Below are 101,559 nucleotides of genomic sequence, written 5' to 3'. Positions count from 1 at the left end.
AATAAAAATTTAAAAATATTTTTCATTCAGTTAGTAAATTGTATCATAAAGTACCCTAAAATAGCTAAATATCAATATCTTCATAATAATAACATATTATCTCTATATTATTGACAAACATATATCAAACCAATATAATGAACTCAAGAACAGACGATCGGGAGTCTGTAGGAATTATCTTTTTTACATCGTTTTTTAAACGTATGGAGGTTATTATGTTATATGCACTAAAAGGTCTATGCGTGATCGGAATGGTTCTCTGTATCTCGCTAACACTACTAAAGGTAAAAGCTAACCTAGCAACAGAAGAAGGTAAGGCTGAATGGGCTGAGCAGAAGAAATTTGCTATTTGGAATGCCATGGTTGGTGTCGTTGCTAACTTCTTCGATACACTAGGAATCGGTTCATACGCTACATCTTGCGCACTCTTTAAGATTAGAGGATCTATCAAGGATATTTACATCCCTGGAACTCTAAACGTTGGAGATACTCTCCCTGTACTTCTAGAAGCATTCCTATTCTTTGGATTCGTTGATATTGATACTCTAACACTTGTATCCATGCTTGTCGCAGCTGTACTAGGTGCATTCGTAGGAGCTGGATTCGTTACAAAGTGGGATCAGCACAAGGTTCGTATCGGAATGTGCGTTGGTCTACTTATCCTAGGAACTGTAATGGCTTGCAAGACTGCTAACATTGGACCTTTCGGACTAGTTGGAACTGCAACTGCTCTTCACGGAGCTAAGCTGGTAATCGCTGTAGTTATTAACTTCTTCCTAGGCGCACTTATGAATATCGGTGTAGGTCTATATGCTCCTTGCTTAGCACTTATCTCCGTTCTCGGAATGAACATTGGAGCTGCATTCCCAATTATGATGGGATCTTGCGCATACCTAATGGCATTTGGTAATGGACCTAAGTTCATCAAGGAAAACAGATTCGACATGGTTTGCACACTTTGCCAGATGGTGGGTGGTGTAGTTGGTGTTTGCATCGCATACTTCCTAGTAAAGAAGATGCCAATAGATGTACTTCTTAAGGTTGTTATCGTAGTCGTATACTTCACAGCATTCATGTTTGGTAAGGATGCTCTTGCTGATAGGAAGAAAGCTTAATTAGTAAGCACAATAAGAAATTACAAAAGGTCTCCAGATGGAGACCTTTTTTATATACTTAATATTATTACCTGCCAATCTTTAGGATCTATCATCTGTCATCTTTCAGCTTCGTACTCACTCAATTACAGCATTTCTGTATCTACTAATTTCTGTATCACAGAACCTTTTATATCTACGCTCCCCTAAATTCACGCACCTTCTCAAGGATAGGGAGAATCGCCCCATGATCAATTCCGTCATAGCCATTTTCAAATCTTTCCTTTGCATTTTGAACTTGATCATCACGGACTGGAACAAATATCTTTTCCCCCATAGCTTTGAGTGCAATCTTGTCTGCGCTCTTGCAATCTTTTGAATTATATTTTCCTGGAAGCATATAAAAACAATCATCTGGCAAATGTTTACAACCATTAAGTCCCTTTACAAAGGTTCTATACTCATCAGTCGGCTCAATAATACCCGTTGCAAATACGATTAGGTTATTGTTATCTATACCAAAATTTGATAGGTTTGCACGAAGCATATTAAAGCGTGTTATCTCACCACCTCTAATCCAGCTGCCAAATATTATATTTTTATACATCGAAGTATACCCTAGCTTAGCACGTGAATATTTCATCACGTCGCAGTCCAGTGCTTCTGCTATCCATTCTGCATACTTCTCTGTGGCACCATTGCTAGAATTATAGATTAGTATAGTGTCTGAATTCTCTGATTGTGCAGCACGCCTCTTTGCCGCCTGTCTATTTGGATTTCTCATATGACTCATATTATGGCGGTATAGCCATTTACGAAGTATCGGCTCCCGCTTTATCTCCTTCTCCTCATATTAGTCTTATAAATAGTCTGTTACTAATCAACTGTACAGCCCTTTATTATTATTCATAACTATAAAACAAGAGATGTCGGAATTGTCCGTCATCCCTTGTCGCTATTATATCATATTAGTGATAACCACGTCTTACTATCTATTTTTGAGTTCTTTTTCCTTCATGCGTATTTTCAGAATCATAAGTGCCTTCTTAACATCGTCCGCTGTCATGTTGTTCTCACCAACAATGTTAGATTCAAGACCCTCTGGATTCTTATTAATATCTACGATGTTATTCTGTAAATACTCATTCTCAACTACGAAAGTAGCCATCGTTCCGCTGAAGTTGAGTCCGGACATTGGAATGCCCATCTCTCCGAGCTCCTCAACGCAGTTCGTATAGTCTACGTCGCTGTTTCCCCATCCATCGGATGTAAGGATTACCCCATCAGCTCTCATCCCTTCTGCCATAATTGCAGCGCGTTTGCTGTTTCTGAGTTTCTCCTTGTTATCATCAGACGTACCAAATAGTAGAACTCCCATTAGATCAATACCCGAATCCGAACCGACGATATCTACTAATGGATCTCTAAAGTGATGTAAGCTTGTTTCTTTTGTTGAAGGACCAATTCCCATATCAGCACCTCCTTACTGCATTGAACGGATAGCACCGTCTCTGTACTCATTTGGAGTTAAGAAGACAGGCATATTGTTCATCTCTATAATAGAACGTCCACCATGAGCGCCGGATGGCTCATCTGGGAACAGATATGTGTCGTACATAGCGCCCTGACCAGCAACCTGCCTGATAATTAGCACCTTTTTCTGCCCTGGCCTTGCGATGTCATGGTACTCATGACGCTCTGTAGCTTTATTTCCGTCAAATTTCTTCATCAGCTCTCTGTATATCTGAATAAATTCATCACAAGCCTGATGAGCTTCTAGGCAGCCGTGTCTTTCCTGTCCCATATCCTTTTTAAAGGTAACATCAAAGGAGATAATATAGTCATCTTCACCTGGTGTACCAGCTCTGCCAAGAACTAACTGTTCGCTAAGCTTACCTTCTGAAGATCCAAACTCGTGTGTCTGCTTACCTTCAGTATCAACACCAGTAAGCATCACATATACACCTGTTAATGTATGAGTTATACCTTCTCCACATTTTCCTAGCACCTTTGCCGATATAGGGATGATATCCATGATAGTATTAGTCCATCTATCATGATCTCTCGGCTTAATTACCTGAATATCTATATTATCAAGTGTTTCATATTTTTCAAGAAGTGATGGGATAATATCTTTGGATACGGTCATCACACCGTTATACCCAACGCTATTGTGGTCACCCATCTCAACCTCATTCATATGAAAAGCCTTAATGACAAGTCTTCTCAAATCAATTTCCTGTACACTCATATGCATACCTCAATACTTTAGCTTCTGTAAAATATAATTAATAAATACTAGCCTGTTCGATCATTCTCATTTGGTAGGTGGCAAAATATGTTAAGAATTTCTCGAACATACTTTAGAAAAAAGGGGCAGATATAAATCTGCCCCGTCTTCGTTTCCGATGTCCTATTTAATTTAGAACTAGATTACAGCGTGATACTCGTAAGGTAGTGGAACGATCTTTCCTGGAGTCTCGATTGTCTCGAGAAGCTCTAGAGTAGCCTTTACGATAGCTGTCTGCATCTCTACGTCGTTAGGAGCACCTGCGTTAGCGCCCATAGGTACGATAGGAGCAGCTGCACGTGGAGATCCAGCCTGTCTTACAACTGGTGGAAGTGCCGCGATAATTACTGTAGGAATTCCTGCTTCCTCGATTGCTCTCTGCACGATTGTTGCAGAGCGGTGGCAAGTTCCTCATCCAGCTGTTAGGATTGCAGCATCTGCGCCTTCATCCTTAAGCATCTGAGCAATTTCTGGACCTGTCTCGTTAGTGAACTTTTCGATGTTTCCACCACCACCCATGAATCCAGCATGTGTAGGTGCACAAGCCTTGATGAAGCCTTCTTCTCTTAGCTCGTGAAGTCTGTCGATAGGGAACATGCAGTTGATGTCCTTATTTACGTCAGAGTTATCGTATCCACCGTGTGTTACCATTAGCTCGCTTGATGGAACATCATCTGGAACCTTTCTCCAAGTGAAGTCTCCAGCGAGGTTAAATCTCTTATCTGTCTTTACGTGTACACCTGCAGCAGTAGCAAGAGCAACTGTCATCTCATTGAGAGGCTTAGTTACTGGTGTAAATACTGACTTAGGTGTAATAGGAACAAATATTTCAGATTGTAAGCCTTTTACAACTGTCATACTCATTTGTCTTTTCCTCCTTAGTTATTTGTGCTTTTCAGCGTATTCAGCACGACGTCTGTTTAGAATGTCGATATTACTTACGTACTTCTCGTTAACTTCTGGTCCTTCTTGTTCTATGAAGCTCATATTCCAAGCGACCGTCTGTCCGACCTTTAGCGGATAATCAGAGATTACCATTCTCATAGGCACCTTGAGTTCACCTAATCGACCTTTAATGTCTACGCAGATTCCCCCGTCATGAACCTCTGTAATGACTCCCTCAACTTTGATTATCTTATCTCCGTAATTCATCTGTAATATCTACCTTTCGTAAGCAAAGATTAGTCGTACTTTTCCTTTCTCTTCTCACTGATTGGAAGTGACTGCTCGTTCTCTACTAGATCAATCTTATTGCCAGTAGCCTTCTCGATGAGCTCAACGTTGTTGTTCTTAACGTTTACGTTGTATGATCTCTCTGGAGCCTTAATCTCTTCACCAGCCATCTTAGCCTTCAGCATAGCAAGTCCACGGATAGCATCCTCTGTGCAGAGAGTGTTGCAAGCGAGAACCTCGTTCTCAATTCCGGACATGGACTTGTTGTTGTCTACCATTGCGTCGCAGTACTTGTTTCCTGTTACGAGAGCACCCTGTACAGCACAGAATGAGAATCCAACAACTGGAATTCCTCTCTTACCAATCTGCTCGATGTGGGAAGTGAAGTCAACGTGGTTATTTCCGAATCCTTCTGTTGTAACGAATGCACCGTCAACGCCCATGGACTCAACCATCTGACCAAGTCTTCTGGATACGTAGAACTTGTCGGAGTTAGCCTGAGGTGATCCAACGAAGATAACGCCTACTACGTCGATATCCTCATCGTGTACAGCCTCAACAACTAGTGGCTCTCTCCAGTAGTGTCTGGACATTTCCTTTGAAGCAGGTCCGATACAAGTTAAAGCGTGGATGCAGCCATCGAGTACCTCGAGTGGGTTAGCCATTACTGGAACGTTACCTAGGTCAACGTTTGGCTTAGCTCCAAGTACGCCTACAGGATCGTTAGGGAATAGGAAGTTGTCGTGCATAGCACCCTGTCCCATGATTTCCTTAACAATAACAACCTTCTTCTTTCCAGGGTGTCTTGTCTGCTTAAGTGTCTGCTCCTCAGATGGAGTAACATCCTTAAGGTCTCTCTTCATAGCTTCTCTAATTTCAGAAACTACGTGGTCTACAGCAGTGTGAACTGCGATAGGTCCTGGTCTTTCCATGTTCTTCAGGTTGTCGATAACAGCGTGAGCAACGATCATGATCTCACCCTTATCAACAGCACCTGGACGACCCCACATCATGTTCTCGTCGATGTAACCTTCGGATGAACCGAACTCACCAACCTGAACACCTTCTTCTGTAACACCAGTTACAACCATTACAACGCCATCGAGAACCTTTGTTACGCCCTCACCAAGACCCATATCGGAGTCTTCCTTTGTAGCGATTGGCTGGATGTCCATTACTGTCTCTGTGTATACGTGGTAATTATCTGGTGTGATTAGGCTAAGCTCTAGGGACTGAACAAGCTTCTGCTCTGCTGCACCCTCTGTAGCTGCGCTCTTACGAACGTAGAGTGTATCTCCCTCAATCTTAGTCTCGTCTCCAAGAACAACCTTGTTGATCTTGTAGTGCTTTCTTGTCATCTCTCTTAGAACAGTTTCAGTGTGCTCTTCAACTGGAGCTGCTGCTACTGCTGGAGCTGCTGTTGCTACTGCCTGAGCTGGAGCTACAACGCCGCCACCAAGTCCTGCTGGGAGCTCGATGTCGATGTTCTTTCCCTCTCCGATGTGTAGCTTAATTGTTCCTGCTGCTGCTACTGCTGGAGCTACTGGAGCTGCTACTGCAGCTGGAGCCTCCTCAGCCTCAGCAACTGGTGCCTCTTCCTCTGCAACCTCATCAGCATCGTACTTATCAACGATATCTGCTGTGATTGGAGTTAAAGAATCAACAGTTTTAGTTAGTTTCGATCCGTTTAGTACCTGACCGAGCTTGAGAGCTCCATCGATATTCAGCAGACCAGAATCAATTAGATCTGGGAAAATTGCTGGATCTTCGAAGTTAGCTGGCTCAAGAACAGTTCCCTCTTCTGCTCTGCAGCATAGTACCGCTGGGTCGTTCGCATGTTGTTTAGCTGTTTCAGCTGTGATTGACATATCGATCTTCCTCCTTGAAAATATTGCCTTTGCAAATGCAAAATTTTATATATTTATTCCGTCAGTGCTCCATGCGATCGGGCACATGAAGCGCTCGGATTAAATATCAACTAGTTGTTCTCAACGTTATCTACTACGTTAAGATCCTGATCAACCTGCTTAGAAACTCTTAAAGTTCTGTATAGTGGATGATCAACAGCTCTCATGATGTGGTCTGTCTGGTGTAGAACCTTAAGTCCCATCTTAGGACCAGAAGCCATTACAGTGTTCGAACAGTCGGAGCAGTTTCCGATAATTATGTACTCACACTTATCCTTCTTGAACTGTAGGTTGTTTGATACCTGACCTGGGCAGATTCCTGGTCTCTCGCACTTTCTTGTGCCGTTAGGCATCTCCTGTGCCTGCTTGCAGTAGCAAAGCGAAACTTCTTTCGCATTGTACTTCTTGCAAAGCTCCTGCATTCTCTCATAGTTGCCACCACATGCGCATACTAGGATACCCATGTTAGCTCCATGTAAATCTAGGAACGGCATCGATACTAGGATCGCTCCAGTTGTCTTAGTGATAGGAGCTTCTAGTGTAGTCGACTTACCAGTGAACGCACCACCCATTACGATTTCGCCATACTCACCATCGATTCCGCCAGCTCTCTCAATTAGAGAAGCAACGCTTGTTCCTACTGGAACGTCCATGAATACGTGAGCATCGTGTCCACCGTTGAGCTTACCTCTTACTGTTAGGTGCTTTAGGAAAGATGGCTTTCTCTCATCTACAGCCTCAGCTACTCTAGCGCAAGTCTCACTATTGATAACAACAGACTTTGCAGCTGATGGAAGCTGGCTTGGCTCTAGCTCGATTCCGAGACATTCTCTAACTACAGCTCTTTCTTCACCCATTGGGTAAATGTCTGCTAGAAGATGTCTTGTGATGTTTGGCTCATCCTTTAGACATTCGTCAAGGATTTCAACAGCCTTACGATTCTTCTTCTTAATAGCAATAATTGCCTTATCTGCTCCAGAGATTTCCATACAGAGCTTAACTCCGCGGATAACCTTCTCTGGCTCTTCCTCTATCTGCTGAATGTTGTGCTTTAGTCCAGGCTCACACTCAGAAGCATTTACAAGGATGTAACCACCATCCTCAAAATGAGCATCTAGCTTAACTGCAGTAGGGAATCCAGCTCCGCCCATTCCTACAACTCCAGCAGCCCTAACCATCTCAAGAGGAGTTCCTTCTTCGATAGGAACGAACTCGTCCTTCTGCTCTTCATCAGGCTTAATAACAATCATCTCGTCTGTTATTTCTTCAACAACGCCGTAAGCGCTAGAGAAGATATTTGCGCCGAGACCTGTTGGTTCTGCAATGAGGGTTCCCTTCTTAACTTTGTCACCAACTTTAACAATTGGAGCACAAGGTTTACCTACATGCTGTCTCAACAAAATCTGCAAATTTTCCATGACACAGTCTCTCCTTAAATATTTTTGACTCTACAAATCATTAATGCGTATCGTTCGAAAAGCCACACAAATAAAGGTAATGCGCACTCTTTTCTAGATTGATGATAACATAACGATTTATTTATTTCAATGATAATTGTTAGATTATCTATTGAGTTTTTCAATAGATAATCTTCTGTCATATCTCATCCTTTGTTATACAATATCTGCTTTTTTGACCACATATTTTAATCATTAATTTCTATCGATACCAAAACTTTATTGAATTTTCTTGATAATCAATTCACAACATTTTCGTTAAAACAAGATGATTTCAGTGCATTTGAACTAATGCTCATACTATCCGTGTATTAATTTTAGTAATATGCATTTGTTATATTATTGACTTTTAATATTTACTGCTCTATAGTTTACTTAGGTGGCAATTATTTATTTTTATACTTATGTAACCTAAGGAGGTACATGATATGGCACTAACTGCTAAGATTGATTACAAGAAGTATACTGATGCTATCAGAACTATCGAGGCTCACACTGAAGGTGAGTACTGCAGAGTAGCTCTTGATTGCCCAGAGACAGAAGGTAACACAATGATCGAGAGAAAGCACTATCTCGAAGAGCATTATGATTATGTAAGAACTGCTCTTATGTTCGAGCCTCGTGGACACCACGACATGTTCGGTGCTTTCGTTGTAGAGCCTTGCAACAAAGAAGCTGATTTCGGTGTATTCTTCATGGATGGAGGCGGATACCTCAACATGTGCGGTCACTGCACAATTGGTGTTGTAACTGCAATTCTTGAAGGTGGTCTAATGGAGATGAAGGAGCCTCAGACAGAGGTTATTCTAGAAGCTCCTGCTGGTATTATTAAGACAGTTGCTGACGTTAAAGACGGAAAGGTTACTGGCGTAACTCTAACTAACGTTCCTTCATTCAGATATAAGAAGGATCTTCACATTGAGTTCGAAGGCAAAGATGTTGTATACGACATTTGCTTCGGTGGTTCTTTCTTCGCTCTAGTTGATACAGAGAAGAACTTTGGTATCAAGGTTGGTCCTGACACAGCTGGTTTCCTAACAAGATTCTCAAGTTTCATGCTTCAGAAGGTTAACGAGACTGTTTCTGTTCAGCACCCAGAGCTAGACATCACATCTGTTGACCTAGTTGAGAACTACTCAACAACTGATACTCCAGATGCTGACCTACGCAACCTCGTAGTATTCGGTGACCCTGCAGATCCTCAGCTAGATAGATCCCCATGCGGAACCGGTACATCAGCTAAGATGTCCCTACTCCATGCACTTGGTGAGCTTCCAGTTGGTAAGGAGTTCGTTTATGAGTCATTCATCGGAACTAAGTTCTACGGCATGATTCAGAGCGAGACAAAGGTTGGCGAATTCGATGCAATCGTTCCTCAGGTTAGAGGCGGTGGCTACCTCTGCGGAGAAGCTACCTGGTTCATCGATCCAGACGATGCTCTAGGAAAGGGTTTCGTAGTTCCTAAATAGTATATAAATATGATTTATACTCATAAAAAATACGGGCTGTCAAAATGTCAGCCCGTATTTTTTTCATTCCTTTATTAAAATAAAGAGCCAGGCTTAGCCTGGCTCAAAGGAGTTGATCAATCTATCTATGCGGTAAAATAGTGGTTCTAAACTGGGAATTCGATTGCGATGTCTTTGCCCTCCCCGATATAGAGCTTAACAACACCGCCGACAACTGACATATTAACGTTCTGTACTTGTCCACCAATTGAGGGTTCTGTTAGTGCGCCTGCTTCTGCTACTTCTTCAGTCTCTTCAGCAGCCTCATCAACTTCTTCGTCGTATTTATCAACAATGTCCGGAGTAATAGGAGTTAGGGAATCAACGGTCTTGGTTAACTTAGATCCGTTGAGCACCTGTCCTAGCTTGAGCGCTCCATCTATGTTGAGTAGTCCAGTATCAATTAGATCAGGAAAAATTGCCGGATCTTCAAAGTTTGCCGGAGTTAGTTCAGTTCCCTCCTCTGCTCTGCAGCAAAGAACCGCAGGATCATTCTTGTGCGCTTGCGCTGTTTCAGCTGTAATTGACATTACATACACCTCCATAAATTTTCATTTTCGTTACGTTAAAGAGGTTACCACCTACGGCATTTAATCTCAATAGATTTGCCTATAGGTAAAATCTATTTGAAGATGTTCTATTATTATAGGTTTGAAATTGAAATAATCAATATCAAATCGAATGGTATTGCATCTACAAAAAGCAAAATACTGCAACTCAGCTGAGTTGCAGTATTTTGTGTGGTGCGCCCACAGGGACTCGAACCCCGAACCTTCACATTCGTAGTGTGACGCTCTATCCAATTGCGCTATAGGCGCTCAAAGCACTATAACAATTTAACATGGTATAGTGCTGTTGTCAAGTAAATTCAATGGTCTTACAAGCTTATCTTTCAATTTTACTCTTTTGACTGCGTGCCAATATGCCGAGTACTATCTCTCTTGGTACAAACTTTGAAGCAATTGCAGCTGCTTTGACCATCATATTAGGAACTATGATAATCTTGCCCTTATCCGCTTCGTCTATGCAATACGATACACATTCACGCGCAGATATTCCCCTAAGCGAAAATTTCACGTTTGCAACATCGTTGAACTCGGTATTTACCGGTCCTGGGCAGAGCGCATGAACCTGGGCGCGGCTACCGAGGAGTTTCAGTTCTTCTGCAAGTGCATTTGTAAGAGATACGACATAGGATTTGGTCGCATAGTACGTCGCCATATAAGGTCCTCCTGGCATAAGTCCGGCAACAGACCCTACGTTGATGATATGTCCATAATCCCGCTCTATAAAATGCGGCATCATCTGATGTGCGATGTAGTGAAGAGTCTTAACATTGACATCAATCATATTTAAATCATTCGAAATATCGCTCTTATCAAATCTTCCCACCGCTCCGAAACCAGCATTATTGATGAGTATGTCTAAAGGCATCTCGTGCTTTGATTTGAGATGTGAAATAAGGTTCTCGCATTCATTTAAATCTGATAAATCCGCTGTTATACACTCACACTCTACGCGGTAATCGCTTGCGAGTTCCTGACCAATGTCAACGAGCCTATCCTCTCTTCTTGCAACCAAGATAATTGAATATCCTTCGGCTGCAAGCTGGCGTGCAAACTCCGCACCTATACCAGAGCTAGCACCAGTTACGCAAGCTAGTCCGCTGGACGGCTTATCGCACTTCTTATTGGGAATGCTAATGGTCTGCACATTCATTAGAATCTATTTCTCCTATTATTCTTGTATAGCAACATAAAATAGTAAATGCATAGAGCAAATAAAATTCCGCCGAGCACAACGCTTATTATGCGAATCATAGTAGCACCTTCTTTCGATAAATAGTATTAGCGACACATAGTAGTTTTGGTTCCACTTTCATAGGAGTATCGCCTAGTTCTTAGAGTAGTATTTCCCCCTCTTAGGATAAACTTCCTTGATGGTTCCCTTGCGGAATTCAGCATTCAGCTGCTGAAGGTCATCTATCTGAGACTGCAGAACCTTCCCTATGTCCGTATCTATAATAAGCATACGAGCAGGAAGGGTGTGAGTTGTAACGATATTAGGATTATTAAACTCCTGTGTACCGTCTGGCTGTAGCGGATGGTATGGTTCGTGTTCAGATAGCGCCATAAACCAGGAGTTAAATATAAACGTGTATCCGGCAATTCCAGTAGTCTTCTGATAAGCCTTTGAAATACCACCGTCGATGACTATAAGTTTACCTTCTCCCTTGATTGGGCTTTCTCCGTCCTTGATTTTAACCGGAACATGCCCATTGAGGATAATCCCCTTCGATGGGTCAAGATCGAAGTCGCGGATAATTTTGATGCAGATGTCCTTATTCTTAATCAGCTTATAATACGGAACCGTGTGCTCCTTGTGAGTTGATTTATCTGCGATAAAGAGCCTCTCAAAGGTAGTCATCTTATCCTTTCCAAACAGCGGCGAATCTGGTCCTAGCCAGAGGTACCACATTAGATTTGCAGCATCAGCCTTATCGAGATCGCATCTAGGATTGAAATAGACTTCTCTTAGTTCCTGGTCAAGCTGTCTCATGAGCCCTGCCCCATGATTTGTCTTACCAGCTATTGTCACCTCCATGAAATCGCCATCCTCTGTAAACGGGATGCATCCATGGAACAAAAGGTTGCCATTGTATGTTGTAAAAAGAGCTCCGTGAGTATATAGAAAGTTAATGTGCTCCTGCAGTTTCTTGGAATTAGTTATAGATGCCTCAAGCGCAACCATTACCTCTTCCTCTTCAGGGCTTAGCTTGTATGGATCTGCCGGGTCGATAGTCGGAAGATTCGTATCCTTAATCGGATAAACTTCTCCGTAGCAATTAACTGTTCCCTCATCCAAGTTAATCTTATCAAGCATCAACCTGTGATCCAGCTTGAACTCCGAATGGTTCATTATTGTCTGACCTTCAACCTTGAACTGGATAATCGCAATCATCTTGTGCATCTTAGCCGCAAGTTCTTCAGGAATTGGGTCAAATCTGTTCTTTTCAAGTACATGCGGCATAAAGCCTGTACAAGGATCATCTCCATAAATCTGCTGTGCGCGTGTCGCTAGCGGACGCAGATTGATGCCATACCCATACTCTAGCATATCGAAATTATTGTAGCTAACGTTCATGCGAATGATATTTGCAATGCACGGTCTATTTCCGCACGCTGCCCCCATCCACACAACGTCGTGATTACCCCACTGAATATCCACACTCCGCCTAGACATGAGGAAGTCCATGATCCTATGAGGTTTAGGACCTCTATCAAAAATATCTCCTATGATGTGAAGATGATCGACAGCCAGTTCGCTTATCGTATTAGCAATCTCTGTGATCAGCGTCTTGGCAATTTTAAATTCAATTACCGAATCGATGATTTCTTGATAGTATTTCTGTCTGTTATCATCATCATCCGCAAACATCAGCTCATCCATAATATAACCAGTATTATCAGGAAGAATTCTTCTAACCTTGGATCTGGTATACTTGTTAGATACTGCTCTGCAAATGATTATCAATCTATAAATAGCAGAAGAGCACCAAGCATTAAAATCGGCTTCATTGGCCTCTCTTCTCTTAAGTTCATTTACCGGATCGTATATGAGCGCTGCTAATTGCTCTCTATCTGTTGCGCTAAGAATCGCCCCAAAGTTCTCATCGATTTTCATCTTAATAGTACCAGATGCACTGCGCACAAAGTACTGAAACGCATCGTATTCACCGTGGAGATCGCTTAGAAAGTATTCTGTACCCTTCGGCAGAGCGAGAATCGCTCTAAGGTTAACAATTTCTGCATTGACAGAGCGATGATTTGGATATTTCTGAGCTAGCATCTCGAGATACTTATTGTTAGACATCGTGTTCCTCCACTCTCATGAGGTCTGCACCTAGACTCTTGAATTTTCCTACAAAATCTTCATATCCCCTTTCGATATGATATATCTCACTCACTTCAGTTGTTCCAGTTGCTACTAATCCTGCAAGCACCATTGCCGCTCCCGCGCGAAGATCTGTTGATCTAACCTTTGCTCCATGAAGCTGCTTGCCTCCAGGAATCGTCGCCTCTCTGCTGTTATCTGTAGAAATGTCCGCACCCATACGATTAAGCTCAACAACGTGCATAAAACGATTTTCGAAAACCGTCTCTCGAACGACGCTAGTTCCCTCGACAGTAGTCAGAAATGCCATAAAAGGTGACTGAATATCTGTTGGAAAACCTGGATATGGCAGAGTTTTGATATCAGTCGCAACGAGATTTCCCTTAGTTGCATCTACGAGGATGCCCTCTTCATCGACATTTACCGAAACTCCGCATTCCTTTAGCTTGGCGATTATCGGTCTTACATGACCAGGAATACCGTTTCTAATGAGTACCTTTCCTCTCGTGATAGCAGCAGCTAACATAAATGTTCCGCATTCTATCCTATCTGGAATTACGGTGTGAATCGCACCTGAGAGCTCATCAACTCCCGTAATACGTATAGTATCTGTGCCTGCGCCTTTGATTTTCGCTCCCATCTTGTTGAGCATATTAGCTAAATCAACAATCTCAGGTTCCTTGGCTGCATTCTCTAGAATAGTAGGCCCCTTGGCAAGCGCTGCTGCCATCAAGATATTCTCTGTCGCACCAACACTAGGAAAATCAAGGTAAATAGCATCACCAACAAGACCGTCCCTCGGTGCTTCGATTATGATGCTCGAATTCTCTATATCCTCCATCACAGTTGCTCCAAGAGCTTTAAATCCCTTGAGGTGAAGGTCGATAGGTCTCTTCCCGATAGTGCATCCTCCGGGAAGCGGCATAACAACCTTGCCACATCTTGCAAGAAGTGGACCCATAGCCATTGTAGAAGCTCTCATCTGGGACACAAGCTCGGCATCTCCTTCAACCGTGGTAATCTCAGCTGCATTGACCGACAGCTTACCTGGATCAGACATAGATACGACAGCTCCAAAGCTCTCGAGCATCTTACGCATAACCATTACATCTGACAGGTCTGGGACATCATCGATCACACAAGTATCTGGCGTCAGCAGGGTCGCTGCCATGAGCGGAAGAACCGCATTCTTTGCTCCGCTAATTTTAACCTCTCCTTCTAAAGGTCCGCTATTGTTAACTAGTATCTTTGCCACTGAAAATTCTCCTTGATAAATAGATATAGAGATGCCGAAAAGCACCTCTTAAATAATTGCCTTATCTTATATAGTTATCTGCGTTTTCTCTTGCGAATCTTGTTAGGACGCTCATAATTCATTTCGTCCATCTCATATCTATTCGCACGCTTCTTTGACTTTTTGCTGAATGACTTGAGTGCACCAGCGGCAGTTCCTACATTGCCTGCAGTCTTAATAATAGACCGATTCTCATTAATTTTATTGCTCACACTCGTAAACATTTCAATCGCATGGTCTATCTGATCATCAACCTGTTCAGTTCTAGCTGCTGCAATTGTTGTCATCCTCTTGGTATCAGCTAGCAACTCATCCACGTTTCTAAGCGTGTCAGCAAGCTTGATAGCCAATCTAATCAAGAAAATTATGAGTATAAAAAGTGCGATTAGCACTAGCAATATTGCCGCCTGCTTGATATCTAATGAGACTCTCATCATTCCCTCCTTCTACTCTTTAGGTAGTATATAAATTATACCTTAGGCATATTGTATGTTCAATCTTATAAATATGCGATATCTCATATATTCCTTTATAATATTCATCTTTCATGCCAGTTCTATAAATATATGCGTTTGATCAAATCTGTATATCCGGTGCCATCGGAATTGTAGACTGCAATCTCTGGCAGCATCTTAAGGTCAGGCTTTGCACCTGCTACTGCATGGATGAGAACCAGATTCGCTGGTTCATTGCTGCTCGGTACGACGAGCTGCAGCTCCTTGGGCTCCAGTGCTGCTGCTCGCAGGGCTTCGCAGATGTCAGGTAGGCGCGATGGTCTATGAATCATGTAGAAGTCGCCTCCGGACTTCAGAATCTGACTTCCACACTTTGCAAATTCAGAGATTCCAGCCGTGGTCTCGTGCCGTGCAATGAACTTTGCACTATCTTCGTTTGGAATCCCAGAACCACGCCTAAAGTAAGGTGGGTTTGTGACAACAGCGTCGAAAAAACCATCGTATCCATCAAGCTGAGAAACATCTGTGAGCACGAAGCTTATTCTATTCTCAAGAGCATTCATCTCACGTCCACGCACTGCTCTATCAAGAGCTACCGGGTTCCTTTCAAATCCTACAATCTCAGATATAGGGAGTTTATGGGCAAGTATAAATGGAATAATCCCATTCCCTGTCCCGAGGTCAGCTACGCGCATCTTGAGCCTACTCTTGACAGGTTTAGCACCGGTTTCGCCACTGGCAAAAGCTGATAGCAAAACCGCATCAATCCCGTAACTAAAGCCATCTCCCTGTACTACTTTAAATCCACCCATTCCTATATCATCGATTCGCTCTGGTTTTCTCTGCATATCTTAGGTCCTCACCATAAGGCATTTCAATATTCCTAAACTAGTCACGCGTTAGTTCTTTAATCTCCTTCAGAGTCTCTTCGTCGAGATCTCCTATGTCATCATTTTGCTTGTGGTGGTGTTTCTTATCTATTCGCTTAATTTCTTTTTTGAAATAGATATTGTAATCAGGACCTAGCGTATCCTCTCCAGTTTCTTTATCCTCGACAATAAGTCTAGCTGTAACCTTTCCATTAAATAAATCGACATTTACCACCTTAGCTATTCCGTCAGGGGTTTCTATGCGCTCCCCCTCATTAGGCATCCCCTTGCGGAGCTCCTGATAAGTCTTATTTTCAAAGTTTAAGCAGCACATAAGTCTACCGCAAGTACCAGATATCTTGGATGGATTGAGAGATAGATTCTGCTGCTTTGCCATCTTGATTGAAACCGGCTGAAAGTCATTTAACCACTTGCTACAGCAAAGCGGTCTGCCACAAATCCCTATGCCCCCAAGCATCTTCGCTTCGTCTCGAACGCCAATCTGGCGAAGTTCTATTCTCATCTTGAACTGAGACGCAAGATCTTTTACAAGTCCCCTAAAATCAATCCTTCCATCTGCTGAGAAGTAGAATATAACCTTTGTACCATCTATCGTAAATTCGGCATCTACAAGCTTCATATCCAGCTTGTGCTGCAGAATCTTCTCTTCGCAGACCTTCATAGCACCGTCACGCTTAGCAAGATTGTCCTTGTATCTCTGTATATCTTCTTTCGTCGCCTTGCGCTCTACACCCTTGAGCGGTGCAACAAGCTCACTCTCATCAATCTCACAGTTTGCTATTGAAATATGACCGAGTTCCATGCCCCTAGCTGTCTCCACTATTACTAGTTCACCGAGTTCGTAGCTAACCCCTGCTGGATCAAAGTAATATGTCTTGTTGGCTTTCATAAAGCCTACACCTATAATTTCTACCATCTATAAATTTCCCTTCTTATCTATTAAAAACCGAATTTAAACATCCGGATAGTTGCTAACGATTATTTATGTTTTTTCTGCTCAGAAACAATGAATTTAACGCATATTCCGGGCTCATGCCACGCTTGATATTTATCCTCGTCTCCTCAACTTTATCAATCATCTGTAGAATAGCTCCAGCATCCTTAGGAAGTCTTTCGCCACCTATCAGCTTTTCGTGCAAATTATTCTCTAGTGCATCTAGAAACTTAAACGCCTCCTCGTTGCCTTTAAAGCTTTTCCTAATGAGTTCGCGGATTTTGAAAAAATACGTCTTACCAAACCACTCTTTCATCAGAAGCTCAATGCTATCTGAGTTTGCAAAATCGCTTGTTTGTTCATGCATTCTTAATTCGACACATCTGGACCTTACTGTAGGTAGAAGCGACTCTTTGTTATCTGTAGCGAGAATGATTACCGTACCAGAATATGGCTCTTCCAATGTTTTGAGCAACTTATTCTGAACTATTTCGCTGAGCCTCTCTGCGTTATCAATGATACCCACATTGTGCTCTCCATAAGGTCTCATGCTAAGTCTTTCTATAATGGCTGCTGCGTCAGCCGTCTTATAAGTTTCCTTACCGCTCTGGCTCATAAAGAACAGGTCTTCATGAGTACCGCTGCTCACTCTTATACAGGCGGGGCAGCTTCCACACGCATGTCCAGACAAGTCCGTATTAGGGCAAATTATATCTTTTGCAAAGCTTCTGATATAATCATCCCTTTCTTCACCACTTCTTCCCTCTATGATGTATGCATGTGCATATTCCCGTGCCATATCTCTCCCGTATCCTCCGATGCCTGTAAAATATTCAGTCATCTATCTCGCTATATTGTCCCTATACTATAGTGTCTCGAGTTTCGAATAGATGTCGCCCTTTATCTCATCTATCGTTTTACTCGCATCAATCCTGACTATGCGCTCAGGGCACTTATCGCAAAGCGCCTTATAGCCATCATACACACGATAGTGGAAATCCAGCTTCTGCTGCTCAAGTCTGTCTCTAATATCTTTACCGATTCTAGCTCTACCAATCTCAGGGTCTAAGTCCATGAAAAAAGTGACATCTGGCTCAAGTCCGCCTGTCGCATATCTATTCACCTCAGAAACCTGATCACCAAGGTTTCTTCCAAAGCCTTGATATGCGATGCTTGAATCGACAAATCTATCGCAAACTACAACTGCGCCTCTCTCGAGCGCTGGTCTTATCTTCTCAGCAACATGCTGTGCCCTAGCGGCTGCATATATTAACATCTCTGTAACATCGTCCATCTCAGCATTTGCATTATCAAGAACGATGCTGCGAAGCTTCTCGCTAATCGACGTTCCACCGGGTTCCCTGGAAACTACAACTTCCCTGCCATTGCTTACAAAATAAGCCCTAATATTTTCAACCTGTGTGCTTTTGCCAGAGCCATCCGGACCCTCAAGCGTAATAAAAATTCCCTTTGGCACCTCGCCACCACCTATCTATGCGTATTTCTATCGGATTGTTCTATAGGGTCCGGAATGTGGATTGTAAATCCTTCCTTTCGAGCTTTTTTCCGTTCCTCTAACTTGCGCTTCTCTGCAGCTTGCCTAGCCTGCTTCTTGCCCCTTACGGTATCAAAATAGTCTACAAACAGGTAAATACCTAAGACACCCATTGGCACCGTCAGCAGCAGCGCCAATATGTATTTGAACAATATCATACGGGCTTTCCTCCCACACTTTTTGCTTCATTATCTCACATGTATACAGAATGTATTATACCATAAGATTAAGAAAGATACAGTTTTCATAAAACGTCTTTTTTTCGAAATCAATATTCTCCTTAAATGATTTTCTCAAGCAATTTATGGGTTCTATAAGTTGAGGATATATGCTCACTGCTCTACAACTGATGGCATTAATATGGTAAACTTAATTAGTTAATTAGATTTAAACGCAGGAGGATTAATATGAATTCAATTGAGCTCAGCGAACTCATCTATCCTGAGATTGCAAACGATACTGACTACGAAGCCATGTACCCTAAGCGTAATCTCCCTGAGGGGGCTAAAGTCACCAGGCTTGGTCCAAGCCCTACTGGATTTATCCATCTCGGAAATCTGTATGGTGCTTTTGTAGACGAGAGACTCGCTCACCAGAGCAATGGTATCTTCTATCTTAGAATCGAAGACACTGACGATAAGAGATTTGTCGAAAATGCCGTAGAAACAATTATCTCGTCTCTAGCATTCTTTGGAATCAAATTCGACGAAGGTGTCACTGAACATGGTGATGTCGGTAGCTACGGCGATTATACGCAGAGCCACCGCGGAGAAATATATAGATTCTATGCCAAGAAGCTGCTCGCTGAAGGCAAAGCATACCCTTGTTTCCTAACAGAAGAAGAAATCAGCGAGATTAGAGAGAAGCAAGAAAAGGAAAAGATCGCTCCTGGAATCTATGCAGGATGGTCAAAGTATAGGGATTGGGATAGTGATCCTGATATCGAAAAACTTATAATCGATCATATCTCGGCTGACGACCCATTTGTAATAAGATTAAAGTCAGACGGTACCCCTAACGCTACCGGCGAGGATATCAAGAGAAACAAAGTCGTTGATGGTATAAGGGGCGCACTTGATGTGCCGGAAAACTTTCAGGACGTCGTAATAATTAAGACTACAGGAATTCCGACTTATCATTTTGCACATGCCGTTGACGACCACCTGATGAGAACGACTCACGTCATACGCGGAGAAGAGTGGCTTCCTTCACTTCCAATTCATGTCGAGCTATTTGAGAAGTTAGGATTTGAACTTCCAGTATATTGTCACACCGCTCAGCTGATGAAAATAGGAGAAGATGGCAACAAGAGGAAGCTATCGAAGCGTAAGGACCCAGAGCTTTCACTGGATTATTATAGAGATCAGGGTTATCATCCTGCTGCAGTTAGGGAGTATCTGCTCACCATTCTCAACTCAAATTACGAGGAGTGGCGTATGGAGAATCCAGAGGCAGATATTGATGAATTCAAATTTACCACTGAGAAGATGAGTAACTCTGGTGCACTTTTTGACCTCGATAAGCTTAATGACGTGAGCAAGGAGGCTCTGCTACACATTTCTGCTTATGAAATCGCTGAGTTTCTAAAGGATTGGTCCCTCGAGTTCGCACCTGAGTACAGTTACATATTCGACGACATGGATCTTCTAGTGAAAATCCTTGACCTAGGTAGAGATGAGAAAAAACCTCGCAAGGACCTCGTATACGCAAGGCAAATTATGGAATTCATCAGCTATTTCTACGATCAGAGTTTTAAAGTCATTGATGAAGTCCCTGCCGAAGCTGAAGCAGATAAGGTCAAGATTCTTGAAGAATACCTATCATCTTACAACCACGCCGATACACAGGAAGAATGGTTCAATAAGATAAGAGAAATTGCAACTAACCTAGGTTATGCTGCAAAGCCTAAGGACTACAAAAAGAATCCAGATGATTATAAGGGTCACGTTGGCCACGTAAGCACAGTTATCAGACTTGCTCTCGTCGGCCGTGCACAGTCTCCTGATGTATGGGCAATACAGCAGATTATGGGCGAAGATATGGTCAGAGCCAGAATTAACCGAATGATAGAAGAGGAGAAATAAAATGGAACCAATTCTAGTAATAATGGCTGCCGGAATGGGAAGTCGATACGGCGGACCGAAGCAAATTGATCCGATTACGTCTGAGGGTGACATTATCATGGATTTTTCCCTCTATGACGCATATCAGGCAGGTTTTAGGAGAGTCGCTTTTATAATCAAGAAGGATTTTGAAGAGGACTTTAGAGCCCATATCAAAGGAAGAGCCGGTAAACTATTTGAAACTCACTACGCAGTTCAGGACATTCACGATCTACCAGAAGGCTACTCTGTTCCAGACGGAAGAACTAAACCTTGGGGTACTGGTCATGCCGTCCTCGCAGCAAGAAATTATATCGATGCACCTTTCGCTGTTATTAACGCAGATGACTACTATGGACAGGAAGCATTTGAGAAGATATATAAATTCCTCAGTGAATCCGCTGATGCTACACACCACTGTATGGTCGGCTTCAAGATTGAGAACACACTCTCTCTAAATGGTTCAGTTGCTCGTGGACTCTGCGAGGTTACAGATGGATATTTATCGGATATCGAGGAGCATTCGGACGTTATACGTGAGAGTGATGGTGTAATTCGAGCAACAAGCTCAAAAGGTGTGAGACACGATGTGCCTGATGGTCAATCGGTATCCATGAACCTATGGGGGTTTGGTGCTGAATTCCTCGAGGTTATGAAAGCTGGTTTTCCGGCTGCACTCGATAAAATCATAGAGCAAAATCCACTGAAGGGAGAGTACTTCCTTCCTTACTGCATCGATACAGAGGTCAAAGCTGGTAGAGCTACCGTTGCAGTTCTTCAGTCAAGTGACAAGTGGTTCGGTGTCACCTACAAAGAGGATAAGGATGAGGTTGCCACGAAGTTTTCCGAGATGAAGGTTGACGGAAAATATCCAAAGGAACTATGGTAAGAAATTGCTATATTACAAAAGCGGGACACTGGTCCCGCTTTTTTCGCATCATGTTAATTTTGAAAGGTTGGCGATATGCTACCTTGCTATGCGCTTTCTAGCTGCTAACAAGCCGAGTGATGCTAGTGCAGATCCTATAAACACAATTGAGTAAGGAAGAAGCCCATTGCTATCGCCTGTCTTAGGTGTGTGTCTATGCTTGTTGACCACAGGCTTCTTTTGTATAACCGGTGTCGGATTATGAGTCTTATTAGTGTCAAACTTGTAATAGTTCGTGCTAACCTTTGCCTGATTATCTACTGGCTTTCCATTAATATCCTCATCTACCTTAACCTTGTAAGTCACCATAAATGTCTCGTCATTACCGAGATTTGTCTTTCTCCAAGTGATGACACCGTTTTGTTCCACCCCACCATTATCTGCGGAACCTGCAACGTACTTCGTGTACTTAGGAATGGCATCTGTAATCGTCACATCATCTGCTCGTCCGATTGTATTCTTATACGTTATTTTATATGTAAGTACATCTCCACCCTTAACTGTCTTTCCGTCAACGCTAGTGGACATATCGTCTTTAAAAACGTCCTTATTAGGCTTAGTTGGTGGCAGTATCTTAGTCTCAACGGTATTCGTAGGAACTGACACATTATCAAAATACATCTTTGCTGCTGAGTTCGTAATAGTATTATCACCCTCTACTAGCGCTCTGCTATTTGTCTCAGTCTTATAAGTTATCTCGTATACTTTGCCACCCTTATCTCTTGCGAACAGAGCATTTTTGATAATATTAATCTCTACATGGTCCTGACAATTTTCATTATCTGGTGTCACAGTTACCTGATAATCTTGCCCTTTGACTAGAGTATTGCCATCAAACTTAACGATTGCTTCTTTGAAGTCCACTTTCTTATCAAAGGTATCGGCAAATTTCAACGACTTAATATCATCAATTATATCAGTACCCGGTCTTGGGACTGTGTACCTTACAGTGTAGTTGATAGGTTCTCCAACACGCTTTGGTGCCTGTGCTTTATCTACAGTTTTCTTAGCTGCTGTACCAGGATTATTATGGTAAGGAACTTCAGCAAAGAACTTGAACAGCCCACCGCTCGTTACAGAAGAATTATAAGCGAAAGTAATCGAGTTTGTCTTGCTGCGCATAACAAATCCAGTTTTGTTATACTCGTCTTGCCCGCTAGTTCCAGCTGCAGTGATGCTCGCATTCGCTTTCCACCAATGCCAGTTGCCAGATCCATTTTCCTCATCCAAACTAACCGCTCTATTGTAAACGATCTTATCAATAGTGCTATCAAGATTCTTGACTCCTAGCTCTTCATAAAAAGAAGATCTGCGGTTCCCAGCAATAGGATTTCCTGGTTTCACATCGATATCAGCTGGCTGCATCGTCAGCTTTAAATCGCAAGGTGTACCATCAGCATACTCGAGAGTTGCTGTAACGTCTGTCTTAGTGTTGAAAGACCAAATATTGTCATTAGTAAAATTAGGATGATCAGGATATACATAATCCATCAGCTGAATTCCACTATCACCCCAGTTTTGGTCAACCGTCAAAAAAGGTACCCCTGCATTGGCATCATTAAAGTTTGCCTGCTGCCCGTAATATACCGTTGGATTCAGCTGTAAGTGAGAAACCTTCACTCTCACGTTGACCTTTTTGCCATTTACTTCACCAGCATTAGTGAATAGAAGTTCAAGCACATTATCATAATCCTGCTTCGAATTGGACTTCTCATACTTGTGCATAAACACCGTACTCTTAGTCCATGAGCCATTAGGTGTAACTACTTCCTTCAGAGTTCCTGAGCCAGTGCTAACGACCTGCATATTCTCCTGCCTGCACTTGAACTCATATAGGTTGAGATTTGCTAGATTAAGATCAGTCGTTGTATTCTCAACCGCAAAAGCCTCCATATTCGGTGCAGCTATCCCTATCATCAGAAATGATAGTAGCAAAACGAATAATTTGCGAACTGACAACGCTTGCCTTTTTTCCATAATTGTTCCTTCTTTCTTATTTATTTAATAAAATGCAAATATGTTCAAACGTCACGCTTTTAGTAATAACTCTTTGATAAATATTACCTAATAGGTACATTATACACTATTGTAAGAATTTTATCATTTAATATTTTTTCTTAATTTCCTCGCATAGGGAAGTGTTTGCTTAAGCGCATCATCCTTTGATACACCAGCTAGTCTCAGTTTGTGTGCATATTCGAGGATTGTGCCGAAGTCATCGCCTGGCATAATTCCCCTATCGATCAAGTCCTTTCCTGTAACATAAGGTCTCGCCATCATGTCTCTGTACAGATCTAGTCTATCGAACAAGAACTGTATCCGCTCTCGTTCCCTGAGCCTTTCATCATCTGTGTAAAGTTCTGATTTTCTTGAAGTATCATCCAATAACTCGTGTGACTCGTTTGACGCCTGACTCAGATTATGAGCATCCAGGTGTGGCAATTTTGGCTTATCGCAGATTGCAAAATATATAAGGTCATTAGGAGCAATAGCATCGTCAAACATTCGGTTCGTCTTCTTGACCGACGATCTCGCTTCAGCAATCTTGTTTGGGCGCATGTGATTAGGAATCATATTAGCGATATACTTTTTTATATCGCTACCATGACATACGCGGTTCAGAAATCGCTCCGCGATTTCTGCTCCTTGTAGCTCGTGACCATACGCGTGAATTGCGCCATTAACGAATTCAGTCGTCGTAATCTTGCCGAAATCATGAGTGAGAGCCAGCAGCATAAACGCGTATGGATCACTCGCAGAAGGCCTGAACCGGGCCGCCCTATCCAGAACCATCATGGTGTGAGTCCAGACATCACCTTCTGGATGGAACTTAGGATTTTGTTCTAGCCCAATTAGCTGTTCGAGTTCCTGGAACCAGTATCCGAGCTGGCCCATTTCCCGCAGGCATTCAAAGAATTCGGATGGTCGGCGGGATTCCAGAAGCGCCTTCTTCATCTCCATCTCGACGCGCTCGGCCGAGAGATTCCTGAGGTCCAGCGCCCTGCAGATTGAAATCGTGGAAGGCGCGACCTGGAATCCGAATCTGGATCTGAACTGGGCAGCACGGAGGGCACGGAGTGGATCCTCACCGAATTTCTCGTCGTCTATGTGACGGATTATTCGGTTTTTGATATCCTCCGTGCCTCCAAAAGGATCTGCGATTTCACCGCTCAGGATATCCTTTAGAAGCGCATTCATGGTGAAATCGCGCCTCCGTGCTGCCTCTTTGATTCCGATAAACGGATCGATTTCAATTTCAAAGTCGCGATGACCAGACCCAGATTTTCTTTCTGAGCGAGGAAGTGCAATATCTATCTGATGACCAGCAAGCGAGTACACACCAAAAGCAGAGCCGAATCGAAGTGGCTTTCCAAGTTCCTTTAACACCGCTTCTAGAACCGCCTCAGAGATTCCATGTACTTCAATATCCACATCTTTAATGGGACGCTTCATAATCTCATCACGAACGGCTCCGCCTACCATGTATGCACGCCCTCCAAGCTCTTCTACTCGGGAGGCTAACTCTTCAATTATCGTTTTATCTATCTCATTCATTTAATTATTCTTGCCTACACATAGCTCTGACTCTCAACGTCGAACACACCTCTTGTTGTGAGTCTCAGCTTAGGAATAACAGGCAGGCTCATGAAGGAAAGCGTCATAAACGGATCTATCGATCTGCTCACTCCGAGTTCAAAAGCTCTCGCCTTCGCATCTTCAAGATTTTTATTCACATCAATAAGCGGAGCATCGCTCATTAGGCCGGCAATCCCTAGCTTCACGTCTCCGATACATTTACCGCCGTCAAATACCGTTATTCCCCCGCCATTTTCCGCAATATGATTAACTGCAGCAGCCATATCCTCATCATTGGTTCCGACAACTATGATGTTATGAGAATCGTGCGAGATACTGGTAGCAACTGCTCCACTTCTGAGACCGTAACCCTTGATGTATCCGATTCCGATATGTCCCGTATAGTTATGTCTCTCCACTACAGCGATTTTGAGGATATCTTCGGCAACATCCACACCAGTTTCATATCCCTCATCTGTGGTCATCAGTTCACCAGGAACCATGCCGAGCACCCCTCGAGGTCTGTCTATTTTAAATGCCTCCGCAGTAAGTTTATCAACTTTGAAAGTGCTATGAGCCCTTGTAGTCAGGAATTCATCTACTTCCGGAGCCTTAAACTCTTTGAGCTTGCCATTATTGAACATAAGCTTGCCTTTCTTGTAGACCTGCTCGACTGTAAAATCTTCAAAATTATCTATTATGACGAAATCCGCAAGATATCCGAGCGCAATGGCACCACGATTATTCAGCCTAAAATATCTAGCTGCATTAGTGCTCGCAACCTTGATTGCTAGTATAGGATCTGCTCCCATCGATATGGCTTTCTTAATAATATAGTCTATGTGCCCTTTCTCCAGCAGGTCTGACGGATGCTTATCATCGGTGCAGAACATACATCTATCTGCGTATTTGTCTGTCAAAAGCGGCATCAGCGCCTCGAGGTTATGGGCTGCTGTACCTTCTCTTATCATTATTACTTGACCGAGTTCAAGCTTCTCTATCGCTTCTTCTGCTGTAGCGCACTCGTGGTCGGAATACACGCCAGCGGCAACGTATGCATTTAGAGCCTTGCCCTTCACCCCTGGTGCATGGCCATCTATCTTCTTGTGGTGTGCCTGTGCAGCGACTATCTTTTCTACAACCTGCTCATCTGCAGCGACTGTACCGACGTAATTCATCATCTCTGCAAGTCCCTGCACTCTAGGATGTTCGTAAAAACTATCAATCGCTCTATAATCGAGCGTTGCACCAGACTCGTCAAGTGGAGTCGCAGGAACGCATGATGGAAGCATAAATCTTACATCTATCGGGAGTCCTTCGGTCGCCTGAATCATATACTCAATGCCGTCTGTCCCCATCACATTTGCAATCTCATGCGGATCCGTTACCACCGTAGTCGTTCCATGAGGAAGCACCGCCCTTACAAATTCAGTCGGCGTAACAAGAGAGCTCTCAAGGTGGATATGAGCATCAAGAAATCCCGGGCACACGATTTTGCCCGTCATATCGACCTCTTTATCACCATCATATTCACCAAGTCCAACTATTAATCCATTCGTAACCGCAATGTCAGCATTTCTCAGCTCGCCTGAAAATACGCTCACGTATGTAGCATTCTTAAGAACTAAATCTGCCTTGCACTTGCCTGCCGCAGCCCTTATGACTTTCTGCTTGCGCTGTAATTTGCGATTGATTCTGCCTGTGTAGCTTTCGGACATTTGAGCACCCCTTTACTGCACTAATATAAATTACCCTATTGTAACATACTTTTATGAAACCTTATTGAACTCAATTACTAAAATCACAGTCAACTAAACCTTACATTTCGCGCATATTTAAAAAAGAGCCCCCTCGGGCCCTTCTCTAAACGCACTACAGTGTAGCAATCTTATCCTATTATCCCAGGAGTTTCTCTTCCCACTCCTTCTCTCTGAAGCCACCGAGCACGAAGTCATCACCAACGACTAGCGGCCTCTTTACAAGCATTCCATTAGATGCTAGAACCCCGAGCTGCTCATCTTCGCTCATCGCGTCTAGCTTATCCTTGAGTTCCATTTCTCTATAGAGCATTCCGCTTGTGTTAAAGAACTTTCTCACCGGCTTGTCACTTCTCGATAGCCAGTCCCTTAGCTCCTCTTTTGTAGGATTATTTTCAACTATATATCTGTCATCGTAAGCGACACCATTGTCATCGAGCCACTTTTTAGCCTTCTTGCATGTACTGCATTTTGGATACTCATTAAATAGAACTTTCATATTCATCCTCCCTCTTACTTTACAAGTTCAATCAGGTCGCCATAACCTGCCTCTAGCATGTTTTTAACTGGTATAAATTTTAGAGCTACTGAATTGATGCAGTATCTCATGCCACCATCTTCTGCTGGTCCATCCTGAAATACGTGTCCTAGATGAGAATTTGCACCCTTGCTTCTAACCTCAATGCGCTCCATGCCGAACGTATTGTCTCGCAGATAGACCACATGCTCCTCACTTATAGGTCTTGTAAATGCAGGCCATCCGCAGCCAGAGTTGAATTTATCCGTCGATACGAACAGCGGTTCACCGCTCACGACGTCTACATAGATGCCCTTTTCAAAGAAGTCGTCGTATTCACCAGAAAAAGCTCGCTCTGTCCCCGACTTTCTAACGACGTTATACGCCTGTGGTCCAATGCGGTAGAATAGCTCCTCCTCGGTCTCATCCGACGGATAAAGATCATCCTTTATCTCCTGACCAGCCGCGGCAGCTTCTGCAGCGAATAGCGCTCTAACTTCTTCAATCTCATAGTTTGTAATGTGACAGTATCCACCTGGGTTCTTATCGAGATAGTCCTGATGGTAATCCTCGGCAGCATAGAACGAACCAAGTGGCTCTAGTTCTACGTAGAACTCTTCATTAATATCTCTCTGCTGTCCGAATACCTTCTCTAATATCGGCAAATCCTGCTCATCCTCGTAATATACTCCAGTCTGGTATTGTGTTCCGATATCCGGTCCTTGTCTATTCTGAACAGTTGGATCGATGACCATAAAGAAAGCATGTGTTAATTTCTCGAGCGATAGTCTCTCAGGATTATATGTGACTTTAACTGTCTCCCTATGGCCAGTATCACCTCTGCAAACCTGCTCATACGAAGGATTCTCAACTCTTCCATTCGCATACCCAACAGTCGTCTCTATAACCCCTGGTATCTCCTTGAATACCCTCTCTGTGCCCCAGAAGCAACCACCGGCAAAATATATATTCTTACTCATTGTTCTTCTCCTTATCGGCGAAAGCGCATAATCTATTCCATATATCTGAATCCGCCACATAACTTGTGTACAATTTAATTATATACACTGCAGCAATTTTTTCAATGCTTTATTTAAAGAAAAAGGCAGCCCTCGGGCTGCCCTTTAATGAATTATTATCAATCACATGCGTTTAGTCTATCTAACAGAGTTTTAGTTCTGTCCCCAAACTTCTTCTGCTACTTCCTTGACGAGTCTTAACTTAGCCCACTGCTCTTCTTCAGTTAGCTTATTTCCTATCTCGCAAGATGCGAATCCGCACTGAGGGCTGAGATAAAGCCTCTCAAGAGGCACATATTTACTTGCCTCTTTGATTCTCGCATGAAGAACCGCCTTATCTTCGAGCTCCGGTCTCTTGGTAGTAACTAGTCCGAGAACTACCTTCTTGTCCTCAGGGACCTTTGCAAGTGGCTCAAATCCTCCAGATCTCTCGTCATCAAACTCTAAGAAGAACGCAGAGACATTCTCTTCTCCGAGCAGAACATCTGCAACTGCATCGTATGGGCCGCTGCTGATATATGTTGAATGGTAGTTTCCACGGCACACGTGTGTAGTAACCACTAGGTCATCAGGTGCTGCATCAATCACTCTATTGTTAACGTCCTTGTACTTCTTCTGAACTTCAACTGTACCTTCCTCAGTTGTTCCGAACAGAATGGAGCCGGACTTGTTTGTGAACATTCCCCATGTGCAGTCATCTAGCTGAAGGTTTCTACAGCCTGCATCATATAGCTGCCTGATGAACTCATTATATACTTCTACTACATCATCGATAAATGCTTCTTCGCTCTCATACTGAGCAAAGGTTGACTCCAGATTGAACGGGAATAGGAACTGTGCGAGGAACTGTGCTGGTGAAGGTATTGTCTGCTTCGCAACTGTATTCTCATCCTCAAACTGCTTTACGAATCTAAAGTGATCTATGAATGGATGCTCTCCCGATAGCTTTAATTTACCAACTAAGTATGTATCATCTACAATTGCATCCTCTCCATGAAATGGCAGTCCAGTCTTGGTTGGCTTATGTCCTACACCGTCAAGTGCCCACATGAAGTCAAGATACCAAGTCGCTCTTCTGAACTCACCGTCTGTGATCACGTGATATCCTAGCTCCTTGAGCTTGGATACGAGCTCAGTAATTGTCTCATCTTCGACCTTCTTCAGCTCATCGTAGCCGATATTACCGTTATCAAAAGCTCTTCTCGCTTCCTTAAGTCTCTCTGGTCTTAAAAAACTTCCTACAAAATCATATCTAAATGGTGTCTTTAAATTGCTCATCTCTTACCTCTAGTCTTTCTTAGCAGAGTCTATCCCCAAACTTCTTCTGCAATCTCTTTAACTAATCTTAGCTTAGCCCACTGCTCTTCTTCAGTTAGCTTGTTTCCTATCTCGCAAGATGCGAATCCGCACTGAGGACTGAGACACAGTCTCTCAAGAGGTACGTATTTACTTGCTTCCTTAATTCTTGCAATAACTGCTTCTTTATCTTCTAACTTAGGCGACTTCGTAGTGATAAGACCGAGAACCACCTTCTTGTCAGGAGAAACCTTTACAAGTGCCTCAAAGCTGCCTGAACGCTCATCATCATACTCGAGTAGCAGCGCATCTACATTCTCTCTTGCGAACACGTAATCTGCAACTGAATCGTATGCTCCACTTGAGAAGTATGTCGAATTATAATTTCCTCTGCAGATGTGTGAAGTGATAACTAGATCTTCAGGCTTTCCTTCAAGTGCGAGGTTGTTCACCTCAAGCAGCTGTGACTTAACTGTATCTAGATCTATACCTAACGCCTTATATCTCAATTTCGCAGCATCTCCTACAACTGCGCCCCATGTGCAGTCATCAAACTGCAGGTTACGGCAACCGGCATCGTAGAACTGTTTAATTACCTCACGATAAGCATTGGCAATATCATGAATCAGTTCTTCATTTGTCTCGTAGAACTTTCTAGTGCTCTCGAGGTTATCCGGGATGATGAACTGCTGGAATGTCTGTGCAGGTGCAGGAATCGTGTACTTAGCAACAGTATTCTCATCTTCAAACTGCTTTAAGAATTTAAAATACTCTACAAATGGGTGAGGCTTAGCTTTTAGCTTACCAACTAGGTATGTATCATCTAGCAACGCGAGCTCGCCGTGGAACTGAATTCCGCCACCTGTATTCTCATGTTCAACGCCCTCAAACCCCCACATGAAGTCGAGATGCCAGAAAGCTCTTCTAAACTCTCCATCTGTAATTACGTGGTAACCGAGTTCCTTCTGCTTAGCTACAAGCTTTGCAACCTCTTCATCAACAATCTTGTCGTAATCTTCCTTGCTAATCTCATTCTTTCTTAACTGTGCCTTTGCATCCTTGAGTGCCTGTGGTCTAAGAAAGCTTCCTACATAGTCATATCTAAATGGTGTCTTTAATTCATTGCTCATATATACATACCCCCTCTTGTTCGCTAAACATAGATTACCATCAAGTAAAATTTTATGGAAATACTTATTATCCATAGCGAGATATAGATTTGTTTTATATCTCGCATATTGATTACATGCATATAAGCATAAAAATACAGGACCCTTTTCATGAGCCCTGTCATAATCATAATTTTGTGATATTAGTATAGCTTTGCGCCTGCCGGAATCGAATCATCCAGCATTAATAAGTTTAGAATTTCCTCTCCATCATAATCACAGATTGCTGACAGCAGCATTCCGCATGATTCAAGTCCCATCATCTTGCGTGGTGGAAGATTTGTAATTGCAACGAGAGTCTTTCCAATTAACTCCTCTGCAGAGTATGTCTCCTTGATACCGGACAATATTGTTCTAGCCTGGCCCGAACCGTCATTAAGGGTGAACTTAAGAAGCTTCTTGCTCTTAGGTACTTCCTCACAAGCCAGAACCTTAACTACTCTGAAATCAGACTTGCTAAATGTATCGAAGTCTACGAACTCTTCGAACAATGGTTCAACTTTAACCTTTGATAGGTCGAGTTTTCTATCCGTCTTTTCTTCAAAGCTACTGCTCTTTCCAAGCGGCTTCATAACAGGGAATAGCTGGACATCCCTGATAGTCGAAGAATCTGTAAGCAGCATCACCAGTCTGTCAACACCAATTCCAAGTCCACCAGTCGGAGGCATTCCAACCTCTAGCGCATTTACGAAATCCATATCCATCGGATGAGCTTCATCGTCTAGACCAAGGTCTAGCTCTCGTTGCTGCTCTGCGAATCTCTCATACTGATCAATTGGATCGTTGAGCTCTGAGAAAGCATTTGATAGCTCCCATCCGTTGATGTAGGCTTCGAACCTGCGAGTAATTCGAGGATCATTTGGATCCTTCTTTGCAAGCGGCGATACCTCTACTGGGTGTCCAGTCAGGAACACTGGTCCATCAAGCAGTCCTGGGATATCTTCGCAGTACTCATCAAACATCTCTGCGATAATCTTTCCACGAGTCCACTTATTAACTTCCTCGGCATCCATTCCATATGCGATTGCGTGCTCACGAGCTTCCGCATCATCATCGATCTTATCGAACGGAATTCCCGTAACCTTAATTACAGATTCTGTCATGTCAATCTTATTCCATGGAGGTGTAACGTCGAAAGTTTTGCCTTCATAGGAGATAATAGGCGAACCATTTACTTCCATAGCGCACTTATATACAATCTGCTCCATGAGGTCCATCATATCTTCCTGATTTCCATATGCCATGTAGCATTCCATCGAAGTGAATTCAGGGCTATGATTCTTATCCATGCCTTCATTACGGAATACCTTGCCTAGCTCATATACTCTATCGAGTCCACCAACAATCAGCCTCTTGAGCGGAAGCTCTAGAGAAATTCTGAGGTGTAAGTCGAAGTCTAGTGCGTTGTGATGTGTGTTAAATGGTCTAGCGTTAGCACCGCCAGCTATCGTCTGTAGCACTGGAGTTTCAACCTCAAGGAAGCCATAATCGTCCTCGAGCACTCTACGGATAGTGCTAACTACCTTTGCACGCTTTAAGAATGTATCCCTAACATCTGAATTTACAATTAAATCTACGTATCGCTGTCTATATCTTAGATCCGTGTCTACTAAGCCGCTCCATTTGTCAGGAAGCACCTGCAGGGACTTTGCCTGAAGTGTAAGCTCATGCACATGAATCGATATCTCATCTGTCTTGGTTTTGAAGACGATTCCCTTAAGGCCAACAAGATCACCTATATCATATGTCTTGAAAACTTTATACTCTTCAGTTCCAATATCATCGCGCTTAACATAACACTGGATTCTGCCTTGCTTATCCTGAACATCAAAGAATGCCGCTTTTCCCATGATTCTCTTGCTCATGATACGACCGGCAATCGCTACCTCTTGATCTTCAAGAGCATCATAGTTGTCCTTGATATCCTTACTGTGAGCAGTTACATTGTATGTCTCCTGCACAAATGGATCTCTGCCCATCTCACGCAGTTCTTGCAGCTTCTCTCTTCTGATCTGTCGCTGCTCACTTATTTCTTCTGCTGTAAGCTCCGGCTGTTCATGCTCAGGAGTCTTTACGTTGTCGTTACTCATTGTGATTCATAACCCTTTCTCACGAACTGTATAAATATGCTGTCGTGCACCGCATTTAATATCTTCAGCACACTAATTGAACGGATTTTTACTTTCTGACGTCAAGAACCTTATACTTTGCAGTTCCGTCTATAACCGGAAACTCTAGTACATCGCCTGCTCTTGCACCGAGTAAGTGCTGACCTACTGCTGACGCATTTGAAAGCTTTCCGTTAAATGGATCTGCCTCTGTATTTCCTACAATCTTGTAAGTAACCTCTTCATCGTAAATTAGATCATGAAGTGTTACTGTGCGACCAGTAGCAATTACACCTTCATCAGGTGTCTCGTCTTCGTCTGCAATCTTTGCTGTACGGAGCATCGCTTCAATAGTGGTGATTCTCTCTTCTGTTTCTGCCTGCGCATCCTTTGCCGCATCGTACTCTGAGTTCTCAGAGATATCTCCATATGAGATGGCTTCCTTAAGTCTCTCGGCATTTTCCTTTCTAGTTACCGTAACTAGGTGGTCAAGTTCTTTCTGCAGGGCTTCATATCCCTCTCTCGTCATTTCATTATCATGTGGTGCCATTGGTCTCTTACTCCTTTCAACCTTCTGTTATTAAATCTCGTATTTCTTTACATTTTCGCTTTCTGCTAAGTTAAGCAGCGCGGAATACTTCAGCCTAAACGTCATGATATCTCCGATTTTAACAGTGTCCTTTACATCCTCGACATCGACGATGGTGTGATCACCTGATGCGCCAATCACTGATGTTCCTTCCATCTCAGGAACCAAATCATCTATATCTCCATAGTCAGCTCTACCGATTGCTAGAAGCGCCCTCATACGCATGCCTCTATCAACATACTCTCTCCTCTTACCGGCAGCATCTACCCCGAGCTCACCCTGCGGATAGCTAGCTTTTACCTTAAGCTCTATAACCTCTGCTTTAAGCACGAAGGGGCACTCTAATTCATCCATAGCCTCAAGATTATAACACAATCTGACATCTTCTAGTGGACCAATTAAAGGTCCAGCCCCAAGTCTCAGCATATTAATTTTATCTGGCATGTACCCATGGTATACTCCAAGCAAGCTCGTTGTAGCTCCACCAGATACATATTCTAGTTCTCTACCAATCTCCGCTTCAACTCTCTCCGCTAGTTTAGCGAGGTCTACCATCTTATCCTCTGTAGGAATTACAGAGCCGTAGCATCCAAGGTTAGTCCCTATGCCAGCTAGTACAAGCCCAGGCATCTCATTCTCCACCCTGACAGCCGTCTCAACTAATTCATCTAGATTAAAGAATCCCTCTCTAAGGTCCCCAAGATCAGCCATTAGAATCACCTTATGAGTGATTCCTTTATCAAGTGCTGCCTTATTGATGGCTTCTAATACTAAGGGTTCGCTGTTCAGACTTATATCTGCAATCTCCACCATCTCATCAATTTCAGATAGCATCGGAACTCTTATTAGAAGAAGTGGCACTCTTATGCCAGCATCTTTAGCACGTTTAAGTTGTTCAAGTCTAGATGAACCGATAAGTTTTGCTCCACCTGCTACAAAATCCTCGGCAGCCGCAACTGTACCATTTGTAGCTTTGATGATACCCGCAATTTGGATCCCCTGCTCACCGCATTTGTCTGAGAGTTTCTTCACGTTGCTGACCAGCTTAGCCCTATCATGAAGGAGCGCCGGATATTTATATTCTGCCATATCAATCATCTCTCTTTCTATGACCACTTATTGTCCTCAACGAACCTTCTAATCTTGAGACCCGTTGTCTTGTTGAAATCTCTATCACGTATGATGACGTGGTTTATTTTCTTGAAGAGAGGCATTGTTTCATTCTGTTTGTCTACAATGCGTTCTATATATTCTCTCACCTGTTCATCGGTAACTTCTCCATCTAGTTTCTCGGCGAGCAGTTCCCTATTAGGTTTAATAGTCGCATATATGCCGCGCTTCAGCTGGTCATCATTATCCTCATCACCCCATACCATGCACTCTTCAATGCACTCATTCTTCATAAGGTAGAACTCGAGTTCTTCTGGGAAAACGTTCTTGCCGTTAGCCGCGATAATTACATTCTTTTTACGCCCTGTAATATAAACGTAATCCTTGTCACTCAGATATCCCAGATCACCAGTGTGGAACCATCCGTCCTTAATCACCTCATCTGTGCTCTCTTTATTTTTATAGTACCCCATCATGATATTAGGTCCGCGGAAGCAAATCTCTCCCACTCCATCGTCATCCTTATCACTAATCATGCACTCTACAAAAGGTAGCAGGTGCCCTGCAGATGCATTGTCGATGAGCTTTGGATCCTCCGGATTTAGCGAAACCATCGGCGATGTCTCCGTCAGTCCATATCCTTGAACTGCAGTGATACCAAGGTCTCTATAGAAGTCCATAATCTCCCCATCAATCGCAGCACCTCCGACGATAAGCATCTTCATGCGTCCACCGAAAAGGTCTGTAATTTTCTTTGTCGCAGGTTTACTCACGTCTATTCCAACATGTTTAGTAATCCTATTTATCTTCATCAGAGCTTTAAGCTGCTTTTCCTTACCGCTCTTCTTAATCTGTCTAGAGATCTTACTGTAGAAGTTTTCGTATATCAGTGGCACCGCAAGCATCAGATGCGGTTTTACCTCCTGTAGGTCTTTGACTATATATTTTAGACCCTGGCAAAATGCCATCGTAGCTCCGCAGTACATCGACTCGATGAAAGTACACGTGCACTCGTAGGTGTGATGTATCGGAAGTACGGAGAAGAATATATCTCCCACCTCAATGTTTAAGTATGTCTGTGCTACCATGACATTAGAGCAGATGTTCTTGTTATTAAGCATTACGCCCTTGGCGGTTCCAGTAGTCCCAGACGTGAAAAGGATAATCGCCATATCGGTGTTTATTATTTCCGCATCTATAAAGCTTTTATCACCGGCTTTTACGAGTTCATATCCATGTTCTCTAAGCTTATGCCATGATAGTAACCCCTTGTCGGCATTCTCGTTGCTGTGCATTCCTACATTTATAACGAAATCAAGTATGTTATCATCTCTCTCCTTAATTCGTTTAAATATATCATAATGCTTATCCATGGTGATGACCGCTGACAGTTCTCCACTAGCAGTTAGCTGAGATAATTCTTCCTCATTGAGCTCCTTATCGAGTGGTACGACTACACCTGTTCCACCAACTACTGCTAGATAGCTTTCCGCCCACTCATAGCAGTTCTTGCCAATTACGCCGATGTGCTTCCCCTTTAGTCCAAGCTCGATAAGTGCAGTTCCAAGAGCATTTACATCTGCTAGCACCTTGCTATAAGAAATCTCTTGGAAGGGTTCGTCCTTGTTGAACTTTTGCAGAAATAACGGTTTATCTCCATAAAGCTCCGCACTAGTCTCCAGTATATTCTTAATATCTGTAACTGGGCGACGCCACGTATGTCTGATTGCAGGATTTTTGGATTCTTTAATCGCATCCATAATAGCCTGCATCTCTTCCATCTCTCTCGCCTTAATCTGACGGTATTCGTCTCTAATATCGCTGCTATCTTCCACCTTAGAATCTGCGTCCCTTCTCGAAGTCTCTGTCGTCGAATTTATACTCATAGTTTTCTTCCTCGAATCTCTTGATCTTAAGTGTTGTCGTCTTGATAAAGTCGTCTTCACGAATCTCGATTCTCTTAACACGCTTGAAAGGAGGCATCTTGGAATTTGCTTCTTCAACAGCTTCCTTCAGCTTGCGGTACTTCTCTTCGTCGGTCATGTACCCTGCATTTTCAAGAGCCTTAAAGTCCGGATACATTATCGCTGTACAAATCAGATCGTCCTTAATCTCTTCGTGCTTACCGTAAACGATTACTTCACTTATAAAGTCACTGAGCAGCAAGTAATACTCTACCTCTTCAGGGAAAATATTTTTACCACCCTTAGTTACGATTACATTCTTCTTGCGGCCTGTGATATAAAGGAATCCATCTTCATCCAGATATCCATAGTCACCAGTATACAACCATCCATCCTTGATGGTTTTGGCCGTATTCTCTGCATCCTTGTAATATCCCATCATCACCGATGGACCCTTGCATATTACTTCACCAATTCCACTTTCATCCTTATCTACTATTCGTACCTCTGTTCCAGGCATCGGCTTTCCCACTGAAGCAGCTTTTCCGTATCTGTCCTGATTTACTGCAATAATAGGAGAGTTTTCGGTCATACCATATCCTTGCATCATAGGGAGACCCATAGCTTCAAATTCAGAAATTACGTTTGGATCAATTGCTGCGCCCCCAGCTATAAGAATATATAAGCTTTCGCCGAATATATCGTGAACCGCCTTGAAAAGTCTCTTAGTTACTATTTTCTTATTTCTAAGATCAAGCTTCATAGACATATTAATTGCTCGTCTCAGCTTGTCAGCATTTCCGCTTTTCTCCGCCTTAGTCCAAATCTTTCTATATATATTTTCGAAGATCAGCGGAACACCAAGCATGATGTTGCACTCAGCCTCTACGAAATTCTGCTGTATATACTTGAGACCCTCGCAAATTACGACAGTAGCTCCCTGATAAAAGCTCGTCATAACAGTGCAGGTCATCTCGTACACGTGGTGCATCGGAAGCACATCGAGTACTCTGCCTCCATCTGGAATTTGTACGTATTTTGACATATTAAATACGTTCTGAGAGAGATTTCGGTGTGAAAGCATTACACCTTTAGCTAACCCAGTCGTTCCTGAAGTGAACAGGATTGTCGATAGATCTTCTGCGTGAATCTCTGCATCTATATAATCGAGCTTGCCTTGAGCAACAAGTTCTTTTCCTTCTGCAACGAGCTGCTCCATAGTCATGAATCTCTCATCTTCGAGGAATTCATCAACGTCATCTCCAGGTGCCGCCATGATGATAACTTTTTTTACTATAGGTAGCTCTTCTAGTAACGACGCTATCGTACTAGCAAGTTTAGTTGATGCAAATACCGCCTCGACATCAGCACGCTGCAGCAGGTTGGTAATTTCGCCCTTTTCAAGGTTTCTATCTATAGGCACAATTACTCCCACGCCACATACGACCGAGTAATATGATAGTGCCCATCTATGCGAGTTATCGCCTATTACTGCAATCTTACTACCCTTAAAACCTCTCTCGATTAGCGCTGTACCGATTGCATTCTGCTCATCTTTGAACTCGGCATAAGTCATCGTTTTGAATGGTTCCTTGTGATCATCCTTGTACATATACGCAGCTCTGTCCGAAAATTTCAGAACAGAGTTATCTACTAGTTCTTTGAGCGTTTCAACATAGCTAACATCGTATAGTTGATTTTCATATTTCTTTTTATTCATATCTAATGCCCATGTCCCTTTATATTTATGCCTCTAAAAGTGCACATACTAAGCAATTATACTATCATTGTGTATCATGAAATTTTATCATTTTTTGCGCTATATTGCAATGTTTGCAAGCCTATCATCAGCAGTGCTATAATAATTCAATCAAGATTTTCTTCACTAAATACTTTTAGATAGAAGATAGGACACGGAGGACGACCAATGGATTATTTACTGAATGTTGCAGGACTAGAGAGACACCTTCCTCTATGCAAGGTTTCAGACGACTTATATATCGCAGCTTTTATCATGTTCAACGATGTTGAAGTTACCGTTGCATGTGCAAGTGAGCTTCTTGAGAAAGCGCCTGAATTCGATGTGATAATTACTGCTGAATCAAAGGGAATCCCTCTGGCATATGAAATGGCAAGACAGGCAGGTAATAAACCTTATATCGTAGCGCGTAAGGGTCCTAAGATTTATATGGATGACCTCATTACAGTAAGCGTTGATTCGATTACAACAGACCACATGCAGACTTTATGCGTAGGACGCGAAGAGCGTGAAGCCATGGAAGGCAAGCGAATACTGGTAGTTGATGATGTAATCAGTACCGGTGAGTCGTTAACTGCACTCGATAAGCTTGTAAACGCAGTTGGAGGGAATATAGTCGGTCAGATGGCAGTCCTTGCGGAGGGTGATGCAGCTGACAGAGACGATATCATCTTCCTAGAGAAGCTACCTCTGTTTGGTAAAGATGGACAGATTTTATAATTCTTTTTTCATAATACGATTAGCACAAGAAAAGGGTGCACTTCATCCGAAGTGTACCCTTTTCTAATATCAATTGCTTCGAGAATTGTCTCAAACTACTACATTGTGATTATCAAATCATCAAGCTTGCGTTTAGGAACGTAATGAATCCCAGCTTCATCACGGTAGTAGTCTGTAGATTCACCTTCTTCAATCTCCACTATCCTTACGTCCACTCATGCTAGCAAGAAACTTTCACCGATATAACTATATCAGATAGCCACTTTTTTTATCGCCTGTATCAGCTTGCCCGCTTCAGAGATTTTCGGTACACGCAGTCTTACAAAGTTTTTGCTAAGTGGCTCAAATTCGCTGCCACTACAAGTCAAGATATTTTCATTTATGAGTAGCCCCTGCAGATCAACGTTTTCATCAATGTGTCTGAGTAGGCATATAGGTACTCTATCATCCGTCTCTGCCATTATTAGCTTATCTCCGCAGGCATCACGAAGAGCCCCCTTAATAATTGTAAAGTCGGTGCCGTGCTCAACTGGCTGCACATCGTAATTGAGTATCGCAGCCGTTATCGCTCTACTCATCTCGTTCATCATGTAAGGATTGCTAACTTTTTTGATGTATTTCACAAGCTCTTTATTGGTGATTATGTAACCCGCTCTAGCTCCTGCAAGTCCAAATCCTTTTGAGAAGGTGCGAACACTAATCATGTGATTATACTTGGGTCCGAGCATTACCGCTGATTCTTCCCTAGGGATAAAATCAGCATATGCCTCATCGACAATCGCATAGACGCTTAGTTCTTCGCATCTGCTTAAAATACGTCCTAGCTCCTCATTCGACAGAACCTGACCTGTTGGATTATTGGGATTATCGATATACACAAACGATGTATCCTTTGTAATTGCTGAGATAAGTCGGTCTACATCCTCTTTGAAATTATCTTCAAGACTAGTCGCTACTCCGTGCACTTTCATACCCATCATTCGCGAATATTCGACCATGTCGGTAAATGTCGGCATGAACATAACAGCCTCTGCTCCTGGTTTTGCAAATACATTTACAAGTAGATTTAGTGCCGAGACACTTCCATCAGTCATAACGACATTTTCCGGCTCGATGAAGGCGTAGTCTTGCCAGTACTTGACCACTGCTTCCTGAGCCTCATCGCTGTGCGGATACTGATACAGCCTATTTACATCGAAACTATGAACAATATCGATCACTACATCTGGGAAGCCATACGGATTGATACCAAGGCTACAGTCGAGTGTATCCTTATCGGCAAGCGGAGTATTGTCCGCATAACTACGCACCTCTGGCAGTAGCTCATCACGAATTTTGGTTTTGTCGATACCCATAATGTCACCTCTCTAACATCTTATATATTAATTATACAGGATTATCCGTACAGGTACTAATAATGTAGATGAGAAAAGATTTTAGGGTATCAATTTGTTTATCTCACAAATAAAAAAGAGGAAGGTCTCATCTTCCTCTAATTTTTATATTCTGTGGTAAAATTTCATTAATTTGCAATCTAGAAGCTAACTTACTTCTGTTTGTCTATCTTCGCCTGTAACTTCTTACCTGCTTTTATCTCAGCTTTGGTCCAAGGAACTGCTTTACAAACGACTACATATCTAGCTTCATCATAGTCATAAGCACATGTGCTGAGTGTGATAATCTTGTCATCTGTCGTCGCTGTAACGCCTGTGGAAACCTTTGAATTCTTCGCAGCAAAATCTAAAAATGCCTGCTTGTCAGCACTTGAATTAAACGAGTAAGTATAGGCCTCGCTAGTAGCGGGTGTAATAAATGCCGAGATTATCTGGAGGTGATACTTTTTATCAGGCGTAATAAGCTCAAAAGTCTTATGATCCTTGTAGTAGTCCGTCTCCTTCGTATATCCTCTTAGCGACTTGAACATGCTGCCGTCATGCATATGATGACCATAGATAATCGTATTGAAATCAGAGAAGTCAGCACTATTCCTATAATCCATAAAAATCGAACCAGATACACTGTACTTCTTGTTGATATCTGAGTGTAAATATATGTCGTTATCACTTCCATGCATGATTGGATAGTTGATTATGGTATCCTTCTGATAAATCCATCCAACTACATCAGGATTGATCTTCTGTAGAGCTGCAAAATCCACGACCCCCGTAAACTGATTAGGATCTACCTTTGCTTCCTTCGCAACCTGCTTAAATCCGCTCCTAGAATGGTGATATTTGTAAAGCGCCGTTCCAACTTTATACCCACTAATAACAATTACACAAACTAGGCAGAATATTATTACCCTAAATGCCCAGTCCATCGCACTATTTCTTTTGACCCTATTATTGGTCTTTTTGCTCATATTTTCCTTCTTATCCTTCTCACTTTTTTTATCTACCGTTATTTCATCGGCTTCTTTTGCTTCTAACACGCAAGTTCCGTAATCACGGTCTCCTGCTTCAATGTCTTTATATTTGTCACTTCTCATAGCAATCTCCTTCTATATTAAATCTCACGAACACACCTAATGAAACTAAATTATATCACTGCAAAATATTTAACTCAATATCATGAAACGAAATGCATTATTAACAAGTATCATAACATATTCATCACATAATTCTGTATAATGATATCAGTGCAAGTTTCATTATAGCAATTTGCAAACAATGATTTTGACGGTTATGTGATTTACGTCATAACATGCTAAATACATTTATATATGGAGAGTAGAATATGGGCAAAGAAATTTTAAAGCTTCAAAACGGTAGCGATATTCGAGGAATCGCCATGAACGGTGTTGAAGGTGAAGATGTAAACCTGACAAGGTACAACGCACTTGCAATTGGCGCGGCATTTGCACACTGGTTAGGTTTTAAGGTTGGAAAGAATTCATTTGACCTTAAGATATGTGTTGGCAGAGATCCACGTATCACTGGTCCAGACTTAGCAGATGCGCTCATGTCTGGCATGGCATATCTTGGTGTCCAGGTTAGCGATGCTGGGCTCGCTTCCACACCGGCGATGTATATGTCGACAATTATGCCATACTATGAGTTCGATGGAGCAATAATGGTCACTGCTAGCCACCTGCCATTTAACAGAAATGGATTTAAGTTCTTCACCGCTGAAGGCGGACTAAACAAGGTAGACATCACGGAAGTTCTCGAATATGCGGCAAGTGCCCACATACTTCCTTTCGAATACCATGCTGAAAGCGTAAATCTGATGCAGATGTACGCCGCTCACCTCCGCTCGATGATCAGCACGGGAGTAGGTGGAGATTTGAGCAATATGAAAATCGTTGTAGATGCTGGAAATGGTGCTGGCGGATTCTTTGCAAATAACGTCCTCGCACCTCTCGGTGCAGATATCGGTGGCAGTCAGTTTCTCGACCCAGATGGAACTTTCCCAAATCATCAGCCTAACCCTGAGAACAAAGCGGCTATGGAGTCGATTTGTAAGCAGGTGCGCGAGACAGGTGCTGACCTTGGAATAATATTTGACACGGACGTTGACAGAAGTGCCGCTGTAACATCAGAGGGTAAGCCAATCAGCAGAAATGCAATCGTCGCTCTTGCAGCTGCCATCGGTGCAGATGATTATCCTGGCGGTACTGTCGTCACTGACAGCATCACGTCAAACGAGCTACACACTTTCCTTGAAGATAAACTCGGTTTAAAGCACCTCAGGTATAAGAGAGGTTACAAAAATGTTATCAACAAGGCTATAGAGCTATCAGCAGAAGGTGAAAATGCGTTTCTCGCTATCGAGACTTCGGGTCACGCAGCCTACTCTGACAACTACTACTTGGATGACGGTGCTTTCCTTGCTGTTCAAACAATTATCAATGCGGCTAACCTCAAGAAGGAATGTAAAGGCATCGAGTACATGATTGCTGAACTTGCTGAGCCTGCTGAGTCATTGGAAATTAGGTTTAATCTGACGACTGACAACTTCGGTGAGATTGGAGATAAAATCCTCGAGGATATGACGGCTTGGACAGAGCATACCGCAGGCTTATCGCTTGAACTCCCTAACTACGAAGGAGTACGCATCAACTATAGCCTCGATGGTCATGATGGCTGGTTCCTTCTCAGGAAGTCACTCCATGATCCAGTGATGCCTCTCAATGTTGAATCCAGTAGTGAGGGCGGAGTGAAACTAGCACTTGCACTCATCAAAGAGTTCCTTACTGGAAGAGAAGGAATTGACATAACGGTTCTTGACTAACGTTTCATAGAACACATAAAGCAAGAGCTCCGAAGAAAAACTCGGAGCTCTTTTTATTAACTATTAGATTGTTATGCCTAGGCTCTTATTCTGCCATCTGGGCGAGCATCTCAGCATCCTTTTCACGTTGCTGCTCGATATTCTCTTTCAGCATCATGTCCTTAACCTTCATGAGTCTTGTCTGGTTACCTCTCTCGTTCTCATCAAGTTTCATCTTTATATACTTGATGGTCTCCTTGTAGTTTGGTATCTTGACATACTCAAGAGCATTAACACGTCTTCTGGTCTTCTCGATTTCGTCGGCTATGAGCATAGCCTCCTTCTCCATTCCAGCAAGCTGCAGAAGCTTAGGGAATAGAATGGAGAGCTTCTCAATAGACTTATCGAGTTCACCTGACGTGGTCGCAAATCCATAAGGGTACACGCTTCCTGTCTGCGTATTCTCCTGCTCAAAATCGAAGGACGGAACATCAATGCTCATTACGTTTTTCTCTTCCGCAACGAGTTTCACACTCTGCTTAGGATACATTAGAGCTTCCTCTAGCATCTCTGGTGTCATTACGGCACGCGCTACTGAAAAGCTTCCATACACCTCTTCAAGCATCGGCTCCACCTCTTCACGAAGTGCTTTAATCTCTCTAGCGAGTTCTAGAAAGATTCGCATAAGTTCGTCTCTCTTATCCTTCATGAGCTTGTGACCCTTGATAGCCACCTTGAGTTGCCCTTTAAGCTTAGACATGACCATTCTAGTTGGGTTAACATTTAGTCTTGCCATAAGATCATCCCTTTCTTACTGAGCTACTTCTTGTCATAAAATTCATCGAGGTACTCTTTCTTTACACGCTTGAGTTCTGATCTAGGCATCGTTCTGAGAAGCTCCCAGCCAACATCTAGTGTTTCCTCAATGGATCTATCCTTCTCGTATCCCTGTGATACATACTTGTTCTCAAATTCATCAGCAAACTTCGCATATAGCTTGTCAACATCGCTAAGCGCAGCTTCTCCGAGGATAGCCATGAGCTCTTTACACTCCTTACCTCTTGCGTAGATAGCAAAGAGCTGGTTGAGTACGTCCGCATGATCCTTACGAGTCTTACCTTCACCGATACCCTTGTCCTTTAGACGGGATAGTGAAGGAAGTACATCGATTGGCGGTGTAACACCCTTTCTGTAGAGATCTCTGGATAAGATAATCTGTCCCTCTGTGATATATCCAGTAAGGTCAGGAATTGGGTGAGTGATGTCATCCTCAGGCATCGATACGATTGGAATCATAGTGATTGAACCATCAATTCCTTTCTTCTTACCAGCTCTCTCGTACATAGTAGCGAGGTCGGTGTACAGATACCCTGGATAACCACGACGACCTGGAACCTCCTTACGAGCAGCAGAAACCTCACGAAGAGATTCAGCATAGTTCGTAATATCAGTGATGATAACGAGAACGTGCATGTTCTGTTCAAACGCTAAGTACTCAGCAGCAGTTAGCGCCATACGAGGTGTCGCAATACGCTCTACAGCAGGGTCGTTAGCAAGGTTTAGGAACATTACAGAACGATCGATAGCACCACTCCTACGGAAATCTGTCATGAAGAACTCAGCTTCTTCGTACGTGATACCTACAGCTGCGAACACTACAGCGAACTTGCTATCTGTACCGCGAACCTTAGCCTGTCTTGCAATCTGAGCTGCAAGGTTAGCGTGTGGAAGTCCTGATCCAGAGAAGATAGGAAGCTTCTGTCCTCTAACTAGGGTGTTGAGTCCGTCGATTGCGGATACACCAGTCTGAATGAACTCAGACGGATACTCTCTTGCAGCCGGATTCATGGCTAGTCCGTTAATATCGAGGTATTCATCAGGAATAATTTCAGCACCGCCGTCTATAGGTCTGCCCATTCCGTCAAATACTCTTCCAAGCATATCGAGTGATACACCTAGCTGATTTCCATGACCAAGAAATCTTACCTTACTCTCTTTAAGGTTCATTCCTGCGGAGTTTTCAAATAGCTGTACGACAGCATCAGTACCGTTAAGCTCGAGAACCTTACAGTGTCTCAGTTCGCCATTTGCAAGCTCAATCTCACCTAGTTCATCATAGCCTACGTCTTCTACACCCTTAACAACCATCAAAGGGCCGGCTACTTCAGAAATAGTCTTGTATTCTCTAATCATTCAGTTCACCTGCCTTCTTAATAAGCTCTTCTATAGAAGCCTCTAGCTTGCCAACAAGTGCAGTATACTCTCCATCTACCACATCCTCTTCAAGGTACTTAAATCTTCCGATATCCTCTCTTAGAGGCAGTGAAGTGATTGCCTTAAAGTCGGCATGCTCGTGAAGACCTCTCAGGCCTTCGTCATAGTAACGAAGGATTAAATCTAGAAGCTTAAACTGCTTGTTCGTAGATGTAAATGTATCAACTTCGTGGAATGCATTCTGGTGCAAGTAGTCCTCACGAATCATCTTGCAGACTTCAAGCTTGAGTTGGTCTTCCTTAGATAGACCATCCACTCCGACTAGCTGTACGATTTCGTTCAGCTCATCCTCTTCCTGAAGTAGCTTGAGAGCTCTTGCTCTATGATTTGGAAATTCCTTGTTAACGTTCTCTGCAAACCATACGTTAAGTCTATCTGCATATAGCGAATAGCTGTTTAACCAGTTAATTGCAGGGAAATGTCTAGCATGCGCTAGATTAGCGTCCAGTCCCCAGAACACCTTTACGATACGGAGTGTAGCCTGTGATACTGGCTCTGAAATATCTCCTCCTGGAGGTGATACAGCTCCGATAGCGGATAGAGCTCCAACTCTTCCCTCACTACCAAGGCATACAACCTTACCAGCTCTCTCGTAGAACTGTGCAAGTCTGGATGCTAGGTAAGCCGGATAACCTTCTTCACCAGGCATTTCTTCAAGACGACCAGACATCTCACGAAGAGCCTCAGCCCATCTAGATGTTGAGTCAGCCATGAGAGCTACTGAGTAGCCCATATCTCTAAAGTACTCTGCAATTGTAATTCCGGTATATACGGATGCTTCTCTCGCAGCTACCGGCATATCGGAAGTGTTAGCGATTAGCACAGTCCTTCTCATTAGAGATTCACCTGTCTTAGGGTCAACGAGTTCAGGGAACTCATTGAGTACGTCTGTCATCTCGTTTCCACGCTCTCCGCATCCGATATAAACTACGATATCAGCATCTGCCCACTTAGCTAGCTGGTGCTGTACTACAGTCTTTCCTGAACCGAAAGGTCCCGGAACAGCAGCTACACCACCCTTAGCGATTGGGAACATTGTATCGATTACTCTCTGTCCTGTGATCAGTGGCTCTTCAGGTGAAAGCTTTTCCTTGTAAGGACGCTCAACTCTTACTGGCCATCTCTGCATCATCTTAACTTCGATATCTTTTCCAGAAGCATCCTCGATAACTGCTACAGTCTCATCAACTGTAAAGCTACCACTTTCGATGCTCTTAACCTTACCGCTAACCTTGTAAGGAACCATAATCCTCTGTGTTACGGCGATTGTCTCCTCAACCGTACCCAGAACTTCTCCTGCCGAAACTTCGTCTCCAACCTTTGCAACTGCAACGAAATCCCATTTCTTGTCGCGGTCAAGCGCTGGCTCCGATACACCTCTAGCGATATTGGTGCCTGTCTTCTCGAGAAGCACAGACAGCGGTCTCTGAATTCCATCGTAAATGGTCTCAATAAGTCCCGGTCCGAGTTCTACAGATAGTGGAGCCCCAGTAGAGTAAACTGGCTCACCTGGCTGTAGACCAGCGGTTTCCTCGTATACCTGAATCGAAGCATTTCCACCGCGCATCTCGATGATTTCTCCAGTAAGGCCCTGATTTCCGACCTTAACTACGTCATACATATCTGCGTCGCTCATGCCCGAAGCAACTACTAGAGGTCCGGATATCTTAACGATTTTACCTTGTTCCATGATTACCTCCATTATTTATCGCCAAATAGTATGTCAGCACCAACAGCCTTCTCAACAGCCCTCTTGACGTTGTTAAGGCCTGCGCCATAGCCCCCATCGCTTCCAGGAATTGGAACTATTGCTGGAATACGAAGGGTTTCATATTTTGCGATTTCATTACCTATTTCTTTGTAATACTTTTCAGTGATATAGATGATTCCATAATCATCCTTTACGATACTATGCAATTTATCTGCGGCTTCTTCCTTGCTTCTGCACGCGAATGCATCTAGCCCAAAGACTTTGAAGCCTAGCACACTATCGGCATCACCAATAATACCAATCTTACTCATAAGTCTCCCTCAGTCTTTCTCTAATTAATTCTGGGCTCATCTTAGCAAGCTTGCCAGCAAGCACGATGCGGATAGCCTTCACCTCATTCTGCCTAGCCACTAGATACGAAACCAATGGTTCAAGACCAAATGTCACGGTTTTAGCTTCTCTGCTGTATTCCACGAGAAGGTTATCACAAATCTTCTCAAGCAGTGTAAAATCACCGCTATTGTCAATCTGTTCTCCTCCTTCGCTCACTGCTTTTGCGATGTTGCAAGCCTGGAATTTTTCTGTGGCCTGCTTGAAGTCATCCTCATAACTACCTAGGAACACCTGTAAATCTACAGTTCCGCCCGGAATAAATACATTTTCAAAGTAATTCCATGGCTGTCCCATCTTTTTAACTCTCGCAAATGTCTTGAGGTTAACAGTGTCAATCCAAAGCGATACATAGCCTTTAACAAAGCTGTTCTTTGATGCTTCTGCTGCTTCGATAATATCTGCAAAGCAGTACTTGTCACAGACAAAATCAATCATCTGCGGATCATTAGTACGAGCATGAACATCTACCGCTTCAGCGAGTGCACTTGCCATATTCTCTGTGAGGTTCATAGTAGAACGCTCCTTGACGCTCTTAGCCATCTCGCTTGCACTGATAGTCCCACTTTCCATAAGCAGCTCGTCTCTATCAACATCTAGTGACTCTGCTTTAATTAGTACCTTTAAATTATGGTAGTCAGCAGGATAGCAGAAAATATTGAGTGCCTTACTGTCCTTGCTAAGTTCTTTCACCTCAGCGAAGAACGAAGCTTCGGCGTCCTTAAGCACTTCTTGATAATTTGCCGCAGTTAAAGCGTTGCCTTCAGAACCATAACCAGCATCTTGCAGAACTTTGCATATATCGTCGATATTTTTAGACTCTGTCATATTGCGTAACTGCTCACTTGAGAGCAACTTGCCTTCTTGGCTTCTCACATATGAGCTCGCATATACGAAATCAGTTCCCAAAATATGCCTCCTTTCTGGTTAAAGCGGTTACTTGAACAGAATTCCAGCAACCTCTGCGGTCAACTCTTCTCTTGCATTTGATAACAGCTTCTCCAACGAAGCATTGTATGAGATATTACCTCTTCTAAGTATACATCCACCTTCAATATCAACGGTTTCATCACTTAGTGTAAGCGCTGTACCTTTGAATAGATTTACAAGTTCAGCACCTATTCTGTCTCTATCTGTTTTATTAAGCAGAACCTCTCCACCTTCTTGCTGATATGCACCGAGCTGTCTACAGATAAACTTAACATACTCTCCGGTTTCTAGGTTAAGAATCATATCAACTGTTTCTTTGTAGCACTCATCAATAACAGCCTGCTTAGCAGCGAGTTTCATCTTGCGCGCATCGAGGTCCGCAACCGACTGTCTTCTGCTAACTAGGACTTCGGCATCATTCTTAGCCTTTTCCTCGTAGCCTCGTAGGAGCTCATCTGCCTCTACCTCTGCCTCTTTGAGTATTTCGGCTTTGACTGCTTCTGCCTCGCTTCTCTGACTGTCGGAATAAGCCTGAGCCTCCCTTAGGATTCGCTCAGTTATAGACTCTATACTCATTCTTACCGTCCCTTTCTATAAATTAGTTACAACGATTTGTGTGCGATTATCCAATCTGAACGCCGTTGTACATAAGGAACGAGATGATGAATGCTAGGATAGCGTATGTCTCTACCATTACAGCATAGATGATAGCGTTACCTAGAGCTCCGTCCTTCTTGGAGATGAGCTGCATACCAGCAGCTGCTGCTCTACCCTGTGTATATCCAGAAACGATACCTACAACTCCGATTGGAACTCCTGCAAACAGGAATGCAAGTCCCTGTGTTGTAGAAACATTTACAAGGTTGCCACCTAGAATTCCAATCTTAGTAAGAATCAGGATAGCGATAACCATTCCGTAAATACCCTGTGTTCCAGGAAGAGCCTGAAGTACAAGAGTTGAACCGAAGCTCACCTTGTCACCAGACATTACACCGTCAGCTGCCTCACCGGCAATACCAACACCAATAGCACTACCTACGCCTGCGATTGTCGCAATTGCTGCACCTAGTACAGCTAAAGTTAGACCTAAACTCATTATTTTGCCTCCTTAATTACATTAATATACTTCGTATCTCTGCTTAACGGTTCAAATGCTTTACCTTCACCTTCATAGAATCTACCGAAGAACTCTACGTACTGAAGTCTGCAGGAGTGAACAAATGCTCCCAGGGCATTGATTCCGAAGTTTAGTGTGTGTCCTAGAATTCCTATTACCAGGAACATAACCACTCCGACTACACTTTTACCTCCCATCGAAGCCAGGAAGTTAAATACCTGAGCTATTGATGTAGAAGCTAGACCAAGTCCGAGAAGTCTCGAATACGAGAGTATATCGGACAGATTTCCTGTCAATCCACTATAGATGTCCCAGATGCCGAGTCCCTTCGTAATTCCTTTATTGGTTATGAACGGAAGGACTATAGCTGCAACCAGACCTATTATTGCCATAATCTTACCAATGCCAGGAGCTCCAGAAGAAACTCTCGCTCCAAACAACATCAGTATAATTCCTGCAACGATTAGATACCATGCAAATACATCCTTACATGCATCGAGGAACTTTCCATCCCTTATCTCTTCGTACGCTTTAATCCCCATTCCGACAAACAGGTGTATAACGCCGAGACCGCATGAGAACACGAGGAATATCATCGGTGATTTAGCTGGATCCAGCCATAACGGATTGATGACAATTGTCTTACCGAAGAACGTCTTTGCGACTACAGGGATGAGGTCTCCGAAGAAACTTCCAAACATAACGCCCCAGAATATACTGGAGATTCCGCTGTAGAATAATACTTTCAGGAGCTTATATGGTCCTCCCTCATACAGTTTGTTCTTCTTAAGTGCATATACCGACATTACGCATAATATGATTCCATATCCCACATCTCCGAACATAATTCCGAAGAATATGATATAGAAAATCGCGAAAATTGATGTCGGATCAATCTCTTTCCAATTAGGTAACGAATACATCTCCGTGATAAATTCGATTGGTGCAAAGAACTTTTTGTTCTGTAGACGCACCGGTACATCCTCATCTTCATCGGGGTCTGTCAGTTCGTACCAACATGTGTATTTTTCCAGCAATTTTTCAACCTTGCTAGAAGCGAATTTTGGTGTCCATCCATCAAAGGTGAACGTCTCATCAGTTGTGAGAAGTCTACTGCGAACGAATGCTTTATCGCGCCCAATTACCATGATATCGTGGTAACACTCAACATCAGCTCTGGATTTCTCCATCTCTTTGACCTTGAGTTCAAGACTCTCTCTCTCACTATTAGCATCGGCAATCGCATGCTCAGCCCTAGAGATATTCTCCTCTGCCGTTCCTTCAAGCTCTGCAATTGGAGCAATGGTAAAGCCATAGCGTTTGATTATTTCGAGTGCAGCATCTTCGTCATCTCTAAAATACCACACATTAACATACATCTGTTCCTTGTCCTTGTTGACACACTGCACTACTGAAGGTAGTCCTGCAGCTTCCAGTTCGTTCTCGACTTCCTGAACATCCGTACTTAGTGGCATCAGTCCAATGCGAATACTTAAACACTCTGTCTCTGTGAGCTCAATAGGAAGTTTATATGCTCTCCAAGGTTCAAGCGACAGCTTGAGTACCTCTGCCGAGTTTGCTTTACTGTAAGCATCGGCAATACCACTGCCATACTCATTTAAGCGATGTACTTCCTCCTCAAACTCCTTCTCTTTTCCTAAAATCTCACAATACTCAGCCTCCGTAACAACCCTGCGGGCTGGAAACATCGGCTTCTTGCTGCCGTCATATCTATCTAGTAAAGATAGTGCTGAGTCAGCATATGAGATCTTCTTGTCGAATTCAGCCAAAGTAGCTTCATCGCCATCCTTCACAACAAGGTTCGTCCACTCTTCACTTTGAAGCTTGCCTTCAGGATTTGCGACTTCGACAATCCCGAGATCCATGAGCTCTTTAATCAGCGCTTGCTTCTCATCGTTCATACCTATGACGGACAACTTTTTCATTTTAATCGTTGCCATAAGCACCCACTACCTTTCCGACGATTGCTGAAGCTGCTTGCATGAGATTCTCTCTAGCTGAGGCTTTAAGTTGCTCGCATAAAACGGCTTCTGAATCTATCTTCTTTTGATATGACTCCTCTGCCTTAGCTTCAGCGAAGGCAATTGCAGCCTTGTAAGTCTCGGTACCTTTTTTTTCAGCATCTTCTAGTAGAACCTTAGATTCCTTCTTACCGTCAGCTATAATCTGAGCTGCAGCTTCTTCAGATGATTTTTTAATCTGAGCTGCTTTCGCCTCAGCTTCCCTGACTTTTTCAATACCTGCTATCGACATAAGCGTTATCCTTTCTGTCCTGTAAAATTAGCCAAAAGACCTAAAATCATATAGGACGTGATTTAATCTGAATTATATCACTCATCAAAATTCTTTACAAACAAGCAAAGGGCAAAAAAACAAGGCTTTGACTTGTCAAAGCCTTGTCATGGAATATAGCACAACCAATTTTTACACAATTTTTTATCTATTTAATTATATTCTAATCTAAAAGAAATATGCCCGCAGTTATGAATGAGAACCCTACCATAAGTATAATCATCAATATAGCCATAATCCTCGCCATTCGTTCCTTGCGGTTTTTGCGCGGTCTATCTGCCTTAAATGCCTGTTTTAAATTATGCTCATCCACTGTATTTCCAGCTTTATTATGCTTCTTGTTCATCCTAGCACCTCCATATCCTTTATCATTATGCCACATATATCATTTAGCTATATTATATTGCACACTTATAACTTAAACTATTTTTTATCATTATCATTAATAATTTCCATCATATGCCGTTTATGTTCTTCAAAAAAAACAAGCGCAAAATCTCTAAATCTTTTAGCCGCCGGTGAGATTCTCTCAGTTTCAGGAACTGCAATACCTATAGGTACATTATAGCTCGGTGAGATTGGCAGCGCCGTGACATTTCCGTGCCATTGATTTATTGAAACTCCATTAACAGTAGTCACCCCCAATCCTGCTTCAACCATTGAGTATGCTGCGAAAGCATCTGAGGTTTTATACCTAATAGGGGGATTAATATCATATGACTTGAACATCAAAGAACCGTCACTCTCTCGACCAGGATATAAATCGATGTAACTATCATCATATATCCTGTGGATATCATAAACACCATCAGCTACTGCTGGATGGTCCTTTGGCACCCATATGTAAAACGGGTCATCTATGAGATGCATCCATTCACAGGTACCCTCACGGTAGCTTATAAGACAAAAGTCCAATTTATCGCGTTCAAGCTCTGCCATTAGGGCTGAACTCCTTCCTGCAGTGACGTCAACTGCGATGCCCGGATACTCTACGCAAAACTCCTTAATCAAATCCGTTAGGAACTTGTAGTATGTAGAGTAGGCTGTAGCCACGCGAACTTCGCCTGTTATCACTCCACTAATTTCTGCGATATTTTGTTCTAAGTGATTGGCAGAGTTAACTAGAGATATGAAGCTGGGCAGAAGCTGATTGCATGCCTCTGTAGGCGAAATGCCATTCCTATTTCTATTTACAAGACGGACCCCAGTCTCTTCCTCTAATGATGCCATCATACGGCTAATTCCTGAAGGAGTATATCCGAGCTCAGCAGCTGCTGAAGACATGTTCCCCAGATCAATTGCACGAAGCAGTGCCTTGACTTTCTCAACTTCCATTTTATATCCTCTTATATCCTCATTTCTACCCTATGGCAGAACTGCTTTAAAGATTTAATCATGTTATGATATTTTATCATAATACATTTGATTATTTAGCGATATTATCAAAATAGATTTTTTATTATAATTTAGTTACATCAGTTTATATTAAGAAAGTGGGGGTCCGAGGTGGATACGAAGAGAAGAAATCGCGCTATGATATTGCTGTTTACAGTAATTTCACTGCGTGCAACCTCGCTCCTATTCGCAACAACGGGTTTATCATATATGGGGCCGCTCACATTGAACGGCTACCGCTTCCCACTTGCTGCTATTATCTTACTCTTTCTATTCCGCAAGGATATCAAGAAAGTTGACAAGCAGCTTGTCATCCACGGTTCAATCATTGGTTTTTTCTTCCTACTGACGATGACCACTGAATTGATTGGGCTCAAGATGACAAATTCTTCGACTACATCATTCCTAGAGAATACCGCGATTATTTTCGTTCCGCTAGCGGATGCATTGTTGGTTAGAAGAGTCCCTAGAGCTTCCGCAATTATCAGCGCTCTAGTCGCACTAGCTGGTGTTGGATTCTTGACACTTAAGGATGGTCATATAGGACTTACCTTCGGAGAATTCATGTGCATACTCAGCGCACTAGCGTACACATGCGCCGTAGTGGCTACCGACAGATTTTCAAAGCGTGATGATCCTTTTATGCTCGGAATAGTCCAGGTTGCATTTATAGGAGCTTCGTCATATATACTAGCTATGGTTGTCGAAGGACCAAGTTTCCCTACCGCACCTAAGGCATGGGGCGTGATAATGTTTCTAGCAATAGTATGCACCTGCTTTGGCTTCACGCTTCAGCCAGTTGCACAGAGCAAATTATCTGCATCTATCTCAGGACTATTTTGTGCATTTAATCCGCTCGTCACTGCGATACTCGGATACACATTCCTGAATGAAAGACTAGGAACTACTGGCATGATTGGTGGAATTCTTATACTTACCAGCATCGTCATCCCAGCAGTTACACCTTTGATAAAAAAGCCACAGCTAGCTAGATAAATTAGTTTACGACATTACGAGACATCCCTAACCCTCATAATGTTCGCAAAGTATAAAGTAAAAAGTACAAGAAGACCTCCACTTAAGTGGAGGTCTTCTTGTATATTATTTCTGCGCTAAATGCATCATTACATGAACATTGATTGGATTATTCGATACAATCACATGCGTGGATACAATCACTTATGGTATGTCTCTCCACTGTTAATCTTAAAAGCTCTGTATATCTGCTCGAGAAGCATAATCCTCGCCATCTGGTGCGGGAATGTCATCTTTGAAAACGATAACCCGTAGTCCGCCCTTTTTTTCACTTCATCTGAGAGTCCAAGGCTACCACCGATTACAAAGTCTATGGTAGAAGACTTTGTATCAAATGCACCCTGAATTTTCTTAGCTAACTCTACTGAATCAATCTGTTCACCTTCTATTTCCATAGCAATCACATGGTCGCTTTCCTTTATCTTGCTTAGGATGTTCTGCCCTTCGCGGATGAGCACAGAATTTTCATCGGCTTCAGATGGGTTTGAAGGAAGCCTGCTCTCCTTGAGTTCTACAATCTCAATATTCGCATATCCTGATATTCGCTTGCTGTATTCAGATGCAGCAGAAGTCCAGTATTTCTCTTTTAGCTTTCCTATACAAATTATTCTAATCTTCATTTAAATTCCTTTGATTTTACTATTTAAACCTTATAGCGTCGTTAACTTGTCCTTTGCCGCCACCGTTAGTGTAAAATCATTCCCTTGACGCAGATCATTCTCATTTAAAATATTCTTAACAGTCAGCAACGCAGTATCCGGCGTGTTGTTGTGAGTGCTCAAGTGTGCGAGCATTATTCGCTGCGTGGGGCTCGGAAGACCAGCTTCTTTTCGCGCAAGTAGCCCCCTCGCAAGAGCAATCCCACTTGTCACATTGGAAAGGTGACCGTGTTCCCCTAGGATACGGCGCTTTAGCGAATATGGGTAATCTCCCATCTGTAGAATGCTCTCCTCATGATTCGCTTCGAACACGAGAGTGTTTGCACTAGCAAGTTCTTCAGCAATTTCATCCGTAACTATCCCTGTATCAGTTGCAACAGATAGCTGTTCTCCGTCCTCAGTAAAGCTAAACCCTATTGGCTCACTTGCATCGTGAGAAAGGGAAAACGCCTTAACACATATATCCCCAATTCTGACCACATCCTGTGCTGCCATACACTCTAGCTGCTCTGACTTTACATATTCAAACTTATCACAGTTGTATATCGTTCCTCGAGATGTATATACTTTCGCATTCGTACAAGCTTTTGCAATTGCCCTTATGCTTTTTACGTGATCGGTATGTTCATGTGTGACAAATACGCCTTGAATATCCTCCGCACCGAGTCTGCACTCAGCAAGCCCCTCTTTGATTCGCTTTGCTGTGAGACCAACATCTAGCAACAATCTCGTATTTCCATCTGAGATGATATACGCATTACCGGAGCTACTGCTACCGATAGATGCTATCTTTAATTTACCCATCTACTTCCCTATACTTGTTTCCTCTATACGTTACATCAAATCTGCAGATTGAATTGTAGCTGCAGTATGTGCATTCTCCTTTAGTGTCACTTGACGTTCGTTTTTTTGTTGGAGATATGCTCACATCTCCAGCGACAATATGCTCACTGATATCTTGAATCGACTGGCATACGTCCTGTTCTATACTCTCGAACAAATCACGGGTTATGATCATCTTCTTATTGCCGAGTAGAGAGCTTGGCATCTCTTCTATGACATCTTTTTCATCGATACATAGTCCATTTAAAATCAAGTCTTTCTTAAGCTCGCTATCCACCACCTCAGAAGCATCCTTCGAACCTTCTACATTCACCGAAACATCCTTGATATTGTAGTAGAACACACCAGCAGGCTTCCTTTCTTCAGACTTCGCCCCCTGCATGTACACCATGAGCTGCATCTTATATCCACACCTCATCTGCTCTATATCAACCTTATCTGACCCGGTCTTGTAGTCGATTATTCTTATATCGCCACCTTCAAACACGTCAACCCTATCGATTTTACCCTCGATAAAAATCTTCTTACCACCAATCTCGAGTTCAATAGGTGCAAAAAGCTTGCCTCTCTTAAATTCCTCTTCAAAATAGGACTTCTCGACCTTACCTAGTCTAATCTGTTCTGCGAGGTTTCCTGCTACACGCGAACAAACCCTTGCGACTCTCTCAAGTCTATACTGCTCACGACCATCGGAGGCAAAGAGACCATCCCTATAGTCACCAGCGATTTCCTCGAGCGTAGCTCTCACAAGATTCCTAATCTCTTCATCGGTAATACTAGCCCAAAGCTCTTCAGTCTCTAGTTTCTTGGAGACCCTCATGATGCATTCGTGGTATATATCCCCTATCTCACGAGAGGAACCGCTAAACTCACGATCTTCTCTGGGTCTTAAACCATATGATACAAAATGCTTGAACGGGCAGTGATTAAAGCTCTCGATTCTAGTCGGTGAGAATGAGAAGTCACCGTGAGGCCTAGCGAACAACCGCTCCGCCATAACACTGGAAATAGGCTCCGCAGAGTTATCATCTCTCGCGGCATTCATGGCTGCATCGAATGTCTCCGGATCATTTTTTCGATACCAAGCAATTATCGAATCAGTAATCATCTTAGCTTTTTTCTCATCTGCTAGATGCTCTAGTGACCGCCTACCCTTCAGATAGTTGAGCAAGTGGCGCATAGCTGTCTTTGGATTATTTATGACATTTATGTCTAATCCACTTGAGATGACATCGTTGTGGATCTTGATTGATGGCAGCGCCGACCTGAACGCATCAACAAGCGAAGATGGTTTACAGTCCTGCCCCTCCGAATCAGAAAGCGACCAGCTCATGTATAATCTCTCGTACGGCTTTGAAATTAGCCTATACATAGCCACGTTTTCCTCAGTCATCTTTAGTTCATCAAGATGACCAATAGGGAAATTGTGCTCCTTAAAAAATTCCTTTTCATCTACAGAGAAAATCCCCTCCGAAGCAGGCTCCATGGGAAGTACACCTTCATTGGCTGCAAGAACAACCATCGCTTTAAGCGATCCTGGTCTTGTCCTAATCATAGATCCCATAATTATTCCGTCCAGTGCAGGTGGAATAATTCCGATGTCAACGGATTCAAGACCTTTTTTGTAGAGCTGCAATATCTCTTCGGACCTAGTTTTATCAAAGGTTTCATCGCCCAAAACGGCTGCTAATTGTTCCAGAATCTTGACGCAAGCCTCATAGCTCTGGGCGGTATTCTGCGCCTCCTCGTTATATCCCTCTTCAGCCTGAGCTTCAGATACAGCCTGCAATCTGCTTGGCAGCTCCCATTCCTCTTCCAAGATTTTAATCAAATCAAACACGAATTCAGCAACTGTCCCTGAACTCTCCGCTATCTCACGAAGCTTCGCAACTTGCTCCATTATGTAGTTTCTCGTGCTCTCAAGCCTTTCGAATTCTTCTTCAGTATACTCGAAATGCCCGTACTTAAATGCTCTAGTCCACATATTACCACGTATCTTGTAATTACGCGCATAATTCTCCAGCATTTCGATATCTTCTCTCTCAATACTCGTAAGTTCAGTCTTGAGCATTACGAACAGAGCTGAAGTCCTATACCCTTGAAGCACAAACTCTAGAAGGCTCACTATAAATCTCGCAGCCATCGAATCAGTAATTGTCCTTCTGGAATCGACAAAAAGTGGAATCCCATACTCCTCAAAAGTTCTGCGGATTATGGGTTTCCTAGATGAATCATCATTACAGATTACTGCAATATCATTCATCCTGTATCCTTTATCGCGAATTAGCTCATATATATATGAGGCGGCACTCTCCGCTTCATAGAAAGGGTTTGCGCACTCAACAAGTCTTACTTCATCATTTATCGTGTCTTCATCCGGCACCTTCATTACGGACTCTCTCGAGCTTAATACAGTCCTAAATAAGTTCTCCTCCAAATAGTCGAGCGTCTCTCTACCATATGCTCTATATTCATCAGGCACATATTCCTTTGATATCGCTACACCCGCCGAATCCGCCCTAGATGTCAGCGCTGCTATCAGGATGGTGTCTAGATCAAAGTCACTGATATTGACCATAATATTGACATCTACACGCTTTGCCATCTCAATTAGAGCATCCATCGACTTGGGCGCAAGAGTATCAAATCCATACACCCATACCGAATGATTTTCAAGTAGCGTCGACTCTCCGATTAACGATACATACATCGAGATATAGTCTTCAGAATCTATGTATCTACCTTTTAGCTCTGACTCATATTCATCGATTATAAGCATCAATTCATGCAGCTTGTGTGAAAGCAGCTCACTGTTACTATCTGAATCGATTGCATATTTGAGTTCATCTAGTGAGCAGTCTTGCTGCTTGAAATCAGCGATGAAGTCATTGACCATATCTATAAATCCGCTCTGTTCAGCTGAAGCTTTAAATACTTCAAGCTCATCTTTGTGCGACTTTATAATCTTGTACAGAAGCATATGGCGACCATACTTGTCGAGAATTTCGATATTCTCCTTACCGTGCTCTGCCATTATCCTCTGACCTAATCTATTTAATGAAAGAATTTCAATATCAAGAAGACAGGCACTACCGGTGTACTTAAGTGCCTGTTCTTCCGCGACAAGGGTGTACTGGTTCGGAACCAATACATACGTCTTGCCTTTTATATTTTCGTATATGAACTTCTCCTTGTTCATGCACTCTCGTGCCATAAATAGGTTCAGCATCTTATCCCTCGATTATTTCAAATAACTCCTCAGGTTTGCTTATTCTGTACATAGGCTCTATTCCGCCCAGCGGAACGTTACCGCCTCTACGCCCCCAGCAGACCAGTATGCTGTCTACTCCGGCATTGATAGAGCAGCCAATGTCAAATCTCGTATCACCTATCATTATTGCCTCTTCACGCTTTGCTCCGAGCCGCCTTAGTGCTTCAAGAAGCGGACCTGGCTCTGGCTTATGACTAGTGACATCATCCGCTGTGATGATGACATCGAAATTATCCTTAATACCCATCTCTCCTAGATACTGCATCGCTGTATTTCCAAGCCTTGAAGTAACGATAGATAATGAGTAGCCACGTCTTTTAAGCTCGCCGAGGAGTTCCTCTATGCCTGGGTATAATTTATAGGCTCCCTTGCTGTGCTCCGCCTGATATCCTCGGTATACCGCTAAAACTTCATCTGCATCTTCGTCTGCAAAAAGCTCTTTTGTCGTATTAGCTACAGTCTCGCCAAAGGTTGAAAGTATGAGGTTTTCATCCGCTTCCTTGCCTCTAAATCTCTTAAAAACCGCCTGCCACGAATCGACGATAAGTTGATCGGTATCGAGGAGCGTTCCATCGAAATCAAACACTATGTATTTCTTCATTATATGTTTCTCTCCTTCGCTTCCTGCGTTAGCTTGGCCTTGATAAATTCGTCAAGCTCACCATCCATTACAGCATTTATATTGCCAACCTCTGCATTGGTTCTATGGTCCTTCACCATCGTATAAGGTTGAAACACATATGACCTAATCTGCGCACCCCAAGTTACCTGACTCATGTCGCCCTTTAGTTCATTAAGGTTTTCCTTGTGCTCTGCTTCAGCTAACTGCTGGAGCCTCGAAGCCAATATCTTCATCGCCATCTCCTTATTGTATAGCTGAGAGCGTTCATTCTGGCACGTTACAACTATGTTTGTAGGGAGGTGCGTTATGCGAATGGCAGAATCCGTAGTATTGACGTGCTGGCCACCAGCACCGGAGCTCCTATACTTATCAATCTTGAGATCCTTAGGATCGATATTAACCTCAACGCTATCCCCAAGGTCTGGAACGACTTCAACCGCAGCAAATGAAGTCTGTCTCTTGCCCGCAGAGTTAAACGGTGATATGCGCACGAGTCTATGCACACCCGCCTCACTGCGTAAATATCCATATGCATTGATTCCGCTGACGACGATTGTGCAGCTCTTAATACCAGCTAGCGTATCATTCTGTATGTCAACGACATCCGTCTTGAAACCGTGCTGATCTGCATACCTTAGATACATCCTCATCAGCATCTCAGCCCAATCCATAGCATCCACTCCACCAGTACCAGCATGAATGCTGAGGATCGCATCCTTATCATCGTATTTACCGGTCAGGAGTCTGCTGAGCTCAAGATCTTCCATCTCCTCACATAGCCTCTTGTATTCCTTGATTATATTCTTGGCTTCAGAGTAATCCTCGTACTCCTCAGCTAGCTCAATCATCTCAGATATATCATTAAATCCCTTGAGTAGACCTTCATACCGCTCGAGCTCACTTTCGAGATGCTTTTTCCTCTTCATCAGTTTCTGTGCATCATCAGGAGCGTCCCAGAAACCAGGCTTAAGCATCTCCTGCTCCATGCTCGCTATATTATTTCTAAGACTATCTGGGTCAAAGATAGTCTCCAATCTCCTTAAGCTTTGCTAGTTCGTTCGGTAAAGCCTGTCTTATCTCATCCAATTCAATCATAGTAATTCCTCTCATCTATGACATATGCGCGTAGCCGCAGTAAGCAGCATCGCGCATCAATTGAGCTAAACTCTATAGCCCTGCTCTCACTGCAGAACTCACATCATACATTGCTAATTATATCGGGTTTCCTTATTGAAACTTTCCGCAGCAATTCTTGTACTTCTTGCCAGATCCGCAAGGGCATGGATCATTTCTACCTATCTTAGGGCTGTCGCGGTGAACCGGTTCCTGAACATGTTCTCCGTTATCGCGATACTGCTGTTCGTCCCCATGAGCAGCTGCGATATCCTCATCATAATACTCTTCCTTGCGTTCAACCTCATCCCTTGAAACTGTACGGCGCTCAGTTCGGGTCTCAACGGTTACATTGAAGCAGTATTTTACAGTCTCCTCACGGATATCCGCAATCATCTCCTCAAACATGCCGAAGCCTTCTTTTGCATAAGCAACAGCAGGATCCTGCTGTCCGTATCCGCGAAGTCCAATTCCGTTCTTGAGCTGTTCCATCGCATCTATGTGATCCATCCAGCGGTTATCAACAACTCTGAGCATAATCATGCGCTCAACTTCGCGCATATGTTCGATGCCAACTTCCTCTTCCTTCTCGCGGTATATCTCCTCAAAGACATTCATGATGTCCTCGCGAAGCTTATCCTCATCGAGATCTCTCAGCTCCTCATCAGTGTAGCTGAGTCTACCCTTAAAGGCAGGAGTAATCTGCTCACATCCGTAGAATATCTCGTCCATATCCCAGTCCTCTGAGAAACGAGTCTCCATGGTAATCGGTGCAACTATGCCATTTACTAGCTCTTCCACCATTCCCATTATATAGTCACGCAGATTCTCGCCGTCGAGTACCATTTTACGCTGCTCATATATCTGCGATCTCTGTCTGTTCATAACGTCGTCGTACTGAAGGACATACTTACGAATACCGAAGTTCTTTCCCTCGATCTTCTTCTGAGCGGTTTCAATTCTTCTCGAAAGCACCTTTGCTTCAAGTGCATCTTCGTCGCTAAGGCCAACAGTCTCGACAATTCTCTGCATCTTCTCTCCGCCGAATAGTCTCATCAGGTCATCCTCAAGTGAAATGAAGAACTGTGTAACACCAGGGTCTCCCTGACGTCCAGAACGTCCACGTAGCTGGTTATCAATACGTCTTGATTCGTGTCTCTCCGTACCGATAATGCAGAGCCCCCCGAGCTCTCTTACTTCCTCTTGCTCGTCCTTTCTCTCAGCAGCAAACTGCTTCAGTAGTTCCTGATATTTCTCTCTAGCGGCATTTAGTTCTTCGTCATCAGACTTTTCAAAACCTGTTGCGAATGCAATCTGCTCAGGAGTATACTCTAGCTTCTTCATCTCGCGCCTAGCTTCAAAGTCTGGATTTCCGCCAAGTATGATATCTGTACCACGACCAGCCATGTTGGTAGCGATTGTAACAGCACCCTTACGGCCTGCTTCAGCTACGATCTCTGCTTCCTTTTCATGATGCTTAGCATTGAGTACGCTGTGCTTTATGCCTTTCTTTTTGAGCATCTCACTGATTAGCTCAGAAATCTCAATAGAAATAGTACCTACGAGAACGGGCTGACCTGTCTCATGTGCTTCCGCAACTCTATCGACGATAGCTTTGTATTTGCCAGTCTGACGAGCATACACGGAGTCGTCTAGGTCTGTTCTCGCAATAGGCTTGTTAGTCGGAATAACAACTACGTCCATATTGTAGATATCTCTAAATTCATCTTCCTCTGTCTTGGCAGTACCCGTCATACCAGATAGTTTCTTGTACATACGGAAGTAGTTTTGGAGCGTAATTGTCGCGAGAGTCTTAGACTCTGATCTTACTGATACGCCTTCCTTAGCTTCGATAGCCTGGTGCAATCCGTTTGAGAAACGTCTACCGTACATCAGACGCCCAGTAAACTCATCGACGATGAGAATCTCACCATCCTTAACGATATAGTCCACATCGCGCTTCATGAGATAATTAGCATGCAGAGCCTGATTTACATAGTGGTTAAGCTCCATATTATCTGGATCTGAGAAGTTCTCGATGCCGAAATACTCCTCAGCAGCCTTTATGCCGGTCTCATTAAGGGCAACCTGCTTGTCCTTCTCATCCACCGTGTAATCCCCATGCACTCCGTTCTCACCCTCTTCCTCATCGCTCGTAGTGTCACGGATGAGAGTTTTGACGAATACATTTGCAGTGCGATACATATCGCTTGAATCAACACCTTTACCGGAGATGATAAGTGGAGTACGAGCTTCATCGACGAGGATTGAGTCCACCTCATCGACGATGGCAAAATTAAGCTCACGCTGAGTTAGTTCTTCCTGATAAGTAACCATATTATCGCGCAGATAGTCAAAACCGAACTCATTGTTCGTGCCGTATGTGATATCTGCCAAATACGCAGCCTTGCGGTCATCTCCCTCAAGAGAATTGATAACACAGCCAACTGTAAGTCCAAGGAATGTATATAGCTTTCCCATCCAGTCAGCATCTCGCTTTGCGAGGTAATCATTTACGGTGACTACATGGACCCCCTTGCCAGTGAGCGCATTCAGATATGCAGCGAGCGTAGCCACGAGGGTCTTACCTTCACCAGTCTTCATCTCAGCGATTCTTCCTTGATGAAGTACCACACCACCTATTAGCTGCACGCGGAAATGCTTCATACCTAGACTTCTAACCGCACCCTCACGGCACACAGCAAATGCCTCTGGCAAAATGTCATCTACAGTCTCAAACGGACCTTCATCTCCATCTTCTCTGATAGTTCCAAGCCGCCTCTTGAACTCCTCTGTCTTAGCACGAAGCTCCTCATCAGTGAGCTTCTGCATCTGTTCATCGTAAGATTCAATCACATCTACGATTTTCTCTATCTTCTTGACCTCTCTCTTGTTGAGGTCTCCAAATATCTTTTCTACTAAACCCATTTACGTGGCTCCCTTCCTTCTCGATAATACTTTATATATGATTTTTAATACGAATTGTCTTAACTAAGTATCTTAGTTGTCATCCTCGTCTTCGTTCGGCTTGTCTTCGACGCGAATATGAAGTCTAAGTGCTCTCTTAGCATCCGCTCTTGTGACTCTGACCTTGAAAAGCTTGTGTTTCGATTCATACTCGAATGTATCTCCAACCTTTGGGATGCGGTCGAGCTCAATCATCGCCCAACCATTTACCGTCGTCGCATCTATGTCTATATCTTCACCCTGCAGTTCAAAGAATTTTTCAACATTAGTTCCTCCAGCTACAGAATATGAACCGTCTATTAAGTCTGTCACCTCTCTCATCTCGACGGTATCATGCTCGTCATATATCTTTCCGACTAGCTCTTCGATGATATCCTCCATAGTTACGAGGCCTGTAGTGCCACCATATTCATCGACGATAATCGCCATGTGAGTTGCCTTTGCCTGCATCTTCTTGAGAAGTACCGATGCTTTAATCGATTCAGCTACGTATGCAACCGGCTTTACATAGAGGTTTACGCTCTTGCCCTCGCCCACTACATAGTTATGGAAGTCCTTCTGATTGAGAATTCCGATGATATTGTCGAGATCATCTTCGAACACCGGGAGTCTCGAAAGACCTGTATCTTTGAAAAGCTTAGCTATCTCATCGATAGGTGAACCGAGCTCGATAGCGATAATATCTATTCGAGGTGTGATTATGTCTATTGCTTCTAAGTCAGCGAACTCGATTGCATTGGTGATAAGTTCGCTCTGCGATTCTTCGATGCTCCCGCCAGTCTTGGCCTCCTCGACAATTGTCTTGAGTTCATCCTCTGTGTAAACCTGCTCAGGCGAAATCTTGAAAACCTTATCAACTAGCTTCTTCCATACACCAAACACCCAGTTGAGCGGTGTAAATAGGAACATCATGACTTTTACAGCCGGTGCCATGAATAGAGATAGCCCTTCCGCCTTATCCTTGGCAATATTCTTAGGTGATATCTCCCCGAACACCAAAACCAAAACCGTCACAACAACGGTAGAAATAGTCGCTCCGTAGTGACCATATAGCTTGATGAACATAACCGTGGCTATTGAAGTCGTCGCGATATTGGCAATATTGTTTCCTATCAAAATCGTGGTGAGAAACTTATCGAAGTTCTCCGTTATCTCCAGCACGAGCTTAGCACTCTCGTTGTCATCGCTCGCCAGATTCTTCATCTTTATCTTACTCACCGAAGTGAACGCCGTCTCAGTGGCGGAAAAAACGCCCGATAACACGAGCAAAATCACAATACTTATAATGTATGGTGTCATTTAACTTGATTCACTCTCCTATATCTGTGTATCCGATTAATTATACTACATTAAACTGTAGATAAGTGATGAAACAACGAAAAAAGCTCTCTCGCAGAGCGAGATGTACCTCTTTATTTGTAACTAAATATCAATTATTCCTGTCCTTCAACTTGTTTGAAATTAGCATAGATAATTTTATTATTTTCTTTTTGCTTTAATTCATAATAATACTTCTTAAAAATTAATTTATTGCCTTCTTCATTATTTGCCAGCTTAACTTTCTTAATCTCTTTTATATCCATCAAAATATAAAAATCTTTATAGTCTACAACCACAATTTTTTTAAAATTATTTTCCTCCAGTACAACCTCGTAACTCTTCGTGTTGGAAGGAAGTTTGATATTTAAAAAGAATAATAAAAGAATTGCCCCCAACAAAATTGTAAATATAAAGGCAAAGATAACATGCACTTTTTCTGTTTTTTGAATTTCTTGTTTTTCTATATCAGTATTGTCAATAAGTTTACTATCTCCACTTGTAAATAACTTTATATACATGTAAAAAGAAAGTCCCGTAAAACAAAATATAAATATTAAAATACCTATACCAAACGGCTTTGAATTATTGATATAGTCTAATTTAAAACTATCAAGAATCTGTATTACAGTAAGTAAAAGCATCTCAAGAATTGAAATTGATATCATCGCTGAGTATGCAACAGCGCCTAAAAGCGATAGTCTGCTCTTCAACCATTTTTTAATAATAATTGGTGAAAGAAGCATTAGAATAAATAGCAAAACTAATATTATAGAAATATTAACATCTCCTAATACATTTTCATAAAAGTATTTACGTGGTATTCCATAAAACTGTTCTGCTTGAATAGAATAATAAAATGAGTATATATTTTTAATGACCATTGCTATTCCATAAGGAAATGCTGAAAATACCGATATATATTTTAAATATTCTTTTACATTAGATAAATTTTTTATACTTTCCCCACTATCACTTTTATCATCTGTAGTTTCATTGTTTTCTATTTGATCATTACCGTTCATAAAATGCAACTCCTATCAGTATAATTACTTTTATTATATCTAATATACCCTTGCCTATATAGATATAACAGAAAATATTACAGTCTTCTTTCTCTGTCATTCATAACTTTCATTCTCCTTTTTTCGTATTAAGAGGTATAATGCGTTTTAAGGCTTGTTTTTTATCCTAGGCATATACATCTGATACCTTTTTTAACTTTAATACTATAAGAATACCTTTCCATCTTGTTATATGATATTTATAGACTGTCGCTACTGTTCATTCAAAGAATAGATATAAGTTGGCTCATCAATTGGAACATGGTCATGCGAAACGTGGTGGTGGAAGAGTTGCTGCTAGACCTCATATTGCAGATGCTGAACAATCAGCAATTGCGATGTTGGAATCTGAGATGAAAAAGGCATTGAGAGGTTAAAGATGGATAAGATTTTAGAAATATTAAATGAAATGTGCATTCCTTATACATATGATCATTTTGCAGAAGGAGAAAGTCCAAACCCACCATTTATCTGTTATCTTAATCCAGGGACTGGTAACTTCTCAGCTAATGGAAGAGTATATGAAAAGATAAATGAAATACATATTGAACTTTATACCGATTTCAAGGACTTGTCGGTAGAAAGTAAAGTGGAATCCGTGCTTGATAAGTACGGCATTTTTTATGACCGAACAGAGACGTGGATTGAAAGTGAAAAGATTTATAAAGTCCTATATTCATTTGAAATGGAGGCTTAAGTTATGGCTAATAAGATTAAATATAATTTGAAGAATGTTCATGCTGCTAAGCTTACAAAAAAGGCAGATGGTACATTCTCATATGAAACACCTAAAGCTATTCCTGGTGCAGTTAGTATTAGCTTGGATGCATAAGGTGGTTCTAATCCTTTTTATGCGGATGGTATCGTTTATTTCCGTTCAACTTCAAACAATGGATACAGCGGTGATTTGGAACTTGCTTTGATTCCTGAGTGGTTTAGAACTGAGATTCTTAAAGAAGAGTTGGATAAGAATGGTGTTCTTATTGAGAGTTCGAATGTAACATCAATGGAAAAGTTTACTTTGTTATTTGAATTTGATGGTGATGTAAGAGGCATTCGTCACGTTTTATATAACTGTACTGCATCTCGTCCTTCTATTGAATCAGAGACAAGAGAAGGTCTATTGAACCTGGAAAGGAGAAACTTTCTCTTACAGCAGATCCTAGAGAAGATGGTCTTGTAAAGAGTAGAACGGGAGATACGACCTCTGATGCTACGTACAATGATTGGTACAAGTCTGTTTCTGTTCCGATTGAGAAGACAAGTTTTGCTTCTTCAGCTTCTATAGTAGGAAAATAATTATGCTTAAAAAAGTGATTAAGATTGGTGATAAAGAAGTGGCATTTCGTTCTTCTGCAACGGTGCCACGTCTTTATCGTGCAAAATTCAAGGGAGATATTTTTAAGGATTTAGCAAAGCTTGAAAGTTCTTTTAATGTAAGTAAAGAAGATGGTGAAGAGTTCGCAATTGATGATCTTGAAATCTTCGAAAGTGTGGCTTGCATCACGGCATATCATGCAGATAGTACAATTCCAAATGATATCAATGATTAGCTTGATCAGCTTGAACTATTCTCAATTTATGAGGTACTTCCTGAGATTTTGGCTTTATGGGGACCAAATCTTATTACTGATATTGACTCTAAAAAAACTTAAACATAGTAGCATGGAGATGACAACTCCCTTGTTTATCTTGCGTTGTCTAGAGATAGGCATTTCCATTAGAGATATGGATTATTTGACCATTGGAATGGTTATGGATATCTGTATAGAAAAAGGAAATGATTCAGTGAAGTATGATGATCTAGTAACGCAAGAGGACTTTGATAAGTTCTGATAAATTGATTTTTATTTAAAAATCTTGCATAATTTTCCTATCTGAACAGAAAGGAGAAACTTATTATGGAAGAGATAATTGAATTTGTTAAAACGTATTGGAATGAGATGCTTACACTTGTATTATCTGCGTTAGCATTGTTTTTTGCGATACGAGCAAACTCTATTGCAAAGAAAGCCAACGACGAAGCAAAGAAGGCAAATGTATTTTCAAAAAAATCATTAAGTAGAGATGGATGCTACTTTAATATAAAGATTGATAATATATTGCAAAATGGAAATTCAGATAACAATTCTTATGAAATTTGTACAAAAGATGGAAATCTTAGTATTGAAAATATTACAATATATTGCTCAATCGAAAATCTTTCATTAAAAACAGCAAGAAATATATCTTTATCTGGAGCAATGAATGATGCACAAAAAATTACTCTTGAACCCCATAAGAAAAAAGAGTTTCAAATTTTTGAAACTTGTGCTAAAAAGCCAATAAGTCCAGGTACAGTTTATTATCCATACGAATATAGATTAGAATGGGAAGATGGACATGATAAAAATAGTGCAGAAGTCAAATTTTTCATCCAATTCATTAAAGAAAGTTCAAATATAACGAAGATTATTCTTTGGAACGAGAACTTCGAAATTAAATACAACTAGCTCGGAGAAATCCGAGCTTTTATTATGCAAAATTTTAAGGAGGTAGATGCCAATGGCAAACAGAATCAAAAGTATCACTGTAGAAATTGGCGGTGATACTACCAAGATACAAACTGCACTTAAGGGCGTTAATGGTCAAATTAAGAATACTCAATCAGCATTAAAAGATGTGGAACGACTTCTTAAGCTTGATTCAACAAACACAAACCTTCTTGCTCAAAAACAAAAGATTTTAACTCAGGCTATTGGAGAAACAAAGGAAAAGCTTGTAACTTTAAAGGCGGCAGCCGAACAGGCAAATAAATAGTTACAGAGAGGCGAGATAACACAATCACAGTACGACGCATTACAAAGAGAAATTACAGAAACTGAAGCTTAATTAAAACGTCTTAAATCTCAGGCATCTAAAACCAATCAGACACTAACTAAAATTGGTGAGGTTGGTGGAAAGCTCGAGAATATAGGTAACGGAATTACAAATATAGGAAAGAAGGTAACTGTTATTTCATCAGCGGTTGCTGGTCTTGGTTCTGCATCAGTTAAAACAGCTGCCAACTTTGAAGGTTCCATGAGTCAGATTCAGACTACTATGGGTATTACAAAAGATTCCATGTCTAAGGTTAATGGAAAATCTGTTATGTTGCTTTACAATAGATGTGAGACCTCAAAGGTAGAAAAGAGCGATTGAGTCCGTTAGAATGGTTTTTACCACAAAATCCACTAACAAAAGAATATTCAATGAGCGTATGACAAAAAGTCTGTAAATTAAAGAATCAATTAGGATGGTTAAGTTCGGTGCAATACAGACTTAGGCTCTTGGCTGTATAAAAATAGCGCAGCAGCCACACAAACTGCTACGCTAAAAAAGTCTAACTTTTGGGGTTCACTTCATTATAGAGAACCGATTTTGAGAACCGATTTTTTATCCTATTTTTCTGTATTTGACAGGCTTTAAACCATCAAAAGTTATTGCATAGCCGCTCGCAGGGCTTGGAGTCCAGTGCCACGCTTTCTCTTTTACGGATGGGAACATCATCTCCATGCATGTAAATATAACGGCCCCATGGAACACTCCTATAACATCCGAGTACTTTAAATCGCTTTTTAACACTTCAAGACCACGGGATACGCGTTCAATAAATCCATCATTAGTCTCACCTTCAGGAAAATCCATGTACTCCTTCTCACCCTCAAGCCAAGCTCTAGCCTCATCATGCTGGAGAACCTCATCCATTGTCTTCATCTCAAATATGCCAACTCCAACCTCTCTGAGATCAGAAATAATTTCGTGATCAATGTCCCCGTATATGTGCTCAAATGTCTGCTCAGTTCTCAGCATTCCAGATGTATAGAGCTTAGCCCCGTCCGCTTCAGGATATGCCCCCTTATCACATAGTGTCTTGATCTGCTGTACACCTTGCTCAGCGAGAGGCAAATCAGTGCTTCCGTAAAACAGATCCTTAAGCGTTCCCTCTGTATCACCATGTCTTATCAGATATAACGTGTTTCCCATCTTAGTCCCCTATTTCGTAACATATAGTTAGGCATGCTCATTGATCAGCACCTTGCACATGCCGTCTAACACGCTTAAATTTCAGCGGTTCTGTAGAATTAATGTGTGCGTTTTTACACACTACAATGTCGCATATTATATCATTTTCTGCTATAATATTCTACATATTTGCTAACGTAAAAGCCGTATAAATTAGGGGATTATGCGCGCCCGTAGCTCAGGGGATAGAGTAGTTCACTCCGAATGAAATGGTCAGCGGTTCGAATCCGCTCGGGCGCACCACTTTATGCAATTGAAAAAGCACTGTAGCCCATGGGCTACAGTGCTTTTTGCTTGTTGGTTAGCATCTAACCATTTTTTATTCATATTCTATGTATTTGTATCTAACCTTATATTAGTACCAAATAATCACCTTGCTATTAGGCTCTATTGTCACCCTAATTCATACTTGCCTTTAACCAATTTATGAGCTCTAAACTTCTCTACCTGCATTAAAGTCCATAGCAACCTTAGCGTAAATCTGAGCACCCCTTATAAGCTCAGGCTCATATACAGTGAACTTGCTGTGATGCTGAACATAACAAGCACCAGAATCCTCATCTGCAACACCGAGTAGTAGCACACATCCTGGAACCTTTTCCATGAAGTAAGCGAAATCCTCACCTCCAGCTGTTGGCGGAACGTGTATAGGAGCTTCCTCTCCAATTACATCCTGTGCCACAGCTCTAGCAAGCGCTGACATACCCTCGTCGTTGACAGTTGGTGGTACGAGGAGTGTATCTCTAACCTCAGCTGTGCATCCGTAAGCCTTAGCTGTATCCGTTGCGACCTGCTCTACGTACTCAGGGAACTTATTGAACACATCATAACTGAAGCATCTAGTAGTACCTGTAAGCTTAGCGGATCCTGCGATTACATTCCATCTCTCACCTGCATTAAATGTTCCAACTGTAACTACTGCTGGTTCAGCAGGTGCGAGTTTTCTTGAAACGATAGTCTGAAGACTTCCGACAATTGCGGAGCCAGCGACGATAGCATCAACAGCTAGATCCGGCTGAGCTCCGTGTCCAGAGTTGCCCTGAACATCGATTTCAAACATTCTAGCAGCACCCATTCTTGGTCCTGCATCGCAGCTGATGTGACCAGCTGGAACATTACCCCAAACATGCATAGCAAAGCATGCATCTACACCTTCTAGTGCACCATCTTCTACCATGGCTTTAGCACCAGTTGCAACTTCTTCAGACGATTGCCATGCGAGCTTAACTGTTCCGCAGAGCTCATCCTTCATATCATTTAGAATGTGTGCTGCTGTAAGTAGCATTGAGATGTGGCAGTCATGGCCACACGCATGCATAACTCCCTTTGTCTTGGATGCAAAAGGAAGTCCTGTCTCCTCGGTTACTGATAGGGCGTCAATATCTCCTCTGAGCAGTACAGTCTTACCTGGCTTCGCACCTTTGATTGTCGCTAAAGTCGAAGTCTCAAGACCGCAATGCTCCCATTCAACACCCATCTTATCGAGTTCTTCTCTGATTTTTTTTGCTGTCTCATATTCTTTTTCACTCACTTCGGCGTTGTTATGAAACCAACGTCTCATCTCAACTTGATAGTCGGAATATTTTTCTGCAACTTCTTTCATACCCATGGTATTACCCCCTATATGTTAAAAAAGATTATTGTATACCTGTTGTACCCTGGCAGGCCTTTTCTAGCCTATTAATGTTCTCACAGCCTGAGATAACATCAGGCCGCTTTTGCGGCCCAAATATTGTTTTCTTAGTTAAGCCTATTCTCACTTATAGAAGTGTAGCGAATATACCAGCCAAGAATACAGATGTGATAGTTACTGTAGTGAATCCACCAACAATCATAGATGGGAAAATCTTGCTCATGAGATAGTTAACCTCATCTGGATCATCAGATAGAGCCTCACATGTAGACTCAGAGATAATCGCGTCTGCTGGGAATCCATAAAGTGCTGTCAAGCCATTTGCAAAAGCAAGATAGAATGACATCTTAAATACTTTTGCGATGATGAACGAGAATACAGCCATACCTATAACACCTATAACGATGAGTAAAACCATCGGTCCTATGATTGACTTAAGCATTGCTGGGGTTAGATTCTTAAGTCCATCGAACACAATCATCATAAGTGCAAACATACTGATCCAGTATGAATTTGCTCTGTTCAAAATGTTTGTATCTAGGAATCCTACCGCACAGAAGATTACACCGAATACGAGAGCCCATATTGCTGGTGAAATTGCAACGTTACCGAACTTTAGCTGTCCTGCGAGCGATGCGAACCATGCAACTAGACCTAGCTTGCAAAGCATGAATACTGGCGTATTGTACTTATCTGGAACTCTTGGAAGGAGCTTCTTAACCTTAGAATCATCGTTTACAACCGTCATTCCGATCTGCTTGTTAGCTTCCTTCTGCTCTTCTGTGAGAACAATTTCTCCGCTTCTGAGCTTAGCAAGCTCCTTGTTTCCATATTTGTGGAGCATGATTGCTGTAAGTGGATAACCTGCAAATCCCTGTACGCAGTAAATTGTTACTGCAAATGTAGCAGCTACCTCTAAGCCTTTTGCATGAGCAGCCATCTGCATAGTTGTAGCGGCAACGATTCCGCCAGTTAGTGGAGGTAGACCAGCAATCATCAAAGTCTTGTCCATGAACAACGGTGCAAGATACCAGCTGAACAGCACCATACCTGCGAGACCAGCCAGACATACAACGATAGTCTTCCACTGCTCCAGCAGATGCTTAACGCTGATAATTGTACCAATATGTACGATAAGTAGCATCATAGCTACTGTCGCTGCAAATGGAACGAGTCCAGAATCTGTGCCTATTGTCTTAGGGAAGAAAGTCCAGTATCCGAATAGATACAGGATTGCTGATGCGAATACGGATGGTACCCAAGCCTTGGTAGCTGTTGCAATCCACTCACCAACGGCATAACAGATAGCCATCAACGCGAATGCTAATAGTGCATTATAAAATACCATGTTTCTCTAGTCCTTTCTGTTTTCTAAAAAAATAACATCCTATAAATTAATCTGTTTGGCAACAGCCCTAACCCCTGACTGTAATGCCTATATTACAAAGCTGTAATCAGCTCTATAAACTTTCATGAACTGCAGTATATTACGCATTATGCGCTACAGTCTCCGTTTAAATATCTAATCGCTGTCGCGACCATCGCCGCCATACCGTAAGGAATTGTACCCTCATTTAACGTGCTAGCTGGATTATGTAGCGGAGCATAATGTCCTGCATTTGAACTTTGTTTCACAATTTATTGCAAAGCTATAAAAATCTTATAATCCTTTAACCCCAATGGTTACATTAAATCTAGAAATTTAATATGCTGTATTATAACACCATTTTTTGTAATTTAAACAAAATTATCATATATTTTTGTGATATTTCACTAATATCCGCTAAAACCATTGAAATTTCAACGATAAACCGATGTGAAAAATTTGCACTTTATCGCGTACACTGGTTTCCAGTTTATATTCTTAGAACAGTTAATTTTGCATTCACAAAAGACTCCTCTCATCGCAAATGCGTCAAGAGGAGTCTTTTGAATATTAATTAACTTGTGGATATTAAATTATAATTATTGTAACTGATATGATTTTACTTAACGTCAGAATCTTTTACATGTACATCGAGCTGACTATAAGGAAGCACGATATCCGATTCAAGCAGGCACTTCTGCAGCACACCCATAGCGGCTCTTCTCGTTACCCACTTGTCCTTCGGTTTACACCAATATCTGATTCTATATATTGCCGACGTTGCATCGAAGCTCTGAACAGCTAGGTACTCAGAATTCTTAATACCCTTAATCGCTTTGATCTTTTTAGCGCAGTCCGTCAGAACCTCCCTGACATGCTCCGGATCTTCATCGTATCTGAGGCCGATATCTATATCGTATACACCATTAGTTATACCCACTTTAGTGATATTTCTGTTACAGATAGTGACATTGTCTCCAGTATTTAGGCTCGTATACTGCGTGGTCTGAAGTGTGAACAGCGTGACTATACCTTCATCGTCATCAATCTTAATAACATCACCGACTTTAAAAGCTTTGTCATTAATTATATGCATGCCCATCAGCACATCCTTGAACACGTCTTGCATCGCCATGCCGAAGACTGCACCAGCAACACCAACACCGGCGACAATGGATGTAACACGTATATTATTTACTTCGAGCACCGCCAATGCTGCAATTATCCATGTTACGGTTTTCATGAGTCTAAACGTCGATCTGACTATCGCGTTCATCTGCACCGTATTGTTGGTCTTTTTGACATAGAGCTTATGCGTATGCTCTATGACGAGCGTCGCAATGATGGTGACTAAGATGATGACTATGCTGCTAATAAATTGTGCCGAAGTAACCATTTTAACTATTATATCCACGCTATCCCCCTATCCCTGGAACACCGATAAGTCGTCCCAGCTCAACAAGGACGATAGCACTCCAAAGCCTTCTACATCTTGATAAAACTCATCAATCTGCCTAGCTCCGTAATGCTTATATATCTCTTCTGCCTTGGTGTTCCCTGCAAATACATCTATTACCATCTGCGAATATCCGGTGCTCGCAGCTCTGCTTCCCATCGTAAATAGGAGCCTTCGTCCAATACCGAAATCCCTGTAGGAAGCCTTGATGTGAAGCATCTCAAGCCAGAATGCACCAAGTACATCTGGCGAGGGTGTGCCCGCTACGAAGCCGACAATTTCACCAGCACCAGCCTCTTCACCATCAGCTAAGAGCTCAGCAACAAACATTTCATTTCCCGGTGTAAGGAAGTATGCGTCCATTCTGCTCGCTGCACTCTCAGGGTTCACAGAGCTTAAATATCTCTTATCCAGTATATTTGCATATGTATCATGATAGTTCTCTGATAGGATGCGCCCAACCTCAGCTATGTCGGAACGCTTCGCCTCACGAATTATAATATTTTGAATATCTTTCATACTATAGACCTGCCTTATTCATACATTACTCTATAGTATACACGAATTTTCATTTTAATTCCCTTAAAGTAATAACTTATTCCCAGTGTCCTTCACTGACAAGCACCTGCTCGGTGTATGCCTCTTTAACGACAACTGTTTTGGTCGTCACATGCGGAGCCGCATATGTATGTAGGCCATTTCAAGGCTTTGGCCTATGAGCCTGCCACTCTGCATTTGTTTTGAAAGTGGCACCGCACTGACAAGTGTAATAATCGATAAATTTCTGTTGACGCGTCACCGCTGGATGCGTAACCGTCTTATATACTGCAGGCACCCACTTTTTCTTTGAATGGGATGAGCTACTATGGCTAGAGTCACTACTGTCTTTTTTCGACTTCTCCTCTTTGGCCCGCTCTTTTTCCTTTGCCTTTTCTTTCTCTTTTTTCTTTTCCTTTGCTTTTTCCTCTTCTCGTGTTTCGCTACTGGAATCATCATCGCTATTTGCTCCACTCTCACCTTCATTATCAGCTTTAGAGCTATCTGATGATTTGCCAGATGCAGACTTTTCCTTTGTAACTTCTACCTTCTTTTTACCTCTCCCCTTCTTGCTCTTATCAGCACCGCAGCTTGCGAGCCCTATAGCTAAAGCAAGAGAGAGGATAATAACCGCAATAATACTTAGCAGCTTATTATCAAATAAGCGTTTCTGCATTCCCCATTTTCTCTCTTTCAAGTAGTTTAAAAAATGAGATGGAGCATAGCACTCCATCTCATTCGATAATGCTTTTGTTCCCTAGTTTACATTTTGAGCTATGCGTTTTTCTTCCTTATAGCAATCACAACGCCTAGTAGCATGCTTGCAATTACGAAAGCAAACATAAACTCAAACCCTGTGGAATCCCCAGTCTTAACGACAGTTCTGATGTTCTTTCCATTTAGAGTAGCTTTTCCGTTAGGAGCCCTATTAGCTGCACGAGAAACTACTGCAAACTCCGAATTTACAGAGCCGTTGCTGAAACGAACAGTTACAGAATGCTTTCCTGGTCTCAGAGATCTTAAGTACGATGCATGTAAGGTAATTCTTGCACTTCCCTTTACAACGTCATAGTTGCTTGGATCTACAACCTTACCATCGATCTCAACGCCCTTAAATCTCTCAAAAGTCTTTTCGTCATCAGTCTTAGACTTAACTACTATGAGCATTCCGTTATCATCACCGTTCCAAGCGAGATTTCCATTCGCTACATAATACTCAGGTGAAACATTAGTATTTCCGCTATTATTACCTGGAGTTGGTACGTTTGGCTGTGTGCTATTGTTATCCCCCTGATTGCTTCCTGGGTTTACCGGATTCACAGGCTTCTCAGGTGTTACTGGTTTCTCAGGCTCTACCGGTGTTACTGGCTTTTCAGGCTCTGCTGGCTTGTGGTCAGTGTACTCGATAACATTGTTGTAAAGCGACATCGAAGGCATATCAAACGCTACGATGTATCCACCATCAGATGCTAAGATCTGCTTGAATGGAACCTTTACGAGCTTTCCCTCATTATCAACGTAGTATACCTGCTTTACATCCTTGCCATCTGGAACTAGTCTGCTGACCTTGAAGTTTCCTCTTACTAGCTTAGAAAGCTCAGTACGATACATGTTGATCATATCGATATCAATAACTTCGTAGTCCTTACCCTCGAGGCCCTTTACGCTCTCTTTAGGTAGCTTTCTAACGCTTACTAGATAATCGCCTCTTCCAAAATGAAGCCCAGTTACAGCAGTTGTATTATCAATATCGATAAGCTGTGTGTTGCTCTTACCCTCTTCGCTCTTAGGCTTTAGTATAAGTTCATTAACGCTACCGCAGCTAAAGTGGTTGAACGCATACTTCGCCGCACCCCATTCTGACTTGTCCTTCATAGTCATTGGGAAAGAGTCTAGGGTATATCTTGGATCATCAACATATACCATGTAGTTCTGATCTTCAATCAGCGAATATTCAACTACACCTTCGTTAACCTTCGCTGTAACTTCGTCGTATTCGCTTACAAACTTAATCTTAACGTTATCAACAGGATTGTGATCCTTGTCGAAAACTGGAAGTGTATAAGCTACACGCTTTGCAACTTCAGGATTACTTACGTACATCTGTCTTAGAGTTAGGTAGAACGCATCTACTTTTCTTCCATTCTGCTTCGATGGAACTGGCTTCTCACCTGTCTTGTTTAGAACAAGGTAAGCGTTAGGCATTTCAAAATCGCCATCCTCAGCAAACACGATGTAGTTGTGGCCCTTTACCATCTCAACATCAGGTAGGACTCCGTCGCTCGACTGCACCTTAGTCTCTACAGTCTGCGTTGTGGCATTGTAGAAGATAAATGTAACCTTCTTCTTGACAGGCTTATACTCATTACCAGACTTTCTTAGAACTGGCATGTTTTTGAGAATAACCTTTTCCTTCTCGTAAATCTTCGCATACTGCTCTGGCTTATACTGTGCGCAATCCTCGCATGGACCGCAGGTATTGCAATCATCACCACTGTTGTCTCCAGTATTATCTCCTGGCTTAACGATGTCACTTCCTGGCTTCTTGCCGTCTTTTCTAACAAGTTCTATTGCACTGCACTGCAGATAACCATTTATATCATTAGCATCATAGCCTTCGATAATAGGGTTATACTTGCCCTGCTTATTCGGCTTCATGGTGAACTCAATCTTATTCTTCATAACGTAAGTATCGTTCTCATCTAGCTTTAGCTCATAAGGAACGTTTCCTTCGGTATTGATTGTAACTTCACCCTGCTCACTGTAGATAACCTTCGACTTGCCGTTATCCTTACGAACTAATCTGAAAGGTAGACCTGCCTTTGCCACATAGCCGCCATCAGAAACCTTTAGAACTGTAATGTTGGAATTCGATTTAGGATTCTCTAATTCGCTCTGCTCTTTCACTTTGTGGAATACAAGTTTTGCAATCGGCTTCTCTGGTGCGCCTGTGCCCTCATCATAATCGTAATACAGCGGATACTCGTTTTCATATCTTGCATATATGCGCATTAGATGCTTGCTGTTGTATGCTCCAACGATTGTATAGTCAGCATATGAAGGATTAGCGGTATCCATTCCAATCTTATACTGCGTTTCTGCCTTCATCTTAACGCCGTGAATCTTACCATCCTTAACGGTGTATTTTTCAAATTCATATGACCAATCAGCAACTCTGCTCATGTCTATAAGTTCAAGTTGAACACCATCAGGCATTGGCGTTCCATCCTCTAGAACTACGTCAATATCGCGAACGTTTGCTAGCTCGCCTTTTTCTACCCTCTTCTTCTCAACTGGCTTTGGCTCTGATGGGGTAGCATCGTCTTCGATTTCCTTGAGAGTTACTGTTGTTACAGGCTTATCCTCGAGAAGCTTCTTGTTGTGTCTGTCATACCAAACAAGAGTCTTGCCTTCTGCAGTTATTCCAACAGGGATTGTACCAAGATTAGCATCAGCTTCAACAACTTTATGAGTATCCATCTTCTCGTCATCCCACGAGAGACCTAGTCTATACTGCTTATCAGAGATCAGCTTAAGTTCAAGCTTTCCGTTCTTAACTTCATAGTCTTTCTGATCATTGTTATCTGGATCTTCAAGCGTGAAAACTGTTCCGTCTTCAACAGGTGATCCATCCTTGTAAACAACTTTTACAGATGTTGTAACTAACTTCTTAGAAGCTTTCGGGGTTATTGCAGCAGGCTTTTCACTCGCAGGTGTAGCTGCAGGCTTTTCCTGTGCATTAGCTTCTGTAGCAGCGTTAGCAGTTTCTTTCGATACCACTTCGCTTTCGTTAGTCACGGCATTTGTAGCGGCCGTGCCCTCTGCATGTGAAGCTTCTTCAGCCATGACATGCCACGGCATCATGGTGAGAATCAGGATAGCTGTTAGCATAATTCCTGAAATCTTCGCTTTTGGTCCTTTCTTTTTCGTAACCATTTCCATACCTTCCTTATTTATATAGTCAATAAGTGTATAACGTAAAAAGCTGTGTCGTCGTCCGCTCCCATCTCGCGAACAACAATACAACTTCACAATATAATCACATTTTATCTCATTCGTAATAACGTTAACAATAATTTCTATCTATATCAGTATGCGTACTTATTTAAAATTCTTATCATTAAATGAATTTATTGTATCGAAATATTTTCCTTATAGTTATAAAGCTCTCCTTGCTTGCCTTCTTAATTATTCCCCTTTTTCGGTGGATTCCACTGCACCTGAGCAACTACTGTAGATGCGAAAATTACCGCACAGCCTCCCCACTCCATCAGTGTCATATGCTCATTTAGAACAAGTACTCCTAGAATTGCAGCCGAAAGCATAATTGCGTTGTTCTTCGTCACATGCTTAGACACCGAAATTATCTGCATAGCGAAGAAGTGAACAATATGCAATTAGGTATGATAAGATATATAATTTTTTGTTATAATTAAGATGTTAATTAATTGGATACTAGAGGAGGAATCGACTTGATAGAAACTGACCACATCATACTTCGCAAGGCATCCTTTGCTGACTGCGACCTTTTCGCGGAATGGGAATCGCGAGAAACCGTAATCGAGCACTTCTGCACGACTGGCAAAAGAAACCTAGATACGATAACAGACGAATTCCACAACGTCATTCATGATCCATCTCGTGAATGGATGACAATAGTTGAGAAGTCTAGCAGAAAGCCTCTGGGAAAAATTGATATCACCAACATTGATCCCATCAATGATTCACTAAATATCGCCATCATTTATCTCGCTGACGAAGCGGCTCGTGGCAAAGGCTACGGAACAGAATCGATGGAAGCGCTTCTTCGCCATGCTTTCGAGGAGCTCGGTACACATAGAGTTACCGTTTCTCATTTTCCTGATGATAAAGTCGCTTCGAATCTATACACTAAGCTAGGTTTTAGGACAGAAGGTATACTCAAGTTAGCCGGGAAACGCAGCAATGAGTATTTCGATATGGAACTTCGGGCTATTCTGGTAGAGGAATGGGATGAACAGAACGAAATGAAAGCTTTAAAAGCTTGACTTTGAACTCTTTGAGTAATATAATTTTTAGGCATATTGTGCAAATGGAGTAGGGCGCTGCCCGGTAGCTCCGACACTAAGTTATTTTTAGTATGTCGAACAAGATCCTCGGATCCAAGTAGACAGTGCCGAAACCGATCTTCGGATCTGAGTAGGTAGAAAGGAAAGAAAATGAAGTCTTACATCGCTAAGCCTGCAGATATCGACCACAAGTGGTATGTTATCGATGCAGAGGACAAGACTCTAGGTAAGGTTGCAGCTGAGATTGCAATGATCCTAAGAGGCAAGAAGAAGCCTATCTACACACCTCACGTTGACTGCGGAGATTACGTAGTTGTTGTAAACGCTGAGAAAGTAGCAGTAACTGGCAAGAAGGAAAAGCAGAAGATTTACAAGAGCCACAGCGGATATCCAGGTGGTCTCAAGGAGACAACTCTTGCAGAACTTCGCGCTAAAAAGCCAGAAGAAATCATCCGTCACGCTGTTAAGGGCATGATGCCTAAGGGCAAGCTCGGCAGACAGATGTTCAAGAAGCTAAAGGTATACGCAGGACCTGAGCATCCACATGCTGCACAGAATCCTGAAGAGTGGACATTCTAGGAAGGGAGGATTAGAAGATGGCTAAAGAAATGTATCAGGCAACAGGAAGAAGAAAATCTTCAATTGCTAGAGTCAGATTACTCCCTGGAACAGGAAGAATCGTTGTAAACAAGAAGGACCTCGAAGATTACTTCGGACTTGAAGTTCTTAAGAACGAGGTTAAGAGACCTTTTGAAATCACTGGAACAACTGGAAAGTACGATGTAATCGCACTAGTTAACGGTGGTGGTACAACAGGACAGGCTGGAGCACTTAGACACGGTATCTCAAGAGCACTTTGCGAAGTAGATGCTGAGGCTAACAGACCAGCACTTAAGGCCGCTGGATTCCTAACGAGAGACCCTCGTATGAAGGAAAGAAAGAAGTACGGTCTCAAGAAAGCTAGAAGAGCTAGCCAGTTCTCGAAGCGTTAATCTTACTGAACTTAAAAATCCCCGGATTCTATCAGAATCCAGGGATTTTTTACTTATACTAAGGATTATTTTATTCTTTAATTCTCCAAATTTATCCAAATAATGATTCACCATCACTATTACTTTTGCTTACAAATTTCAATAAATCGCGAAGCGACTGATTTTTGTTTTTTGACATATAGACGAGTAGTAGAATCTCTGTAAATCTCTCACCTAACCCTTCCATATACATATCTTCAATTGGCGTCATCTCCTCTTTTGGCATGATTGCAAACCCTTGCCCGAGTGCAATTAAAGCAGTCTGATTCGACACCGTATCAACAACACGTACATCCGAAAAAGTGCTATTGTATATGCTTTTTAGATTTTCTCTACAGTACTCATGATATTCACTTTCAACTGCTTTGGTGATAAGAGGTAAATTCTCAATGACTTTCCCGACACTTCCGTATTTAATCACGCTTTCTTGTGAGCAACATAAAACATCATGTGCAGCTCCTATTTCCACCTTCTCTATGCCAATTGTATTTTCACTCAACATCGTGATATCTGGGATAATCATCGCATCTATCGATTCCCTCTCCAGCATGTTAATCAATTGGTCTTTGTCCTTAAATTCAACCTCTAAGGAGATACCTCTATTCATAGCTTTATACTTTTTTAGAAAATTGACGGGCAGATAGTCACCTCCGATTCCAATTCTAAGGATTTTATCTTTCTCATTTTCAATTTGTTTTAATAAGTCCTCATACTGCCCGATTATCTCTTTTACACCTGAATAGAATTTTTCCCCGGCTTCAGTCAAGCTTACTCCCTTATTAGTTCGATAGAATAGAGAGCATCCGATTTCATTTTCTAATTTATTAATATACTTACCTATTGCAGTTTGCGTGATGTTGCAAGCTTCAGCAGCTTTAGAAAAATTCAACAATTCTGCAGCAGCAATAAAATATTTTAGTTTGATTAAATCCATTTGTCTTTTTCCTAAAATTAATCACAATTTGTAATATGCTTGAAATTACAGCGATTATAACACACCATTACGGTAGATTAAACCTTGTTATTCCAAAAAGTACTAGACATATGATTATATTTCGATACTGATTCCTTGATATTTAATATATATTAAGCCTATGTTTTCAGTTACAAATGAACATTTTATGGTTGTTTTGATTATTAGGAGGGGACTATGAAAGATAATTCAAAACCAAAGGCAAAGGGACCGATTATCATAACTATGGGACTCGCTCTTTTCGCAACTCAGTTCGGAGCGGGTAACCTTATATTTCCGCCATTCCTTGGCCGTGAAACAGGGAGCAATTGGCTAATAGGATTTGCGGGATTTTTCATCATGGATGTAGGCTTGGCTGCCTTAGCTATTTACTCTGTTGTTGCTAACAAAGAAGGAACTGTAGACGGTGTAACGAATAAGCTCGGTGCCATACCTGGTAAGGTATTTGTATCTATTATTCTATTACTACTAGGTCCAATCATCTGTATTCCAAGAACATCTGCTACTACTTATGAAATGGGTATCAAAGGACTTCTTCCAGGTGTTCCACTATGGGCATTCAGTCTTTTATTCTTTATAGTAACTGCTGTACTTGCACTAAATCCTTCTGGAGTAGTAGATATTATAGGCAAGTTCCTAACACCACTTTTACTTTTAGTAATGATAGTTTTAATTGTACTTGGAATTGTAAATCCAATTGGTGCACCTATTGCAACAAAAGATCTTGTTCCATTCCAGACAGGAATTACTAATGGTTATCAGACACTTGATGGTATTGGTGGAGTAACTGTAACCATAATTCTAATAATTGCTGCAAAGAAGTATGGCTATACCGAAAGAAACGAGGTAAAGAAACTAGTAGCTGGTGCAGATGTTATTTCAGCAACGCTACTTGGACTAGTATACGGAGGACTATCTTACCTCGGGGCATCGACTGCAAGTGATAGTCATTTTGACGGCCTCGCACAGGCACCACTGCTAATTGCTATTACTAACAAGCTACTTGGTGGATGGGGGGTTATCGCTCTAGCGATTATAATACTACTAGCATGTTTAACAACATCGATTGGACTCTCTTCTGTAATTGGTGATTACTTTGCTGGTTTATCAAACGGAAAAGTTAGCTACCGCACAGTAGTGCTCGTTACTATCGGATTTAGCTTCTTCATGAGCAACCTCGGTCTCGATAAAATTATCGCACTTGCAGCACCTATCCTCAGTGCATTTTATCCACCACTGATCATTCTAGTAATATTTGCACTGCTCGATAAGTGGATCACAAGTAAATATGTTGGTGGTATAGCTGCTTACACTGTGTTCTTCACAAGCTTACTTTCAGTTTTACACGGGTTTGGTCTTCCATTCGATTTCATCAAGCTTCTACCATTCACTAAGCTAGAACTTGGTTGGGTTGTACCTGCTATAGTTGGTGCTCTAATCGGCTGCATATATGATACTATTAAGAGAAATAAATTGAGATTATTAGAAGCGTAATTCGCTGAATATTGTGATATATAGTGTAACATTAAAAATGAGAGCTCTGGATTAGCTCTCATTTTTAGTGTTTATTAAGTAATCAAAATTTTAGGCTCTAAGTTTTAGATTACACCCATATTAAGAAATAATATATTCACTTAGCCATTAATTATTATAATGCCTTCTTAATCGCATCTAGCAGGTCATCAAACTCATCGTAAGCTGGGAACTGTGGGTAGTCAGCTTTGATGGCATCTGTGCTACGGAATAGGAATCCCGCTTTGCTTGCTTCAATCATAGCTAGATCGTTAAAACTATCTCCTGCCGCAATTGTCTCAAAACCGCATGACTGAAGAGCTCTCACTGTTGTGAGCTTTGACTTCTCGCATCGCATCTTGAAGCCTTCTATCATTCCGTCTTCACCAATAATCAACTCATTGCAGAATAGTGCTGGCCATCCGAGCTTAGCCATGAGTGGCTGAGCAAACTGTGAAAATGTATCGCTGAGAATTATAGCCTGAGTAGTTGCACGAAGTTCATCTAAAAATTTCTTTGCTCCTGGTAGTGGATCAATTCTAGCGATTACATCCTGAATCTCCTTAAGTCCAAGGCCATGCTCCCTCAAGATATCAAGCCTGTAATTCATTAGCTTGTCATAATCTGGCTCCTCTCTAGTAGTCTTCTTTAGTTCCTCGATGCCTGTCTCTTCCGCAAAGGCAATCCAAATCTCAGGCACCAATACGCCTTCCATATCTAAGCATACAATATTCATCTTAACCCCCTAATAATCAGTTAATCTAGTAATAATCTCCGGTAGCTCAGCAATTGAATAAGCTCTCGCATCAGCCTCATCTAGCTCCCCAGACTTCCCGTATCCATATTCACATGCGACAAACAATATCTTGTTCCTCACTGCCGCCTCTTGGTCATTGAACCTATCCCCAATCATAACATATGTTAAGTCAGGTTCTGCACTTATTATAGAGCTTAACACATCAGCTTTAGACTGCCAATCCCAGGATTCGCAATCTATATATCTCTCAAACCATTTATCCGTGTCAAATCTCTTTCTGTTGAATTCTGCATACTCGTGATCTGAGTTGCTAAGTATCATCATCCTGTATCCCTGTTTTTTGAGCCTGTCTAGTGTGTCACGAGCACCAGAATACCAGGGATCAGCACCATCGCGAACCAGAGTGCGCATGTAGGCGCCGACCCGCGCCGATGCGGCCGCCTTAGCGGCCGTAGGGAGCGCTGGGGCGAAGTCTGCCCACATCTCGTCATTTGTAAGCCCCAGCCAGCTCTCCATGCGCGCATAGCTAGGATTTTCGACTGGAACATCATATATCGTCCTCAGCCTTTTCGCTATATCAAAAATAGCTGGTGCATAAATCTTAATAGTTTCTTGAATGGTGCCATCGTAGTCAAACACGAGCATAACCTTGCTCTTGTCTTGATTTTTCCTTTCACCATTCTTAATTTCCATACTCTTATCCATGTATAAGACCAATCCCCATTTGCATTTTGAAAACAAGGCAGACTTCACCAGTCTGCCTTGCTGTTATTAAATATGCCTGCTCACCTTTATTAATAAAGCTGTTCTATAGCTGATCTACGAGGTTAACCATCTCAATTGCGGATAGTGCGCAGTCGTAGCCCTTGTTTCCAACCTTGCTTCCTGCACGAGCGATTGCCTGTTCAATATTCTCTGTCGTGATAACTCCAAACATAGTTGGCACACCGGTCTGCATAGAAATCTGAGCGATTCCTTTTGCAGCCTCGTTGCATACAAGCTCGTAGTGGGATGTCTGCCCTCTGATTACAGCACCGAGAACGATTACAGCATCATACTTTCCGGACTCAGCCATCTTCTTTGCAACGGTTGGTAGCTCAAATGCTCCAGGCACCCAAGCAGCTGTGATATTCTCTTCCTTGACATTGTGGCGTACAAGTCCGTCAATTGCACCGCTTAGTAGCTTGCTTACAACAATTTCATTGAAACGAGCAGCCACGATTCCAACCTTCATTCCTTCTTTAGCAACGACTTTACCCTCTAATAGATTGATATTGTTCATGACGATTCCTTTCTACTTCTCTAAATCAATTTCGTTGAAAATATGTCCCATCTTACTCTTCTTAGTCTTGAGATACATGTAATCGAACTTCTGTGGCTTAATCTCAATCGGAACTCTCTCAGTTATGTCCAGAGCAAAGTCACCGAGCCCATACACCTTTTCAGGGTTGTTAGTCATAAGCCTTAACGACTTGCATCCCAGGTCTCTTAAAATCTGTGCTCCTACCCAGTATTCCCTTAGGTCTGGTGCAAACCCAAGCTTAACATTAGCCTCGACTGTATCGTATCCCTCTTCCTGAAGAGCGTATGCCTTGATCTTATTGATGAGTCCGATGCCACGACCTTCCTGTCTCATGTAAAGCAGCACTCCGCGCCCTTCTTTTTCTATCATCTCGAGTGACTTCTCGAGCTGCAGACCACAGTCGCATCTCAGCGAACCGAACGTATCACCTGTGAGACACTCCGAATGAACTCGGCAGAGAACATCCTTACCATCTCCGATTTCACCCTTAACAAGAGCTACATGATGCTCGCCAGTAATATCATTAATATACCCATACATTGTGAATTCGCCATACATTGTCGGCAGTTTAGCTACTGCCTCGCGAATTACGTGGCACTCATTAATGCGCAGATAATCCTGAAGTTGCTTGATCGTTATAAATGCTAGATCATATTTCTCTGCGATTTCCCACAGCTTAGGCGTTCTCATCATCGTGCCGTCATCGTCCATAATTTCACAGCACACACCGCACTCCTTGAGTCCTGCAAGTCTCAGCAAGTCTACTGTAGCCTCTGTATGTCCATTTCTAACTAGCACACCGCCTCTCTTAGCAACGAGAGGGAATACATGCCCTGGTCTCCTGAAATCTTCCGGCTTCGAATCTGGATCCACGCATTTTCTCATCGTATATCCTCGTTCCTTAGCTGAAATACCAGTCGTGGTATCAACATGGTCTATTGAAACTGTAAAAGCAGTTTCGTGGTTATCCGTGTTCTCAGACACCATCGCTGGGAAGTTGAGCTTCCTTGCGAGCTCAATGCTCATCGGTGTGCAGATGAGCCCCTTGGCGATACTAGCCATCATGTTGATATTCTCCTGCGTTGCAAACTCCGCAGCACAGATCATATCACCTTCATTTTCTCTATCTGGGTCATCTGTACATAGAATTATCTTTCCAGCTCTCAGATCCTCCAGCGCTCTTTCAATTGAATCATATTCGCGTTTTCTACTACTCATCGTATCTCCTTTCAGAACCCGTTCTCCGCCAGGAACTCAAGTGTAAGTCCACTTTCGTTATCGCCCTTTTGCCGAGTACCACCATATACAGTCGGCTCACCGAGTCCCAATAATTTTTCTACGTATTTGCCTACAATATCATTTTCAAGATTAACTTTATCGCCTGCATGCCTCTTCAGCAGTGTAGTCTCCTCACCTGTATGAGGGATAATCGAAACCTTGAAACGCTCATTATCCACATAAGCAACAGTAAGGCTGATTCCATCGATTGCTATGGACCCCTTCTCAACTATGAGTTTAATAATATCTGTTGGTGCCTTTATGCTTACCCATACGGCAATTCCATCATGCTCGAGTGATTCAACAGTCCCAACGCCATCGATATGGCCCGATACTATGTGTCCACCGAACCTACCATTTGCAGCCATCGCTCGTTCCAGGTTAACCTTATCGCCCACTCTGAGCTGCGAGAATCCCGTTCTGGAGATGGTCTCAGGCATGACGTCTGCGGTAAATCCATCAGCATGAAGTTCTACTACAGTGAGGCAAACACCGTTCACAGCGATGCTATCACCAATATTAGTGCCTTCTAGTACCTTTGAGGCCTCGAGCTCTACGCGGCCCGTCACCCCCGATATATCAAGTGACCTCAATCTCCCTGTCTCTTCAATGATTCCTGTAAACATTAGTTTTCTCCATCTTCTGGAATATATGTGCTGAGATTATCGATTCTCTTGCATGTAATCATGAGATCAGAACCAATCCTCTCAACGTCGTCGAACGAGAATTTATATGCCATATTAGGATTGTCAACTCCAATACCCTCAATAGGGCTCTTCGCCTTTCCACCGAATACCTTTGGTGCGATAAATATTCTCATCTCGCTGATAATTCCAACTCTCAGCGCACTTTCATTGAGATTTCCACCACCTTCAAGGAGCAAGCTATCTATTTCTAGACTGCCGAGGTATTCCATCAGCATGTTTAGATTGACTCTTCCATCGTGACCAGGGAAGTTAAAAATCCTGACTCCCATCTCGTTAAGTTTAACTGCCTTCTTGATGAAATTTCCTCCGCCAAACTTCTTGCCTAAAGCCTTTGCAAGCGGATTTGTATTCTCATAGTCCAAATAGATTGGTGCCTTATCAGTAAACCTCACCTCTCCTATAGGCAGACCTTCAACTGCGCAAACGACAACAGTTTCACTATCGTACTCATCAGCAGTTCTAACTAACTGGCATTCATTTGGAATTCTGAGCTTGCTGTCGCATACGATTCTCACCGGATTTCTGCCACCCTCAATTCTGCAGTTAAGCATAGGATCATCAGCTATAACCGTATCAACACCGACCATGATGCTCATGCATTCATGACGCAGCTCATGCACCTTGTGAATAGCCTCAGGGCCAGTAACCCACCTTGATGCTCCAGTCTTAGTCGCAATCTTACCGTCAGCAGTCATGGCATACTTCATCATGACGTAAGGATGCTTAGTAGTTATGTAGTGGAAGAAAATCGGATTTAGAGCATCACACTCATCCATCATGAAGTCTTCTACGACCTCAATGCCAGCATCTCTCAGCGCTTGAACACCCTTTCCAGCTACCTTCGGATTAGGGTCCTTGGATCCAATCACAACTCTAGCTATTCCGTTTTCAATAATTGCCTCCGTGCACGGCGGTGTCTTGCCGTAATGACAACAAGGCTCCATAGTCACGTACATCGTAGCACCCTCTGCAGAATCACGAAGCGATGCTATAGCATTTCTTTCAGCGTGCATCTGACCGCACTTTACATGGTATCCCTCGCCTATGATCTGTCCATCTTTGACAATTACAGCCCCGACCTTTGGGTTAGGATTAACCCATCCTGTGCCCTTCTTGGCCAGTTCAATAGCTCGGCTCATATACTCTTTGTCCTGTAGCATCAGCTCATCAGCTCTCTCTAACGACATTTCTCTCTCCTCATTCGAATAAATATACAATTGACCCGTTCAATTAGAATGGATATGCACTAAAAAAGAAGCCCCCTCAGAGCTCCTGCAATTCATCCCTGTACAACCTACTGTACCCTTCAGAATAAAAGCTTCTCCCATCCAGACTTTAACTGTCGGCTTCGGAATCTAACCGAATCATGCCTCTCGGCTCGCGGGCTATACCGCCGGTAGGGAATTACACCCTGCCCTGAAGTCAATTACCATATTTATCAGTTCTAGGTTCAAATAGTTAAAGATAATAAACCAAGAACTAATAAGTATAATAGAACTATTATGGAACTCTGTCAATAGTCGCAATCATTATGAATTGTGTAGTTTTAAAGAAATAATTGCATACTATTAAATATTATGTGGCTTTATTTAATTTTAGGTGTATAATCGAGTTATACAAAACTAACACAAGTTGTTTATAACACAGGAGGTAATCCCATGAATAATAAAAAAGTTACAGTAGCTGGTGGCGGCGTACTAGGCAGTCAGATTGCTTTTCAGAGCGCTTTCTCCGGATTCGATACAACTATATGGCTAAGAAGCGAAGGTTCCATCGGTAGATCTCAGCCTAAGATAGACAGGCTATACAAGATTTATCTATCTGAAATCGAAACGCTAAGGCAAAATCTAGGCAAGCCTGGACTCCAAGTTCCTGGAGGTTTCGGGGTAAAAGCTGAAGACCTAACTAGCGAGAAGCTCGACGAACTCCAAGAAAAAGTTGAATCTGCTTATAAGAATCTAAAGCTATCTCTTTCTCTAGAGGATTCTGCAAAAGGCTGCGATTACTATATAGAGAGCATGGCTGAGATTCCTGATGAAAAGCATGAGTTCTATAGAAAGCTCGATAAAGTGCTCGACGATAATACTATCGTAATGACAAATTCTTCGACATTCCTTCCTAGCACATTTAAGGAAGATATATCTAAGCCTGAGAGATACCTCGCACTTCACTTTGCTAACAACATCTGGAGAAGCAACATCGGTGAGGTTATGGGGCATAGCGAGACATCCCAGGCCGCATATGACGAAGTAGTTGAATTCGCTAAAGCCATCAACATGGTCCCTATTAAGGTTCTGAAGGAACAGCCTGGTTATCTGTTAAATTCTATGCTAGTGCCATTCCTAAATTCTGCACAGTACCTACTCGCTAACGGAATTGGAGATCATGAAAATATCGACCGCGCTTGGAAGCTAGGAACAGGTTCTCCACTTGGTCCTTTCCAGGTACTCGATATCGTCGGACTAACAACTGCTTACAACATCGTATCCAGCAACCCTGAGTCAAAGAACCCAGATTCAAATGCAGGCAAGATTGCAGCAATGCTTAAAAAGTACATAGATGAAGGTAAGACCGGCATCAATGCTGGTGAAGGTTTCTATAAATATAGATAATCTTCTGAACATCCTATCTGTAACATCAGAGGTGGCGTTTAAATAAGTGCCACCTCTCTCTTTATTTATTAATGACCTCACTTCGCTCTAATGATATAATACCAATGCTAATTAATAGAGGTTAGAGGTGACAAGATGGCATATATCAATTTTAAAGAAATCGACAATTCAAATGTAACTATCGAATGTAATTCCAGCAACAAACCAGAGGATTATACGCTCGGCACTTTCTCATGCGAGGAATTCCTGCAGCACCTAATCGGCAAAGGAATTATCCCTATAGATGAAAACGAGGCGGAGAGACCCCACGCACTTAACACAGTCAGAGAGTTATATGAGCTCTGCAAGAACAATCTTGGCGATATTCAGGTTATGACTGATGCAAGAGCTGATCAAATAATCGCTTGCCGTGAAAATGCTGATGATAACCAGTCAAAATTCACCGGCTACAAGCTTCTAGAGCTTCGCTACTATGACTGCGAACCTGAGTCGCAGATTATTAATTTCAAGTATCCGTATACCGAAGAAAAGCAGTATGACTGTAATTTCAACGTTAAGATGTTCATCAACAATCCTATATTCTTCAATACGGTCATAAGGCTTCTGTATGAATACAGCGGTCCTGTGCTAATATATGATTACTGGAGACCAGTTGGCATGGAACTTCTTGGTACAGTTGAAGGAATAGAGCAGATTGCACGAGTTTAATCATAGGTTCTCCCATATGCATTGCAGACAAGATGTGCTACCTAATAGTCTGACAAAACATATCGCTGATTTATCAATTTAGATAAACGAATACACACCCCCCTGCTTGAAAGAGCAGGGATTTTTATTCATCTTGCGACCCAATACTCCTAGCATTTAAGATTTCTAGTTTGTATATTGACCTCAAAGGAATTTCTTTATCAAGAATTGTGATAGTCTCTTTATCTGGCCTGACCTTTGTGACTAATCCACTAATTTCTATATATCTGCCATGCAGCTCATCATCGGCAAGGGGCTCAAAGTAAAGTATTCTGACCTCAACACCATTTTCTCTAGCTAATATGCTATTGCTACAATTTTCGTATATGGCTGCAATCTTGCAGTCTAAATCAAAATACTCATCATCAGTAAGTACCCTTTTGATATCGTAGATTATCTCCTTTTCCGATAAAGCATCATCATATCCAGACAAGGCAGCAAAAGGTGCGAATATCTTAGCTCGCTTCTCATTACTCATCCGCGGATACTTGTACGAAAATCTATCAGCCCGATGAACTGGCCTCACTCTATTGATAATATCGGCATATTCAAATTTTGTTGCCCGTATTATTCTTTCATCGTATACACCCATCTACGCTCTATGACCTCCTATCTGATTGTTCCTTTCTATATATGTGCTTCCCTCTTCGAGATTCATGCCTTTTATCAAGGCATTGCTTCCATACTTCTCACGTATTGCTAGCATAACCCCCTGCAATTCACATTCTTTAGAGTCATCTGTATCGCAAGAGTCTAGTGAAAATATATCAATCTGCTCATCTTCATCTACTCCTTTGATATCGTTGGCGGCTATGGTTATGCGCCTTATGTAAAGCGTCGGGTCTATCAGGCGATCAAAAGCTTTCTTTAAGTTTCCTACAATCTCAGCAGTGCTATTCGTTGCCTTATGCAGCCTGACATTACCAGAAACAGCCTTAGGTATCACTCTTCCATAAAAATCAACTACAATCGGGCCATCATACTCACCACTTTCAAGGCTCTGCCCGTCGAAACTGACCCAGAAAGAAAAATGCGATGCTCTTAGTTTCTTCCGTACCATGTCCATGGATAACTTATCAGTCATCTCGATAAATATATTGCGACCTTCTCCATGAGCATATGCGCGAGGCAGAACCTGCCCAGTAGAGAGCGAATGCGCTGTTGGCTTATAAGACTTGATATCCGACATGGTACATGGTTCCTTACCCCATGCATGATCAATCAGAATCTCAGCGTCTACACCAAACGCTTTATACAGATATTCCTCCTCATTAATCGATATGCGAGCTATATCCCCCATCGTATAAGCCCCGATTTTAGCGAGCCTTCGGGCTTTACCACGCCCGATCTGCCAGAAGTCAGTTAGCGGTTTATGGTTCCAAAGGAGATACTTATAAGATGTCTCATTGAGCTCTGCAATTCTTACGCCATCTTCATCGGCTTTGCTCTTCTTGGCAACTATATCCATACCAACCTTAGCAAGATACATATTAGTTCCAATTCCCGCAGTAGAAACTATGCCTGTCTCAGATAGTACAGCTTTAATTATAGTCATCGCCATCTCACGAGCAGCCGAAACCTTGTGGCGAATCGCTGCCTCCTTATACATGTGGAGGTAATGCGTTATATCCATAAAGCATTCATCTATGCTGTATACATGGAGATCCTCTGGGGAAACAAATTTCATATAAATGGAATAAATTTCTGATGATATGCGCACATACTCAGCCATCCTTGGCGGTGCTATGATGTATTCAATCTCATGACCACACTCTATCTCCGCTCTTCTTATCGCATGCTTCGCTTCAAATAATCTAGGTCTCCCCGGCACACCAATGGCCTTCAGTGCAGGTGAAACCGCTAGGCAAATCGTGTTATCAGACCTAGATATGTCTGCGACTAGAAGCTTAGCCTCGAGCGGATTAAGCCCTCGCGCTATGCATTCGACAGACGCATAATAAGACTTCAGGTCGATGCACAGGTAGGTCCTGCTCCCCTCAAGCTCCTCCCCTTTATTAAATATATTGATTGACGCATTCCCATCCATCTTCACTTCCTGCTGACGACAAATACACCGCTTGACTTTTTTGCTTGTCCCAATTATAGTGGAGGCACAGACAAAAATCAAACATATGTTCTTTTATTTTTCCGCTAAATCTTCATGATTTTTGTTGAACTCCACTGACCTCAAGGTGTTAAAAATTTTTTGATAGTTTTGTGAAACTTTCTTTCTACATTGACATGATAAATCACCGGTGGTAAACTGAAAATGATTTTTAATTTCGGTTATTCCCCATTTTTATGTCGTCTCCGCTTCGATTCATAGAAGAATTGCGGTACTCGGACAATTACAATAACCGATATTATTTTTGCAAAATCTGTATTTTTCACGTTACATAGCATGGAGGTTTTTATGAAACGTAACAAGCTTATTAAAATATTTGCAATTATGATGATTGCAATCCTTTCACTTGGTACACTTGCGAGCTGTGGCAAGAAGGAAGCAGACTCCAAGAAGCTCAAGATTGTCGTAACCACATTTCCTGAGTACGACTGGGTTAGAGAGATTCTAGGCGACAGAGTCAAGGACGTTGATTTGAAGCTACTTCAGAAGAATGGTACTGATTTGCACAGCTTCCAGCCTTCAGCTCAGGATATAAAGGATATTTCAAATGCTGACATTTTCGTCTATGTTGGCGGTGAGTCAGATGAATGGGTTGAGGACGTTCTCAAGAAGAAAAAGAACAAGGACCTAGTTGCAATCAACCTCATGGACGAAATGAAGGACAGTAAGAAGGCTGAAGAAGTCAAGGAAGGTATGCAGCCAGAGAAGGAAGATGAAGATGAAGGTGACGGTCATCATCACGAAAACGCCGAGGAAGTAGAGTATGATGAGCATGTGTGGCTATCTCTCAAGAATGCGATTAAGCTCTGCCAGCCTATCGAGCAGGCAATTGCTAAGAAGGATGAGAAGCACGCAGATACTTATAAGAAAAACCTCGATGCCTACACTAAAAAGCTAGAGACTCTAGATAGCAAGTATGCTGAGGCTGTTAAGAACGCTAAGGTTAAGACTCTCATCTTCGGAGATCGTTTCCCATTCCGTTACATGGTAGATGACTATGGTCTAAACTACTATGCTGCATTTGTAGGTTGCTCCGCTGAATCTGAGGCTAGCTTTGAGACAATCAGCTTCCTATCTAACAAGCTCAACCAGCTGAAGATTAAGCACATTGTAACTATTGAGAACTCTGATCAGAAGATTGCTAAGTCGATAATCAAGAACGCTGATGGAACTAAGAGAGATATCAAGACACTTGATTCCATGCAGTCTATGAAGAAGGGAGATATCAAGAAAAAGACTTACCTCAAGACAATGGAGAACAACCTCAAGGTTCTACAGGAGATTCTTAACAATTAGGTATTACTAGGAGTATAAATTGAACAAAATGGTAAGAGAGACTAAGGACTCTTCATTTAGTATCATTTGCGAGGGGCTTGCTGTCGGGTATTCAGGCAAGCCCCTCTGTGATGAATTCGATCTGGAGATTAATAACGGAGATTATATTTGTATTATAGGGGAAAATGGTGCCGGGAAATCGACCTTGATTAAGACCTTGGTAGGTCTGATTCCAGCGATTAACGGCAAGGTCTTGCTGCGCGGTGATATCGTGAGGCGCGATATAGGCTACTTGCCGCAGCAGCGTGAGATGCAGAAGGATTTCCCGGCTTCCGTATGGGAAGTTGTGCTATCCGGATGTCTTGATATGCTTGGATTCAAACCTTTTTATGGTCATAAGGAGCGAAAGCTTGCCGCTGATGCTATCCGAGAGCTTGACCTCGAGGATATCAAGAACGAGAGCTTTCGCGAGCTGTCTGGAGGGCAGCGGCAGCGCGTGCTGCTCGCACGCGCCATCGCCGGCTCGAAGAAAGTGCTGGTTCTGGACGAGCCGATCACCGGGCTTGACCCGGTGGCCGCTGCCCATCTATACCAGCTGCTACACAAGCTGAATCAGAACGGAACGACAATCATAACAATCTCGCACGACATCAGCAAAGCGCTATCAGCAGCTAACAAGCTCCTGATTATGAACGATAAACCTCACCTTGCTTCAGAAGCGGAGAGAAAGGAGGTTCTAGATGTCTAATTTCTCAGAACAGCTACACATGTACCTTTCTCACTCCTTCGTCCTATATGCGCTAATCGTAGGTGTTTCAATCGCTCTCTGCGCTGCTATGGTCGGAGTAACACTAGTGCTCAAGAGATTTTCATTTATAGGGGATGGACTATCACACGTTGCCTTCGGAGCGATGACAGTCGGCACAATTTTGCACGTTTCCAGCAACCTCTATGTGACTATGCCCATTACTATAATTGCCGCTATACTGCTGCTTCGCAGCAGCCAGAACAGCAAAGTTATGGGCGATGCCAAGCTTGCTATTTTATCAGTGGTATCGCTCGCCTTCGGATACCTTATGATGAATGTATTCTCATCATCAGCAAACGTATCTGGCGACGTATGCACTACGCTATTCGGCTCCACATCGATATTGACACTGACGACCGAAGACGTAATTCTCTGTCTTGTCATATCGGCTATAGTTATAGTTTCCTTCGTGTTTCTATACAACAGGCTTTTTGCAGTCACTTTTGACGAGGAATATGCTAAGGCGACAGGCACCAAGACGGAAACTTATAATTTAATCATTGCAATCATCATTGCTGTTATAATAGTGCTGGGAATGAACTTGGTAGGCTCACTTTTGATATCAGCTCTCATCATCTTCCCTGCCCTGTCGGCAATGTGCGTATTTGGAAGCTTCAGAGCAGTAACTATCTGCTCGATAATTCTATCGATAGTTGCCGCTCTTACCGGAATGTTTATATCAATCCTCGGTGGAACTCCAGTAGGCGCAACGATTGTAACGGTAGATGCAGTTATGTATATAATATTTATACTAATCGGCAAAGCAACAGCTAGAGGATAAATTTTACTGAATGTAAAGATGATAAAATGACTAACAAGAAAAAGACTAAATTAATCGTAATAATAATCACGCTGCTAGCTTTTGTAGCAGTATGTATAGGCATTACGCTTCATATCGTATCGGGAAATAGTTCCAAGGCAGATAAAAGCGTAGACATCGACCTCAGTACCATGAGTGCAACAGCAATCTACTCTGAAGTGTCTAACATGATGACAGATCCTAAGAAATACGTAGGAAAAACTATCAAGGTAAAGGGATACTACACCGTAAGCATCGATCCAAGTACTGGCGAGCGCTATACGTACTGCCTGATTCCAGATGCAACCGAATGTTGCCAGCAAGGGCTACTCTTCAAACTCAAGAAAGGTGAAGCATCGAAGCTCCCTGCTGAAGAAAAAAGATTTGTCATATCTGGCAAATTCACACTCAAGACGCTACCTGAAGATAAGAACGCCACGTACGTAGAGCTCGAGAATGCCAAAATCTATAAGGGTGAAAAATAACAAAAAAGACTATAGTAAAATACAAAATGTTCTACTATAGTCTTTTTCTATGACTTAATATTTACCCTTAGCAGTACGAATCCCAGGATTAGCACTCTACAGGATTACATGTACCCAAGTAGAGCATCGACAATAGGTATAACTATTACGAACATAATCGTACTCAGCGTCACTACATTGGTTGAAAATTCGACATCTCCATCTCCATGACTTGCAAGAATTGGGAGAACTGCTAGAGCAGGTGCCGCCGATTGTATCACGAACGTCTTAAACTCATCAGCAGGCATGTTCTTGGCTGTAAGCATGAGAATTGCGACCATCGCTAGAGGTCCTAAAATAAAGCGACCGACTAGAGTTATAATCGTATCTCTATCAAGAGTAATCGTCTTTAGCCCTGCCTTTGCAAGGACTATACCTATGTATATAAGCGACAGCGGTGTTACTATATTACCTATATATGTCAGCGTGCTTGTAGCGAAGGCTGGCACCGGAATCCTTAAAACCAGGAATATTAGAGCCACCAAAAACCCTACAAGCGGAGCTGGTAAAAGCTTCTTCCAATCGAACTTTTCCGCACTCTTACTCTTACCCGACTTACTGTCACTCGACATCAGATATACTCCGAGAGTCCAAGTCGAAATCGTATTAGTAATGTAGTAGATGAGGAAATATGGCAGTGCCTTATTCCCGAACAGCGCTACATTAAGCGGCAGTCCAATGAAAATGGTGTTAGCATTTACAAAGGTATTTATCATAGTCCCCCTGCGCCCTGGTCTTACACGAAATGCTCTGACTACAATATATGCAACAACATAACCAAGTGTGAATGCAGCAAACGTATACACCAGCCCTTCAGATAGGCTAATTAATTTATCGAATGTCAGATACTTCATCACCGATACGAAAATTGATGCTGGTAGCGCAATATTCATAATTAATCGGGAAAGGTTTTGTCCAAATTCCTGTCCAAACCAACCGTGGGTTTGCAGAAAATACCCCAGTACAATTATCGCAATTATAGGTACAATGCTCTGTATAGAGGTCATTAATATTTCCATATCGCTCCTTTCTAGAGCTCAAACTCCTATAGTCTGTGAAAACCGTAGATATTACGACTTTCACAGGCGATATTCAATGTCTTTATTTTAGTATTTTGGATACCATTTTAGGGCTTGAACAGCTTTTACCATATCCTTTTCCTCCGCACGGGCAAGCCCCTGCTCCTGAGCTGTTTTTGCAACTGCTTCAGCAACCTTAATCGATACATCCGCAACATACTTAAATGGTGGAAGTACTGGTGCTCCTGGCTTGCTCATATCAATGATACCGCTGAGAGAGTGAGCTGCTGCACCAATCATCTCATCTGTTAGTAGGCTTGCCTCAGACGCAAGCATACCAAGACCTAGTCCTGGATAAATGAGTGCATTGTTAGCCTGTCCGATTACATAGTCCACACCCTTATACGAAACGGTATCTGCAGGAATTCCGGTTGCTACAAATGCTTTGCCATCCGACCAAGCAATTATGTCTTCGGCAGTGGCCTCTGCAAGTTTCGTTGGATTTGATAGAGGGAAAATCATTGGGCGTTCAGTATTCTCGCACATAGCCTCAACAACTTCCTTCGTAAAAGTATTTGGTACTGTTGATGTTCCAACAAGTATTGTTGGCTTTACTGTCTTCACAACCTCAAGTAAGTCTGTCAGCTTATCTGCATTAGGAAAATCAGATCGTTTCTTAGCGAAAGGTCTCTGTTCAGGAGTCAAATCATCCATGTCATCAAACAGAAGTCCTTGTTTATCCACCATGAAGAATCTCTTATATGCCTCTTCCTCTGACAATCCCTTAGTTATCATCTCGCGAAGCACACGATGTGCGATTCCTGCACCTGCAGTTCCACCGCCAAAGCACAGGTAAACCTGATCGGTAATCTTCTCGCCTGTAACAGCAAGTGATCCGAAGATTCCTCCAAGCGTTACAATACCAGTTCCCTGTATATCGTCGTTAAATGTAGGGATATTCTTACGATATTTTTCAAGAATATTTGCAGCATTTGAACGGCCAAAGTCCTCCCAGTGCAGGTATAGCTTAGGGAAGAGTTTTTCTGCTGTATTAACAAACTGATCAATGAAATCATAGTAACGATCCCCGCGCACTCTCTCATGACGATTTCCAAGGTAGTTAGGATTATTTCGCAGAGACTCACGGTTAGTTCCTGCATCAATAACTAAAGGCAGCACCGTAGATGGATCGATGCCAGCAGCGCCAGTATATACCATGAGTTTTCCAACAGAAATATCTACACCGTTTGCACCCCAGTCACCGATTCCAAGAATTTCTTCAGCATCTGTTACTACAATTAGTCTTATCTCACGACCTCCTGCTGCATTTTTAAGTGTTTCCTCGATATGCTCAGGGTGATTAATATCTAGATAACCCGCATACTGCGGATTAACGAAGAGATTGCTATATCCTTCTATAGTGTCTGCAATAGTTGGATCATAGACAATAGGGTTAAACTCTTCCAAATGATGAGAGAACAGATAGTAGAACAACGTACGATTTGTATTGAAAATCTCCATGAGAAATAGTCTTTTTTCAAGATCATTCGCTTTAGTCTGTAGCTGCTCGTATGTCTCAGCTGCCTGTTCTTCAATAGTCTGAACATAAGGCGGTAACAGGCCTATAAGCCCTAGTTCTTGACGCTCTTCTAGAGTAAATGCGGTACCCTTATTTAGAAAAGGGTTGTTTAAGATATCATGTGCGTTCATAGTCCACCTCCGCTTTTTATATCTATATTAATTATGTTTCATCGTATCCCAAAAAACACCATCTGTAAATGCTTTTGAACGTATAAACACACTCATCTCACACAAAACACAACAGAGAGCCGAACCACCGTGTTCTAAGCTCTCCGTTTTCATTTCCTTTATTATAGCTCTCTCAATACTACTTCATAATATCGGCAGTTACGCCTCTTCACCTCCCGAAGTTTCACCTTCACCAGCATCAGGCAGGCTCACATCCACACCATTCACAGTAATGCCCTCGCTAATTGGAATCATCAGGTAACTGCGTCCATCTATAACCTCGGTCTTGATTCCAAAGGCATGCTCTGGATCCACGCTGATATTCACCTCAGGTGTTTCAATCTTGAATTGTTTGCGGTTGATTAGGTTCTCTGGGTTGAAGAACTCTTCCCCTTCAAAATACTGTTTACACGTATCATGGAACTTCTCGATTGCCTCGTCAGAGGTCCCGCTCTTCATGAGAATTTCCTCGAGCTCATTGATGTGAATCTCCGGTGCCTCATCGGACTTAGCTTCCTTAAGGATATCGATTTTCTCCCCTATCTGACTGTGAAGCGCCTTCACAACATCTATGTCACATTCGTCCTTGAGCGAATCGGCAAGAGCGCTGTCAAATGCATTTTTCTGAGTATTCGCAGCCATCGGTAACTTGTCTAGATTGAATACAGCCTTGAGAAAATCGCTATGAACGTCAGCCGAACTTCTCGTGTAATAGAGTGCATGGTATATGTTAGTCATCCTATCATCGAAGGTCGGGAACATGAAGCCCATGTCTGGTGCACCGAGGATGCTACCAGTCGACGCTCCACGGAAATTCTTCTCCTCGGCAAGGTATCTGAGTGCACCCTTCGGGTCTTTTACAGGACACAGGCAGCAAACGAAATACTCAAACTGATCCGTCGACTCTTCTGACCACCCGTCACTACCGCTATCCTTATATGGCACATCATAGGCATCAGCAGCAAGCAAAATAACATATCCGGTATCTCCCATATCTGCGCTATCGATAATTCTCTGGAATAAAATCTTGCGCATAGTCTCGTTACTGAGATGCGAAGTCCTCAGCGTCTGAAGCAGCCTATGCTCATCGCTATCCTCAACCTGCGCTGTCGAAAATTCTACATCGAGCAGATTTCGTCCCAGCGCCCCAGATAGTACCTTCTTGAGCGTCTTCATGTACATCTCACGCTCTTCATTTTCCATGAGCATCGTCGGCGAATCCATGTACGTAATAACCTCTCGCGCAGCATTGACGTAGCAACCATAAATATGCCCAAAATTATTCATATCTGGACTAAATCTCTTCTTAATTTCTCTAATTTCCTTGCGATTCATCTTGTCTCCCATTCACAATATTTATGTTTATTGTTGCAAAGTATACATTTGCAATAAATGAATATTCTATAATCGTATACGTTTATATTCTTTTAGACGTCTTTAGGTATTTCTTAATTTGCCCCCTACTATAGTTTAATTTATATAGTGGATGAATATGCCTGGTTTTCCACTACTAATCCCATCCCATATAAAATCTTCTGAAAGTTCTTCTTTAGACCCATTGCAGAGCTCTATGGTTTTCAGACCGACATTTTCCTTGTTTTCATCATCTTTATCGCAGAAACTTATCCATCCTACATACTCCTTACCGTTACTTAGTTTAAATAAAAATTCACCAGTAATACTAAGTGGCTGAATAGTTAGCGATCCTGATGATCCAGGGGTATCGCTATGTACATAAATGATTTTATTATCTCCGCATAAGTTCATAATCTCATCTATCTTACCATCTAAATCTTCGATATCCTTTTGTGCACTCCTTGAAAAAAGCTTCTTGAGACCTTCTTTATCCTTTTCATTAATGCATTTAACGATTTTTTTATTCATTGCATTCATCTGTGCATCTTCATATGCAGTTTCTTCACTTAGCCGTTGTTCACGACTTTTGCAGCCTTCAAGACAGAATACAGTTGATAAAATCATTAGCAGGCATAGTAATGCACATGTTAATTTTCTCATTA

95 protein-coding genes, 2 tRNA genes and 1 riboswitch are annotated in these 101,559 nt (G+C 42.3%); of the genes, 25 read left to right on the top strand and 72 right to left on the bottom strand.

The window, feature by feature from the left end:
• Positions 1-215: 215 nt before the first annotated feature.
• Positions 216-1,115 (top strand): permease, encoded by a 900-nt coding sequence (locus Q7O90_RS00790; RefSeq protein ID WP_304126266.1) that lies wholly within the window; start codon positions 216-218, stop codon positions 1,113-1,115.
• A 175-nt stretch (positions 1,116-1,290) separates the two neighbouring features.
• Here the strand turns inward: Q7O90_RS00790 and Q7O90_RS00785 are convergent, their stop codons facing one another.
• The 7 genes from Q7O90_RS00785 to prdC all read right to left on the bottom strand — a co-directional run bounded on the left by Q7O90_RS00785 (position 1,291) and on the right by prdC (position 7,882).
• Positions 1,291-1,878 (bottom strand): flavodoxin family protein, encoded by a 588-nt coding sequence (locus tag Q7O90_RS00785; RefSeq protein WP_304126265.1) that lies wholly within the window; start codon positions 1,876-1,878, stop codon positions 1,291-1,293.
• A gap of 204 nt (positions 1,879-2,082) precedes the next feature.
• A complete protein-coding gene (locus tag Q7O90_RS00780) occupies positions 2,083-2,565 on the bottom strand; it encodes a glycine/sarcosine/betaine reductase component B subunit (RefSeq protein WP_106057260.1) in 483 nt (160 codons plus the stop codon).
• 12 nt (positions 2,566-2,577) lie between these two features.
• Positions 2,578-3,345, bottom strand: coding sequence for a proline reductase cluster protein PrdD (prdD, locus tag Q7O90_RS00775; protein ID WP_304126262.1), 768 nt, complete (start codon positions 3,343-3,345; stop codon positions 2,578-2,580).
• 177 nt (positions 3,346-3,522) lie between these two features.
• On the bottom strand, positions 3,523-4,248 hold the full coding sequence (gene prdB, locus Q7O90_RS00770) for a D-proline reductase (dithiol) protein PrdB (RefSeq protein ID WP_304126260.1): 726 nt from the start codon (positions 4,246-4,248) through the stop codon (positions 3,523-3,525).
• Between the two features lie 18 nt (positions 4,249-4,266).
• Positions 4,267-4,536 (bottom strand): CBO2463/CBO2479 domain-containing protein, encoded by a 270-nt coding sequence (locus Q7O90_RS00765; RefSeq protein ID WP_297968747.1) that lies wholly within the window; start codon positions 4,534-4,536, stop codon positions 4,267-4,269.
• A gap of 29 nt (positions 4,537-4,565) precedes the next feature.
• On the bottom strand, positions 4,566-6,425 hold the full coding sequence (gene prdA / locus Q7O90_RS00760) for a D-proline reductase (dithiol) proprotein PrdA (protein WP_304126258.1): 1,860 nt from the start codon (positions 6,423-6,425) through the stop codon (positions 4,566-4,568).
• 110 nt (positions 6,426-6,535) lie between these two features.
• Positions 6,536-7,882, bottom strand: coding sequence for a proline reductase-associated electron transfer protein PrdC (gene prdC / locus Q7O90_RS00755; RefSeq protein WP_304126257.1), 1,347 nt, complete (start codon positions 7,880-7,882; stop codon positions 6,536-6,538).
• Positions 7,883-8,349: 467 nt separating this feature from the next.
• On the opposite strand from prdC, the gene Q7O90_RS00750 reads away from it, so the two are divergent.
• Positions 8,350-9,390 carry a proline racemase family protein gene (locus Q7O90_RS00750; protein ID WP_304126255.1) on the top strand — a complete coding sequence of 347 codons (1,041 nt, stop codon included), beginning with the start codon at positions 8,350-8,352 and terminating at the stop codon, positions 9,388-9,390.
• Positions 9,391-9,536: 146 nt separating this feature from the next.
• On the opposite strand, the gene Q7O90_RS00745 is transcribed toward Q7O90_RS00750, so the two are convergent.
• From Q7O90_RS00745 to Q7O90_RS00695, 11 genes are all read right to left on the bottom strand, one after another.
• Positions 9,537-9,959 carry a sugar transporter gene (locus Q7O90_RS00745; protein WP_094234557.1) on the bottom strand — a complete coding sequence of 141 codons (423 nt, stop codon included), beginning with the start codon at positions 9,957-9,959 and terminating at the stop codon, positions 9,537-9,539.
• Between the two features lie 211 nt (positions 9,960-10,170).
• Positions 10,171-10,247, bottom strand: a tRNA-Arg gene (locus Q7O90_RS00740).
• A gap of 67 nt (positions 10,248-10,314) precedes the next feature.
• Positions 10,315-11,148 (bottom strand): SDR family NAD(P)-dependent oxidoreductase, encoded by an 834-nt coding sequence (locus Q7O90_RS00735; RefSeq protein WP_304126252.1) that lies wholly within the window; start codon positions 11,146-11,148, stop codon positions 10,315-10,317.
• A gap of 174 nt (positions 11,149-11,322) precedes the next feature.
• Positions 11,323-13,302 (bottom strand): fructose-1,6-bisphosphatase, encoded by a 1,980-nt coding sequence (locus Q7O90_RS00730; RefSeq protein ID WP_304126251.1) that lies wholly within the window; start codon positions 13,300-13,302, stop codon positions 11,323-11,325.
• Positions 13,295-14,578, bottom strand: a complete 1,284-nt coding sequence (gene murA / locus Q7O90_RS00725; protein WP_304126249.1) for a UDP-N-acetylglucosamine 1-carboxyvinyltransferase — start codon at positions 14,576-14,578, stop codon at positions 13,295-13,297. The genes Q7O90_RS00730 and murA overlap by 8 nt, the downstream gene beginning before the upstream one ends.
• Before the next feature lie 74 nt (positions 14,579-14,652).
• Complete coding sequence (locus Q7O90_RS00720) at positions 14,653-15,051, bottom strand: DUF948 domain-containing protein (protein WP_304126246.1); 399 nt, start codon at positions 15,049-15,051, stop codon at positions 14,653-14,655.
• Positions 15,052-15,173: 122 nt separating this feature from the next.
• A complete protein-coding gene (locus Q7O90_RS00715) occupies positions 15,174-15,920 on the bottom strand; it encodes a tRNA1(Val) (adenine(37)-N6)-methyltransferase (protein WP_304126244.1) in 747 nt (248 codons plus the stop codon).
• 40 nt (positions 15,921-15,960) lie between these two features.
• Positions 15,961-16,878 (bottom strand): PSP1 domain-containing protein, encoded by a 918-nt coding sequence (locus Q7O90_RS00710; protein WP_304126242.1) that lies wholly within the window; start codon positions 16,876-16,878, stop codon positions 15,961-15,963.
• Between the two features lie 55 nt (positions 16,879-16,933).
• Positions 16,934-17,737, bottom strand: coding sequence for a hypothetical protein (locus tag Q7O90_RS00705; protein ID WP_304126240.1), 804 nt, complete (start codon positions 17,735-17,737; stop codon positions 16,934-16,936).
• A 24-nt stretch (positions 17,738-17,761) separates the two neighbouring features.
• Positions 17,762-18,373, bottom strand: coding sequence for a dTMP kinase (tmk, locus tag Q7O90_RS00700; RefSeq protein ID WP_304126238.1), 612 nt, complete (start codon positions 18,371-18,373; stop codon positions 17,762-17,764).
• Between the two features lie 11 nt (positions 18,374-18,384).
• Positions 18,385-18,609 carry a hypothetical protein gene (locus Q7O90_RS00695; RefSeq protein ID WP_273450970.1) on the bottom strand — a complete coding sequence of 75 codons (225 nt, stop codon included), beginning with the start codon at positions 18,607-18,609 and terminating at the stop codon, positions 18,385-18,387.
• Between the two features lie 249 nt (positions 18,610-18,858).
• Here Q7O90_RS00695 and Q7O90_RS00690 point away from each other — a divergent pair, with 249 nt between their 5' ends.
• Positions 18,859-20,535 (top strand): glutamate--tRNA ligase, encoded by a 1,677-nt coding sequence (locus Q7O90_RS00690; protein WP_304126235.1) that lies wholly within the window; start codon positions 18,859-18,861, stop codon positions 20,533-20,535.
• 1 nt (position 20,536) lies between these two features.
• Positions 20,537-21,442 carry a nucleotidyltransferase family protein gene (locus Q7O90_RS00685; RefSeq protein ID WP_304126233.1) on the top strand — a complete coding sequence of 302 codons (906 nt, stop codon included), beginning with the start codon at positions 20,537-20,539 and terminating at the stop codon, positions 21,440-21,442.
• Positions 21,443-21,520: 78 nt separating this feature from the next.
• Here Q7O90_RS00685 and Q7O90_RS00680 read toward each other — a convergent pair whose 3' ends face one another.
• The 12 genes from Q7O90_RS00680 to Q7O90_RS00625 form a co-directional block, all read right to left on the bottom strand.
• On the bottom strand, positions 21,521-23,458 hold the full coding sequence (locus Q7O90_RS00680) for an Sgo0707 family adhesin (protein WP_304126231.1): 1,938 nt from the start codon (positions 23,456-23,458) through the stop codon (positions 21,521-21,523).
• 123 nt (positions 23,459-23,581) lie between these two features.
• On the bottom strand, positions 23,582-25,036 hold the full coding sequence (locus Q7O90_RS00675; protein WP_304126229.1) for a CCA tRNA nucleotidyltransferase: 1,455 nt from the start codon (positions 25,034-25,036) through the stop codon (positions 23,582-23,584).
• 14 nt (positions 25,037-25,050) lie between these two features.
• Complete coding sequence (gene ade, locus Q7O90_RS00670; RefSeq protein ID WP_304126227.1) at positions 25,051-26,775, bottom strand: adenine deaminase; 1,725 nt, start codon at positions 26,773-26,775, stop codon at positions 25,051-25,053.
• Positions 26,776-26,953: 178 nt separating this feature from the next.
• Entirely contained in the window at positions 26,954-27,313 is a 360-nt protein-coding gene (locus tag Q7O90_RS00665) for an arsenate reductase family protein (RefSeq protein WP_304126225.1), read from the bottom strand.
• A gap of 14 nt (positions 27,314-27,327) precedes the next feature.
• A complete protein-coding gene (gene msrA / locus Q7O90_RS00660; RefSeq protein ID WP_304126223.1) occupies positions 27,328-28,311 on the bottom strand; it encodes a peptide-methionine (S)-S-oxide reductase MsrA in 984 nt (327 codons plus the stop codon).
• Between the two features lie 192 nt (positions 28,312-28,503).
• On the bottom strand, positions 28,504-29,628 hold the full coding sequence (locus Q7O90_RS00655) for a 5-methyltetrahydropteroyltriglutamate--homocysteine S-methyltransferase (protein ID WP_304126221.1): 1,125 nt from the start codon (positions 29,626-29,628) through the stop codon (positions 28,504-28,506).
• A 29-nt stretch (positions 29,629-29,657) separates the two neighbouring features.
• Positions 29,658-30,776: a 5-methyltetrahydropteroyltriglutamate--homocysteine S-methyltransferase gene (locus tag Q7O90_RS00650; RefSeq protein WP_304126219.1), complete on the bottom strand. Its 1,119-nt coding sequence runs from the start codon at positions 30,774-30,776 to the stop codon at positions 29,658-29,660.
• Between the two features lie 182 nt (positions 30,777-30,958).
• The gene (gene lysS / locus Q7O90_RS00645; RefSeq protein ID WP_304126217.1) at positions 30,959-32,905 is read right to left on the bottom strand and encodes a lysine--tRNA ligase; all 1,947 of its coding nucleotides are present in this window, start codon (positions 32,903-32,905) and stop codon (positions 30,959-30,961) included.
• A gap of 88 nt (positions 32,906-32,993) precedes the next feature.
• Entirely contained in the window at positions 32,994-33,473 is a 480-nt protein-coding gene (greA, locus tag Q7O90_RS00640) for a transcription elongation factor GreA (RefSeq protein ID WP_273450980.1), read from the bottom strand.
• Positions 33,474-33,503: 30 nt separating this feature from the next.
• Entirely contained in the window at positions 33,504-34,601 is a 1,098-nt protein-coding gene (locus tag Q7O90_RS00635; protein ID WP_304126215.1) for an alanine racemase, read from the bottom strand.
• A 17-nt stretch (positions 34,602-34,618) separates the two neighbouring features.
• Entirely contained in the window at positions 34,619-36,508 is a 1,890-nt protein-coding gene (locus Q7O90_RS00630; RefSeq protein ID WP_304126214.1) for an AMP-dependent synthetase/ligase, read from the bottom strand.
• Positions 36,459-38,246: an AMP-dependent synthetase/ligase gene (locus Q7O90_RS00625; protein WP_304126212.1), complete on the bottom strand. Its 1,788-nt coding sequence runs from the start codon at positions 38,244-38,246 to the stop codon at positions 36,459-36,461. Before Q7O90_RS00625 ends, Q7O90_RS00630 begins: the two co-directional genes overlap by 50 nt.
• Positions 38,247-38,453: 207 nt before the next feature.
• Between Q7O90_RS00625 and Q7O90_RS00620 the strand changes: the two genes are divergently transcribed.
• A complete protein-coding gene (locus tag Q7O90_RS00620; protein WP_304126211.1) occupies positions 38,454-39,005 on the top strand; it encodes a phosphoribosyltransferase family protein in 552 nt (183 codons plus the stop codon).
• A gap of 251 nt (positions 39,006-39,256) precedes the next feature.
• Here the strand turns inward: Q7O90_RS00620 and Q7O90_RS00615 are convergent, their stop codons facing one another.
• Both Q7O90_RS00615 and srtB read right to left on the bottom strand, forming a co-directional pair.
• Entirely contained in the window at positions 39,257-40,360 is a 1,104-nt protein-coding gene (locus Q7O90_RS00615; protein WP_304126210.1) for a pyridoxal phosphate-dependent aminotransferase, read from the bottom strand.
• A 191-nt stretch (positions 40,361-40,551) separates the two neighbouring features.
• Positions 40,552-41,493, bottom strand: coding sequence for a class B sortase (gene srtB, locus Q7O90_RS00610; RefSeq protein ID WP_304126209.1), 942 nt, complete (start codon positions 41,491-41,493; stop codon positions 40,552-40,554).
• A gap of 248 nt (positions 41,494-41,741) precedes the next feature.
• Between srtB and Q7O90_RS00605 the strand changes: the two genes are divergently transcribed.
• Positions 41,742-43,238, top strand: coding sequence for a phosphomannomutase/phosphoglucomutase (locus tag Q7O90_RS00605; RefSeq protein WP_304126208.1), 1,497 nt, complete (start codon positions 41,742-41,744; stop codon positions 43,236-43,238).
• A gap of 85 nt (positions 43,239-43,323) precedes the next feature.
• Here Q7O90_RS00605 and Q7O90_RS00600 read toward each other — a convergent pair whose 3' ends face one another.
• The 11 genes from Q7O90_RS00600 to Q7O90_RS00550 form a co-directional block, all read right to left on the bottom strand.
• Positions 43,324-44,013 carry a V-type ATP synthase subunit D gene (locus tag Q7O90_RS00600; RefSeq protein ID WP_106057295.1) on the bottom strand — a complete coding sequence of 230 codons (690 nt, stop codon included), beginning with the start codon at positions 44,011-44,013 and terminating at the stop codon, positions 43,324-43,326.
• A gap of 23 nt (positions 44,014-44,036) precedes the next feature.
• Entirely contained in the window at positions 44,037-45,410 is a 1,374-nt protein-coding gene (locus tag Q7O90_RS00595; protein ID WP_287300371.1) for a V-type ATP synthase subunit B, read from the bottom strand.
• Complete coding sequence (locus tag Q7O90_RS00590; protein ID WP_304126207.1) at positions 45,403-47,181, bottom strand: V-type ATP synthase subunit A; 1,779 nt, start codon at positions 47,179-47,181, stop codon at positions 45,403-45,405. Before Q7O90_RS00590 ends, Q7O90_RS00595 begins: the two co-directional genes overlap by 8 nt.
• Positions 47,182-47,192: 11 nt before the next feature.
• Positions 47,193-47,513, bottom strand: a complete 321-nt coding sequence (locus Q7O90_RS00585; RefSeq protein ID WP_273450991.1) for a V-type ATP synthase subunit F — start codon at positions 47,511-47,513, stop codon at positions 47,193-47,195.
• On the bottom strand, positions 47,506-48,501 hold the full coding sequence (locus Q7O90_RS00580; protein ID WP_304126206.1) for a V-type ATP synthase subunit C: 996 nt from the start codon (positions 48,499-48,501) through the stop codon (positions 47,506-47,508). The genes Q7O90_RS00585 and Q7O90_RS00580 overlap by 8 nt, the downstream gene beginning before the upstream one ends.
• 27 nt (positions 48,502-48,528) lie before the next feature.
• A complete protein-coding gene (locus Q7O90_RS00575) occupies positions 48,529-49,098 on the bottom strand; it encodes a V-type ATP synthase subunit E (protein ID WP_304126205.1) in 570 nt (189 codons plus the stop codon).
• Between the two features lie 46 nt (positions 49,099-49,144).
• The gene (locus Q7O90_RS00570; protein WP_106057301.1) at positions 49,145-49,618 is read right to left on the bottom strand and encodes a V-type ATP synthase subunit K; all 474 of its coding nucleotides are present in this window, start codon (positions 49,616-49,618) and stop codon (positions 49,145-49,147) included.
• Positions 49,618-51,600 (bottom strand): V-type ATP synthase subunit I, encoded by a 1,983-nt coding sequence (locus tag Q7O90_RS00565; RefSeq protein WP_304126204.1) that lies wholly within the window; start codon positions 51,598-51,600, stop codon positions 49,618-49,620. The genes Q7O90_RS00570 and Q7O90_RS00565 overlap by 1 nt, the downstream gene beginning before the upstream one ends.
• On the bottom strand, positions 51,587-51,913 hold the full coding sequence (locus Q7O90_RS00560; RefSeq protein WP_304126203.1) for a hypothetical protein: 327 nt from the start codon (positions 51,911-51,913) through the stop codon (positions 51,587-51,589). Before Q7O90_RS00560 ends, Q7O90_RS00565 begins: the two co-directional genes overlap by 14 nt.
• A gap of 202 nt (positions 51,914-52,115) precedes the next feature.
• Positions 52,116-52,298, bottom strand: coding sequence for a hypothetical protein (locus tag Q7O90_RS00555; RefSeq protein ID WP_287300365.1), 183 nt, complete (start codon positions 52,296-52,298; stop codon positions 52,116-52,118).
• A 77-nt stretch (positions 52,299-52,375) separates the two neighbouring features.
• Complete coding sequence (locus Q7O90_RS00550; RefSeq protein ID WP_304126201.1) at positions 52,376-53,287, bottom strand: LysR family transcriptional regulator; 912 nt, start codon at positions 53,285-53,287, stop codon at positions 52,376-52,378.
• A 171-nt stretch (positions 53,288-53,458) separates the two neighbouring features.
• Here Q7O90_RS00550 and Q7O90_RS00545 point away from each other — a divergent pair, with 171 nt between their 5' ends.
• Positions 53,459-54,343 carry a DMT family transporter gene (locus tag Q7O90_RS00545; protein ID WP_304126200.1) on the top strand — a complete coding sequence of 295 codons (885 nt, stop codon included), beginning with the start codon at positions 53,459-53,461 and terminating at the stop codon, positions 54,341-54,343.
• Positions 54,344-54,522: 179 nt separating this feature from the next.
• Here the strand turns inward: Q7O90_RS00545 and rlmH are convergent, their stop codons facing one another.
• The 8 genes from rlmH to Q7O90_RS00505 form a co-directional block, all read right to left on the bottom strand.
• Entirely contained in the window at positions 54,523-55,002 is a 480-nt protein-coding gene (gene rlmH / locus Q7O90_RS00540) for a 23S rRNA (pseudouridine(1915)-N(3))-methyltransferase RlmH (RefSeq protein WP_304126199.1), read from the bottom strand.
• Positions 55,003-55,032: 30 nt separating this feature from the next.
• Entirely contained in the window at positions 55,033-55,845 is an 813-nt protein-coding gene (locus Q7O90_RS00535) for an MBL fold metallo-hydrolase (protein WP_304126198.1), read from the bottom strand.
• Positions 55,838-59,113: a PD-(D/E)XK nuclease family protein gene (locus Q7O90_RS00530; RefSeq protein WP_304126197.1), complete on the bottom strand. Its 3,276-nt coding sequence runs from the start codon at positions 59,111-59,113 to the stop codon at positions 55,838-55,840. Before Q7O90_RS00530 ends, Q7O90_RS00535 begins: the two co-directional genes overlap by 8 nt.
• A 1-nt stretch (position 59,114) precedes the next feature.
• Positions 59,115-59,756, bottom strand: a complete 642-nt coding sequence (locus Q7O90_RS00525) for an HAD family hydrolase (RefSeq protein ID WP_273066910.1) — start codon at positions 59,754-59,756, stop codon at positions 59,115-59,117.
• Positions 59,756-60,872, bottom strand: a protein-coding gene (prfB, locus tag Q7O90_RS00520; protein ID WP_245905549.1) for a peptide chain release factor 2 whose coding sequence is annotated in 2 segments (ribosomal slippage) — positions 59,756-60,805 and positions 60,807-60,872 — 1,116 coding nt in all. Because the reading frame shifts where the segments join, the coding sequence is not laid out codon by codon here. Before prfB ends, Q7O90_RS00525 begins: the two co-directional genes overlap by 1 nt.
• Positions 60,873-61,004: 132 nt before the next feature.
• Positions 61,005-63,818 (bottom strand): preprotein translocase subunit SecA, encoded by a 2,814-nt coding sequence (gene secA, locus Q7O90_RS00515; protein WP_304126196.1) that lies wholly within the window; start codon positions 63,816-63,818, stop codon positions 61,005-61,007.
• Between the two features lie 72 nt (positions 63,819-63,890).
• Positions 63,891-65,156, bottom strand: coding sequence for a hemolysin family protein (locus tag Q7O90_RS00510; RefSeq protein WP_304126195.1), 1,266 nt, complete (start codon positions 65,154-65,156; stop codon positions 63,891-63,893).
• A gap of 134 nt (positions 65,157-65,290) precedes the next feature.
• Entirely contained in the window at positions 65,291-66,199 is a 909-nt protein-coding gene (locus tag Q7O90_RS00505; RefSeq protein ID WP_304126194.1) for a hypothetical protein, read from the bottom strand.
• Positions 66,200-66,480: 281 nt separating this feature from the next.
• Here Q7O90_RS00505 and Q7O90_RS00500 point away from each other — a divergent pair, with 281 nt between their 5' ends.
• The 7 genes from Q7O90_RS00500 to Q7O90_RS08145 all read left to right on the top strand — a co-directional run bounded on the left by Q7O90_RS00500 (position 66,481) and on the right by Q7O90_RS08145 (position 69,037).
• A complete protein-coding gene (locus tag Q7O90_RS00500) occupies positions 66,481-66,615 on the top strand; it encodes a hypothetical protein (RefSeq protein WP_330667015.1) in 135 nt (44 codons plus the stop codon).
• 2 nt (positions 66,616-66,617) lie between these two features.
• On the top strand, positions 66,618-66,935 hold the full coding sequence (locus Q7O90_RS00495) for a hypothetical protein (RefSeq protein ID WP_304126193.1): 318 nt from the start codon (positions 66,618-66,620) through the stop codon (positions 66,933-66,935).
• Positions 66,936-66,938: 3 nt separating this feature from the next.
• On the top strand, positions 66,939-67,070 hold the full coding sequence (locus Q7O90_RS08210; RefSeq protein ID WP_330667014.1) for a hypothetical protein: 132 nt from the start codon (positions 66,939-66,941) through the stop codon (positions 67,068-67,070).
• Between the two features lie 75 nt (positions 67,071-67,145).
• Entirely contained in the window at positions 67,146-67,421 is a 276-nt protein-coding gene (locus Q7O90_RS08205) for a major tail protein (protein WP_330667013.1), read from the top strand.
• 118 nt (positions 67,422-67,539) lie between these two features.
• Positions 67,540-67,791 (top strand): hypothetical protein, encoded by a 252-nt coding sequence (locus Q7O90_RS00485; protein WP_330667012.1) that lies wholly within the window; start codon positions 67,540-67,542, stop codon positions 67,789-67,791.
• Between the two features lie 348 nt (positions 67,792-68,139).
• The gene (locus Q7O90_RS00480) at positions 68,140-68,730 is read left to right on the top strand and encodes a hypothetical protein (protein ID WP_304126192.1); all 591 of its coding nucleotides are present in this window, start codon (positions 68,140-68,142) and stop codon (positions 68,728-68,730) included.
• A gap of 52 nt (positions 68,731-68,782) precedes the next feature.
• Entirely contained in the window at positions 68,783-69,037 is a 255-nt protein-coding gene (locus tag Q7O90_RS08145; protein WP_330667011.1) for a hypothetical protein, read from the top strand.
• Between the two features lie 615 nt (positions 69,038-69,652).
• On the opposite strand, the gene Q7O90_RS00470 is transcribed toward Q7O90_RS08145, so the two are convergent.
• Positions 69,653-70,243, bottom strand: a complete 591-nt coding sequence (locus Q7O90_RS00470; RefSeq protein WP_304126191.1) for a histidine phosphatase family protein — start codon at positions 70,241-70,243, stop codon at positions 69,653-69,655.
• A 206-nt stretch (positions 70,244-70,449) separates the two neighbouring features.
• Between Q7O90_RS00470 and Q7O90_RS00465 the strand changes: the two genes are divergently transcribed.
• Positions 70,450-70,525, top strand: a tRNA-Arg gene (locus Q7O90_RS00465).
• 190 nt (positions 70,526-70,715) lie between these two features.
• Here Q7O90_RS00465 and Q7O90_RS00460 read toward each other — a convergent pair.
• From Q7O90_RS00460 to Q7O90_RS00430, 7 genes are all read right to left on the bottom strand, one after another.
• Entirely contained in the window at positions 70,716-71,891 is a 1,176-nt protein-coding gene (locus Q7O90_RS00460; protein ID WP_304126190.1) for an amidohydrolase, read from the bottom strand.
• 151 nt (positions 71,892-72,042) lie between these two features.
• The gene (locus tag Q7O90_RS00455) at positions 72,043-73,263 is read right to left on the bottom strand and encodes a hypothetical protein (RefSeq protein WP_304126189.1); all 1,221 of its coding nucleotides are present in this window, start codon (positions 73,261-73,263) and stop codon (positions 72,043-72,045) included.
• Between the two features lie 637 nt (positions 73,264-73,900).
• Complete coding sequence (locus Q7O90_RS00450) at positions 73,901-74,695, bottom strand: mechanosensitive ion channel family protein (RefSeq protein ID WP_304126188.1); 795 nt, start codon at positions 74,693-74,695, stop codon at positions 73,901-73,903.
• A 9-nt stretch (positions 74,696-74,704) separates the two neighbouring features.
• On the bottom strand, positions 74,705-75,256 hold the full coding sequence (locus tag Q7O90_RS00445) for a GNAT family N-acetyltransferase (protein ID WP_304126187.1): 552 nt from the start codon (positions 75,254-75,256) through the stop codon (positions 74,705-74,707).
• 181 nt (positions 75,257-75,437) lie between these two features.
• Positions 75,438-75,950, bottom strand: a complete 513-nt coding sequence (locus Q7O90_RS00440; protein ID WP_273451009.1) for a hypothetical protein — start codon at positions 75,948-75,950, stop codon at positions 75,438-75,440.
• A gap of 98 nt (positions 75,951-76,048) precedes the next feature.
• A complete protein-coding gene (locus tag Q7O90_RS00435; protein WP_304126186.1) occupies positions 76,049-79,210 on the bottom strand; it encodes a hypothetical protein in 3,162 nt (1,053 codons plus the stop codon).
• A gap of 248 nt (positions 79,211-79,458) precedes the next feature.
• Positions 79,459-79,647 (bottom strand): hypothetical protein, encoded by a 189-nt coding sequence (locus Q7O90_RS00430; RefSeq protein ID WP_304126185.1) that lies wholly within the window; start codon positions 79,645-79,647, stop codon positions 79,459-79,461.
• Positions 79,648-79,722: 75 nt separating this feature from the next.
• Here Q7O90_RS00430 and Q7O90_RS00425 point away from each other — a divergent pair, with 75 nt between their 5' ends.
• From Q7O90_RS00425 to rpsI, 3 genes are all read left to right on the top strand, one after another.
• Positions 79,723-80,301, top strand: a complete 579-nt coding sequence (locus Q7O90_RS00425) for a GNAT family N-acetyltransferase (protein ID WP_304126184.1) — start codon at positions 79,723-79,725, stop codon at positions 80,299-80,301.
• A 171-nt stretch (positions 80,302-80,472) separates the two neighbouring features.
• Positions 80,473-80,901 carry a 50S ribosomal protein L13 gene (gene rplM / locus Q7O90_RS00420; RefSeq protein ID WP_106057323.1) on the top strand — a complete coding sequence of 143 codons (429 nt, stop codon included), beginning with the start codon at positions 80,473-80,475 and terminating at the stop codon, positions 80,899-80,901.
• Positions 80,902-80,918: 17 nt separating this feature from the next.
• Positions 80,919-81,314 carry a 30S ribosomal protein S9 gene (gene rpsI, locus Q7O90_RS00415; RefSeq protein ID WP_106057324.1) on the top strand — a complete coding sequence of 132 codons (396 nt, stop codon included), beginning with the start codon at positions 80,919-80,921 and terminating at the stop codon, positions 81,312-81,314.
• A 91-nt stretch (positions 81,315-81,405) separates the two neighbouring features.
• Here rpsI and Q7O90_RS00410 read toward each other — a convergent pair whose 3' ends face one another.
• Positions 81,406-82,287 carry a LysR family transcriptional regulator gene (locus Q7O90_RS00410; RefSeq protein WP_304126183.1) on the bottom strand — a complete coding sequence of 294 codons (882 nt, stop codon included), beginning with the start codon at positions 82,285-82,287 and terminating at the stop codon, positions 81,406-81,408.
• Between the two features lie 216 nt (positions 82,288-82,503).
• On the opposite strand from Q7O90_RS00410, the gene brnQ reads away from it, so the two are divergent.
• Positions 82,504-83,820 (top strand): branched-chain amino acid transport system II carrier protein, encoded by a 1,317-nt coding sequence (brnQ, locus tag Q7O90_RS00405; protein WP_304126182.1) that lies wholly within the window; start codon positions 82,504-82,506, stop codon positions 83,818-83,820.
• A 154-nt stretch (positions 83,821-83,974) separates the two neighbouring features.
• On the opposite strand, the gene thrH is transcribed toward brnQ, so the two are convergent.
• The 6 genes from thrH to ribD all read right to left on the bottom strand — a co-directional run bounded on the left by thrH (position 83,975) and on the right by ribD (position 89,070).
• Positions 83,975-84,574 (bottom strand): bifunctional phosphoserine phosphatase/homoserine phosphotransferase ThrH, encoded by a 600-nt coding sequence (gene thrH / locus Q7O90_RS00400; RefSeq protein ID WP_304126181.1) that lies wholly within the window; start codon positions 84,572-84,574, stop codon positions 83,975-83,977.
• Positions 84,575-84,583: 9 nt separating this feature from the next.
• Positions 84,584-85,288, bottom strand: coding sequence for an HAD family hydrolase (locus Q7O90_RS00395; protein WP_304126180.1), 705 nt, complete (start codon positions 85,286-85,288; stop codon positions 84,584-84,586).
• A gap of 115 nt (positions 85,289-85,403) precedes the next feature.
• Entirely contained in the window at positions 85,404-85,877 is a 474-nt protein-coding gene (gene ribH, locus Q7O90_RS00390) for a 6,7-dimethyl-8-ribityllumazine synthase (protein WP_106057369.1), read from the bottom strand.
• A gap of 12 nt (positions 85,878-85,889) precedes the next feature.
• Entirely contained in the window at positions 85,890-87,116 is a 1,227-nt protein-coding gene (locus Q7O90_RS00385) for a bifunctional 3,4-dihydroxy-2-butanone-4-phosphate synthase/GTP cyclohydrolase II (protein ID WP_106057370.1), read from the bottom strand.
• 11 nt (positions 87,117-87,127) lie between these two features.
• Positions 87,128-87,802: a riboflavin synthase gene (locus tag Q7O90_RS00380; RefSeq protein ID WP_304126179.1), complete on the bottom strand. Its 675-nt coding sequence runs from the start codon at positions 87,800-87,802 to the stop codon at positions 87,128-87,130.
• Entirely contained in the window at positions 87,802-89,070 is a 1,269-nt protein-coding gene (gene ribD, locus Q7O90_RS00375) for a bifunctional diaminohydroxyphosphoribosylaminopyrimidine deaminase/5-amino-6-(5-phosphoribosylamino)uracil reductase RibD (protein ID WP_304126178.1), read from the bottom strand. The genes Q7O90_RS00380 and ribD overlap by 1 nt, the downstream gene beginning before the upstream one ends.
• 125 nt (positions 89,071-89,195) lie before the next feature.
• A riboswitch (FMN riboswitch) is annotated at positions 89,196-89,311 on the bottom strand.
• Between the two features lie 230 nt (positions 89,312-89,541).
• Between ribD and Q7O90_RS00370 the strand changes: the two genes are divergently transcribed.
• Entirely contained in the window at positions 89,542-90,495 is a 954-nt protein-coding gene (locus Q7O90_RS00370) for a 3-hydroxyacyl-CoA dehydrogenase (protein ID WP_304126177.1), read from the top strand.
• A gap of 135 nt (positions 90,496-90,630) precedes the next feature.
• Entirely contained in the window at positions 90,631-91,203 is a 573-nt protein-coding gene (locus Q7O90_RS00365) for a hypothetical protein (RefSeq protein ID WP_106057374.1), read from the top strand.
• 124 nt (positions 91,204-91,327) lie between these two features.
• Here Q7O90_RS00365 and Q7O90_RS00360 read toward each other — a convergent pair whose 3' ends face one another.
• Together Q7O90_RS00360 and Q7O90_RS00355 are read right to left on the bottom strand one after the other, a co-directional pair.
• Positions 91,328-91,834, bottom strand: a complete 507-nt coding sequence (locus tag Q7O90_RS00360) for a hypothetical protein (RefSeq protein ID WP_304126176.1) — start codon at positions 91,832-91,834, stop codon at positions 91,328-91,330.
• Positions 91,835-93,289 carry a Y-family DNA polymerase gene (locus tag Q7O90_RS00355; RefSeq protein ID WP_304126175.1) on the bottom strand — a complete coding sequence of 485 codons (1,455 nt, stop codon included), beginning with the start codon at positions 93,287-93,289 and terminating at the stop codon, positions 91,835-91,837.
• Between the two features lie 366 nt (positions 93,290-93,655).
• On the opposite strand from Q7O90_RS00355, the gene Q7O90_RS00350 reads away from it, so the two are divergent.
• The 4 genes from Q7O90_RS00350 to Q7O90_RS00335 are packed head-to-tail and all read left to right on the top strand — an operon-like array spanning position 93,656 to position 96,734.
• Positions 93,656-94,663 carry a metal ABC transporter substrate-binding protein gene (locus Q7O90_RS00350; RefSeq protein WP_304126174.1) on the top strand — a complete coding sequence of 336 codons (1,008 nt, stop codon included), beginning with the start codon at positions 93,656-93,658 and terminating at the stop codon, positions 94,661-94,663.
• A 28-nt stretch (positions 94,664-94,691) separates the two neighbouring features.
• Positions 94,692-95,390, top strand: coding sequence for a metal ABC transporter ATP-binding protein (locus Q7O90_RS00345; protein ID WP_304126268.1), 699 nt, complete (start codon positions 94,692-94,694; stop codon positions 95,388-95,390).
• A complete protein-coding gene (locus Q7O90_RS00340; protein ID WP_304126173.1) occupies positions 95,383-96,231 on the top strand; it encodes a metal ABC transporter permease in 849 nt (282 codons plus the stop codon). The genes Q7O90_RS00345 and Q7O90_RS00340 overlap by 8 nt, the downstream gene beginning before the upstream one ends.
• A gap of 26 nt (positions 96,232-96,257) precedes the next feature.
• Positions 96,258-96,734 (top strand): hypothetical protein, encoded by a 477-nt coding sequence (locus tag Q7O90_RS00335; protein ID WP_304126172.1) that lies wholly within the window; start codon positions 96,258-96,260, stop codon positions 96,732-96,734.
• Between the two features lie 104 nt (positions 96,735-96,838).
• Here the strand turns inward: Q7O90_RS00335 and Q7O90_RS00330 are convergent, their stop codons facing one another.
• The 4 genes from Q7O90_RS00330 to Q7O90_RS00315 all read right to left on the bottom strand — a co-directional run.
• Positions 96,839-97,792: an AEC family transporter gene (locus Q7O90_RS00330; RefSeq protein WP_304126171.1), complete on the bottom strand. Its 954-nt coding sequence runs from the start codon at positions 97,790-97,792 to the stop codon at positions 96,839-96,841.
• An 87-nt stretch (positions 97,793-97,879) separates the two neighbouring features.
• On the bottom strand, positions 97,880-99,502 hold the full coding sequence (locus Q7O90_RS00325) for a malolactic enzyme (RefSeq protein WP_304126170.1): 1,623 nt from the start codon (positions 99,500-99,502) through the stop codon (positions 97,880-97,882).
• A 198-nt stretch (positions 99,503-99,700) separates the two neighbouring features.
• Entirely contained in the window at positions 99,701-100,876 is a 1,176-nt protein-coding gene (locus tag Q7O90_RS00320) for a DUF4317 domain-containing protein (protein WP_304126169.1), read from the bottom strand.
• Between the two features lie 135 nt (positions 100,877-101,011).
• Positions 101,012-101,559 (bottom strand): DUF5104 domain-containing protein (locus Q7O90_RS00315; RefSeq protein WP_304126168.1); only part of this gene is annotated, 548 nt, incomplete at its 5' end.

The sequence above is a fragment of the Mogibacterium diversum genome, from assembly GCF_938028775.1.
Classification (GTDB): domain Bacteria; phylum Bacillota; class Clostridia; order Peptostreptococcales; family Anaerovoracaceae; genus Mogibacterium; species Mogibacterium diversum_A.
Note: the sequence above shows the minus strand (reverse complement) of the source record. Positions and strands in the feature narration are given on the sequence as shown.

Coding starts and splice junctions, on each gene's coding strand:
- Q7O90_RS00735 (WP_304126252.1), bottom strand. CDS start 11,148: ATGAATGTGCAGACCATTAGCATTCCCAATAAGAAGTGCGATAAGCCG.
- Q7O90_RS00325 (WP_304126170.1), bottom strand. CDS start 99,502: ATGAACGCACATGATATCTTAAACAACCCTTTTCTAAATAAGGGTACC.
- Q7O90_RS00705 (WP_304126240.1), bottom strand. CDS start 17,737: ATGACTGAATATTTTACAGGCATCGGAGGATACGGGAGAGATATGGCA.
- Q7O90_RS00655 (WP_304126221.1), bottom strand. CDS start 29,628: ATGAGCAATTTAAAGACACCATTTAGATATGATTTTGTAGGAAGTTTT.
- thrH (WP_304126181.1), bottom strand. CDS start 84,574: ATGAATATTGTATGCTTAGATATGGAAGGCGTATTGGTGCCTGAGATT.
- Q7O90_RS00750 (WP_304126255.1), top strand. CDS start 8,350: ATGGCACTAACTGCTAAGATTGATTACAAGAAGTATACTGATGCTATC.
- Q7O90_RS00410 (WP_304126183.1), bottom strand. CDS start 82,287: ATGGATTTAATCAAACTAAAATATTTTATTGCTGCTGCAGAATTGTTG.
- greA (WP_273450980.1), bottom strand. CDS start 33,473: ATGGCACCACATGATAATGAAATGACGAGAGAGGGATATGAAGCCCTG.
- Q7O90_RS00445 (WP_304126187.1), bottom strand. CDS start 75,256: ATGAAAGATATTCAAAATATTATAATTCGTGAGGCGAAGCGTTCCGAC.
- Q7O90_RS00785 (WP_304126265.1), bottom strand. CDS start 1,878: ATGAGAAATCCAAATAGACAGGCGGCAAAGAGGCGTGCTGCACAATCA.
- Q7O90_RS00335 (WP_304126172.1), top strand. CDS start 96,258: ATGACTAACAAGAAAAAGACTAAATTAATCGTAATAATAATCACGCTG.
- Q7O90_RS00665 (WP_304126225.1), bottom strand. CDS start 27,313: ATGAAAGTTCTATTTAATGAGTATCCAAAATGCAGTACATGCAAGAAG.
- Q7O90_RS00430 (WP_304126185.1), bottom strand. CDS start 79,647: ATGCAGATAATTTCGGTGTCTAAGCATGTGACGAAGAACAACGCAATT.
- Q7O90_RS00675 (WP_304126229.1), bottom strand. CDS start 25,036: ATGAATGAGATAGATAAAACGATAATTGAAGAGTTAGCCTCCCGAGTA.
- Q7O90_RS00440 (WP_273451009.1), bottom strand. CDS start 75,950: ATGCAGAAACGCTTATTTGATAATAAGCTGCTAAGTATTATTGCGGTT.
- Q7O90_RS00765 (WP_297968747.1), bottom strand. CDS start 4,536: ATGAATTACGGAGATAAGATAATCAAAGTTGAGGGAGTCATTACAGAG.
- Q7O90_RS00635 (WP_304126215.1), bottom strand. CDS start 34,601: ATGGCAGAATATAAATATCCGGCGCTCCTTCATGATAGGGCTAAGCTG.
- Q7O90_RS00525 (WP_273066910.1), bottom strand. CDS start 59,756: ATGAAGAAATACATAGTGTTTGATTTCGATGGAACGCTCCTCGATACC.
- Q7O90_RS00455 (WP_304126189.1), bottom strand. CDS start 73,263: ATGGTATTTTATAATGCACTATTAGCATTCGCGTTGATGGCTATCTGT.
- Q7O90_RS00550 (WP_304126201.1), bottom strand. CDS start 53,287: ATGGAAGTTGAGAAAGTCAAGGCACTGCTTCGTGCAATTGATCTGGGG.
- prdC (WP_304126257.1), bottom strand. CDS start 7,882: ATGGAAAATTTGCAGATTTTGTTGAGACAGCATGTAGGTAAACCTTGT.
- Q7O90_RS08145 (WP_330667011.1), top strand. CDS start 68,783: ATGGCAAACAGAATCAAAAGTATCACTGTAGAAATTGGCGGTGATACT.
- Q7O90_RS00615 (WP_304126210.1), bottom strand. CDS start 40,360: ATGGGTATCGACAAAACCAAAATTCGTGATGAGCTACTGCCAGAGGTG.
- Q7O90_RS00345 (WP_304126268.1), top strand. CDS start 94,692: ATGGTAAGAGAGACTAAGGACTCTTCATTTAGTATCATTTGCGAGGGG.
- Q7O90_RS00380 (WP_304126179.1), bottom strand. CDS start 87,802: ATGTTTACAGGAATCATTGAAGAGACAGGGAGATTGAGGTCACTTGAT.
- secA (WP_304126196.1), bottom strand. CDS start 63,818: ATGGGTTTAGTAGAAAAGATATTTGGAGACCTCAACAAGAGAGAGGTC.
- Q7O90_RS00730 (WP_304126251.1), bottom strand. CDS start 13,302: ATGTCTAACAATAAGTATCTCGAGATGCTAGCTCAGAAATATCCAAAT.
- Q7O90_RS00715 (WP_304126244.1), bottom strand. CDS start 15,920: ATGCAGAGAAAACCAGAGCGAATCGATGATATAGGAATGGGTGGATTT.
- prdD (WP_304126262.1), bottom strand. CDS start 3,345: ATGAGTGTACAGGAAATTGATTTGAGAAGACTTGTCATTAAGGCTTTT.
- Q7O90_RS00585 (WP_273450991.1), bottom strand. CDS start 47,513: ATGAGTAAGATTGGTATTATTGGTGATGCCGATAGTGTGCTAGGCTTC.
- prdA (WP_304126258.1), bottom strand. CDS start 6,425: ATGTCAATCACAGCTGAAACAGCTAAACAACATGCGAACGACCCAGCG.
- Q7O90_RS00690 (WP_304126235.1), top strand. CDS start 18,859: ATGAATTCAATTGAGCTCAGCGAACTCATCTATCCTGAGATTGCAAAC.
- ribD (WP_304126178.1), bottom strand. CDS start 89,070: ATGTCGTTAGAGAGAGCTGATGAGCTGATGCTACAGGACAAAGAGTAT.
- Q7O90_RS00460 (WP_304126190.1), bottom strand. CDS start 71,891: ATGGGTATGAAAGAAGTTGCAGAAAAATATTCCGACTATCAAGTTGAG.
- Q7O90_RS00395 (WP_304126180.1), bottom strand. CDS start 85,288: ATGGAAATTAAGAATGGTGAAAGGAAAAATCAAGACAAGAGCAAGGTT.
- Q7O90_RS00340 (WP_304126173.1), top strand. CDS start 95,383: ATGTCTAATTTCTCAGAACAGCTACACATGTACCTTTCTCACTCCTTC.
- Q7O90_RS00365 (WP_106057374.1), top strand. CDS start 90,631: ATGGCATATATCAATTTTAAAGAAATCGACAATTCAAATGTAACTATC.
- Q7O90_RS00575 (WP_304126205.1), bottom strand. CDS start 49,098: ATGAGTATAGAGTCTATAACTGAGCGAATCCTAAGGGAGGCTCAGGCT.
- Q7O90_RS00720 (WP_304126246.1), bottom strand. CDS start 15,051: ATGAGAGTCTCATTAGATATCAAGCAGGCGGCAATATTGCTAGTGCTA.
- Q7O90_RS00485 (WP_330667012.1), top strand. CDS start 67,540: ATGCTTAAAAAAGTGATTAAGATTGGTGATAAAGAAGTGGCATTTCGT.
- Q7O90_RS00710 (WP_304126242.1), bottom strand. CDS start 16,878: ATGGTAGAAATTATAGGTGTAGGCTTTATGAAAGCCAACAAGACATAT.
- Q7O90_RS00360 (WP_304126176.1), bottom strand. CDS start 91,834: ATGGGTGTATACGATGAAAGAATAATACGGGCAACAAAATTTGAATAT.
- ribH (WP_106057369.1), bottom strand. CDS start 85,877: ATGAACAATATCAATCTATTAGAGGGTAAAGTCGTTGCTAAAGAAGGA.
- rpsI (WP_106057324.1), top strand. CDS start 80,919: ATGGCTAAAGAAATGTATCAGGCAACAGGAAGAAGAAAATCTTCAATT.
- Q7O90_RS00370 (WP_304126177.1), top strand. CDS start 89,542: ATGAATAATAAAAAAGTTACAGTAGCTGGTGGCGGCGTACTAGGCAGT.
- msrA (WP_304126223.1), bottom strand. CDS start 28,311: ATGAGTAAGAATATATATTTTGCCGGTGGTTGCTTCTGGGGCACAGAG.
- Q7O90_RS00625 (WP_304126212.1), bottom strand. CDS start 38,246: ATGAATAAAAAGAAATATGAAAATCAACTATACGATGTTAGCTATGTT.
- Q7O90_RS00680 (WP_304126231.1), bottom strand. CDS start 23,458: ATGGAAAAAAGGCAAGCGTTGTCAGTTCGCAAATTATTCGTTTTGCTA.
- Q7O90_RS00555 (WP_287300365.1), bottom strand. CDS start 52,298: ATGAACAAGAAGCATAATAAAGCTGGAAATACAGTGGATGAGCATAAT.
- Q7O90_RS00495 (WP_304126193.1), top strand. CDS start 66,618: ATGGATAAGATTTTAGAAATATTAAATGAAATGTGCATTCCTTATACA.
- Q7O90_RS00560 (WP_304126203.1), bottom strand. CDS start 51,913: ATGTCGATAGCAGGTATTGAAAAAGTCAGGGAAGCTGAGGCGAAAGCA.
- Q7O90_RS00620 (WP_304126211.1), top strand. CDS start 38,454: ATGGATTATTTACTGAATGTTGCAGGACTAGAGAGACACCTTCCTCTA.
- Q7O90_RS00605 (WP_304126208.1), top strand. CDS start 41,742: ATGGGCAAAGAAATTTTAAAGCTTCAAAACGGTAGCGATATTCGAGGA.
- srtB (WP_304126209.1), bottom strand. CDS start 41,493: ATGAGAAGTGACAAATATAAAGACATTGAAGCAGGAGACCGTGATTAC.
- Q7O90_RS00435 (WP_304126186.1), bottom strand. CDS start 79,210: ATGGTTACGAAAAAGAAAGGACCAAAAGCGAAGATTTCAGGAATTATG.
- brnQ (WP_304126182.1), top strand. CDS start 82,504: ATGAAAGATAATTCAAAACCAAAGGCAAAGGGACCGATTATCATAACT.
- Q7O90_RS00590 (WP_304126207.1), bottom strand. CDS start 47,181: ATGGAACAAGGTAAAATCGTTAAGATATCCGGACCTCTAGTAGTTGCT.
- Q7O90_RS00780 (WP_106057260.1), bottom strand. CDS start 2,565: ATGGGAATTGGTCCTTCAACAAAAGAAACAAGCTTACATCACTTTAGA.
- Q7O90_RS00685 (WP_304126233.1), top strand. CDS start 20,537: ATGGAACCAATTCTAGTAATAATGGCTGCCGGAATGGGAAGTCGATAC.
- Q7O90_RS00480 (WP_304126192.1), top strand. CDS start 68,140: ATGGAAGAGATAATTGAATTTGTTAAAACGTATTGGAATGAGATGCTT.
- Q7O90_RS00530 (WP_304126197.1), bottom strand. CDS start 59,113: ATGCTGAACCTATTTATGGCACGAGAGTGCATGAACAAGGAGAAGTTC.
- Q7O90_RS00535 (WP_304126198.1), bottom strand. CDS start 55,845: ATGGGTAAATTAAAGATAGCATCTATCGGTAGCAGTAGCTCCGGTAAT.
- Q7O90_RS00470 (WP_304126191.1), bottom strand. CDS start 70,243: ATGGGAAACACGTTATATCTGATAAGACATGGTGATACAGAGGGAACG.
- Q7O90_RS00330 (WP_304126171.1), bottom strand. CDS start 97,792: ATGGAAATATTAATGACCTCTATACAGAGCATTGTACCTATAATTGCG.
- Q7O90_RS00565 (WP_304126204.1), bottom strand. CDS start 51,600: ATGGCAACGATTAAAATGAAAAAGTTGTCCGTCATAGGTATGAACGAT.
- Q7O90_RS00355 (WP_304126175.1), bottom strand. CDS start 93,289: ATGGATGGGAATGCGTCAATCAATATATTTAATAAAGGGGAGGAGCTT.
- Q7O90_RS00350 (WP_304126174.1), top strand. CDS start 93,656: ATGAAACGTAACAAGCTTATTAAAATATTTGCAATTATGATGATTGCA.
- Q7O90_RS00320 (WP_304126169.1), bottom strand. CDS start 100,876: ATGAATCGCAAGGAAATTAGAGAAATTAAGAAGAGATTTAGTCCAGAT.
- Q7O90_RS00505 (WP_304126194.1), bottom strand. CDS start 66,199: ATGAACGGTAATGATCAAATAGAAAACAATGAAACTACAGATGATAAA.
- lysS (WP_304126217.1), bottom strand. CDS start 32,905: ATGAGTAACGACAACGTAAAGACTCCTGAGCATGAACAGCCGGAGCTT.
- Q7O90_RS00595 (WP_287300371.1), bottom strand. CDS start 45,410: ATGATTAGAGAATACAAGACTATTTCTGAAGTAGCCGGCCCTTTGATG.
- Q7O90_RS00630 (WP_304126214.1), bottom strand. CDS start 36,508: ATGAGTATAAATTCGACGACAGAGACTTCGAGAAGGGACGCAGATTCT.
- rlmH (WP_304126199.1), bottom strand. CDS start 55,002: ATGAAGATTAGAATAATTTGTATAGGAAAGCTAAAAGAGAAATACTGG.
- Q7O90_RS00385 (WP_106057370.1), bottom strand. CDS start 87,116: ATGAGTAGTAGAAAACGCGAATATGATTCAATTGAAAGAGCGCTGGAG.
- Q7O90_RS00745 (WP_094234557.1), bottom strand. CDS start 9,959: ATGTCAATTACAGCTGAAACAGCGCAAGCGCACAAGAATGATCCTGCG.
- Q7O90_RS00790 (WP_304126266.1), top strand. CDS start 216: ATGTTATATGCACTAAAAGGTCTATGCGTGATCGGAATGGTTCTCTGT.
- Q7O90_RS00695 (WP_273450970.1), bottom strand. CDS start 18,609: ATGATATTGTTCAAATACATATTGGCGCTGCTGCTGACGGTGCCAATG.
- Q7O90_RS00650 (WP_304126219.1), bottom strand. CDS start 30,776: ATGAGCAATGAATTAAAGACACCATTTAGATATGACTATGTAGGAAGC.
- Q7O90_RS00510 (WP_304126195.1), bottom strand. CDS start 65,156: ATGACACCATACATTATAAGTATTGTGATTTTGCTCGTGTTATCGGGC.
- Q7O90_RS08210 (WP_330667014.1), top strand. CDS start 66,939: ATGGCTAATAAGATTAAATATAATTTGAAGAATGTTCATGCTGCTAAG.
- Q7O90_RS00570 (WP_106057301.1), bottom strand. CDS start 49,618: ATGAGTTTAGGTCTAACTTTAGCTGTACTAGGTGCAGCAATTGCGACA.
- rplM (WP_106057323.1), top strand. CDS start 80,473: ATGAAGTCTTACATCGCTAAGCCTGCAGATATCGACCACAAGTGGTAT.
- Q7O90_RS00600 (WP_106057295.1), bottom strand. CDS start 44,013: ATGGCAAGACTAAATGTTAACCCAACTAGAATGGTCATGTCTAAGCTT.
- ade (WP_304126227.1), bottom strand. CDS start 26,775: ATGTCCGAAAGCTACACAGGCAGAATCAATCGCAAATTACAGCGCAAG.